At 72.4% G+C, this 112813-nt stretch carries 105 protein-coding genes (1 of these 105 cut by a window edge); 58 read left to right on the top strand and 47 right to left on the bottom strand.

Going from position 1 to position 112813, the window contains the following annotated elements:
* The 9 genes from ACWCP2_RS14535 to ACWCP2_RS14495 form a co-directional block, all read left to right on the top strand.
* On the top strand, nucleotides 1–1122 hold the 3' portion of the coding sequence (locus tag ACWCP2_RS14535) for a hypothetical protein (protein WP_450908962.1). It extends 42 nt beyond the left edge of the window; 1122 of the gene's 1164 nt are visible here — the last part of the coding sequence; its start codon lies off the left edge, out of view; its stop codon occupies nucleotides 1120–1122.
* A gap of 149 nt (nucleotides 1123–1271) precedes the next feature.
* The gene (locus ACWCP2_RS14530) at nucleotides 1272–2549 is read left to right on the top strand and encodes an amidohydrolase (protein ID WP_450908961.1); all 1278 of its coding nucleotides are present in this window, start codon (nucleotides 1272–1274) and stop codon (nucleotides 2547–2549) included.
* Between the two features lie 220 nt (nucleotides 2550–2769).
* Nucleotides 2770–3828, top strand: a complete 1059-nt coding sequence (locus tag ACWCP2_RS14525) for a BMP family lipoprotein (RefSeq protein ID WP_450908913.1) — start codon at nucleotides 2770–2772, stop codon at nucleotides 3826–3828.
* A 263-nt stretch (nucleotides 3829–4091) separates the two neighbouring features.
* A complete protein-coding gene (locus tag ACWCP2_RS14520) occupies nucleotides 4092–5735 on the top strand; it encodes an ABC transporter ATP-binding protein (RefSeq protein ID WP_450908960.1) in 1644 nt (547 codons plus the stop codon).
* Complete coding sequence (locus tag ACWCP2_RS14515) at nucleotides 5732–6847, top strand: ABC transporter permease (RefSeq protein WP_450908912.1); 1116 nt, start codon at nucleotides 5732–5734, stop codon at nucleotides 6845–6847. The genes ACWCP2_RS14520 and ACWCP2_RS14515 overlap by 4 nt, the downstream gene beginning before the upstream one ends.
* Nucleotides 6844–8109, top strand: coding sequence for an ABC transporter permease (locus ACWCP2_RS14510; protein WP_450908911.1), 1266 nt, complete (start codon nucleotides 6844–6846; stop codon nucleotides 8107–8109). Before ACWCP2_RS14515 ends, ACWCP2_RS14510 begins: the two co-directional genes overlap by 4 nt.
* Nucleotides 8106–8498, top strand: a complete 393-nt coding sequence (locus ACWCP2_RS14505) for a cytidine deaminase (protein WP_450908910.1) — start codon at nucleotides 8106–8108, stop codon at nucleotides 8496–8498. Before ACWCP2_RS14510 ends, ACWCP2_RS14505 begins: the two co-directional genes overlap by 4 nt.
* Before the next feature lie 97 nt (nucleotides 8499–8595).
* Complete coding sequence (locus ACWCP2_RS14500) at nucleotides 8596–9873, top strand: thymidine phosphorylase (RefSeq protein WP_450908909.1); 1278 nt, start codon at nucleotides 8596–8598, stop codon at nucleotides 9871–9873.
* Nucleotides 9874–9987: 114 nt separating this feature from the next.
* Nucleotides 9988–10323: an STAS domain-containing protein gene (locus ACWCP2_RS14495; protein ID WP_450908908.1), complete on the top strand. Its 336-nt coding sequence runs from the start codon at nucleotides 9988–9990 to the stop codon at nucleotides 10321–10323.
* On the opposite strand, the gene ACWCP2_RS14490 is transcribed toward ACWCP2_RS14495, so the two are convergent.
* The 4 genes from ACWCP2_RS14490 to ACWCP2_RS14475 all read right to left on the bottom strand — a co-directional run bounded on the left by ACWCP2_RS14490 (nucleotide 10210) and on the right by ACWCP2_RS14475 (nucleotide 14970).
* Entirely contained in the window at nucleotides 10210–11220 is a 1011-nt protein-coding gene (locus tag ACWCP2_RS14490) for a sigma-70 family RNA polymerase sigma factor (RefSeq protein ID WP_450908907.1), read from the bottom strand. The genes ACWCP2_RS14495 and ACWCP2_RS14490 overlap by 114 nt on opposite strands.
* A gap of 105 nt (nucleotides 11221–11325) precedes the next feature.
* Nucleotides 11326–12366 (bottom strand): RNA-binding protein, encoded by a 1041-nt coding sequence (locus ACWCP2_RS14485; protein WP_450908906.1) that lies wholly within the window; start codon nucleotides 12364–12366, stop codon nucleotides 11326–11328.
* Between the two features lies 1 nt (nucleotide 12367).
* Entirely contained in the window at nucleotides 12368–13591 is a 1224-nt protein-coding gene (locus ACWCP2_RS14480; protein ID WP_450908905.1) for a DUF402 domain-containing protein, read from the bottom strand.
* A gap of 98 nt (nucleotides 13592–13689) precedes the next feature.
* On the bottom strand, nucleotides 13690–14970 hold the full coding sequence (locus tag ACWCP2_RS14475; RefSeq protein ID WP_450908904.1) for an MFS transporter: 1281 nt from the start codon (nucleotides 14968–14970) through the stop codon (nucleotides 13690–13692).
* A gap of 99 nt (nucleotides 14971–15069) precedes the next feature.
* Between ACWCP2_RS14475 and ACWCP2_RS14470 the strand changes: the two genes are divergently transcribed.
* Nucleotides 15070–16011 carry a LysR family transcriptional regulator gene (locus ACWCP2_RS14470; RefSeq protein WP_450908903.1) on the top strand — a complete coding sequence of 314 codons (942 nt, stop codon included), beginning with the start codon at nucleotides 15070–15072 and terminating at the stop codon, nucleotides 16009–16011.
* Here ACWCP2_RS14470 and ACWCP2_RS14465 read toward each other — a convergent pair.
* Both ACWCP2_RS14465 and ACWCP2_RS14460 read right to left on the bottom strand, forming a co-directional pair.
* The gene (locus ACWCP2_RS14465) at nucleotides 15947–17095 is read right to left on the bottom strand and encodes a LuxR C-terminal-related transcriptional regulator (RefSeq protein ID WP_450908902.1); all 1149 of its coding nucleotides are present in this window, start codon (nucleotides 17093–17095) and stop codon (nucleotides 15947–15949) included. The genes ACWCP2_RS14470 and ACWCP2_RS14465 overlap by 65 nt on opposite strands.
* A 360-nt stretch (nucleotides 17096–17455) precedes the next feature.
* A complete protein-coding gene (locus ACWCP2_RS14460) occupies nucleotides 17456–18175 on the bottom strand; it encodes an alpha/beta hydrolase (RefSeq protein WP_450908901.1) in 720 nt (239 codons plus the stop codon).
* A gap of 114 nt (nucleotides 18176–18289) precedes the next feature.
* On the opposite strand from ACWCP2_RS14460, the gene ACWCP2_RS14455 reads away from it, so the two are divergent.
* The 3 genes from ACWCP2_RS14455 to ACWCP2_RS14445 all read left to right on the top strand — a co-directional run bounded on the left by ACWCP2_RS14455 (nucleotide 18290) and on the right by ACWCP2_RS14445 (nucleotide 20853).
* Nucleotides 18290–19438, top strand: a complete 1149-nt coding sequence (locus tag ACWCP2_RS14455) for an adenosine deaminase (protein ID WP_450908900.1) — start codon at nucleotides 18290–18292, stop codon at nucleotides 19436–19438.
* Between the two features lie 139 nt (nucleotides 19439–19577).
* The gene (locus tag ACWCP2_RS14450; RefSeq protein ID WP_450908899.1) at nucleotides 19578–19853 is read left to right on the top strand and encodes a hypothetical protein; all 276 of its coding nucleotides are present in this window, start codon (nucleotides 19578–19580) and stop codon (nucleotides 19851–19853) included.
* Nucleotides 19854–20019: 166 nt separating this feature from the next.
* Nucleotides 20020–20853, top strand: coding sequence for a hypothetical protein (locus ACWCP2_RS14445; RefSeq protein WP_450908898.1), 834 nt, complete (start codon nucleotides 20020–20022; stop codon nucleotides 20851–20853).
* A gap of 7 nt (nucleotides 20854–20860) precedes the next feature.
* Here the strand turns inward: ACWCP2_RS14445 and ACWCP2_RS14440 are convergent, their stop codons facing one another.
* The 6 genes from ACWCP2_RS14440 to ACWCP2_RS14415 all read right to left on the bottom strand — a co-directional run bounded on the left by ACWCP2_RS14440 (nucleotide 20861) and on the right by ACWCP2_RS14415 (nucleotide 25402).
* Nucleotides 20861–21076, bottom strand: coding sequence for a PspC domain-containing protein (locus tag ACWCP2_RS14440; protein ID WP_450908897.1), 216 nt, complete (start codon nucleotides 21074–21076; stop codon nucleotides 20861–20863).
* Nucleotides 21077–21126: 50 nt separating this feature from the next.
* Complete coding sequence (locus ACWCP2_RS14435; RefSeq protein WP_450908959.1) at nucleotides 21127–21642, bottom strand: VanZ family protein; 516 nt, start codon at nucleotides 21640–21642, stop codon at nucleotides 21127–21129.
* Between the two features lie 104 nt (nucleotides 21643–21746).
* Nucleotides 21747–22364, bottom strand: a complete 618-nt coding sequence (locus tag ACWCP2_RS14430) for a PH domain-containing protein (RefSeq protein ID WP_450908896.1) — start codon at nucleotides 22362–22364, stop codon at nucleotides 21747–21749.
* 25 nt (nucleotides 22365–22389) lie between these two features.
* On the bottom strand, nucleotides 22390–23022 hold the full coding sequence (locus tag ACWCP2_RS14425; RefSeq protein ID WP_450908895.1) for a class F sortase: 633 nt from the start codon (nucleotides 23020–23022) through the stop codon (nucleotides 22390–22392).
* 85 nt (nucleotides 23023–23107) lie between these two features.
* The gene (locus ACWCP2_RS14420; RefSeq protein WP_450908894.1) at nucleotides 23108–24067 is read right to left on the bottom strand and encodes a hypothetical protein; all 960 of its coding nucleotides are present in this window, start codon (nucleotides 24065–24067) and stop codon (nucleotides 23108–23110) included.
* 318 nt (nucleotides 24068–24385) lie between these two features.
* Complete coding sequence (locus ACWCP2_RS14415) at nucleotides 24386–25402, bottom strand: hypothetical protein (protein WP_450908893.1); 1017 nt, start codon at nucleotides 25400–25402, stop codon at nucleotides 24386–24388.
* A 236-nt stretch (nucleotides 25403–25638) separates the two neighbouring features.
* Between ACWCP2_RS14415 and deoC the strand changes: the two genes are divergently transcribed.
* Genes deoC through ACWCP2_RS14400 form a run of 3 tightly spaced genes read left to right on the top strand, consistent with a single transcriptional unit; the run spans nucleotide 25639 to nucleotide 28952 of the window.
* A complete protein-coding gene (gene deoC, locus ACWCP2_RS14410; protein ID WP_250746380.1) occupies nucleotides 25639–26601 on the top strand; it encodes a deoxyribose-phosphate aldolase in 963 nt (320 codons plus the stop codon).
* A gap of 4 nt (nucleotides 26602–26605) precedes the next feature.
* Nucleotides 26606–28051 carry an aldehyde dehydrogenase family protein gene (locus tag ACWCP2_RS14405; RefSeq protein ID WP_450908892.1) on the top strand — a complete coding sequence of 482 codons (1446 nt, stop codon included), beginning with the start codon at nucleotides 26606–26608 and terminating at the stop codon, nucleotides 28049–28051.
* Nucleotides 28044–28952 carry an aldehyde dehydrogenase family protein gene (locus ACWCP2_RS14400; RefSeq protein WP_450908891.1) on the top strand — a complete coding sequence of 303 codons (909 nt, stop codon included), beginning with the start codon at nucleotides 28044–28046 and terminating at the stop codon, nucleotides 28950–28952. Before ACWCP2_RS14405 ends, ACWCP2_RS14400 begins: the two co-directional genes overlap by 8 nt.
* A gap of 105 nt (nucleotides 28953–29057) precedes the next feature.
* Here ACWCP2_RS14400 and ACWCP2_RS14395 read toward each other — a convergent pair whose 3' ends face one another.
* Entirely contained in the window at nucleotides 29058–29414 is a 357-nt protein-coding gene (locus ACWCP2_RS14395) for a hypothetical protein (protein WP_450908890.1), read from the bottom strand.
* A gap of 65 nt (nucleotides 29415–29479) precedes the next feature.
* Between ACWCP2_RS14395 and ACWCP2_RS14390 the strand changes: the two genes are divergently transcribed.
* Entirely contained in the window at nucleotides 29480–30187 is a 708-nt protein-coding gene (locus tag ACWCP2_RS14390) for a uridine kinase family protein (RefSeq protein WP_450908958.1), read from the top strand.
* Between the two features lie 129 nt (nucleotides 30188–30316).
* Here the strand turns inward: ACWCP2_RS14390 and ACWCP2_RS14385 are convergent, their stop codons facing one another.
* On the bottom strand, nucleotides 30317–31036 hold the full coding sequence (locus ACWCP2_RS14385; protein ID WP_450908889.1) for a SigE family RNA polymerase sigma factor: 720 nt from the start codon (nucleotides 31034–31036) through the stop codon (nucleotides 30317–30319).
* 200 nt (nucleotides 31037–31236) lie between these two features.
* On the opposite strand from ACWCP2_RS14385, the gene afsQ1 reads away from it, so the two are divergent.
* The 3 genes from afsQ1 to ACWCP2_RS14370 are packed head-to-tail and all read left to right on the top strand — an operon-like array spanning nucleotide 31237 to nucleotide 34092.
* Nucleotides 31237–31914 carry a two-component system response regulator AfsQ1 gene (gene afsQ1, locus ACWCP2_RS14380; RefSeq protein WP_254382550.1) on the top strand — a complete coding sequence of 226 codons (678 nt, stop codon included), beginning with the start codon at nucleotides 31237–31239 and terminating at the stop codon, nucleotides 31912–31914.
* Nucleotides 31911–33398 (top strand): ATP-binding protein, encoded by a 1488-nt coding sequence (locus tag ACWCP2_RS14375; protein ID WP_450908888.1) that lies wholly within the window; start codon nucleotides 31911–31913, stop codon nucleotides 33396–33398. The genes afsQ1 and ACWCP2_RS14375 overlap by 4 nt, the downstream gene beginning before the upstream one ends.
* 4 nt (nucleotides 33399–33402) lie before the next feature.
* Nucleotides 33403–34092 (top strand): hypothetical protein, encoded by a 690-nt coding sequence (locus tag ACWCP2_RS14370; protein ID WP_450908887.1) that lies wholly within the window; start codon nucleotides 33403–33405, stop codon nucleotides 34090–34092.
* A 133-nt stretch (nucleotides 34093–34225) separates the two neighbouring features.
* Here ACWCP2_RS14370 and ACWCP2_RS14365 read toward each other — a convergent pair whose 3' ends face one another.
* From ACWCP2_RS14365 to ACWCP2_RS14355, 3 genes are all read right to left on the bottom strand, one after another.
* The gene (locus tag ACWCP2_RS14365) at nucleotides 34226–35875 is read right to left on the bottom strand and encodes a phospho-sugar mutase (RefSeq protein ID WP_450908886.1); all 1650 of its coding nucleotides are present in this window, start codon (nucleotides 35873–35875) and stop codon (nucleotides 34226–34228) included.
* 40 nt (nucleotides 35876–35915) lie between these two features.
* On the bottom strand, nucleotides 35916–36722 hold the full coding sequence (locus ACWCP2_RS14360; protein WP_450908885.1) for a purine-nucleoside phosphorylase: 807 nt from the start codon (nucleotides 36720–36722) through the stop codon (nucleotides 35916–35918).
* A 159-nt stretch (nucleotides 36723–36881) separates the two neighbouring features.
* On the bottom strand, nucleotides 36882–37319 hold the full coding sequence (locus ACWCP2_RS14355) for a gamma-glutamylcyclotransferase (RefSeq protein ID WP_112449900.1): 438 nt from the start codon (nucleotides 37317–37319) through the stop codon (nucleotides 36882–36884).
* A 198-nt stretch (nucleotides 37320–37517) separates the two neighbouring features.
* Between ACWCP2_RS14355 and ACWCP2_RS14350 the strand changes: the two genes are divergently transcribed.
* Both ACWCP2_RS14350 and ACWCP2_RS14345 read left to right on the top strand, forming a co-directional pair.
* Nucleotides 37518–38957, top strand: a complete 1440-nt coding sequence (locus ACWCP2_RS14350; protein ID WP_450908884.1) for an NAD(P)H-quinone dehydrogenase — start codon at nucleotides 37518–37520, stop codon at nucleotides 38955–38957.
* A gap of 175 nt (nucleotides 38958–39132) precedes the next feature.
* Nucleotides 39133–40086, top strand: a complete 954-nt coding sequence (locus ACWCP2_RS14345) for a DeoR/GlpR family DNA-binding transcription regulator (protein ID WP_450908883.1) — start codon at nucleotides 39133–39135, stop codon at nucleotides 40084–40086.
* Between the two features lie 178 nt (nucleotides 40087–40264).
* Here the strand turns inward: ACWCP2_RS14345 and ACWCP2_RS14340 are convergent, their stop codons facing one another.
* Entirely contained in the window at nucleotides 40265–42019 is a 1755-nt protein-coding gene (locus ACWCP2_RS14340; RefSeq protein ID WP_450908882.1) for an acetyl/propionyl/methylcrotonyl-CoA carboxylase subunit alpha, read from the bottom strand.
* Between the two features lie 410 nt (nucleotides 42020–42429).
* Here ACWCP2_RS14340 and ACWCP2_RS14335 point away from each other — a divergent pair, with 410 nt between their 5' ends.
* Entirely contained in the window at nucleotides 42430–43041 is a 612-nt protein-coding gene (locus ACWCP2_RS14335; protein WP_450908881.1) for a hypothetical protein, read from the top strand.
* Here ACWCP2_RS14335 and ACWCP2_RS14330 read toward each other — a convergent pair.
* The 4 genes from ACWCP2_RS14330 to ACWCP2_RS14315 form a co-directional block, all read right to left on the bottom strand.
* Nucleotides 43022–43630: a Maf family protein gene (locus ACWCP2_RS14330; RefSeq protein ID WP_450908880.1), complete on the bottom strand. Its 609-nt coding sequence runs from the start codon at nucleotides 43628–43630 to the stop codon at nucleotides 43022–43024. The two genes, ACWCP2_RS14335 and ACWCP2_RS14330, sit on opposite strands and share 20 nt — an antisense overlap.
* 67 nt (nucleotides 43631–43697) lie before the next feature.
* Nucleotides 43698–43832, bottom strand: a complete 135-nt coding sequence (gene mmpB, locus ACWCP2_RS14325) for a morphogenic membrane protein MmpB (protein ID WP_266880764.1) — start codon at nucleotides 43830–43832, stop codon at nucleotides 43698–43700.
* Between the two features lie 104 nt (nucleotides 43833–43936).
* Nucleotides 43937–44146, bottom strand: a complete 210-nt coding sequence (locus ACWCP2_RS14320) for an acyl-CoA carboxylase epsilon subunit (protein WP_383956179.1) — start codon at nucleotides 44144–44146, stop codon at nucleotides 43937–43939.
* 40 nt (nucleotides 44147–44186) lie between these two features.
* Complete coding sequence (locus ACWCP2_RS14315) at nucleotides 44187–45782, bottom strand: acyl-CoA carboxylase subunit beta (RefSeq protein ID WP_450908879.1); 1596 nt, start codon at nucleotides 45780–45782, stop codon at nucleotides 44187–44189.
* Nucleotides 45783–45913: 131 nt separating this feature from the next.
* On the opposite strand from ACWCP2_RS14315, the gene ACWCP2_RS14310 reads away from it, so the two are divergent.
* The 5 genes from ACWCP2_RS14310 to hutH all read left to right on the top strand — a co-directional run bounded on the left by ACWCP2_RS14310 (nucleotide 45914) and on the right by hutH (nucleotide 52133).
* Nucleotides 45914–46792, top strand: a complete 879-nt coding sequence (locus ACWCP2_RS14310; RefSeq protein ID WP_450908878.1) for a biotin--[acetyl-CoA-carboxylase] ligase — start codon at nucleotides 45914–45916, stop codon at nucleotides 46790–46792.
* Nucleotides 46793–46927: 135 nt separating this feature from the next.
* Nucleotides 46928–48157 (top strand): adenylate/guanylate cyclase domain-containing protein, encoded by a 1230-nt coding sequence (locus ACWCP2_RS14305; RefSeq protein WP_450908877.1) that lies wholly within the window; start codon nucleotides 46928–46930, stop codon nucleotides 48155–48157.
* A gap of 24 nt (nucleotides 48158–48181) precedes the next feature.
* On the top strand, nucleotides 48182–48973 hold the full coding sequence (locus ACWCP2_RS14300; protein ID WP_450908876.1) for an enoyl-CoA hydratase/isomerase family protein: 792 nt from the start codon (nucleotides 48182–48184) through the stop codon (nucleotides 48971–48973).
* Nucleotides 48974–49118: 145 nt separating this feature from the next.
* On the top strand, nucleotides 49119–50246 hold the full coding sequence (locus tag ACWCP2_RS14295) for a diguanylate cyclase domain-containing protein (protein ID WP_450908875.1): 1128 nt from the start codon (nucleotides 49119–49121) through the stop codon (nucleotides 50244–50246).
* Between the two features lie 345 nt (nucleotides 50247–50591).
* Entirely contained in the window at nucleotides 50592–52133 is a 1542-nt protein-coding gene (gene hutH / locus ACWCP2_RS14290; RefSeq protein WP_450908957.1) for a histidine ammonia-lyase, read from the top strand.
* A gap of 105 nt (nucleotides 52134–52238) precedes the next feature.
* Here hutH and ACWCP2_RS14285 read toward each other — a convergent pair whose 3' ends face one another.
* Nucleotides 52239–52541, bottom strand: coding sequence for a hypothetical protein (locus tag ACWCP2_RS14285; protein ID WP_450908874.1), 303 nt, complete (start codon nucleotides 52539–52541; stop codon nucleotides 52239–52241).
* Between the two features lie 155 nt (nucleotides 52542–52696).
* On the opposite strand from ACWCP2_RS14285, the gene ACWCP2_RS14280 reads away from it, so the two are divergent.
* The 5 genes from ACWCP2_RS14280 to ACWCP2_RS14260 all read left to right on the top strand — a co-directional run bounded on the left by ACWCP2_RS14280 (nucleotide 52697) and on the right by ACWCP2_RS14260 (nucleotide 57848).
* Entirely contained in the window at nucleotides 52697–52990 is a 294-nt protein-coding gene (locus ACWCP2_RS14280) for a hypothetical protein (protein WP_450908873.1), read from the top strand.
* 117 nt (nucleotides 52991–53107) lie between these two features.
* Nucleotides 53108–54388 (top strand): L,D-transpeptidase, encoded by a 1281-nt coding sequence (locus tag ACWCP2_RS14275; protein ID WP_450908872.1) that lies wholly within the window; start codon nucleotides 53108–53110, stop codon nucleotides 54386–54388.
* Nucleotides 54389–54566: 178 nt separating this feature from the next.
* The gene (locus ACWCP2_RS14270) at nucleotides 54567–56060 is read left to right on the top strand and encodes an ABC transporter permease (protein WP_450908871.1); all 1494 of its coding nucleotides are present in this window, start codon (nucleotides 54567–54569) and stop codon (nucleotides 56058–56060) included.
* 101 nt (nucleotides 56061–56161) lie between these two features.
* A complete protein-coding gene (locus tag ACWCP2_RS14265; protein ID WP_450908870.1) occupies nucleotides 56162–56839 on the top strand; it encodes an ABC transporter ATP-binding protein in 678 nt (225 codons plus the stop codon).
* 28 nt (nucleotides 56840–56867) lie between these two features.
* Complete coding sequence (locus tag ACWCP2_RS14260) at nucleotides 56868–57848, top strand: GNAT family N-acetyltransferase (RefSeq protein ID WP_450908869.1); 981 nt, start codon at nucleotides 56868–56870, stop codon at nucleotides 57846–57848.
* A gap of 20 nt (nucleotides 57849–57868) precedes the next feature.
* On the opposite strand, the gene ACWCP2_RS14255 is transcribed toward ACWCP2_RS14260, so the two are convergent.
* Nucleotides 57869–58786 carry a helix-turn-helix transcriptional regulator gene (locus ACWCP2_RS14255; protein ID WP_450908868.1) on the bottom strand — a complete coding sequence of 306 codons (918 nt, stop codon included), beginning with the start codon at nucleotides 58784–58786 and terminating at the stop codon, nucleotides 57869–57871.
* A 189-nt stretch (nucleotides 58787–58975) separates the two neighbouring features.
* Here ACWCP2_RS14255 and ACWCP2_RS14250 point away from each other — a divergent pair, with 189 nt between their 5' ends.
* A complete protein-coding gene (locus ACWCP2_RS14250; RefSeq protein ID WP_450908867.1) occupies nucleotides 58976–60022 on the top strand; it encodes an NAD(P)-dependent alcohol dehydrogenase in 1047 nt (348 codons plus the stop codon).
* A 179-nt stretch (nucleotides 60023–60201) separates the two neighbouring features.
* Nucleotides 60202–62403 carry a sulfatase-like hydrolase/transferase gene (locus tag ACWCP2_RS14245; protein WP_450908866.1) on the top strand — a complete coding sequence of 734 codons (2202 nt, stop codon included), beginning with the start codon at nucleotides 60202–60204 and terminating at the stop codon, nucleotides 62401–62403.
* A 98-nt stretch (nucleotides 62404–62501) separates the two neighbouring features.
* Here the strand turns inward: ACWCP2_RS14245 and msrA are convergent, their stop codons facing one another.
* Complete coding sequence (gene msrA / locus ACWCP2_RS14240) at nucleotides 62502–63167, bottom strand: peptide-methionine (S)-S-oxide reductase MsrA (protein ID WP_450908865.1); 666 nt, start codon at nucleotides 63165–63167, stop codon at nucleotides 62502–62504.
* A 123-nt stretch (nucleotides 63168–63290) separates the two neighbouring features.
* Entirely contained in the window at nucleotides 63291–64397 is a 1107-nt protein-coding gene (locus ACWCP2_RS14235) for a hypothetical protein (RefSeq protein ID WP_450908864.1), read from the bottom strand.
* Between the two features lie 124 nt (nucleotides 64398–64521).
* Between ACWCP2_RS14235 and ACWCP2_RS14230 the strand changes: the two genes are divergently transcribed.
* Entirely contained in the window at nucleotides 64522–65679 is a 1158-nt protein-coding gene (locus tag ACWCP2_RS14230) for a cystathionine gamma-synthase (protein WP_450908863.1), read from the top strand.
* Nucleotides 65680–65749: 70 nt separating this feature from the next.
* Here the strand turns inward: ACWCP2_RS14230 and ACWCP2_RS14225 are convergent, their stop codons facing one another.
* From ACWCP2_RS14225 to ACWCP2_RS14215, 3 genes are all read right to left on the bottom strand, one after another.
* Entirely contained in the window at nucleotides 65750–65992 is a 243-nt protein-coding gene (locus tag ACWCP2_RS14225; RefSeq protein ID WP_450908862.1) for a hypothetical protein, read from the bottom strand.
* Nucleotides 65989–66462, bottom strand: a complete 474-nt coding sequence (locus ACWCP2_RS14220; protein ID WP_450908861.1) for a sigma factor-like helix-turn-helix DNA-binding protein — start codon at nucleotides 66460–66462, stop codon at nucleotides 65989–65991. The genes ACWCP2_RS14225 and ACWCP2_RS14220 overlap by 4 nt, the downstream gene beginning before the upstream one ends.
* A gap of 79 nt (nucleotides 66463–66541) precedes the next feature.
* Nucleotides 66542–67075 (bottom strand): MarR family winged helix-turn-helix transcriptional regulator, encoded by a 534-nt coding sequence (locus ACWCP2_RS14215; RefSeq protein WP_450908956.1) that lies wholly within the window; start codon nucleotides 67073–67075, stop codon nucleotides 66542–66544.
* A 275-nt stretch (nucleotides 67076–67350) separates the two neighbouring features.
* On the opposite strand from ACWCP2_RS14215, the gene ilvA reads away from it, so the two are divergent.
* The 3 genes from ilvA to ACWCP2_RS14200 all read left to right on the top strand — a co-directional run bounded on the left by ilvA (nucleotide 67351) and on the right by ACWCP2_RS14200 (nucleotide 70641).
* Nucleotides 67351–68583 carry a threonine ammonia-lyase gene (gene ilvA, locus ACWCP2_RS14210; protein WP_450908860.1) on the top strand — a complete coding sequence of 411 codons (1233 nt, stop codon included), beginning with the start codon at nucleotides 67351–67353 and terminating at the stop codon, nucleotides 68581–68583.
* 175 nt (nucleotides 68584–68758) lie between these two features.
* Entirely contained in the window at nucleotides 68759–69793 is a 1035-nt protein-coding gene (locus tag ACWCP2_RS14205; RefSeq protein ID WP_450908859.1) for an ATP-binding cassette domain-containing protein, read from the top strand.
* Complete coding sequence (locus ACWCP2_RS14200; RefSeq protein WP_450908858.1) at nucleotides 69790–70641, top strand: ABC transporter permease; 852 nt, start codon at nucleotides 69790–69792, stop codon at nucleotides 70639–70641. The genes ACWCP2_RS14205 and ACWCP2_RS14200 overlap by 4 nt, the downstream gene beginning before the upstream one ends.
* 92 nt (nucleotides 70642–70733) lie before the next feature.
* On the opposite strand, the gene greA is transcribed toward ACWCP2_RS14200, so the two are convergent.
* Nucleotides 70734–71231, bottom strand: a complete 498-nt coding sequence (gene greA, locus ACWCP2_RS14195; RefSeq protein ID WP_250751585.1) for a transcription elongation factor GreA — start codon at nucleotides 71229–71231, stop codon at nucleotides 70734–70736.
* Nucleotides 71232–71422: 191 nt separating this feature from the next.
* A complete protein-coding gene (locus ACWCP2_RS14190) occupies nucleotides 71423–71836 on the bottom strand; it encodes a DUF4307 domain-containing protein (protein WP_450908857.1) in 414 nt (137 codons plus the stop codon).
* A 121-nt stretch (nucleotides 71837–71957) separates the two neighbouring features.
* On the opposite strand from ACWCP2_RS14190, the gene mca reads away from it, so the two are divergent.
* Together mca and ACWCP2_RS14180 are read left to right on the top strand one after the other, a co-directional pair.
* Nucleotides 71958–72839 carry a mycothiol conjugate amidase Mca gene (gene mca, locus ACWCP2_RS14185; RefSeq protein WP_450908856.1) on the top strand — a complete coding sequence of 294 codons (882 nt, stop codon included), beginning with the start codon at nucleotides 71958–71960 and terminating at the stop codon, nucleotides 72837–72839.
* Nucleotides 72840–72841: 2 nt separating this feature from the next.
* The gene (locus ACWCP2_RS14180) at nucleotides 72842–73078 is read left to right on the top strand and encodes a hypothetical protein (protein WP_450908855.1); all 237 of its coding nucleotides are present in this window, start codon (nucleotides 72842–72844) and stop codon (nucleotides 73076–73078) included.
* Between the two features lie 128 nt (nucleotides 73079–73206).
* Here ACWCP2_RS14180 and ACWCP2_RS14175 read toward each other — a convergent pair whose 3' ends face one another.
* Entirely contained in the window at nucleotides 73207–76494 is a 3288-nt protein-coding gene (locus tag ACWCP2_RS14175; protein WP_450908854.1) for a tetratricopeptide repeat protein, read from the bottom strand.
* A 271-nt stretch (nucleotides 76495–76765) separates the two neighbouring features.
* Between ACWCP2_RS14175 and ACWCP2_RS14170 the strand changes: the two genes are divergently transcribed.
* From ACWCP2_RS14170 to ACWCP2_RS14150, 5 genes are all read left to right on the top strand, one after another.
* A complete protein-coding gene (locus ACWCP2_RS14170) occupies nucleotides 76766–78829 on the top strand; it encodes a thioredoxin domain-containing protein (protein ID WP_450908853.1) in 2064 nt (687 codons plus the stop codon).
* A gap of 293 nt (nucleotides 78830–79122) precedes the next feature.
* Nucleotides 79123–80439: a glycosyltransferase gene (locus ACWCP2_RS14165; protein WP_450908852.1), complete on the top strand. Its 1317-nt coding sequence runs from the start codon at nucleotides 79123–79125 to the stop codon at nucleotides 80437–80439.
* Entirely contained in the window at nucleotides 80436–82148 is a 1713-nt protein-coding gene (locus ACWCP2_RS14160; protein WP_450908851.1) for an ArnT family glycosyltransferase, read from the top strand. Before ACWCP2_RS14165 ends, ACWCP2_RS14160 begins: the two co-directional genes overlap by 4 nt.
* A gap of 6 nt (nucleotides 82149–82154) precedes the next feature.
* A complete protein-coding gene (locus ACWCP2_RS14155; RefSeq protein WP_450908850.1) occupies nucleotides 82155–83375 on the top strand; it encodes a glycosyltransferase in 1221 nt (406 codons plus the stop codon).
* Nucleotides 83376–83397: 22 nt separating this feature from the next.
* Entirely contained in the window at nucleotides 83398–85818 is a 2421-nt protein-coding gene (locus ACWCP2_RS14150; protein WP_450908849.1) for a galactose oxidase-like domain-containing protein, read from the top strand.
* Between the two features lie 88 nt (nucleotides 85819–85906).
* On the opposite strand, the gene trhA is transcribed toward ACWCP2_RS14150, so the two are convergent.
* Nucleotides 85907–86593 carry a PAQR family membrane homeostasis protein TrhA gene (trhA, locus tag ACWCP2_RS14145; protein ID WP_450908848.1) on the bottom strand — a complete coding sequence of 229 codons (687 nt, stop codon included), beginning with the start codon at nucleotides 86591–86593 and terminating at the stop codon, nucleotides 85907–85909.
* Between the two features lie 220 nt (nucleotides 86594–86813).
* On the opposite strand from trhA, the gene ACWCP2_RS14140 reads away from it, so the two are divergent.
* Nucleotides 86814–88658 (top strand): phosphoenolpyruvate carboxykinase (GTP), encoded by a 1845-nt coding sequence (locus tag ACWCP2_RS14140; protein WP_450908847.1) that lies wholly within the window; start codon nucleotides 86814–86816, stop codon nucleotides 88656–88658.
* 96 nt (nucleotides 88659–88754) lie between these two features.
* Here ACWCP2_RS14140 and ACWCP2_RS14135 read toward each other — a convergent pair whose 3' ends face one another.
* The 4 genes from ACWCP2_RS14135 to ACWCP2_RS14120 are packed head-to-tail and all read right to left on the bottom strand — an operon-like array spanning nucleotide 88755 to nucleotide 93249.
* Nucleotides 88755–89360: a hypothetical protein gene (locus tag ACWCP2_RS14135; RefSeq protein ID WP_450908846.1), complete on the bottom strand. Its 606-nt coding sequence runs from the start codon at nucleotides 89358–89360 to the stop codon at nucleotides 88755–88757.
* The gene (locus ACWCP2_RS14130) at nucleotides 89347–90975 is read right to left on the bottom strand and encodes a substrate-binding and vWA domain-containing protein (RefSeq protein WP_450908845.1); all 1629 of its coding nucleotides are present in this window, start codon (nucleotides 90973–90975) and stop codon (nucleotides 89347–89349) included. Before ACWCP2_RS14130 ends, ACWCP2_RS14135 begins: the two co-directional genes overlap by 14 nt.
* Nucleotides 90972–92165, bottom strand: coding sequence for a toxic anion resistance protein (locus ACWCP2_RS14125; protein WP_450908844.1), 1194 nt, complete (start codon nucleotides 92163–92165; stop codon nucleotides 90972–90974). Before ACWCP2_RS14125 ends, ACWCP2_RS14130 begins: the two co-directional genes overlap by 4 nt.
* Nucleotides 92166–92169: 4 nt before the next feature.
* On the bottom strand, nucleotides 92170–93249 hold the full coding sequence (locus tag ACWCP2_RS14120) for a hypothetical protein (RefSeq protein WP_450908843.1): 1080 nt from the start codon (nucleotides 93247–93249) through the stop codon (nucleotides 92170–92172).
* Nucleotides 93250–93392: 143 nt separating this feature from the next.
* Here ACWCP2_RS14120 and ACWCP2_RS14115 point away from each other — a divergent pair, with 143 nt between their 5' ends.
* Nucleotides 93393–93929: a hypothetical protein gene (locus tag ACWCP2_RS14115; protein WP_450908842.1), complete on the top strand. Its 537-nt coding sequence runs from the start codon at nucleotides 93393–93395 to the stop codon at nucleotides 93927–93929.
* Nucleotides 93930–94180: 251 nt separating this feature from the next.
* Here the strand turns inward: ACWCP2_RS14115 and ACWCP2_RS14110 are convergent, their stop codons facing one another.
* Nucleotides 94181–94579, bottom strand: coding sequence for an SCO4983 family protein (locus tag ACWCP2_RS14110; RefSeq protein WP_450908841.1), 399 nt, complete (start codon nucleotides 94577–94579; stop codon nucleotides 94181–94183).
* A gap of 264 nt (nucleotides 94580–94843) precedes the next feature.
* Between ACWCP2_RS14110 and ACWCP2_RS14105 the strand changes: the two genes are divergently transcribed.
* Both ACWCP2_RS14105 and ACWCP2_RS14100 read left to right on the top strand, forming a co-directional pair.
* Nucleotides 94844–95953, top strand: coding sequence for a polyprenyl synthetase family protein (locus ACWCP2_RS14105; RefSeq protein ID WP_450908840.1), 1110 nt, complete (start codon nucleotides 94844–94846; stop codon nucleotides 95951–95953).
* Nucleotides 95950–96612 (top strand): biliverdin-producing heme oxygenase, encoded by a 663-nt coding sequence (locus ACWCP2_RS14100; RefSeq protein WP_450908839.1) that lies wholly within the window; start codon nucleotides 95950–95952, stop codon nucleotides 96610–96612. Before ACWCP2_RS14105 ends, ACWCP2_RS14100 begins: the two co-directional genes overlap by 4 nt.
* Nucleotides 96613–96623: 11 nt before the next feature.
* On the opposite strand, the gene ACWCP2_RS14095 is transcribed toward ACWCP2_RS14100, so the two are convergent.
* From ACWCP2_RS14095 to ACWCP2_RS14085, 3 genes are all read right to left on the bottom strand, one after another.
* Nucleotides 96624–97835 (bottom strand): pyridoxal phosphate-dependent aminotransferase, encoded by a 1212-nt coding sequence (locus tag ACWCP2_RS14095; protein ID WP_450908838.1) that lies wholly within the window; start codon nucleotides 97833–97835, stop codon nucleotides 96624–96626.
* A gap of 400 nt (nucleotides 97836–98235) precedes the next feature.
* Nucleotides 98236–98460, bottom strand: coding sequence for a DeoR family transcriptional regulator (locus tag ACWCP2_RS14090; protein WP_450908837.1), 225 nt, complete (start codon nucleotides 98458–98460; stop codon nucleotides 98236–98238).
* Between the two features lie 2 nt (nucleotides 98461–98462).
* Nucleotides 98463–99674 carry a PTS transporter subunit EIIC gene (locus ACWCP2_RS14085; RefSeq protein ID WP_450908955.1) on the bottom strand — a complete coding sequence of 404 codons (1212 nt, stop codon included), beginning with the start codon at nucleotides 99672–99674 and terminating at the stop codon, nucleotides 98463–98465.
* Nucleotides 99675–99986: 312 nt separating this feature from the next.
* Here ACWCP2_RS14085 and ACWCP2_RS14080 point away from each other — a divergent pair, with 312 nt between their 5' ends.
* The 3 genes from ACWCP2_RS14080 (at nucleotide 99987) to ACWCP2_RS14070 (ending at nucleotide 102405) form a co-directional block, all read left to right on the top strand.
* Nucleotides 99987–100463 carry a macro domain-containing protein gene (locus ACWCP2_RS14080; protein WP_450908836.1) on the top strand — a complete coding sequence of 159 codons (477 nt, stop codon included), beginning with the start codon at nucleotides 99987–99989 and terminating at the stop codon, nucleotides 100461–100463.
* Between the two features lie 93 nt (nucleotides 100464–100556).
* Nucleotides 100557–101042, top strand: coding sequence for a hypothetical protein (locus ACWCP2_RS14075; protein WP_450908835.1), 486 nt, complete (start codon nucleotides 100557–100559; stop codon nucleotides 101040–101042).
* A 115-nt stretch (nucleotides 101043–101157) separates the two neighbouring features.
* Nucleotides 101158–102405, top strand: a complete 1248-nt coding sequence (locus ACWCP2_RS14070) for an NAD(P)/FAD-dependent oxidoreductase (protein WP_450908834.1) — start codon at nucleotides 101158–101160, stop codon at nucleotides 102403–102405.
* Here ACWCP2_RS14070 and ACWCP2_RS14065 read toward each other — a convergent pair.
* Nucleotides 102303–103031, bottom strand: coding sequence for a DUF4386 domain-containing protein (locus tag ACWCP2_RS14065; RefSeq protein WP_450908833.1), 729 nt, complete (start codon nucleotides 103029–103031; stop codon nucleotides 102303–102305). The genes ACWCP2_RS14070 and ACWCP2_RS14065 overlap by 103 nt on opposite strands.
* A 119-nt stretch (nucleotides 103032–103150) precedes the next feature.
* Between ACWCP2_RS14065 and ACWCP2_RS14060 the strand changes: the two genes are divergently transcribed.
* A complete protein-coding gene (locus ACWCP2_RS14060; protein WP_450908832.1) occupies nucleotides 103151–103852 on the top strand; it encodes a TetR/AcrR family transcriptional regulator C-terminal domain-containing protein in 702 nt (233 codons plus the stop codon).
* Between the two features lie 27 nt (nucleotides 103853–103879).
* Here the strand turns inward: ACWCP2_RS14060 and ACWCP2_RS14055 are convergent, their stop codons facing one another.
* The 5 genes from ACWCP2_RS14055 to ACWCP2_RS14035 form a co-directional block, all read right to left on the bottom strand.
* Nucleotides 103880–104368 (bottom strand): nitroreductase/quinone reductase family protein, encoded by a 489-nt coding sequence (locus ACWCP2_RS14055; RefSeq protein ID WP_450908831.1) that lies wholly within the window; start codon nucleotides 104366–104368, stop codon nucleotides 103880–103882.
* A 133-nt stretch (nucleotides 104369–104501) separates the two neighbouring features.
* The gene (locus ACWCP2_RS14050) at nucleotides 104502–104687 is read right to left on the bottom strand and encodes a hypothetical protein (RefSeq protein ID WP_450908830.1); all 186 of its coding nucleotides are present in this window, start codon (nucleotides 104685–104687) and stop codon (nucleotides 104502–104504) included.
* A gap of 120 nt (nucleotides 104688–104807) precedes the next feature.
* Nucleotides 104808–105821, bottom strand: a complete 1014-nt coding sequence (locus ACWCP2_RS14045) for a YdcF family protein (RefSeq protein ID WP_450908829.1) — start codon at nucleotides 105819–105821, stop codon at nucleotides 104808–104810.
* Nucleotides 105822–105852: 31 nt separating this feature from the next.
* Nucleotides 105853–107439 (bottom strand): N-acyl-D-amino-acid deacylase family protein, encoded by a 1587-nt coding sequence (locus ACWCP2_RS14040; protein WP_450908828.1) that lies wholly within the window; start codon nucleotides 107437–107439, stop codon nucleotides 105853–105855.
* A 3-nt stretch (nucleotides 107440–107442) separates the two neighbouring features.
* Nucleotides 107443–108720 (bottom strand): amino acid deaminase, encoded by a 1278-nt coding sequence (locus tag ACWCP2_RS14035; RefSeq protein ID WP_450908827.1) that lies wholly within the window; start codon nucleotides 108718–108720, stop codon nucleotides 107443–107445.
* 158 nt (nucleotides 108721–108878) lie between these two features.
* Between ACWCP2_RS14035 and ACWCP2_RS14030 the strand changes: the two genes are divergently transcribed.
* From ACWCP2_RS14030 to ACWCP2_RS14015, 4 genes are all read left to right on the top strand, one after another.
* A complete protein-coding gene (locus tag ACWCP2_RS14030) occupies nucleotides 108879–109652 on the top strand; it encodes an IclR family transcriptional regulator (RefSeq protein WP_450908826.1) in 774 nt (257 codons plus the stop codon).
* The gene (locus tag ACWCP2_RS14025) at nucleotides 109649–110062 is read left to right on the top strand and encodes a RidA family protein (RefSeq protein WP_450908825.1); all 414 of its coding nucleotides are present in this window, start codon (nucleotides 109649–109651) and stop codon (nucleotides 110060–110062) included. Before ACWCP2_RS14030 ends, ACWCP2_RS14025 begins: the two co-directional genes overlap by 4 nt.
* A gap of 108 nt (nucleotides 110063–110170) precedes the next feature.
* Nucleotides 110171–110665, top strand: coding sequence for a lamin tail domain-containing protein (locus ACWCP2_RS14020; RefSeq protein WP_450908824.1), 495 nt, complete (start codon nucleotides 110171–110173; stop codon nucleotides 110663–110665).
* Between the two features lie 106 nt (nucleotides 110666–110771).
* Nucleotides 110772–112655, top strand: coding sequence for a protein kinase domain-containing protein (locus ACWCP2_RS14015; RefSeq protein ID WP_450908823.1), 1884 nt, complete (start codon nucleotides 110772–110774; stop codon nucleotides 112653–112655).
* Nucleotides 112656–112813: the final 158 nt, after the last annotated feature.

Below are 112813 nucleotides of genomic sequence, written 5' to 3'. Positions count from 1 at the left end.
GAAAGCCCGGTCCAGCTCCTCAACGTCCTGGAGTGGGCGCACGCCCAGGGCGCCGGCCGGCTCCTCGGAGTCGTTCCGCCCCAGCCGGCCCGCGGCGGCGGCAAGGCGCCCGGGCCGGCGGGGGCCGCCGGGGCGGGGGCCGCGGCGGGCCTGCGGATCGTGGTGCTCCCGCCCACCGACCCCATGTCCCGGGGGCAGCTGCGCCGGATGGCGGGGCTGGCCCGCGACGAGGGGCACGAGGTGCGGTGGCAGGAGGCCCGCGGCGGCCGGTTCGCGCCGCTCAAGGCGCTGGCCGCGCTCGGGCGCGAGGTGCGGGCGGCCGAGCGGGTGGTGATAGGGGATCCGTTCTCCCGCTACGTACAGCTCCTGCTCACGCTCGTCCGGGCCGAGGAGCTCGTCGTGGTCGACGACGGCACCGCGACCATGGAGTTCGTCGCCCAGACGGCCCGCGGCGAGCGCCTCGTGCGCTGGCACCGGGTCGGCGGCGGAGGCCTTCCGGGCCGGCTGCGCGAGCTGGCGTACGCGCCGGTCTCCGCGACGGCCCGGCGCCGCTTCACCCCGGGCCCCGGGGGCCGGCGCGTCGAGGTGTTCAGCTCGATGCCGGTCACCGCGCACGGCGGGATGACCGTACGGCTCAACGACTTCGCCTGGACCCGGGCCCGGTTCGGCCCGCCCCTGCTGACCAAGGGCACCGACCTGGTCGGGACCTCGCTGGTGGAGACCGGCGTGGTCGACCCGGACCGCTACCTGGAGGCGGTGCGCGCCCTGACCCTGGAACACGGGGCCACCCGCTACTTCGCCCACCGCCGGGAGTCCCCGGAGAAGCTGCGCCTGCTGAGCGAGGCGACCGGGCTGGAGATCGTACGTCCGGACCTGCCGCTGGAGCTGATCGCCCGGCGCGGTCCGGTCGGCCGGACGATCGTCAGCTTCCCCTCCACGGTCGTCCACACCCTGCCCTACGCGCTGATCGGCACCGGAGTGACCGTGGCCGTATGCGATGTCGATCCGAGCTGGCTGACCCCGTCGGCCTCGGAGCGGGCCCGCGGTTTCCTCGCCGGAGTCACCGACACCGCCCGTGATGTGCACAGACTTCCTGCTCAGACGGCTTCGGCGGCCGGATGAGTGCATGAATGAGCGCGCGAGTTTACCCGCGCCTCCATCCGGTCATGCGTCCAGAGGCCGGGTTTCTTTCCCCTAACGGCATGAACTTTTGGTGATCTCCAGCCAGTTGACCCATGGGTGCGCCTACCCTTGAACGGGTGAACCAGTTGATGTCCCGCGAGTCCCAGACCGCCCAGCCCGCCGCGCCCGACCGGCCCGAGCTGCCCGGCAAGCTTCCGGACCACCTGCGCGCCGAACTGATCGCCTTCCGCCGGGACTTGCACATGCATCCCGAGCTAGGACACCAGGAGTTCCGCACCACGGCGGCGATCAAGGCCCGGCTGGAGAAGGCCGGCCTGCGCCCGAGGGTGCTGAAGTCGGGCACCGGGCTCATCTGTGACGTCGGCACCTGGGACGGCGTACGTCCCATGCTGGCCCTGCGCGCGGACATCGACGCCCTGCCCATCCCGGACGCCAAGACGCACGTCCCGTACCGCTCGACCGTCCCGGACCGCGCCCACGCCTGCGGCCACGACGTGCACACCGCCGTGGTGCTCGGCGCCGGCCTCGTCCTCGCCGAGCTCGACCGCAAGGGCGAGCTGCCCCGGCCGGTGCGGCTGCTCTTCCAGCCCGCCGAGGAGGTGCTGCCGGGCGGCGCCACCGAGGCCATCGACTCCGGGGTGCTGGACGGCGTCGGCAAGATCATCGCCCTGCACTGCGACCCCCGGGTCGACGCCGGCCGGATCGGCCTGCGCACCGGGGCCATCACCTCGGCCTGCGACCGGCTGGAGGTCGCCCTCGAAGGCCCCGGCGGGCACACCGCCCGTCCGCACCTGACCACCGACCTGGTGACGGCGGCCGCCCGGCTCGCCCTCGACCTGCCGGCCCTGCTGACCAAGCGGATGGACGCCCGCTCGGGCATGTCGGTGACCTGGGGCCGGATCGAGGCGGGGCACGCCTGCAACGTCATCCCGATGCACGCGGAGCTGTCCGGAACCGTTCGGTGCCTCGATCTGAACTCCTGGCACGAGGCCCCGGACCAGATCCACGCGATCATCGACGAGATCGCCTCGATGCACCGCGCCAAGTCGGAGATCACCTACGTGCGCGGAGTCCCCCCGGTCGTCAACGATCCGGTGGTCACCGAGCTGCTGCGCGAGGCCATGGGCGCCCGCCGCGGGGCGGACTCGGTCGAGGACACCGAGCAGAGCCTGGGCGGCGAGGACTTCTCCTGGTACCTGGAGCACGTCCCCGGAGCCATGGCGCGCCTGGGCGTCCGTACGCCCGGGGACACCGCGAAGCGGGATCTGCACCGGGGCGACTTCGACGTGGACGAGACCGCGATCGGGGTCGGCGTGGAGTTCTTCACGGCCGCGGCCCTGCTCGACGGGCGCCCCGCCGACCAGCGCGAAGGGCGGCGCGCCCGGCTCGCGGGCTCCGCGGGGTAGGGAGTTCTTTACACAATCGGCGATCGATCCGGCGGACGCGTCCGGCCCTTGGTACACATGGGGCGGACGCGTCGGCAGTCACGGATCGGTCACTGTCTGATTCACGACGATCCGATAACGACTCATGAACGGGCCTTTAACTGACATCTACGCGCGTTACGATCGCGGCGAAACCAGCGCCGGTCGTGGCGCTTCGGTCAGGTTTTGAAGGAGCCTCCCCTTGCGCCGGATCACCAGGATCGCCACCGTGGGCATCGCGTCCGCGGCGCTGGCCCTCTCGGCCACCGCCTGTGGCGGTAAGAAGTCCTCGGACTCGTCCTCGTCCGCCTCCTCCTCTTCGGAGGGTTCCGCCGCCATCGCGTACGACATCGGTGGCCGCGGCGACCAGTCGTTCAACGATGCCGCCTACGAAGGCCTGCACAAGGCCGAGACGGACCTGAAGATCAAGGGCGCCCAGGCGGAGCCCACCGACGGCGAGGGCGAGGCCGACAAGGTCCAGCGCCTCACCGAGCTGGCCCGCAAGGGCAACAACCCGGTCATCGGCGTCGGCTTCGCCTACGCCCCGGCCATCAAGAAGGTCGCCGAGAAGTTCCCGAACACCACGTTCGGCATCATCGACGACACCTCGGTGCAGGCGAAGAACATCGCCAACCTCGTCTTCAACGAGGAGCAGGGCTCCTACCTGGCCGGCGTCGCCGCCGCCAAGGCGTCCAAGACCGGCACGGTCGGCTTCATCGGCGGTGTCGAGGTTCCGCTGATCAAGAAGTTCGAGGCGGGCTTCACCCAGGGCGTCAAGGACACCAACCCGAACGCCAAGGTGCTCACCCAGTACCTGACCCAGCCGCCGAACTTCGACGGCTTCGCCAAGCCCGACCTGGGCAAGGCCGCGGCCGAGGGCCAGCTCGACAAGGGCGCCGACGTGATCTACTCGGCCGCCGGTCTGGCCGGCTCGGGTGCCATCGAGGCCGCCTCCGGCAAGGGCAAGTGGTCCATCGGCGTCGACTCGGACCAGTACAACCAGGCCGGTCTGGCCAAGTACAAGGACTTCATCCTGACCTCGGTCACCAAGGACGTCTCCGACTCGGTGTACGACCTGATCAAGTCGGTCAAGGACGGCAAGCCCGAGTCCGGCGAGGTCCGCTACGGCCTGGACAAGGACGGCGTCGGCCTGGCCGACTCCAACCCGAAGTACAAGGAGATGACCGACCTCGTCGCCGCGGTCGACAAGGCCAAGGCCGACATCATCGCCAAGAAGATCACGGTCAAGACCACGCCGTAAGGCGTCGTCCGGCCCGCATCACGCGTGAACCCGGGGTCCGGGAAGCGGTCTCCATCGCTCCCGGGCCCCGGCCCGTGTCACGTGGTTTCATGTGATCTTGTGGCCGGGTGGCCGCAAGTTTTCACTTCCGACAGTGCTACGCGCGTAGAAGCATCGTGGACGCGATACTTTCTCCCCCCGCCCTGTCCCCTCCCTGCCTTCAGCTCCTTCCGCGCCAAGGAGAGTGCGTCATCAACGCGTCCAGCCCGCCCCCCGCCGTAGAACTGCACGGCATCACCAAGCGCTTCCCCGGCGTCGTCGCCAACAAGGACATCGCGATCACCGTCCGCAAGGGCACGGTCCATGCCCTCGTCGGCGAGAACGGCGCCGGCAAGTCGACGCTGATGAAGATCCTCTACGGCATGCAGAAGCCGGACGAGGGCACCATCGCGATCGACGGGGAGCAGGTCTCCTTCAGCAGCCCCGGCGACGCCATCGCCCGCGGCATCGGCATGGTGCACCAGCACTTCATGCTCGCCGACAACCTCACCGTCCTGGAGAACGTCGTCCTGGGCGGCGAGAAGCTGTACGGCATCGGCGCGAAGGCCCGCAAGAAGATCAGGGAGATCTCCGACGCGTACGGCCTGGGCGTCCGCCCCGACGCCCTCGTCGAGGACCTCGGTGTCGCCGACCGCCAGCGCGTGGAGATCCTCAAGGTCCTCTACCGCGGCGCGAAGATCCTCATCCTCGACGAGCCGACCGCGGTGCTCGTGCCGCAGGAGGTCGACGCGCTCTTCGACAACCTGCGCGAGCTCAAGTCCGAGGGCCTGACCGTCATCTTCATCTCGCACAAGCTGGGCGAGGTCCTGAAGGTCGCCGACGACATCACGGTCATCCGGCGCGGCACCACGGTCGGCACCGCCGACCCGCGCACCACCACGCCCAAGCAGCTCGCCGAGCTGATGGTCGGCTCCGAGCTGCCCTCGCCGGAGACCCGCGAGTCCACGGTGACCACCGTCCCGATGCTCCAGGTCGAGCGGCTGACCGTCGCCGAGGGCGGCGTGCCCGTCGTCACCGAGGACACCGCCCGCACCCCGGGCCTGCCGGACGCCAACCTGCGCGAGGCCCCGGTCGCCGGCCGCCTGCTGCTCGACGGGATCAGCTTCACGATCCACAAGGGCGAGATCCTCGGCATCGCGGGCGTCGAGGGCAACGGCCAGACCGAGCTCATCGAGGCCCTCATGGGCATGCTGAGCCCCGACGCGGGCGTCATCACCCTCGACGGCAAGGACATCACCAAGTCCCCGGTGCGCAAGCGCCGCGAGGGCGGCATCGGCTACATCCCCGAGGACCGCCACCGGCACGGTCTGCTGCTGGAGTCCTCCCTCTGGGAGAACCGCATCCTCGGCCACGTCACCGAGGCCCCCAACTCCAAGCGCGGCATCATCGACCCGAAGGCCGCCCGCAAGGACACCGAGCGGATCGTGCGCGAGTACGACGTCCGCACGCCCGGCATCGAGGTCACCGCGGCCTCGCTCTCCGGCGGCAACCAGCAGAAGCTGATCGTCGGCCGCGAGATGAGCCACAACCCGAAGTTCCTCATCGCCGCCCACCCCACCCGCGGTGTGGACGTCGGTGCGCAGGCGCAGATCTGGGACGCGATCCGCGAGGCCCGCCGCGAAGGCCTGGCGGTCCTGCTGATCTCCGCCGACCTGGACGAGCTCATCGGCCTGTCCGACACCCTGCGCGTGATCTACCGCGGCCGCCTGGTCGCGGACGCCGACCCCGCGACCGTGACCCCCGAGGAACTCGGCACCGCCATGACGGGCGCCGCATCCGGACACCTCGACGCCACGGACGCCACCGACAACCACTCCGCCGCCGGCACGGATGTCCGTACCGACTCCCCGGAGGACGAGGCCCGATGAAGAAACTCGACAAGGACCGGCTGCTCCTCGGCTTCGCCGGGCCCGCGCTCGCGCTGGTCACCGCCTTCCTGCTGACCATGGTGGTCCTGGCGGCGACGGGTGTGGACCCGATCGAACCGCTGCGGATCATGGTGGAGAACGCGGGCTACGAGGACGTCCAGGTCCTCATCGTCAACCAGGCCGGTACGTACTACCTGGCGGCCCTGGCCGTGGCCGTCGGCTTCCGGATGAACCTCTTCAACATCGGCGTCGACGGCCAGTACCGCCTCGCGGCGATGCTGTCGGCGGTCGTCGGCGCGGCGGTCTCGCTGCCCGGCCCGCTGCACATCCTGCTGATCGTGGTCGTCGCCATGCTGGTCGGTGCCTCCTGGGCCGGCATCGCGGGCATCCTGAAGGCCAAGCGCGGAGTCAGCGAGGTCGTCTCCACGATCATGCTGAACGCCATCGCCACCAGCCTGATCGCCTGGCTGATCCTGCCGAAGAACCTCGGCGTCCAGCCCCAGGGCTCCAACGACCTGACCACCGGCGAGATCGCGAAGTCGGGCTGGTTCCCGGCGATCTCCCTCGGCGACGGCCTGGAGATCTACGGCTTCACCTTCATCGCCTTCGCGCTGGGCATCGTCTACTGGTTCGTCCTGGGCCGCACCCGCTTCGGCTTCGACCTGCGCGCCACCGGCGCCAGCGAGTCCGCCGCGCAGGCCTCCGGTGTGGACGCCAAGAAGATGATCATCACCTCGATGCTCATCTCCGGCGCCGTCGCCGGCCTCGCCGGCATGCCGGTGCTGCTGGGCGAGAGCCACACGTACAGCCTGTCCTTCCCGGTCGGTGTCGGTTTCACCGGCATCACCATCGCGCTGCTCGGCCGCAACCACCCGGTCGGCATCTTCTTCGCCGCGTTCCTGATGGCCTTCATCGACAAGGCCTCGGCCTCGCTCGACACGGCCGGGTACGCGAAGGAGATCGGCACGATCATGAAGGGCCTGATCGTGATCGCGGTCGTCGTCTCCTACGAGCTCGTCCGCCGTTACGGGATCCGACGCCAGCAGCAGAAGGTCGGCGAGGAGCTGGCCGCGGGCCACGCCATCACGACCGAGAAGGAGGTCTCGGCGTGAGCACCAGCACCGTTTCCGCGACCAGCGCCGCGCCCAAGAAGCAGGGCGGACGCACCAAGCTCACCCTCCCCTGGATCATGCTGATCATCGCGGGCGGCCTCGCGCTCGTCTCGCTGGTCCGCGTGATCAGCGGCGCGGACGACCTGACCTCCATCGGCCAGGTCTCCGGCGCGCTCTCCCTCGCCGTCCCGATCGGCCTCGCCGGCCTCGGCGGCCTGTGGGCCGAGCGCGCGGGCGTCGTCAACATCGGCCTCGAGGGCATGATGATCCTCGGCACCTGGTTCGGTGCCTGGGCCGGCTACCAGTGGGGCCCGTGGACCGGCGTGATCGCCGGCCTGATCGGCGGCGCCATCGGCGGCCTGCTGCACGCGATCATCACGGTCACCTTCAACGTGAACCACATCGTCTCCGGTGTGGCCATCAACATCCTGGCGCTGGGCTTCACCCAGTACCTGTCGAACTTCACGTTCGCCGAGGCGCCGGGCGGCTCCTCCAAGCAGTCCCCGCGCGTCGAGCCGATCTACGAGATCACCGTGCCGGGGCTCTCGGACTGGATGGCCACCCTCCAGGGCAAGCACTGGTTCTTCGTCTCCGACCTCGCGGGCCTCGTCGGCGGCCTGGTCACCGGCCTGTCGCTGCTGACCGTCGTGGCGCTGCTGCTGATCCCCGGCACCTGGTGGGTGCTGTGGCGCACCACCTTCGGCCTGCGGCTGCGCTCCTGCGGCGAGAACCCCGTCGCCGCCGAATCCCTCGGCGTCAACGTCTACAAGTACAAGTACATCGCCGTGATCGTCTCGGGCGCCCTCGCGGGCCTGGGCGGCGCGTTCCTGTCGATCGTGGCCAGCCCGATCTACCAGGAGGGCCAGACCGGCGGCCGCGGCTACATCGGCCTCGCCGCGATGATCTTCGGCAACTGGATGCCCGGCGGCATGGCGCTGGGCGCCGGCCTCTTCGGCTTCACCGACAGCCTCAAGCTGCGCGGCGGCGCCGAGAACGTCCACGCGATGCTGCTGCTCATCGCGATCCTGCTCGTCCTGGTCGTGGCCTGGCAGCTGTACAAGAAGCGCTACGTCCCGGCGGGCGTCTCGGCGGTCTTCGCCGTGCTGCTCTTCCTCTGGTACGCGCTGACCGACCAGGTGCCCAGCCAGTTCGTGGACGCCGCCCCGTACCTGACCACGCTGCTGGTGCTCGCGCTGTCCGCGCAGCGCCTGCGCATGCCGAAGGCGGACGGCATGCCGTACCGCAAGGGCCAGGGCAAGTGACGGCCGCTCCCGACTGGGACGCCCTGCGCGAGGCCGCCCGGGAGGCGATGTCCCGGGCGTACGCCCCGTACTCGGGCTTCCCGGTCGGCGTCGCGGCGCTGGTCGACGACGGCCGCACCGTCGTCGGCTGCAACGTGGAGAACGCCAGCTACGGGCTCGGCCTGTGCGCCGAATGCGGGCTGGTCTCCTCCCTCCAGGCCACGGGCGGCGGCCGCCTCACGCACTTCACGTGCGTGGACGGCAAGGGCGAGATCCTCGTCCCCTGCGGCCGCTGCCGCCAGCTCCTCTTCGAGTTCGGCGGCGCCGAGCTCCTGGTGGAGACGCCGGAAGGCGTGCTGCCGCTCTCCGCGATGCTGCCGCAGGCCTTCGGGCCGGACCACCTGAGATAGCCGCGGCGACGGCCCTCCGCCCTGCCGGGCGGGGGGCCGCCGTCCTTTCCCCTCATCTCCCTCTCCTCTCTCTATGCGCGTAGAAGGAAGCACTTCCATGGACGTCATCTCCGTCATCCGCACCAAGCGCGACCGCGGTGAACTGAGCCCCGAGCAGATCGACTGGGTCATCGACGCGTACACGCGCGGCGTGGTCGCCGACGAGCAGATGTCGGCGCTGGCGATGGCCATCCTGCTCAACGGCATGAACCGCACCGAGATCGCCCGCTGGACCGCCGCGATGATCGCCAGCGGCGAGCGGATGAACTTCGACTCCCTCTCCCGCCCGACCGCGGACAAGCACTCCACCGGCGGCGTCGGCGACAAGATCACCCTGCCGCTGGCCCCGCTCGTCGCCGCCTGCGGCGCGGCCGTACCGCAGCTCTCGGGCCGCGGCCTCGGCCACACCGGCGGCACCCTGGACAAGCTGGAGTCCATCCCCGGCTGGCGCGCCCTGCTCTCCAACGAGGAGATGCTGCACGTCCTGGACACCACCGGCGCCGTCATCTGCGCGGCCGGCGACGGCCTGGCCCCGGCCGACAAGAAGCTCTACGCGCTGCGCGACGTGACCGGCACCGTCGAGGCGATCCCGCTCATCGCCTCCTCGATCATGTCCAAGAAGATCGCCGAGGGCACCGGCTCGCTCGTCCTGGACGTGAAGGTCGGCACCGGCGCCTTCATGAAGAACATCGAGGACGCCCGCGAGCTGGCCCGCACCATGGTGGGCCTGGGCACGGACAGCGGCGTCAAGACGGTCGCCCTGCTCACCGACATGTCCACCCCGCTCGGCCTCACCGCCGGCAACGCCCTGGAGATCCGCGAGTCGGTCGAGGTCCTGGCCGGCGGCGGCCCCTCGGACGTCGTCGAGCTGACCCTGGCCCTGGCCCGGGAAATGCTGGACGCCGCGGGCATCAAGGACGCCGACCCGGCGAAGGCCCTGGCCGACGGCTCCGCGATGGACGTCTGGCGCCGGATGATCGCGGCCCAGGGCGGCGACCCGGACGCGGCGCTGCCCGTCGCCCGGGACCAGCACGTGGTCACCGCCCCGTCCTCGGGCGTGCTCACGCGGCTGGACGCGTACGGGGTCGGCGTGGGCGCCTGGCGCCTGGGCGCCGGCCGCGCGCGCAAGGAGGACCCGGTGCAGGCGGGCGCGGGCATCGAGCTGCACGCGAAGCCGGGCGACACGGTCACGGCCGGCCAGCCGCTGATGACCCTGCACACCGACACCCCGGAGAAGTTCGACTACGCCCTGGCGGCGCTGGACGGCACCTTCGACATCGCGGCGCCGGGCACGGCCTTCTCGGCGACCCCGATCGTGCTGGACCGCATCGCCTGACCTCCCCACCCGCATGGCTGAACGGGACCGGTGGACACCCGCCGGTCCCGTTCCGCATGCCGGGGCGGCGCCGCGGCGCCGATGAGTTCCGGGCCGCGGGCGAGTCATCCTCTCGTGACGATCACACGACTCGTACTGCCCGGGCCCGGACCCACCGCCGCCGACGCCGCGCTGCTCTGCGCCCGGCTGGCCCTGCTCTACGACGCCGGGGCGAGCGAGGTGGTGTGCGACGCCGCCGCGGTGGGCGTGCCCGGGCTGGCCCACGTGAACGCGCTGGCCCGGCTGCGGCTCACCGCCGGGGGCCGGCCCTTCCGGGTGGCCGGGGTCGGCCCGCCCTTACGCGCCCTGCTGGACCTCGTAGGCCTCGTCGAGCTGCTCGGGGAGCCCGAAGAGCGGGAACCACCGGGCGGTGTCCAGGAAGGCGTTGAGCCCGGCGATCCTGCCGTCTGACACCTCCAGCACCTGGAGCGCCCACGGGGTCCAGCCGGGCCGCCCGTCCTCCCGGGGCCGGTACTGGCCGAAGGCGGGCATGCCGTTCGCCGTGGTCGGGACCAGCCGCGAGCCCTTGCAGCCGATGCCCTGGTTCAGGTGCCAGGCCGCGATGTCCTCGTGGCCCTGGAGCCACAGGTCGAACGGCGGCATCGACAGCACCGCGTCCTCGTGGAGCAGGGCGGTCAGCCGGGAGATGTCGTACGCCTCGAAGGCGGCGAGGTACTGCTCCAGCAGCTTGGCCTGGCCGGTGTCCAGCGGGTCCGCGGCCTCGCTCTCCCGGATCCGGGTGGCGGCGAGGGTGGCGCGGGCCCGCTGCAGGGCGCTGTTCACCGAGGCGACGGTGGTGTCCAGCAGGGTGGCGACCTCGTCGGCCTTCCAGGCGAGCACCTCGCGCAGGATCAGGACCGCCCGCTGCTTCGCCGGCAGGTGCTGGAGCGCGGCGACGAACGCGAGCCGTACGGACTCCTTGGCCAGCGCCATCTCCGCCGGGTCGGCGGTCTGCGGCAGCACCCGCCCGTCGGGCACCGGCTCCAGCCAGGTCACCTCGGGCCGCTCGTTGAGCACGGCGGAGGCCTGGTGCTGCGGGGCGCTCAGGTCCATCGGCCGGGCCCGCTTGTTCCCCGCGTTCAGCAGGTCCAGGCAGACGTTGGTGGCGATCCGGTACAGCCAGGAGCGCAGGGAGGAGCGGCCCTCGAACTTCGCGTAGCTCCGCCAGGCACGGATGTACGTGTCCTGCACCGCGTCCTCGGCGTCGAAGGCGGAGCCGAGCATGCGGTAGCAGTAACCGGTGAGCTCCACGCGGTAGCGGTCGAGCGCCGCGTCGAGGTCGGGTGCGAGTTCGGTGGCTTCGGTCATGTCCCTTGATCCCCCTGGGTGGTTCCCGGTCCTTCGGAAACTACCCGAGGGGTCTGACAACCGCAGCCCGGCACGCGGCGCGCCGCCCGCCGGCGGAACGTTCCGCTACACCTGCCACCGGGCCCGGACCACCCCGTCGGGGTCCGGCAGCACGCCTGTGAACAGGGGATCGTGCGCGTCGGCGTACACCGGCAGCAGGGCCGCGGCCCGTGCCCCGGCGAGCACCTCCGCCAGCTCCGCGCGGTCCTCCTCGTCGACCCCGGCGCTGCGGATCCGGCCGTCCGCGTCCTCCCAGACGCACTCCAGCGAGAACTCCTCCGGGAGCCCGGCGAGCAGCCCGGCGGTGTCGGCGGACAGCCCCGGCCAGACGTGCAGGCGTGCGCGCGGGGCCAGCCCGGCCCGCAAGGCGCCGAGCCGTCCGCGCAGGCCGGTGCCGTGGCCGTCGCCGTCGCCGTCGCCGTCGCCGTCGCCGTCGGCGTGGCCGTCGCCGTCGATGCGGTGCCAGCGCGTCCAGGCCTGCTGTTCCTCGACGAGCCCCGCCTCGCCGCGCGCGGCGCTCGCACGCACCCGCTCCCAGAACTCCTCGTCGGCGGCCCGCAGCTCGTACGGGCCGTCGAACTCGGGATCGTACGGCGAGAAGTCGATCGGCTCCGCGAAGATCCCGAGCTCCCGGGTGCGGGCCACGGCCGCCCGGCACGGGGTGCGGGAGGCGACGTAGACGTACAGGTCCCACCCGACCTCCACGGTGAAGACCTGCCGGCCCTCCTCCGTGGACTCCATCCGGCAGGAGGGCCCGTCGCCGCGGAGCATGCCGCGCACGAGCTCCAGCGCGACCGCCAGCGGCACCCGCGCACCGTCGTGGAACCCGGCCGGGCCGTCCGGGAACAGCCCCGTCAGCCCGTACCCCTCCATCGCGGGCTCCCGCCCGAAGCATCCGGACCCGGACCCGCCGCTGACCTGCGGTTCCCGCACGGTGAGCTGGTCGACCCCGCTCTCGCGCGCGAAGGCGGCAACGGCCGCCAGGTACGCGGCCTCCACCGGCCCGTGGTCGCTGTCGGTGTCCTCGGTGCCCCGGTAGGTCCCGTCGGGCGCCCGGTCGGCGGGGTGGTACTTGGTCACCCGGTACGCGTGGGGCAGGAACGGCACGTCAGACCCCGCCTTCGGGCGCGGCTCCGTACGGCGGGACGGTCCACCGCAGCACGCTCTCGCCCGCGCGCTCCTCCAGGGTCACCGGATACACCTGCCCGTGCGCCCGCTCGCCGCGGTGCCGCACGGAAGGGTCCCCCGGGTCCCAGCCGATCCCGAGCACCCGGCAGCCGCCGACCTCGACGGCCGCGGTCCGCAGCGGGTGGCTCCGGCGGGCCCGGCCGAGGAGGCCGGCCGCCGCGTCCCCGGACGCGAAGGCGTCCAGGGCCCGGGCGTCGCCCAGGACCATGCCGCGGCGGTCGACCGGGAGGTCGCCGAGGGGGACCGGGGCGGGGCCGTGGGTCCAGGGGAGGCCGAGGGCCGTCTCCAGGGTCGAGATCACCGGCTCGCCGTCGAAGGGGGAGGGGACGGTGCGGGCCCGGACCTCCAAGGGCCGGCCGGCGGCGGCCGGGACGGCCACGGCCTCGTGGCCCCGGGGTCCGGGCCCGGCGGCCCCGCCGTCGTGGAGGGGGCCGCCGCCCCTCTCCGCGAGCGCCAAGGCCCGCTCCGAACGGGGCGGGTCACCGTCCGGCCGGTGGCCGATCCAGCCGCCCGTGCCCAGCAGGAGCACCCCCGAGGGGGCGTCGACCGTACCGAGCGGCAGCTCCGGGAGGTCCGGGACGGTCCACGACGCCGGCGGGCGGAAGTCGCACCAGGTGCCGTCGAAGGGGTAGGCGGCCGCCTCGATGAGCCGCGTGACGCGGACGCCCTCCGCGCGGATGGCGGCGGCCTCGGCCGCGGTCCAGTACACCGGGTGGCCCGTCTTCGCGGCGAAGGATTCCTCGTCCTTCCACTCCCACGCGCGGTCCGGGGTCACCGTGATGTCGAGTTCCTGGTCGGTCACGTGGACGTCCTCGCCGTCCCGGGTGCGGACACGGGATTCGAGGTTCACGTACCAGCTGCGGAACTCCAGCCCCCTCGTGAAGCTCCACCACACCGCGTGCCCCGCCCCGGCCGGCTGCAGGATCAGCGCGCCCCCGTGCCGCCACCGGTCGGGCCGCAGCGGGTACGAGCCCTCCGGCGGCAGGTCCCGCAGGTGGGTGCCGGGCGGGAGGGTGGCGCGCCAGAGCGGGGTGCCCGGGGCCACCCACAGGAGCAGGCCGCCGTCGCCGGACTCCACCACGCGGGCGGGGACGATCATGCTGACCGTGCTGCCGAGTATGAGGTGAAGGGTGACTGTCGACATGGTCGGTGATCATGCCATCCGCCGGTTGCGACTCCCTTGGGCGGCTGGGCGACTGGGCGGCCGGGCGACTGGGCGGCCGGGCTGCTGGGCGGCAGTTCTCAGTGCGTCGGCAGCGCCGCGATCCGGGCGCTGCGGGCCACGTGGGACCCGTACAGGGTGATGGTGACGACCCCGGCCACCGCGAGCAGGGCGAGGGTGACCGTGGCCGCCCAGCCCGCCGAGTGGTAGGCGAGGGCGCCCAGCGTGCCGCCGGCGCTGGAGCCGACGTAGTACGCCGACTGGTAGAGCGCCGAGGCCTGCGCGCGGCCCGTCTTCGCCGTCCGGCTCACCGCCGCCGAGGCGACCGCGTGCCCGGCGAAGAAGCCCGCCGTGATCAGGACCAGCCCGAGGAGGATCGCGACGAGGGACTCCGCGAGGGACAGGAACAGGCCCGCCGCCGTCGTGGTCACCGCCAGGTACAGCGCCCCGCGCCGGCCCAGCCGGGCCACCAGCTGCCCGGCCGCCGCCGAGGAGACCGTACCGACCAGGTAGACCAGGAAGATCGAGCCGATGAGGCCCTGCCCGAGCGAGAACGGCTCGTCCACGAGGCGGTAGCCGATGACCGTGTACACCGCCCCGAACACGGTCATGAACAGCGCGCCGATCCCGTACAGCCGCAGCAGCAGCGGATCGCGCAGGTGCCCGGAGACGGTACGTCCCACCGCGCGCGGGTTCAGCGAGGCCGGGCGGAAGAACCGGGCCCGGGGCAGCAGCACCAGGAACGCCGCCGCGCAGGCCAGCGACATCAGGCCGACGGTCAGCAGCCCGCCGCGCCAGCCCCAGGCCTGGGCCGCCCAGCCGGTGACGAGGCGGCCGCTCATGCCGCCGATGGAGTTGCCCGCCACGAACAGGCCGATCGCGGCGACCAGCGCCTTCGGCTTCACCTCTTCCGCCAGGTACGCCATCGCGGAGGCCGGGACGCCGGCGATCGCCGCGCCCTGGACGGCGCGCAGCGCGATCAGCCACTCCAGGTTCGGCGCGAAGGGCACCAGGAGGCCGACGCCGACGGCGATCACCATCGAGCAGGTCATCATCCGGGTCCGGCCGAAGCGCTCCGACAGTGCGCTGAGCGGCAGGACGAACAGGGCGAGGGCGCCGGTGGCCGCGGAGACCGTCCAGCTGGCCTGACCCGCCGTCACGCCGAAGCCCTCGGAGATCGCGGGCAGCAGCGCCTGGGTGGAGTAGAGGAGGGCGAAGGTGGCCAGTCCGGCGGCGAAGAGCGCCAGGCTGAGGCGGCGGTAGCCGGGACGGCCGGGCTCGTGCGCCTCGGGTACGGAGGCGGGGAACGACGGGGTGGAGGCACCCGGGATGACGGATGCCCCGGTATGAGCGGGAGGCATGCCTACGACCGTAGGGCCGTCCTTTTCATGCGTCCAATGCACAACATCGAGATAATCGATCCATCCGTGCATCAACCCAGGTCAGATGGGTGCCTATCGATGAGTCGTTACGAAGAAGACATGGCCGTGACACAGACGCTGGCCCCGCGCCTCGCGTACTTCGCCGCCGTCGCCCGGCACGAGCACGTCACCCGCGCCGCGCAGGAGCTGGGCGTCCCGCAGTCCACCCTGTCGCGGGCCATGGTCCGCCTCGAACAGGACCTGGGCGTCACGCTGTTCGCCCGCAAGGGCCGTACGGTCGCGCTCACCACGGCGGGCCGCACCTTCCTCGCCTCCGCGGAACGCTCGCTGGCCGAGATCGCCCGCGCCGCGGGCTCCGTGCAGCAGGACGCCGACCCGTCCTTCGGCAAGGTCGCCTTCGGCTTCCTGCACACCCTGGGCCCCGAAACCGTGCCCGGCCTGATCCGGGCCTTCCGCGCCGACCACCCCGGCGTACGGTTCTCCCTGGTCCAGAACTACGGCGAGGCCATGCTGGAGCGGCTGCGCGCCGGGGAGCTCGACCTCTGCCTGACCTCACCGCTGCCCGACGCCCCGGACCTGGTGGCCCGCCGGCTCGACGAGCAGCGACTGCGGCTCGTGGTCCCCGACGACCACCGGCTCGCCGGGCGCAAGCGGATCCGCCTCGCGGAGGCCGCCGAGGAAACCTTCGTCACCCTGGAGCCCGGCTACGGGCTGCGCCGCATCACCGACGACCTGTGCGCGGAGGCCGGGTTCACGCCCCGGGTCGCCTTCGAGGGCGAGGAGGCCGAGACCCTGCGCGGGCTCGTCGCCGCCGGCCTCGGCGTCGCGCTGCTGCCGCCGCCCGCGGTGGCCCGGCCCGGGGTCGTCGAGCTGACGGTCACCGCCCCGCGCGCCGTCCGTGAGATCGGGGTGGCCTGGCTCGACGGGCACCCGGACACGCCGCCGGTGGCGGAGTTCAAGCGGTTCCTGCTGTCCCGTCGGGGGCGTCTGATCCCGGAGCTCCAGCCGGAGGGTGCGTGAGCGGGGCCGTCGCGTCCGAGGATGCCGCGGAGGCCGCTGCTGCCGTCGCCGTCGCCGTCGCCGACAGCAGGAACCCGGCCTGGAAACGGGACTTGGCCCCCACCGCCCGCATGATCTCGGCGATGTGCCGCTGACAGGTCCGCTCCGACATGCCGAGCCGGCGGGCGATGACCTTGTCCTCCAGCCCCTCCGCCAGCAGCCGCACGATGGTCTGGCGCAGCTCGTCGGAGATGGAACGGGCCTGCTCCGGCCCGATGGTGGTGCTGAAGGGCTCGGCCTCCGACCAGCAGCGCTCGAAGGCCTGCACCATGAAGTGGACGACGTTGGGCTCGCGCACCACCAGCGCCGCCTTGATGTCGTCGTGCACCTCCATCAGCCCGGTGTGCCGGTCGACGAGGATCATCCGCATCAGCCCGTCGCCGACGGTACGGACCTGCGAGCCGAGGGCGGTCACCCGCTCGACGTAGGCGGCCGTCGGGCGGGAGTAGCGGGCGGTGTGCTGGTAGAGGGTGCGCATCTTCACGCCCCGGGCCAGCATCGCCTCGTCCCGCACCACCGCCCCCTCCAGGGTCGCGGTGCTGCGCCCGCCGCCCGGGTGGCAGGTCAGCACCTCGGACTCGGCCGAGGCGACGAGCTCCCCGATCAGGTCCTGCAGCGCGGCCGGGTCGGTGACCAGCTCCAGGGCGTTCGCCCCGCCGCGGTCGCGCCGGTCGGTCCCCGCTTCGTAGGCGGGGAGCAGCTCCTCCAGGCGGACGCGCAGCCGGTCCATCTCGTCGTGGGTCTCGCGCACCTGCAGGGCCAGCGGGGCCAGCGTCCGGGCCACCGCGGCCCGCGGGGAGACGGCGCTCCAGTGCGTCCCGGCGGGCTCTCCGGGGCGGCCGCCGTCCGGGCCGCCGTCCGAGGTGGCGGCCGGGAGGGAGCGGGGCTGGATCAGGTGGGCCGCCGCGAGCTCGGTGAGGGCGGCGCCGACGGACTCGCCGAGCTCCTCGCCGGCCTCCGTCTCGGAGAAGGCGTGCCGTTCGGCCGCGTACGCGTAAAGACGGCGGGCCACGGGGCTCAGCCGCTCCGTTTCATCCGATGGCATATGCATATTCGTCCCGGCTTGTGCCGATGTGTAAACCCCTCGTGTTCCCGCAAGGCACCAAGACGATGCCCTCCGATCTTCGTGAGGATAGGCCTAACCGGCACAGTGGTACCACGGCGTTCTCGGGGGAGGGCGCGGGCATTCCCACGTCCGCGCTTCGCCGGCCTGGCACCGCGCCCTCGCGCGGGCGTGTGCCTCCAGGTGGTCGCGCCGGGCCCGCTCATGTCATCCGGCCGGGAGGGGACGGCGCGGCCGGCACGGACGGCCCCGCGCGACCGCCACCACATCCGGGCACCCAGCACCGGGCACCCAGCACCGGGCACCCCCACGCCGGGTGACGGCGCCGGGTGCCCGGCGCCTTCAGCCGCGCAGGGACCGCCCGTAGCCCGAGGCGAGCGGCATCCGCAGACCCAGCGGCGGGGGAGCCGCCAGCGCGTCGGTGACCGGCCGCGAGTAGGGCCCGCTGAACACGGAACCCAGCACGAAGTCCACTGACAGGGCCACGACTTCGTCCTGGTGCTCGCGCAGTCCGTGCCCGTCCGAGTGCACCTCGAAGCGGCACGTCGTACGGTTTGCCTTCTTCGCCCGCATGGCCAGCCGGTAGGACAACTCCGGGTCGCTGCGCGCGTCGTTGGTGCCGTGCACGATCAGGACCCGGCGCCCCGAGAGCTGCTTCACGGGTTCGGGGGAGTCGGCCGCGGACTGCCGGGGGAGCGAAGGGGCGAGCGCCAGAACGGAGTTGACGGCCTCGTGGCCGGCCGCGGCGAGCGCCGCCCGGCCGCCCGCGTCGTACCCGGCCAGGCAGACGGGTACGTCCCCGTACCGCCGGACCACCTCGTCCGCGGCCCACTCCGCGTCCCCTTCGCGGGTGCCCGCGCCGTGGATGACCTGGTGCGTGACCAGCCCGTCCGCCGCGCCCGCGCGGGCCAGGGCCCGAGCCAGCGGACGCACCGGACCGGGGGACAATCTGGACGCTCCGGGGAGAAGGAGCACCACACCACTGACCGTTGAGACCGAGCCGGTCGCGCCGGCCGCCCGCCCCAGGCGGGCCCCGCGCGCCGGCGGCGCATGCTGTGCCATGACGGAACAGTCTCAGACGCCGAGGTGTACGCCACCCGTCCGCGCGGTCACTGTTACATATCGGGGGCGGACTCCGTCTCACCGCTCTACGCGCGTAGGAGCTAGAGTGCCCAGATGACGAGCGAGACCCTCAACCTGCCCACCCCGGATCAGATCCGCCGCTCCCCGAAGGTGCTCCTGCACGACCACCTCGACGGTGGCCTGCGCCCCGGGACCATCATCGAGCTGGCGCGCGAGGTCGGATACGAGAACCTTCCCGAGTCCGACGCCGACAAGCTCGGCGTCTGGTTCCGGGAAGCCGCCGACTCCGGCTCCCTCCCGCGCTACCTGGAGACGTTCGCCCACACCTGCGCGGTCATGCAGACGAAGGCGGCCCTGTTCCGGGTGGCCGCCGAGTGCGCCGAGGACCTCGCCGAGGACGGCGTCGTCTACGCGGAGATCCGCTACGCGCCCGAGCAGCACCTGGAAGCCGGCCTGACCCTCGAAGAGGTCGTCGAGACGGTCAACGAGGGCTTCCGCGAGGGCGAGCGCCGCGCGAAGGCCAACGGCCACCGGATCCGCGTCGGCGCGCTGCTGACCGCGATGCGGCACGCGGCCCGCGCGCTGGAGATCGCGGAGCTGGCCAACCGCTACCGCGACAACGGCGTCGTCGGCTTCGACATCGCCGGCGCCGAGGCCGGGTTCCCCCCCACCCGCCACCTCGACGCCTTCGAGTACCTCAAGCGCGAGAACAACCACTTCACCATTCACGCGGGCGAGGCCTTCGGCCTGCCGTCGATCTGGCAGGCCCTGCAGTGGTGCGGCGCCGACCGGCTCGGCCACGGCGTGAAGATCATCGATGACATCGAGGTCGCCGCCGACGGTTCCGTGACGCTGGGCCGCCTGGCCTCGTACGTCCGGGACAAGCGGATCCCGCTGGAGATGTGCCCGACGTCGAACCTGCAGACGGGCGCGGCGCTCTCCTATGCCGAGCACCCGATCGGCCTGCTGCGGAAACTGCACTTCAGGCTGACCGTCAATACCGACAACCGGCTGATGAGCGGTACCAGCATGAGCCGTGAGTTCGAGCACCTGGTCGACACCTTCGGCTACTCGCTCGACGACATGCAGTGGTTCACCGTCAATGCGATGAAGTCCGCGTTCATTCCTTTCGATGAACGACTGGCCATGATCAACGACGTGATCAAGCCCGGTTATGCGGAGCTGAAGTCGGAATGGCTGTTCCGTCAAACCGCTTCCACCAGCGGTTCCGTCTCGGCCTAGGCCATGGCGTGACGGACTGAAAGCGCCCGGGAGGAGCAATTCCCGGGCGCTTTCTCGTATTGAATGATGTTTGCGGGAGGGGGTTTGAAGTGACTAGTTTGCGGAGCCGCTCATTTCCCCGTCGCAAGGACGATTCTTCATGAAGCAGTCAGCTGCCAAGACCCTCGGTGTCGCCGCTCTCGGTGCCGCCTTCGCCGCCGTCGCCGCCGGTACCGCCTCGGCCGCCGCCGTCCCCGCCGTCGGTCTCGGTGACGCGCTGGGCACCGTCACGGGCGCGGTCCAGGGTGCGACCAGCCAGCAGCACGTGAGCCCCGAGGACGGCCAGCAGGCCCCCGACGCCTCGGACCCGGCCGCCGCGCTCGGCACGGTGACCGGCCTGCTCGGCGGTCTGCCGACCAGCGGCCTCGGCGCCTGATCCACTCCGGATCCCCGCTCGGATCCGTACACGACCCGTACGCGATTCGTACGCACGCCCACGCGGCGCACACCTCTTCGAGCAGGTGTGTGCCGCGTCGCGGCATGTGCCAGGATCACCGCCAACTGCCCGCCAACACCCTGGGTATGAGGTTTCGGTCATGCGCATGAAGGCACGAACGGCCACGGCCGTGCTGCTCCCCGCCCTGCTGTCCGTGATGGCGGGCTGCGGAAGTACGAACACCCCCGCCTCCGGCACGGGGCCGGACCCGAAGGGCTCCGCGAGCGCACCCGGCCGGTCCGGGCAGTCCGGGTCGGCAGGCTCGTCCGGCGCGTCCGCGGCCGCGGGAGCCCCCGGCTCCGCGGACACCGGCGGCGCCGGGACGGGCGCCACGGCGGGCACCGGCGGCACGACCGCCCCCCGGCGGGGCTCCAGCCGGCTGGAGCGCGCGGCTCTCGAACAGGGCGACCTGGCCGGGTACCAGATCTCCGCGAACGGCAAGAACCCTCACGCCCCCGACGGCCAGCCGCAGGCGGACCGCAAGGCCTGCCAGCCGCTCGCCGACATCATGGGCGACAAGCCCGACCCGGCGGCCCGCGAGACCGTCAACCGGGGCATCGGCTCCCAGAAGCAACTGGGCCTGGCCGTCTCCGCCTCCGTCAGCTCCTACGCCGAGTCCGACGCCAAGGCGCTGATCGCCCGGCTGAAGGACGCCGTGGCCGCCTGTGCCACCGGGTTCACCGCCACCGTCGAGAAGCAGAGCGGCACCTACCGCGACGTGAAGGCGGCCGACTACAAGACGGGCGGCGACGAGAGCGTCAGCTGGACCACGACCGCCGCCGCCGAGGGCGTCACCGCCCAGGTGCACCTGGTCGTCGTCCGCCAGGGCGACACCGTCATGCGCCTCATGGCGCTCAACGTCACGGGCGGGCGCCAGACCCCCCAGGTCCCGCACGAGGTCGCGGACAAGCAGCTCCAGAAGGTCCGCGCCGCGCGCTGAATTCCGATTACCAGCCGGTGGCGGCGGCGGAGGAGGCGCTCGGCTTCTCGTTCGGCAGGAGCACCCACAGCGCCAGGTAGAGCAGGAACTGCGGGCCGGGCAGCAGGCACGAGACGACGAAGATGATCCGCATCGTGTTCGCGGATATTCCGAATCGGCGCGCCAGACCGGCACAGACTCCGCCGATCCATCGTCCGTCACGGGGGCGGGCAAGGGCGCTCATGGTCTCTCCTCGGTCGTCGTGCGGTCCGCGGGACGTTTTCCCGCGATGCCTCAATACTCCCGCTGAACAGAGGACAGAACGTCGGTCCAGGGGCCGAGCCCGACCCTGGTAATTCTCGGGGTATCCCCCTGAGAACGCCGCAGCCGCAACCTCAGGGCCGGCACGACGGCCAGGTGCGCGAGCATCACGCCGAGGGTGTTCAGCAGCACCGAATCCACATCGACCACCTGACCCGGCACCGCCATCTGGAACATCTCGATGCCGACCGAGACCAGCGCGCCCGCGGCGGCCGTCCGGGCCAGCGAGGACCACGTGGCCAGCGGCGAGAGCTCCACCCGGCCGCTGATCAGCGGAAGCAGCACCCCGAGCGGGGCCAGCAGCGCCAGCCCGCCGCCGATCCGGCGGGCGGCCTCCAGGGGCCCGTAGGAGAGGTCCGCCCTGATCCCCTCCAGCGGGGTCAGATTGGCGGCCGCCGCCCAGGGAACGTCCAGCGGGCGCAGCATCAGCCAGCCGACGAGGAGGAGGTGGGCGATCAGCAGGACCCCGGCGAGGAGCCGGATCCACAGGTGTACGGCAGCGCTGCCGCTGCCCTTGACACGGTTGCCCTTGAGACGGTGCACGCCAGTGGAGACGCGGGTTCCGGTGCCCGCGGTTCCGGGGAAACCGCCGGTCAGCCCGTGGCGAGCAGCACAATCAGGATGAGCGCGCCGACGACACAGGGCGCGATGATCTCGTACGACCAGGAGACCTTCACGGGGCCCTGGGCGCCGGGCCGCGAAGCGCCGCGCTCCTGCAGCTCCCGCAGGTCCTCCACGATCTGGTCGGCTGTGGCGCGCCGGATGTCCTCGTCCGGGGTCCGGGCCTGCCCGTTGCCCAGGCCGAGCCGGCCCGCCTGGCGCCGGTTGGCCTTCTTGCGCTCCCGCAGGGAGACCGGAACGGACCACAGCTGGTACGTCGCCCCCTCCGCCAGCACCTCGGCGGAGAACCGGGCGCGCACGGTGTCCACGGCGGCCCAGGGCAGCTCGATGACGCGGAAGGGGTTGCGCACCCGCAGCCGGTCGGCGCCGGCGAAGACGGCGGGACGGACCGTGAACGCGGCGATGAGCGGGGCCACGCACAGGAGGACGGCGAGGGCGATCCACGGGACGTTCCCGGAGCCCCGCACCACGGCGTCCCCGCAGAGCCACGCGAGCAGTGCCAGCAGCACCACTCCGGTGACGGTGGCCATCGTGGAGCGGTAGACCCGGTCGTCGTACGCCGGCTCTTCGGTGGGCTGATCGCTGCTCATGCGGCCGATTGTGCCTCAAGCCGTCTCACCCCACGAGATCGGCATACAGGATGATGTTGTCGGGCCGGTGCCCCTCGGTGATTTCACCGCCGCAGGTGATCACGCGCAGCTCGGGGCGGGCGGTGTTCCCGTAGACCTTGTCGGTGGGAAAGTGCTTCTTGTCGACCTGCTCCAGCTCCCGGACCCGGAAGACGGCGGTGCTCCCGTCCGCGCGGGAGACGGTCACCTCGTCGCCGACGCGCACCTTGGAGACGTCCTTGAGCACGGCCGGGCCCCGGGCGGTGTCGAAGTGGCCGATCAGTACGGCGGGCCCGGTCTCCCCGGGCGTGACGCCCTTGTCGTACCAGCCGATCCGGTTCCCGTCGGCCACGGAGGGCACCTCGACGGTGCCGTCGGCGGCCAGGCCGAGCGACAGCAGGGGCGAGGCGTCGACCCCGGCCGCGGGAATCCGTACGCGTACGGGCACCGAGGCGGCCATCGGGGCGGCCGTCGCCGGGGCCGCCGGAGCGGAGGCGGGAGCGACGGCGGGCGGCGCGGAGGCCGCGGCCGGGCCGGCGGGCGGGGCGGCGGGCGCGCCACCGCCGCATCCGGTCAGCGCGGCGGCGAGGAACACGGCGGCGATCAGCGGGCGGGCGGCGCGGCGGGGCGGGCGCGGCATGGGAGTCTCCGGCGGAACGGGCCGCGGCGGGCCACCGCGAGGGGTGGCCCGCCGGAGGCGAGTCGGGATCAGAACGGGGTGCGGGTCAGCCCTGGGCGCGGCGGCGGCGCAGGAACACGCTCGCGCCGAGCGCACCGAAGACCGCGATCAGACCGGCGCCGGCCGCCACCGTGGCGGTGTTGTCGGCGCTGTCGGCGTTGCCGGTGGACGCGAGGTTGCCGACCGGCAGCTCGGCACCCGCGGCCACGGGGCCCTTGGGGACGACGGAGGTCTGACCGCCGGTCTGCGGCTTGGTGCCGGCGGGCTTGGTGGAGGGCTTCGGCGCCGGCGTGGCCGTGTCGTTGTGCACCGTGTAGTTCGGCTTGCAGCCCTTGGGGAGCGCGGGGAAGGTGGCGCTTCCGAGCGGGACGTGGACCCCGCCCTGGGGGTTCGACCACTCGTAGCGGGGCTGGGCGCCGCTCGGGTTCACGATGCGCGTGTCCCGGCCCACCGGGTTGGTGCGGGTCAGCGTCAGCGACCACGTCTGGGCCGGGTCGGCGGAGTGCGCGAACACCTTGGGGCCCTCGGGGGACATCGTCAGGTCCGCGACGCTGCCCTCGCCGATGTCGACGCGCTTGACCGGCGAGACGCACTTGTCGGTCGTCGCAGCGCCCTTGGGCAGCGGGAACGACGTGGTGGTGCCGCCCTTGGCGCCCGCCACGAACACGGTGAGGACCGGCTCGGCCGACTGGGCCCTGGTGAGGGTGAAGGTCGTGCCCTGGGCCGAGTACGCCGTGTGGGAGCGGTCGAGGACCGTCATCGCCTTGGGGCGGGTCACGCCGTCCTCCACGATGTGGATGGCGACCCGCGGACCCTGGGCCGCGGAGTTGCTCATGTGGGCCACCAGGTTGTCGCCGATGGCCACCTTCACGACCGGCGCGGCCGTTGCGTTCGCCCCCGCCACCGAGTGGGCGGCGGGCGCGGCGAAGGCGGCGCCGGCGGCCGGAGCGAGCATCGCACCGGCGAGCGAGGCGATGACGATCGAGGTGCGGAGGGCGGTACGCATAACGACTCCTGAGGCATGGGTGAGGAAAGTGGAAGAGAGCCGCATGCCGCGTTGAGTCTGTTCGGTCGGGTTCACCGGGTCAGGTGTGGCGGGGCTGCTGAAGAAGAATCTACGGATCTTGTGCGTGTGAACGATCCCCTCCGTGTCCTGGCCGCGTAACAGGAAACGGGCCGTCAGATTCCGGCTGAACCGGAGGGCGGGGAACCCCCGGTGAAACGGCTGCGGCGGGCCACCACGAGGGTGGCCCGCCGCAGGCGAGTCGGGGTCTTGACGGAGTGCGCCGTCCGGACGCGGTACGCGATCCGGGCGGGCCGGGAATCAGCCCTGGGCGCGGCGCCGCCGCAGCATCACGCTCGCGCCGAGCGCGCCGAGGGCCGCGACCAGACCGGCGCCGGCCGCCACCGCGCCCGCGTTGCCGGTGTCCCCGCCCGCAGCGGCCGCAGTGGCCGGGGCGGCCGGGGCGCCCGCCGCCGCCGGGACGACGGCGCCGGCGGCGACCGCGCCCTTGGGTACGACGACGGTCTGGCCGCCGGTCTGCGGCTTGGGGCCGGCGGGGGTGGTGGCGCTCGGCTCGGCGGAGGGCCCGGTCGACGGCCGGGTCTGCGGCTGCGGCTTCTCGGTCGCCTTCGTGAAGGCGTAGTCGAAGGTGCAGCCCTTGGGCAGCGCCGGGAAGGTCGCGTGGCCGTACGACGCGGCGCCTCCCGCGGTCTTCCACTCGAAGACCGGCTTCGCGGAGCTCGCGTTCAGGATCCGGGCCGGGATGGCGGCGCCCTTCGGCAGGGCGGGGTTGGCGCGGGTCAGCGTCGTGTGCCCGCCGGGGCCGTCCTCCGCGAACTCCAGCTGCGCGACCGGACCGTTCGGGCTCGTCATGAGCAGGGCCACCGCGCCCACCCCTATGGACTGCCTGACCGGCTCGGACAGGCACTCCGGCCCCTGTCCCTTCGGGAACGGGTGGGTGGTCGTCCTGCCGTCCTTGGTCACCGAGAGGTACGGGTGGTGCACGTCCTCCTCGACGAACCGGAGCCGCAGGCCCTCGACCGTCGCCGTGGGGTGCTTGAAGTCCACCACGGTCAGGACGCGGCCCATGTAGCTGTCGCCCTGCTTCCAGTCCTTCGGCACGGCGCGGATCCAGGCCTCGGGGCCCTCGGACCTGTTGCGCAGCACCGCGACCACGCCCTCGGTCAGGAGGACGGGCGTGCCGGCGTAACGGTCGGGGACCGAGGGCGCCGCGACGGTGGCACTCGCCGGGGTGGCGGCGAAGGCGGCCCCGGCGGGGGCGAGGAGGGCCCCGGCGAGAACGGCGGCGGCGAGGGCGGTGCGGGCGGCGGTGCGCATGACGACTCCTTGAAGCGGAATGGGGAGGAAGGGACGTGCCGCATGCCGCGTTGTCCGTGTCGGTCTTCGTCCGAGGGTCCGGCGGGCTGCTGAAAACAAATTTATTGATCGCGAGTGCCCGAATCATCCGCTCCGTGTCCTGGCCGCGTCACAGCAAACGGGGTGTCCGATTCCGAATGAAACGGGGGGAGGGGGTGACAGGTCGCTACGCGCGTAGATATGCTCATGTGGTGACCATGCCCACCACCCTCACCGCATTCGCTGACGTGACGACGTCCGACAGTGCGCTGCGCCGCTTCCTGCACGGGCTGCCCGGCGTCGACGCTGTCGGCCTGGAGGCCCGCGCGGCCTCCCTCGGCACCCGTTCGATCAAGACGACGGCCAAGGCGTACGCCATCGACCTCGCCATCTCGATGATCGACCTGACGACGCTGGAAGGCGCGGATACCCCGGGCAAGGTCCGGGCGCTCTCCGCCAAGGCCGCCAACCCCGATCCGACCGACCGCACCACGCCCATGACGGCCGCCGTCTGCGTGTACCCGGACATGGTGGCCACCGCCAAGGCCGCCCTGAACGGCGCCGACGTCAAGGTCGCCTCCGTCGCCACCGCCTTCCCGGCCGGCCGCGCGGCCCTGCCCGTCAAGCTCGCCGACACGGCCGACGCCGTGGCCGCCGGCGCCGACGAGATCGACATGGTCATCGACCGTGGCGCCTTCCTCGCCGGCCGCTACCTCGACACCTACGAGCTGATCCGCTCCGTCAAGGAGGCCTGCGTCCGCCCCGACGGCAGCGCGGCCCGCCTCAAGGTGATCTTCGAGACCGGCGAGCTGTCCACGTACGACAACATCCGCCGCGCCTCCTGGATCGGCATGATGGCCGGGGCCGACTTCATCAAGACGTCCACCGGCAAGGTCGGGGTCAACGCGACCCCCGCGAACACGCTCCTCATGCTCGAAGCCGTCCGCGACTTCAAGGCGCAGACTGGAATCCAGATCGGCGTGAAGCCGGCCGGCGGCATCCGGACCACCAAGGACGCGATCAAGTTCCTGGTCCTGGTCAACGAGACCGTGGGCGAGGACTGGCTGTCCAACCACTGGTTCCGCTTCGGAGCCTCCAGCCTGCTCAACGACCTGTTGATGCAGCGCCAGAAGCTGAGCACCGGCCGCTACTCCGGTCCCGACTACGTGACGGTGGACTGAGACCATGAAGACGCAGACATCCGCATTCGAGTACGCGCCCGCCCCCGAGTCGCGCTCCGTCGTCGACATCGCGCCCTCCTACGGGCTGTTCATCGACGGCGAGTTCACCGAGGCCGCCGACGGCAAGGTCTTCAAGACCGTCTCCCCGGCCTCCGAGGAAGTCCTCGCCGAGATCGCGCAGGCCGGCGCCGCCGACGTGGACCGCGCCGTGAAGGCCGCCCGCAAGGCCTTCGAGAAGTGGTCCGCGCTGCCCGGCTCCGAGCGCGCCAAGTACCTCTTCCGCATCGCCCGGATCATCCAGGAGCGCAGCCGCGAGCTGGCCGTCCTGGAGACCCTCGACAACGGCAAGCCGATCCGGGAGACCCGCGACGCGGACCTCCCGCTCGTCGCCGCGCACTTCTTCTACTACGCGGGCTGGGCCGACAAGCTCGACCACGCCGGCTACGGCGCCAACCCGCGCCCCCTCGGCGTGGCCGGCCAGGTCATCCCGTGGAACTTCCCGCTGATGATGCTCGCGTGGAAGATCGCCCCGGCGCTCGCCACCGGCAACACGGTCGTGCTCAAGCCGGCCCAGACGACCCCGCTCTCCGCGCTCTTCTTCGCGGACATCTGCCGCCAGGCGGGCCTGCCCAAGGGCGTCGTCAACATCCTCACCGGGTACGGGGACGCGGGCGCGGCCCTCGTCGAGCACCCGGACGTGAACAAGGTCGCCTTCACCGGCTCCACCGCCGTCGGCAAGGCCATCGCGCGCCAGGTCGCCGGCACCTCCAAGAAGGTGACCCTGGAACTGGGCGGCAAGGGCGCCAACATCGTCTTCGACGACGCCCCCATCGACCAGGCCGTCGAGGGCATCGTCAGCGGCATCTTCTTCAACCAGGGCCAGGTCTGCTGCGCGGGCTCGCGCCTCCTGGTCCAGGAGTCGATCCACGACGAGCTGATCGACTCGCTCAAGCGCCGGCTGACCACGCTGCGCCTGGGCGACCCGCTCGACAAGAACACCGACATCGGCGCGATCAACTCCGCCGAGCAGCTCGCCCGGATCACCGCCCTCGCGGACACCGGCGAGGCGGAGGGCGCCGAGCGCTGGTCGGCGCCGTGCGAACTGCCGAACGCCGGCTACTGGTTCGCCCCGACGCTCTTCACGAACGTCTCCCAGTCGCACACCGTCGCCCGCGACGAGATCTTCGGCCCGGTGCTGTCCGTGCTGACCTTCCGTACGCCCGACGAGGCCGTCGCCAAGGCCAACAACAGCCAGTACGGCCTGTCCGCCGGCATCTGGACGGAGAAGGGCAGCCGCATCCTCGCGGTGGCCAACAAGCTCCGTGCGGGCGTCGTCTGGGCCAACACGTTCAACAAGTTCGACCCGACCTCGCCCTTCGGCGGCTACAAGGAGTCGGGCTTCGGGCGCGAAGGCGGCCGTCACGGCCTGGAGGGCTACCTCGATGTCTGAGTCTTCTTCGTCTTCTACGGCGCGTCTGAGCGTCTTCAAGACCTACAAGCTGTACGTCGGGGGCAAGTTCCCCCGCTCCGAGAGCGGCCGGGTGTACGAGGTGACTGACTCGAAGGGCAAGTGGCTGGCCAACGCCCCGCTGTCCTCCCGCAAGGACGCCCGCGACGCGGTCGTCGCCGCACGCAAGGCCTTCGGCGGCTGGTCGGGCGCGACCGCGTACAACCGCGGCCAGATCCTCTACCGGGTCGCCGAGATGCTGGAGGGCCGCCGCGAGCAGTTCGTCCGCGAGGTCGGCGAGGCGGAGGGCCTGTCCAAGTCCAAGGCCGCGGCCGTCGTCGACGCGGCGATCGACCGCTGGGTCTGGTACGCCGGCTGGACCGACAAGATCGGCCAGATCGTGGGCGGGGCCAACCCGGTCGCGGGCCCGTTCTTCAACCTCTCCACCCCGGAGCCGACGGGCGTCGTCACCGTCGTCGCCCCGCAGGCCTCGTCCTTCCTGGGCCTGGTCTCCGTGATCGCCCCGGTGATCGCCACCGGCAACACGGTCGTCGTCATCGCCTCCGAGAAGGCGCCGCTCCCGGCGCTCTCCCTCGGCGAGGTGCTGGCCACCTCGGACCTGCCCGGCGGCGTGGTCAACATCCTGTCCGGCAAGGCCGCCGAGATGGGCCCGCACCTGGCGTCCCACCAGGACGTCAACGCGATCGACCTCGCGGGCGCCGGCGAGGCGCTCGCCAAGGAGCTGGAGATCGCGGCCGCGGACAACCTCAAGCGCGTCCTGCGTCCACAGCCTGTGGACGACTGGAGCGCGGACCCGGGCACGGCGCGCATGACGGCGTTCCTGGAGACCAAGACCGTCTGGCACCCCACGGGCTCGCTGGGCGCGGGCGGCTCCTCGTACTAGAGCCGTACCGGACCCGTACGAGAGTCCCCGAAGACCGGCCCCGGCAGCGTCCCCCGCGCTGCCGGGGCCTCTTCGTGCCGAAGGCTCCTGCGGCTCCCGCCGCTCCTAGCGCTTCGGGGCGACCGGGCCGAGCAGCGAGGAGACCGCCGCGGTCGGCAGCTCGCCGACGGACGGCCCCCGGGTCAGGATCCCGGTGACCATCCCGGTGCCGACGGCGGGGAAATCCGCGACCTGGGTGGCGACGCCGTTGTCGAGCGGGTCCACTCCGGTGTGCGCGAGCGGATTCACCTTGAGGTTCGAGATCGGGTCGGAGACCCCCGCGAGGGCCGCCGGCACGTCGAGCTCACCGGCCTGCGCCCCGCCCGCGGCCATCGCGAGGGCGGCACCTGCCATCGAGAGCGTCAGGCCTGCGCTGCGCAGCGCCTTGGCGTGGGGGGCTTTGGGGGCTGCGTGACGTGCCATGGATCTCCGCCTGTGGGTTCGTACGGTCCGGTAGTCGCGTGCGCACGCAGCGTAGTGGAGGTGTGATCCTGGATACCAACGGACCTTTGGGTAGGTCCCCTGCCCGAGTTAATGGTTCACACTGTTGTTCCGTGAGCTGTTCCTCTCCTTCGCCTACGCGTGTCGTCCTGCTGACCGGACCCTCGGGCTCCGGCAAGTCCTCGCTCGCGGCCCGTTCCGGGCTGCCCGTGCTGCGCCTGGACGACTTCTACAAGGACGGCGACGACCCCACCCTCCCGCTCGTCGAGGGGAGCGCCGACACCGACTGGGACTCGCCGCTGTCCTGGGACGCGGAGGCGGCCGTGGCCGCGATCGCCGAGCTGTGCGCGGGCGGGCGGACCGAGGTTCCCGTCTACGACATCGCCACCTCCTCGCGCGTCGGTACGGAGGCGCTGGACATCTCCCCGACCCCGCTGTTCATAGCCGAGGGGATCTTCGCGGCGGACGTCGTGGTGCGGTGCCAGGAGCTGGGGCTGCTGGCGGACGCGATCTGCCTGCGCGGGCGGCCCAGCACCACCTTCCGGCGGCGTCTGGCCCGTGACCTGCGCGAGGGGCGCAAGTCGGTGCCGATGCTCCTGAGGCGGGGCTGGCGGCTGATGCGGGCCGAGCGCGGGATCGTCGCCCGGCACACCGCGCTGGGCGCGCACGCCTGCGGCCGGGACGAGGCGCTCGGGCGGCTGGCCGCCGCCGCGGCGGGACGCCACCGGGCCCCGGCCGCCCCGGTGTCGGCCTGAGGTCTCCGCACGCCAAAAGGCGGGACCGTGCGGACCCCCGTCCGCTCGATCCCGCCCTTTGCCCCCGTGGCCCCCGTCCCACCCCCGCAGGACGGGCCCCCTGGCCCTTTGGTCTGTGTGGAGGCCGCTCTAGGCGACCAGGTCCTCGAAGGACTCCGCCTCGTCGCGGCCGAAGCTCAGCGCCTCGTCCTCGCGCATGCGGCGCAGGGAGCGCCAGATGCTCGACTTCACCGTGCCGACGCTGATGCCGAGGATCTCCGCGATCTCCGGGTCCGTGCGGCCCTCGTAGTAGCGGAGCACCAGCATCGTGCGCTGCGGCTCCGGGATGCGGGTGAGCGCCTGCCACAGCACGGCGCGCAGCTCCGTACCGCCCATGGCGTCCGTGTCCGAGGCCGTCTCCGGCAGTTCTTCCGTCGGGTACTCGTTCAGCTTGCGCCGGCGCCAGGCGCTGATGTGCAGGTTCGTCATCGTGCGGCGCAGGTACCCGCCGACGGCGGCCTTGTCGCTGATGCGGTCCCAGGCGCGGTACGTGGAGAACAGCGCGGTCTGCAGCAGGTCCTCGGCCTCGTAGCGGTCGCCGGTCAGGTGGAAGGCCGTCGCGTAGAGGGCGGCGCGCCGCTCCTGGACGTACGCGGTGAACTCGGCCTCGTTGGAGGAGTCCGGGACGTCCGCGGAGCCCGGCGTGCGCTGGGCGGGGACGGAGGGGCGCTCGTAGGTCTTCGCGTCGATGGCCACCACGTGAGCCGGCCGCCGCGAAGGGGCCGTCGCCGTACGGATTGCCGTGCGGCGGTTCACATCGTGCAGCCGCGTGACAATCGCGCTGGTGTTGATGCTGTGCAGCGTGTTCATCTCGCGCCCCCCGTCGTGGAGTCTGTCTGGTCCGTTGCCAAGAAGACTGCCCGGCCGAGATAACCGCGGTGTCCTGCGACTGTCACAGGCCTGTCACAGGGTCCGGGCGGTGGCCGCGCCGGGGCGGGGCCGGGGGCACCGGCGGGATTGGAGGCGCAGGGCAGTCGAAGTCCCGCGGGGCGATGGGACAGAATGAGCCCGTGCCTTTCCTGTTGCTCATCGAGGACGACGACGCCATCCGCACGGCCCTCGAACTCTCCCTGTCACGCCAGGGCCACCGTGTGGCCACCGCGGCGACGGGCGAGGACGGCCTCAAACTGCTGCGCGAGCAGCGGCCCGACCTGATCGTGCTCGACGTCATGCTGCCCGGCATCGACGGCTTCGAGGTGTGCCGGCGCATCCGCCGCACCGACCAGCTGCCGATCATCCTGCTCACCGCGCGCAACGACGACATCGACGTGGTCGTCGGCCTGGAGTCGGGCGCCGACGACTACGTGGTCAAGCCCGTCCAGGGACGGGTGCTCGACGCCCGCATCCGGGCGGTGCTGCGCCGCGGCGAGCGCGAGTCCACCGACACGGCGGTCTTCGGCCCGCTGGTCATCGACCGCTCCGCCATGACGGTGACCAAGAACGGCGAGGACCTCCAGCTCACCCCGACCGAGCTGCGGCTGCTCCTGGAGCTGAGCCGCCGGCCCGGCCAGGCGCTCTCCCGCCAGCAGCTGCTGCGGCTGGTGTGGGAGCACGACTACCTCGGTGACTCGCGCCTCGTCGACGCCTGCGTGCAGCGGCTGCGCGCCAAGGTCGAGGAAGTGCCCTCGTCGCCCACCCTGATCCGTACCGTGCGGGGCGTCGGCTACCGGCTGGACTCCCCGCAGTGATCCGAGCCCTGTTCGCGGGCCGGCGCTGGACCAGCCTGCGGCTGCGGCTCCTCGTCGTGTTCGCACTGGTCGCGCTGACGGCCGCCGTCTCCGCGTCCGGGATCGCGTACTGGCTCAACCGCGAGGCCGTCCTGACCCGGACCCAGGACGCCGCCCTCGGCGACTTCCGGCAGGAGATGCAGAACCGGGCCGCGGCGCTGCCCGCCGACCCGACGCAGGAGGAGCTGCAGCACACCGCCGAGATGATGGCGGGCAGCAGCCCCGGCTACAGCGTGCTCCTGGTGGACGAGAAGAACGGCCGCAAGGTGTCCGGGGCCGCCGGTCCCGACGCCTTCTCGCTGGCCGACGTACCGAAGTCGCTCCAGCACGCCGTCGACGACCGGCAGAAGACCACCTCGGCCAACGACGCCGCGTACCACGTGTACTGGCAGCGGACGAAGCCGGACGGCAATCCCTACCTGGTCGGCGGCACCCGGATCGTGGGCGGCGGCCCGACCGGCTACATGTACAAGTCCCTCGCCCAGGAGCGCGACGACCTCAACGCCCTGGCCTGGTCGCTGACCATCGCCACCGGGCTCGCGCTGCTCGGGTCCGCGCTGCTCGCGCAGGCCGCGGCCCGTACGGTGCTGCGGCCCGTGCAGCGCCTCGGCGACGCGGCGCGGCGGCTCGGCGAAGGGGAGCTGGACCACCGGCTGGAGGTGTCGGGCACGGACGAACTCGCCGATCTGGCCCACACCTTCAACAAGACGGCGGAGGCGCTGGAGAAGAAGGTCGCCGACATGAGCGCGCGGGAGGAGTCCAGCCGTCGTTTCGTCGCGGACATGTCCCACGAACTGCGCACGCCGCTGACGGCGCTGACGGCGGTCGCCGAGGTGCTGGAGGACGAGGTCGAAGACCTCGATCCGATGATCGCACCGGCGGTGGTCCTGGTCGTGAGCGAGACCAGGCGGCTGAACGACCTCGTGGAGAACCTCATGGAGGTCACCCGCTTCGACGCGGGAACGGCGCGCCTCGTCCTGGACGACGTGGACGTCGCCGACCAGGTGACGGCGTGCATCGACACGCGGGCGTGGCTCGACGCGGTCGAACTCGACGCGGAGCGCGGGATCGTGGCGCGGCTCGACCCGCGGCGGCTCGACGTGATCCTCGCCAATCTGATCGGCAACGCGCTCAAGCACGGCGGATCGCCGGTACGGGTCTCCATCCGGGTGGAGGGGGACTGGCTGGTGATCGCGGTACGGGACAACGGTCCGGGCATCCCCGAGGCCGTACTGCCGCACGTCTTCGACCGGTTCTACAAGGCGAGCGCCTCGCGGCCGAAGTCGGACGGCAGCGGGCTCGGCCTGTCCATCGCGATGGAGAACGCGCACATCCACGGGGGCGACATCACCGCGGAGAACGGTGCGCAGGGCGGTGCGCTGTTCACGCTGCGGCTGCCGGTGGACGTGGGGAAGGTGATCGCCGGTGACGCGGACGAGGCGTAGGACGGTGGGGCGCGGGACCGCCGGGCGCGGGGCGTGGCTCGGCGCGACGCTCGGTACGACGGCCGTCGTGGTGGCCCTGGGCCTGTTGTCCCTGGGCGCCCTGACCGGCTGCGGGATCCGGGCGACCACCGTGCCGGTGGACGTGGGACCGGCGCCCTCGCGGGTCTCCTGCAAGACCCCGGCGGGCGCGTCGGCCGCGGCGGGCGGGGTGCAGGGCATCCGGGCCACGGTGGAACTGGTCTGCGGGGCGCAGCTGGTGGGCGTCCAGCGGGTGGTGGCGGTGCCGGAGAAGCAGCCCGCGCGGGACGTGGCGGTGCTCGTCACCCAGGCCCTGCTGGAGATGCTCCAGCGGGAGCCGTCGGCGGAGGAGCGGGAGGCCGGCTTCACGACCGAGGTGCCGGCGACGCTGACCGCCTCGGCGCCGCGGCCGGGCGATCCGGCGGGCACGGTACGGCTGAGCCGCAAGCCCGAGGACCTGCCCCCGGTGGCGCTGTCGCAGCTGGTGTGCACGCTCGCGGAGACCGACGTGCTGCCGGCGGGGCCGGGCCCGGTGGTGCTGGGCGGTCCCGACGCGGATCCGCCGAGGGCCTGGGAGTGCACGGACGCCGTCCGCTCCCGCCCGGAGTCGGTCGCGACCCTGGGCGATGTCGTACGGCCGTCGGCGAGCCCGGCGCCGAGTCCGACCCCCTCCTGACGCGCCGCTCGGGCGGCCCGGCCCCTGCGGGGGGCCGGACACGGCGACGGCCCCCCGGGCGGGAGCTCGGGGGGCCGGTGCACTGCCTGCGGGCCGAAGCCCGTGAAGCATCGCGCGGTGCGCGCCGGGACGGCTAGATTCCGGCCGCCGCCGCCAGGTCCTTCTTGATCGCGTCCAGGACCTCCTGGCCGCGGGCGCGGGCCGGGAGCAGGTCCGAGGCCTCCGCCACCGGGACCACGACCTCCAGGTAGCACTTCAGCTTGGGCTCCGTACCGGACGGGCGGACGATCACCCGGGCCTTGTAGTCGCCCTCCAGGTAGTAGCGCAGCCCGTCCGTGGGCGGGAGCTTGGCCGTGCCCCGGTTCAGGTCCTCCGCCGAGGTGACCCGCAGGCCCGCCAGCGAGACCGGGGGCTCCGCGCGCAGCGCCGCCATCGCCGAGGCGATGACCGACAGGTCCTCCACGCGGACCGACAGCTGGTCGGTGGCGTGCAGGCCGTGCTCCATCGCCAGGTCGTCCAGCAGGTCGGTCAGGGTCCGGCCCTGCTCCTTGAGCTCCGAGGCCAGTTCCGCGACGAGCAGGGCGGCCGTGACGCCGTCCTTGTCGCGGACGCCCTCGGGGTCCACGCAGTAGCCGAGCGCCTCCTCGTAGCCGTAGCGCAGGCCCTCGACGCGGGAGATCCACTTGAAGCCCGTCAGGGTCTCCTCGTAGCCGACGCCCGCGGCCTCCGCGATCCGCCCCAGCAGGGAGGAGGAGACGATGGACTCGGCGAAGACGCCCCGCGCGCCCTTGTGCACCAGGTGGGCGGCGAGCAGCGCGCCGACCTCGTCGCCGCGCAGCATCCGCCAGCCGGAGGCCGAGGCGGCGTCCGGGACGGCCACCGCGCAGCGGTCGGCGTCCGGGTCGTTGGCGATGACGATGTCGGGGTCGACGCGGGCGGCCGTCGCGAAGGACAGGTCCATCGCGCCCGGCTCCTCCGGGTTGGGGAAGGCCACCGTCGGGAAGGCCGGGTCCGGCTCCGCCTGCTCGGCCACCAGGACCGGGGCCGGGAAGCCGGCGCGGGCGAAGGCGGCCAGGACCACGTCCTTGCCGACGCCGTGCATGGCCGTGTAGACGGTCCGCACGCCGCGCGGGGACCCGGGGGTCAGGACGGCGTCCGTGCGGGCCAGGTAGGCCTCCAGGACCTCGTCGCCGAGGTCCTGCCAGCCGCCCTCGGCCCGCGGTACGTCGGCCAGCGCGGCGATCGCGTCGATCTGCGCGGCGATCTCCGCGTCGGCCGGGGAGACGATCTGCGAGCCGTCGCCGAGGTAGACCTTGTAGCCGTTGTCCCGGGGCGGGTTGTGGCTCGCGGTCACCTCGACGCCGGCGACGGCGCCCAGGTGCCTTATGGCGTACGCGAGGACCGGCGTCGGCAGCGGACGGGGCAGGACGGCGGCGCGCAGTCCGGCGCCGGTCATCACCGCGGCCGTGTCGCGGGCGAAGTCGGCCGACTTGTAGCGGGCGTCGTAGCCGACGACGACCAGGCCGCCTTCGTGGCCCTGGGCCTTGAGGTAGGCCGCGAGGCCGGCCGCGGCCCGGATGACCACGCCCCGGTTCATCCGCATCGGGCCCGCGCCCAGCTCGCCGCGCAGTCCGGCGGTGCCGAACTGCAGCATGCCGGAGAAGCGGTCGGCGAGCTCGGTGGTGTCACCGGCCTCGATGAGCTTCGCGAGCTCCTCGGCCGTCTCCGGGTCCGGGTCCTCGGCCAGCCAGGCCTGCGCCCGTGCGATCAGATCGTCCTGCACGTCCTGCACTACCTCTCGTCGGTCGGTCGGGTCGCTCGCTTCAGATCCGGGCGAGGACCTGGGTCAGCAGCTTGCCCATGCGCGCGGCCGAGTCGCGGCCGGCCTGGAGCACCTCTTCGTGGTTCAGCGGCTCGCCCGAGAGGCCCGCCGCCAGGTTGGTGACCAGCGAGATGCCGAGCACCTCGGCGCCGGCCTCGCGGGCGGCGATGGCCTCCAGCACGGTGGACATGCCGACCAGGTCGGCGCCCATGACGCGGATCATGTTGATCTCGGCCGGGGTCTCGTAGTGCGGGCCGGGGAACTGCACGTAGACGCCCTCTTCGAGGGTCTCGTCGATCTCCTTGCACATCGCGCGCAGGCGCGGCGAGTACAGGTCGGTGAGGTCCACGAAGTTCGCGCCGACGATCGGCGAGGTGGCCGTGAGGTTGAGGTGGTCGCTGATCAGGACGGGCTGGCCGGGCTTCATGCCCTCGCGCAGGCCGCCGCAGCCGTTGGTCAGGACGACGGTCTTGCAGCCGGCGGCCACGGCGGTGCGCACGCCGTGGGCGACGGCGGCTACGCCGCGGCCCTCGTAGTAGTGGGTCCGGCCGAGGAAGAGCAGCGCGCGCTTGTCGCCGATCTTGTACGAGCGGATCTTGCCGCCGTGGCCCTCGACGGCGGGGGGCGGGAAGCCGGGCAGTTCGGTGACCGGGAACTCGGCCTCGGGCGCGCCGAGCACCTCGGCGGCGGGGGCCCAGCCGGAGCCCATCACGAGGGCGACATCGTGGGTCTCGGCGCCGGTCAGCTCGCGCAGGCGGGCGGCGGCGGCGTCGGCGGCGGCGAAGGGGTCGGTAACAGATGCGTTCACGCGGAAGAGCGTAGCCGCTCTTCGCCTACGCGCGTAGATGGCACCGCTCACGGTATTCGGATCGTTGCTTTGTCGTTTCCGACCAATTGTCCCGGGCGGGTCGGGGCGCTGCGGGGCGCTGCGGGGTGCTGCGGGGGCGGGGTGCCGCGGGGCTCCGGCTCAGCAGGGGCGCTTGCGCAGTTCCATCACGTAGTCGTGCGGGGCGCCCGCGGATTCGGCGGCGTCGGCCAGCTCGCCCAGGTAGCGGGCGGAGGGCAGGCCGCCCTCGTAGCCGTTCAGCACGTACACCCAGGCCGCTTCCTCGCCGTCCAGCGTGTGCACGCGCACCCGCATGCGCCGGTAGATGTCGAGCCCGACGCCCTCCCAGCGGTCCATGGAGTCCTCGTCGAGCGGGGCCACGTCGTACAGCGCGACGAAGACCTGGTGGCGGGGTGCTTCGACGATCGTCGCCAGCGCGCCCTCCCAGCCCATCTGCTCGCCGCCGAAGGTCAGCCGCCAGTCGTTGATCCAGCCCGTTCCGCGCAGCGGCGAATGCGGAGCACGGCGCGTCATCAGCCGCGGGTCGAGGTTGCCGGCGTACGCGGCGTAGAGCGACATGTGGTCGAGGGTACGGGAGGGGCGGCCCCGGCAGCGCTCCCGGCCGCGTACGGGGTCCGCGTCCCGGATGGTGGGACCGGGCGTGAAGCACCTTGATGCGTGCGGGACAATGACGTACGGAATGCATCCCCCGGGGAGACCCCCCGGAAGCCCCGGCCGGGGCGGCAGCCGGCCGGGTAGACGTGAGGCGGAGTTTTCGTGACCCGGATCGTGATCATCGGCGGCGGACCCGGCGGGTATGAGGCGGCCCTCGTGGGGGCCCAGCTCGGCGCGGAGGTGACCGTCGTGGACTGCGACGGTCTGGGCGGCGCGTCGGTGCTCACCGACTGCGTGCCCTCCAAGACTCTCATCGCGACCGCCGAGGTCATGACGACCTTCGACTCGTCGTACGAGGAGCTGGGCATCGTCGTCGCGGACGACACCCCGCACATCGAGCAGGCCGCGCGCGTCGTCGGCGTGGACCTCGGCAAGGTGAACCGGCGCGTCAAGCGCCTGGCGCTCGCCCAGTCCCACGACATCACCGCCTCCGTCACCCGGGCCGGCGCCCGGGTCGTACGGGGCCGCGCCAAGCTCGGCGGCCCGCAGGGCATCGACGGCACGCGCGACGTGATCGTCACCGCGGCCGACGGCTCGGAGACGATCCTCACCGCCGACGCCGTGCTCATCGCGACCGGCGGCCACCCCCGCGAGATCCCCGACGCGATGCCCGACGGCGAGCGGATCCTGAACTGGACCCAGGTCTACGACCTCGAAGAGCTCCCGGAGGAGCTCATCGTGGTGGGCTCCGGCGTGACCGGCGCCGAGTTCGCCGGCGCGTACCAGGCCCTCGGCTCCCGGGTGACCCTCGTGTCCTCCCGCGACCGGGTGCTCCCCGGCGAGGACCCGGACGCCGCCGCCGTGCTGGAGGACGTCTTCCGGCGCCGCGGCATGAACGTCATCGGCCGCTCCCGCGCCGAGTCCGCCAAGCGGGTCGGCGACCGGGTCGAGGTGACCCTCTCCGACGGCCGGGTCATCAGCGGCACGCACTGCCTGATGGCGGTCGGCGCGATCCCGAACACGGCCAACATGAACCTGGAGGAGTCCGGGGTCAAGCTCAAGGAGTCCGGGCACATCTGGACCGACAAGGTCTCGCGCACCTCCTCGCCCGGCGTGTACGCGGCCGGCGACGTGACCGGCATCTTCGCGCTGGCGTCCGTGGCCGCCATGCAGGGGCGCATCGCGATGTACCACTTCCTCGGCGACGCGGTGGCCCCGCTGAACCTGAAGACGGTCTCCTCGAACGTCTTCACCGACCCCGAGATCGCCACCGTCGGCTACACCCAGGCCGACGTGGACTCCGGCAAGATCGACGCCCGGTGCGTGAAGCTCCCGCTGCTGCGCAACCCGCGCGCCAAGATGCAGGGCATCCGGGACGGCTTCGTGAAGCTGTTCTGCCGTCCCGGCACCGGGATCGTCGTCGGCGGTGTGGTCGTCTCGCCGCGCGCGAGCGAGCTCATCCACCCGATCTCGATCGCCGTCGACAACAACCTGACGGTCGAGCAGATCGCAAACGCGTTCACCGTGTACCCCTCGCTGTCCGGCTCGATCGCCGAGGTCGCCCGCCAGTTGCACACGCGCAAGGCATCCGGCGAGGCGTAAGTACCGATAACGGCCCTTGTGAGCAAGGGCTTTGGAGTGGGCGGTCGGCCCGTCGCGGAGCACGTGCGCGGCGGGCCGACCGCGTATACCACTAACTGCCCCACGGTATGGACAACTTCGGAATTCCGGCGCAAGGAGCTGAAAGCAGTCGGTCACCCGGGTTACTGTCAGTTTCGTGTTCGCTGCAGAACGTCGCCAATTGATCCTCGAAATGGTGCGGGCCAACGGAGCGGTTTCGCTCCGGGAGCTCGCCCGCGTCGTCCAGACCTCCGAAGTGACCGTACGGCGGGACGTGCGGGCACTGGAGGCAGAAGGACTCCTCGACCGCCGGCACGGCGGTGCGGTACTGCCGGGCGGTTTCACGCGTGAATCCGGCTTTCCGCAAAAGTCCCATCTCGCGACGGCGGAGAAGACCGCCATCGCCGATGTCGCGGCCGGACTCGTCGAAGAAGGCGAGGCCGTGGTCGTCGGCGCCGGCACCACCACCCAGGAGCTGGCCCGCCGGCTCGCCCGGGTGCCCGGACTCACCGTCGTCACCAACTCGCTGCTCGTCGCACAGGCCCTGGCCCATGCGAACCGGGTGGAGGTGGTCATGACGGGCGGAACCCTGCGCGGGTCCAACTACGCGCTGGTCGGCAGCGGTGCCGAGCAGTCCCTCCAGGGGCTGCGGGTCTCGCGGGCCTTCCTGTCCGGCAGCGGTCTCACCGCCGAGCGCGGGCTGTCCACGTCCAACATGCTCTCCGCGAGCGTGGACCGGGCGCTGGTGCAGGCCGCGGCGGAGGTGGTGGTCCTGGCCGACCACACGAAGCTCGGGACGGACACCATGTTCCAGACCGTGCCGACCGATGTGATCACCCGACTGGTGACGGACGAGCCGCCGCCGCACGACGACCGGGCCGGTACGGAGTTGCAGGCGCTGGCGGACCAGGGCGTGCAGATCACCGTGGCCGGGGGCGCGAGTGCCTCCGGCGGTGCCTCCGGCGAGGGAATGGCCGGGCGCCGCCCGCGCCGGGAATCCCCGCTCCCCGTCCAGCGGCGCGGCGGGCCGACGGCCCAGCTCCGCAGCGCGGGTCCGCTGCACGAGCAGCAGGCGGAGCGTGCGCGGGTCGCGGACATGAGGCGCCGCTAGGCGGGCGCGGCACCCTTGGCGGGGACCAGTTCCCCGGAGCCCTGCTCCTCGAACGCCGGAGGGGCTGGATTTCGGCTGATGTCAGCCGATGTCCAGCCCCTCCGGCGTAGCGGGACGCGCCGGGCGCCTCCCGGGCCGGGGTCCGGGGGCGGAGCCCCGGACGCCCGGTCGCAGGACGTCAGTCCTTGATCTCGCAGATCGCCGCGCCCGAGGTGAGCGACGCGCCGACCTCCGCCGCGAGGCCCACGATCGTGCCCGAGCGGTGCGCGTTCAGCGGCTGTTCCATCTTCATGGCTTCGAGGACGACGATCAGGTCGCCCTCGTTGACCTGCTGGCCCTCCTCGACCGCGACCTTCACGATCGTGCCCTGCATGGGCGAGGCCAGGGTGTCGCCGGAGGCGGCCGGGCCGGACTTCTTGGCCGCGCGGCGTTTGGGCTTCGCGCCGCCCGCGGCCGCCGTACGGGCCAGGGTCATGCCCAGCGAGGACGGGAGGGAGACCTCCAGGCGCTTGCCGCCGACCTCGACGACCACGGTCTCGCGGCCCGGCTCCTCCTCGGAGTCCTCCGCGGAGGGAACCACGAACGCCGGGATCTCGTTGACGAACTCGGTCTCGATCCAGCGGGTGTGGATCGTGAACGGGTCGGACGTGAAGGCGGGGTCGACGACGACCGCGCGGTGGAACGGGATGGCCGTGGCCATGCCCTCCACCTCGAACTCGGCCAGCGCGCGCGCCGCCCGCTGCAGGGCCTGCTCGCGCGTGGCACCCGTGACGACGAGCTTGGCGAGCAGGGAGTCCCACGCCGGGCCGATGACCGAGCCCGACTCGACGCCCGCGTCCAGGCGGACGCCCGGGCCGGTCGGCGGGGCGAACCTGGTGACGGTGCCCGGAGCCGGCAGGAAGCCGCGGCCCGGGTCCTCGCCGTTGATGCGGAACTCGAAGGAGTGACCGCGCAGGACCGGGTCCCCGTAGCCGAGCTCCTCGCCGTCCGCGATGCGGAACATCTCGCGGACCAGGTCGAGGCCGGTGACCTCTTCGGTGACCGGGTGCTCGACCTGCAGGCGGGTGTTGACCTCGAGGAAGGAGATCAGGCCGTCGGCGGAGACCAGGAACTCGACCGTGCCGGCGCCGACGTAGCCGGCCTCCTTCAGGATCGCCTTCGACGCCGCGTACAGCTCGGCGTTCTGGGCCTCCGTCAGGAACGGCGCGGGAGCCTCCTCCACCAGCTTCTGGTGGCGGCGCTGCAGCGAGCAGTCACGGGTGGAGACGACGACCACGTTGCCGTGGGTGTCGGCCAGGCACTGGGTCTCCACGTGCCGCGGCTTGTCGAGGTACTGCTCGACGAAGCACTCGCCGCGGCCGAAGGCGGCGACGGCCTCGCGCACGGCGGAGTCGTAGAGCTCCGGGACCTCTTCGAGGTTCCGGGCGACCTTCAGACCGCGACCGCCGCCACCGAAGGCGGCCTTGATCGCGATGGGCAGGCCGTGCTCCTTGGCGAACGCGACGACCTCGTCGGAGCCGGAGACCGGGTCCGGCGTGCCGGCCACCAGCGGGGCGCCGGCGCGCAGCGCGATGTGGCGGGCGGCCACCTTGTCGCCCAGATCGCGGATCGCCTGCGGCGGCGGGCCGATCCAGATCAGGCCCGCGTCGATGACGGCCTGCGCGAACTCGGCGTTCTCGGAGAGGAAGCCGTATCCGGGATGGATGGCGTCCGCACCGGAGTCGGCTGCGGCCTGCAGGATCTTGGAGATGTCCAAGTAGCTCGCGGCCGGGGTGTCACCGCCCAACGCGAAAGCTTCGTCGGCCGCGCGGACGTGCAGAGCGTCCCGGTCCGGGTCGGCGTAGACGGCTACGCTCGCGATCCCGGCATCCCGGCAGGCCCGAGCAACGCGGACTGCGATTTCGCCACGGTTGGCGATGAGCACCTTGCGCACGATGGCTCCCTCCTTGAAACAAGCTGAGTTTAGGGACAGCCCACACGGCCTTTCGACCCTTCCCCGGTGGTGACCTTGCCCACACGGACTGTGATCCGAGTGGATCCCGAGTCGATAAAACCCTTGTGGCGCCCCATGTCAGGGGGATCCCCGACTGCACAGTAACCCTGCCGTGTGTCCGGGGTCTCTGTTCCCCGGGTCAGCGGGCCGGGGTGATTCTTTGTCGAATCCCTACGAACGGCCCATGCATTCCTTGCACGGGCGCCGTGTCGCGGCCCGACGGTAACGAAGCTGCCCCGGCCCCTTGTCCCAAGGTTTACCCGTTAGTAGCCTCCAGGCGTCGAACGGGCTTGTGCATACGGGGTGGGGGCGTCGTGGCTGGTGTGGGTGGCGTGGTGCTGCGGAGATCCGTGGCCGGAGCGACCGCGGTCGTACTCGTCGTGGAGGCGGCGGTGCTCGGCTTCGTCCACCTCGTCCTGGGCCGGACCACCGCGAACCAGTCGATGTCCATCGCGGGCGCCGATCCCGATGTCATGTCCGCGGCCACCTACGCGCTGGGCGCCGGCATGGCCGCGTTCCTGCTCGCCTGCGCGGTGTTCCTCGCCGTCGCCGCGATCCGCGACCGGGCCCCGGGCGCCTTCGCGCGCGTGCTCCTCGTCGGCGCCGCCGTCGTCCACGGACTGCTCGGCGCCCTCGTCGTCGGCCTGGTGGGCTGGGGCGCCTTCGCGGTGATGATGCTGATCCTCTGCCTGCTGGTGCTGAGCCTGATGCTCTATGCGGCCAAGGGTGCGGGCGGGGCCGCGGCGGGTGCGGGCGGCCCCGCGGAGGGCTCCAGCGGGCCCCTGGGCGGCTTCGGCGGCCCGGGCGGGCCCGAGGGAGGGCCGAGGGGCGGCCGGCCGGGCGGAGGGCCCGACGGCGACGCCGATGGCGATCGGGACATCCGGGACGCGCGGCCGGGCCACCCGCTCGCGGACTTCGGGGACTTCGCCAAGCCCGGGGAGATCAAGCCCACAAGTCCGTGATGGAAAAGCCCAGTTCGGCCAGGAGCGAGCGCAGCAGCGGCATGGAGATCCCGATCACGTTGCCGTGATCCCCGTCGATCCCCTCGATGAACGGGGCCGACAGTCCGTCCAGGGTGAACGCTCCGGCCACGTGCAGCGGTTCCCCGCTCGCCACGTACGCCGCCACCTCCGCGTCCGTCGGCTCGCCGAAGCGGACCGTGGTCGACGCCGTGGCCGAAACCCGGCGCCCGCTCGCCGTGTCGATCACGCAGTGCCCGGTGCGCAGCACGCCGGCGCGCCCGCGCATCGCCTTCCAGCGTGCCGTGGCCTCCTCGGCGTCCGCCGGCTTGCCCAGCGCCTCGCCGTCCAGCTCCAGCACGGAGTCGCAGCCGATCACCAGGGCTCCCGCGGCCTCGTCCAGGCCCGCCACGACGGCCGCCTTCGCCTCGGCCAGCGCGAGCGCCAGCTCGGAGGGGGAGTCGGCGGTGAGGGCGTCCTCGTCGAAGCCGCTGACGATCACGTGCGGGGCGAGCCCGGCCTGGCGCAGCAGGTTCAGCCGGGCGGGCGAAGCGGAGGCGAGGACGAGGGCGTGGCGGGGGGCAGCAGTCATGCCCGCCATCGTAGGGGCGGCGCGGGGGGCCCGGCTCGCGGCGCCGGAAAGGGCCCGCGTCCCGGCGTCAGAAACCGCCCACGCCCAGGACGTACACCACGACGACCATCGCGATGACGACGATCACCGTCATCCGCCGGACCATCGCCTCGGCGTCCCGCATGTCCTTCGGCGGCTCGTTCTTCGGGTCTGACCAGAGCATGCACCGATCCTGGCCCCGATCACTCCTGTGGCGCCTGAGTACGGGTACTCAGGCGCCACGGGCAGTTCACGCCATCTTCATCCGGCCCTCGGCCCGGACCCGGCTCACGCGGGCCAGTACGTACGGCCCCACGCGCCCGGTCCGGGGCGCGGCAGGGTCCGCCGGGCCACCCGGCCCGGCGCCGCCCACGCGTCGGTCACCCGCGCCGCGCCCGACGGCTCCGACGCGAGGGCCGCCGCGCGCGCTCGGACCACCGCCAGTGCGGCGGCCAGCTCCTCCGGGGTCGGGTTCCCCTTGACGACCTTGATCACCACGGGACTGCCTCCTGTCCTAGCGTCCTGACGTCCTGACGTCCTAGAGGGGGATGTTGCCGTGCTTCTTCGGCGGCAGGGACTCCCGCTTGGTGCGCAGCTGCCGCAGCCCCTTCACCACGTGCGCCCGGGTCTCGGACGGCATGGTCACCGCGTCGACGTAGCCGCGTTCGGCGGCCGTGTACGGGTTCAGCAGCGCGTCCTCGTACTCGGTGATGAGCCGCGCCCGGGTCTCCTCGGCCGTGCCGGCCTCCTCCGCTTCGGCGATCGCGCGGCGGTGCAGGATGTTGACCGCGCCCTGCGCGCCCATGACGGCGATCTGCGCCGTCGGCCACGCGAGGTTGAGGTCGGCCCCCAGGTGCTTGGAGCCCATCACGTCGTACGCACCGCCGAAGGCCTTGCGGGTGATGACGGTGATCAGGGGGACGGTCGCCTCGGCGTAGGCGTAGATCAGCTTGGCGCCGCGCCGGATGATTCCGTTGTACTCCTGGTCGGTGCCCGGGAGGAAGCCCGGGACGTCGACGAAGGTCAGCACCGGGATGTTGAAGGCGTCGCAGGTCCGCACGAAGCGGGCCGCCTTCTCGGAGGCGTCGATGTCCAGACAGCCGGCGAACTGCATCGGCTGGTTGGCGACGACCCCGACCGGGTGCCCCTCGACGCGGCCGAAGCCGGTGAGGATGTTCGGCGCGAAGAGCGACTGGGTCTCCAGGAACTCCGCGTCGTCGAGCACGTGCTCGATCACCTTGTGCATGTCGTACGGCTGGTTCGCGCTGTCCGGGATCAGCACGTCGAGCTCGCGGTCGCTGTCGGAGACCTCGGTGTCGGCCTCCTCGGGGAAGGCCGGCGGCTCGGACAGGTTGTTCGACGGGAGGTAGGACAGCAGCGACTTCACGTACTCGATGGCGTCCTTCTCGTCACCCGCCATGTGGTGCGCGACGCCGGACGTGCTGTTGTGCGTGCGCGCCCCGCCCAGCTCCTCGAAGCCGACGTCCTCGCCGGTGACGGTCTTGATGACGTCCGGGCCGGTGATGAACATGTGCGAGGTCTGGTCGACCATGACCGTGAAGTCGGTGATGGCCGGGGAGTACACGGCCCCGCCGGCGCAGGGGCCGACGACCAGGCTGATCTGCGGGATCACCCCGGAGGCGTGGACGTTGCGGCGGAAGATCTCGCCGTACATGCCGAGCGCGCTGACGCCCTCCTGGATGCGGGCGCCGCCGGAGTCGTTGATGCCGATCAGCGGGCAGCCGGTCTTCAGCGCGAAGTCCATCACCTTCATGATCTTCTGGCCGTAGACCTCGCCGAGGGCCCCGCCGAAGACGGTGAAGTCCTGCGAGAACAGGGCGACGGGCCGTCCGTCGACGGTCCCGTAGCCGGTGACGACGCCGTCGCCGTACGGACGGGTCTTCTCCAGCCCGAAGTTCGTCGACCGGTGCCGGGCGAACTCGTCCAGCTCGACGAAGGACCCCTCGTCCAGCAGCAGGGCCACCCGCTCACGCGCCGTCAGCTTGCCCTTGGCGTGCTGCTTCTCCACCGCACGCCCGGACCCGGCGTGCGTGGCTTCCTCGACGCGGCGCTGCAGATCCGCGATCTTCCCCGCGGTGGTGTGCATGTCGATCGGCTCTGACGGTTGTGACATCGGGGTCGCGGCTCCCTGCGTGGTGTCAACTGCCTGGTGACTTACTTGTTTTTTACTAGCTACTGGTGCGTAGCGTATCGGCGGGCATGGCGCTCGGCGGTGCGGCGTTTGACACACCTAATCTGGGTTGCATGACGCCATCAGATGCATCAGGCGGGGCTTCGAACGGAGCTTCCGCGGGCCGTTGGTCGAGTCTGGACCGGCCGCCCTTGAACGTCGCCGCGCTGCAGCGGGCCCTCGTGACCGGCGAGGGGCTGTGGAGCTCGGTGGAGGTGGTGGACTCCACCGGGTCCACCAACAGTGATCTCGCCGCCCGGGCCGCGAAGCTGCCCGAGGGGGCCGTGCTCGTCGCCGAGGAGCAGACCGCCGGGCGGGGCAGGCTCGACCGGAGCTGGGTCGCGCCCGCGCGGTCCGGACTGTTCTTCTCCGTACTCCTGAAGCCCGGGCCCGCGGTGCCGCAGGAGCGGTGGGGCTGGCTGACGCTGCTGGCCGGGGTGGCCACCGCCACCGGGCTCTCGCGCGCCGCCGGCGTGGACACGGCACTCAAGTGGCCCAACGACCTGCTGATCACCGTCGACGGTGAGGAGCGCAAGGCCGGCGGCATCCTTGCCGAGCGCGTGGGCGACGGGGTCGTCCTCGGGATCGGGCTGAACGTGACGCTGACCGACGCCGAGCTGCCCGTGGACACCGCCGGGTCGCTGCTCCTGGCCAAGGCCACCGTCACCGACCGGGACCCGCTGCTCAAGGCCGTACTGCGCTCCCTGGAGCAGTGGTACGGAAACTGGCGCGCGGCCGGCGGCGACCCGGCGGCCAGCGGTCTGCAGGAGACGTACGCGGCGGGCTGCGCGACCCTCGGCAAGCACGTGCGCGCCGACCTGCCGGGCGGGCGCACGCTCACCGGGACGGCCGAAGCGGTGGACACCGACGGACGGCTCGTCGTACGGACCGCGGAGGACAAGCACGAGGCCGTGGGGGCGGGGGACGTGGTCCATCTGCGGTCCGTGCGGTAGCCCGCGGGGGGACCGCCCCGGGTGACGGAGTAGGGGAGTGAGCTACGGCACACCTGCCGTATGGTTTAGGCGATCCCGGTCCTCGCGGTGATCACCCGGTTCGGCAGTGCGCACGGAATGGACAGGAGGCGGCCCTTGACCGTCGACGACCCTCGGTCCAGCGCGCCCGCCCCCGGAACGCCGACGGGCGGTTCCGGCAGCCCGGGCGGTCCGGGCGGTTCCGGCAGTGGCGGCTCGGGCGGCTCGGGCGGCTCGGGAGTCCACGCCACCCCGATCGGGCGCGATCAGCACACTCCGCACCACGAGGTCGACCACACGGCGCAGCCGACGGCCGACCCGCTCGCGATCCGCCTGGAGCAGCTGATCCTGGGCGCCGAGCGCCGGTACACCCCCTTCCAGGCGGCCCGCAGCGCCGGGGTCTCGATGGAGCTCGCCTCCCGCTTCTGGCGGGCCATGGGCTTCGCGGACATCGGCCAGGCCAGGGCCCTGACGGAGGCCGACGTACTGGCCCTGCGCCGGCTCGCCGGTCTCGTCGAGGCCGGGCTGCTGAGCGAGCCGATGGCGGTCCAGGTGGCGCGGTCCACCGGGCAGACCACGGCCCGGCTCGCGGAATGGCAGATCGACTCCTTCCTGGAGGGGCTGACGGAGCCGCCGGAGCCGGGGATGACCCGTACGGAGGTCACGTACCCGCTGGTCGAGCTGCTGCTGCCGGAGCTGGAGGAGTTCCTCGTCTACGTGTGGCGGCGCCAGCTCGCCGCCGCGACCGGACGGGTCGTGCAGGTGGCGGACGACGAGGAGATGGTCGACCGGCGCCTCGCGGTGGGCTTCGCCGACCTGGTGGGCTTCACGCGCCTGACCCGGCGGCTGGAGGAGGAGGAGCTCGGCGAGCTGGTCGAGTCCTTCGAGACCACCTCCGCGGACCTGGTGGCGGCGCACGGAGGCCGGCTGATCAAGACGCTGGGCGACGAGGTGCTGTACTGCGCCGACGACGCGGCGACGGCGGCGGAGATCGCGCTGCGGCTGATCGAGACGATGGAAGCCGATCCGCAGATGCCGGAGCTGCGCGTGGGCATCGCCTTCGGGACGGTGACCACGCGGATGGGCGACGTCTTCGGGACCACGGTGAACCTGGCCTCGCGGCTGACGTCGATAGCCCCCAAGGACGCGGTCCTGGTGGACGGTGCGATGGCCGAGGAACTGGGCCGCACGGGCGCGGCGCCGGTTTCGGAGAAGGAAGCGGAGAACGAGGAGGGCGGCGGGACCTACCGCTTCGCGCTCCAGCCGATGTTCCAGCGCCCGGTGCGCGGTCTCGGCGTCGTGGAGCCCTGGTCGCTGACGCGCCGGAGCCCTAAGATCCCCGGATAACGTTCGTTAACCGGGAGGGTCCCTGTGTCCGAATCTTCGGCATTCATCGCAATCTGCAGGCATGAGGGCGGGGTCGCCGAGCTGGTTCTGGACCGGCCCAAGGCGATGAACGCGGTGTCGACCGAGATGGCGCGGGGCATCGGCGCCGCCTGCGCGGAGCTGGCCGCGGACCCGTCGGTACGGGTCGTCGTGCTCTCCTCCACCGCCGAGCGGGCGTTCTGCGTGGGCGCGGACCTCAAGGAGCGCAACTCCTTCTCGGACGCCGAGCTGCTGCGCCAGCGGCCGACCACGCGGGGCGCGTACGGGGGAGTCCTGGAGCTCCCGATGCCGGTGATCGCGGCGGTGCACGGGTTCGCGCTGGGGGGCGGCTTCGAGCTGGCCCTCGCGTGCGATGTCATCGTGGCCGACGAGACGGCCGTCGTCGGGCTGCCCGAGGTGTCGGTCGGGGTGATCCCGGGCGGCGGCGGTACGCAGCTGCTGCCGCGGCGGGTGGGGGCGGCGCGGGCCGCGGAGCTGATCTTCACCGCACGCCGGGTGGAGGCCGCGGAGGCGCTGGACCTGGGCCTGGTGGACTCGGTGGTGCCGGCGGGGACGGACCGCGAGGCCGCGCTGGCGATGGCGGCGGCGATGGCGGCGAACTCCCCGGTCGGGCTGCGGGCGGCCAAGCGGGCGCTGCGGCTCGGGCACGGCATGGACCTGACGGCCGGGCTGGAGATCGAGGACGCGGCGTGGCGGACGGTGGCCTTCTCCGGGGACCGGGCCGAGGGAGTGGCGGCGTTCAACGAGAAGCGGAAGCCGCGGTGGCCGGGGGTGTGAGGGCGAGGAATGCGGCTGGAGCGGTGGCTGGAACTGCGGCTGGAGCGGTAGCTGGAGCTGCTGTTCGTGACCGGGTGTGATCCTGATGCCACCGAATGTCGCGCCAATTATCACTAAATCGGACAAAACTCCCTAACCTGGGGTGATGGGTGTTGACGGGCGGCTTCGAGCCGTTGTGGGCCTCGCGCAGGCCATGGCCGCCGCGTGCGCGCCGCGGGACAGCGTGCGGGCCGCCGCGCGCGGGGCGAGGCTGGCGATGGACGGGTCGTTCGCCGCGATCTCCGCGTGGGAGCGGGAGCGGGGGCGCCTGCGGGTCCTCGTGAACGAGGGGGAGCGCAGGGACGGGGAGGAGGAGTTCCCCGAGGACGAGTCGTACCCCGTGCACGATTTCCCCGAGATCACGGAGTTCCTCCACGAGCGCTGGGTCGGCGGGGGCGGGCCCCACGCCTGGGTGGAGAGCGCGGTCGGGGACCGGCCCGGCCGCCGGGGCGAGGCGCTGCGCAGGCGCGGGCGCGGTACGTGCGTGGTGGCTCCGATCGTGCTGAGCGGGCGGGCCTGGGGCGAGCTGTACGTGGCCCGGGACGAGGGCATGGCCGACTTCGACGAGGACGACGCGGAATTCGCGACGGTGCTCGCGGCGGTGATCGCGGCCGGGCTGGCGCAGAGCGACCGGCTGGAGGAGGCCCGGCGGCTCGCCTTCACCGACCCGCTGACGGGGCTGGCCAACCGGCGGGCCGTGGACATGCGGCTCGACGAGGCGCTGGAGGAACACCGCAAGGGCGGGGCCGGCGGGGCCGGTGTCGTGGTGAGCCTGGTCGTCTGCGACCTGAACGGCCTCAAGAAGGTCAACGACACCCTCGGGCACGCGATGGGCGACCGGCTGCTGGAACGGTTCGGCTCCGTGCTCAGCCTGTGCGGGGCGATGCTGCCGGGGGCGCTGGTCGCCCGGCTGGGCGGGGACGAGTTCTGCCTGGTCAGCGTGGGGCCCACGGCGGACGAGGTGGTACGGGTCACCGAGGAGGTGTGCCTGCGGGCCGCCGAGCTGGAACTGGGGGAGGGGGTCGCCTGCGGGGTCGCCTCCACGGGGGACCCGATCGGGCCGGTGAAGTCCTCCCGGCGGCTGTTCCGGCTGGCCGACGCGGCGCAGTACAAGGCCAAGGCGGCGCGGTCGGCTAAGCCGGTGGTGGCCGGCCGCGACACGGCGGTGGTCCGCCTCGCCGACGCGGACCCCGGCTCCCCGGGCGAACGCCGCCGCTTCCGCGGCCGGGCATAGCCCGGGCGGGGCGTGCCCGGGGGCCCCGGCTCGGCCTGCCCGCGGCCCGGGAACGGCGCCGCACGCGGCAAGGGTCCGGGCGGAGCCCGGGGAACGGTGGAAGGGCGGGTAGGGGACCTCGCCCCGCAGGGACCACCCACCCGCACCCGCCCACCGACCCCAGGCCGGGACGGCCATGGCACCGGCACCGCCCCACCACCGCCGGACGGAGTCCGGCGCAGCGGGGCGAAGCCCGCGCAGCGGTGCGAGGTCCGCGTGCGGGAGGTGCCCGGCGCAGCGGGGCGAGCTGCGCGTCAAGAAGGAGTGACATGGAGGGATTCAGTCCGTACGCTGCTGAATATGGATATGCACACTGTCGTGGTGGGAACGTCCGGGACCACCGCCGAAGACGTGATCGCCGTCGCCCGCGGCAACGCCCGCGTGGAGCTCTCCGGTGAGGCCGTCGCCGCGCTCGCCGCGGCCCGCGAGATCGTGGACGCGCTCGCCGCGAAGCCCGAGCCCGTCTACGGGGTGTCCACCGGGTTCGGCGCGCTCGCCTCCCGGCACATCAGCCCCGAGCTGCGCGCGCAGCTCCAGCGCAACATCGTCCGCTCGCACGCCGCCGGCATGGGCCCGCGCGTCGAGCGCGAGGTCGTGCGGGCGCTGATGTTCCTGCGGCTGAAGACCGTCGCCTCCGGACACACCGGCGTCCGGCCGTCCGTCGCGCAGACGATGGCCGACGTGCTCAACGCCGGCATCACCCCCGTCGTGCACGAGTACGGCTCGCTGGGCTGCTCGGGAGACCTCGCCCCGCTCTCGCACTGCGCGCTCGCCCTGATGGGCGAGGGCGACGCCGAGGGCCCGGACGGGACCGTGCGCCCCGCCGGCGAGCTGCTCGCCGAGGCCGGGATCGCCCCCGTCGAGCTGCGCGAGAAGGAGGGCCTCGCCCTCCTCAACGGCACCGACGGCATGCTCGGCATGCTGGTCATGGCCCTCGCCGACCTCGGCAGGCTGTACACCGCCGCCGACATCACCGCCGCGCTGACCCTGGAGGCGCTGCTCGGCACCGAGAAGGTGCTGCAGCCCGAGCTGCACGCCATCCGCCCGCACCCGGGCCAGGGCGCCTCCGCCGCGAACATGGCCGCCGTCCTGAAGGGGTCCGGGCTCGTCCGGCACTACCAGGAGGAGACCGCCCCGCGCGTGCAGGACGCCTACTCCGTGCGCTGCGCCCCGCAGGTCGCCGGCGCGGGCCGCGACACCATGGCGCACGCCGCCCTCGTCGCCTCCCGCGAGCTGGCCGCCGCCGTCGACAACCCGGTCGTGCTGCCCGACGGGCGCGTGGAGTCCAACGGGAACTTCCACGGCGCCCCGGTCGCCTACGTGCTCGACTTCCTCGCCATCGCCGCCGCCGACCTCGGGTCGATCGCCGAGCGCCGCACCGACCGGCTGCTCGACAAGAACCGGAGCCACGGACTGCCGCCGTTCCTCGCGGACGACGCCGGCGTGGACTCCGGACTCATGATCGCCCAGTACACGCAGGCGGCCCTGGTGAGCGAGATGAAGCGGCTCGCGGTCCCCGCCTCCGCCGACTCGATCCCCTCCTCCGCCATGCAGGAGGACCACGTCTCGATGGGCTGGTCGGCCGCGCGCAAGCTCCGTACCGCCGTCGACAACCTGACCCGGATCATCGCGATCGAGATGTACGCGGCCACCCGCGCCATCGAGCTGCGCCACGGCCTGACCCCGGCGCCGGCCAGCCAGGCCGCCATCGCGGCGGCGCGCGCGGCGGGCGTGGAGGGTCCCGGGCCGGACCGGTTCCTCGCGCCCGACCTGGCCGCCGCGGACGCCTTCGTTCGTTCGGGTGGACTCGTGGACGCCGTCGAGACCGTCACCGGCCCCCTCGTCTGAGGGGTCGCCGGAAGGTCGCCGGAAGGTCGCCAGAAGGTCAAAGGGAAGGGGTGCGGCCCCCGGGGATACCCGGGGGCCGCACCCCTTCGTGGGTCCGCGGGCTGTTTACGCCGTGCGCGAGCGGCGTACGGAGAAGGCCACGAAGCCGGCTCCGGCGCCCAGGCAGAGCGTGCCGCCGAGCAGGTAGGGCGTGGTGTCCACGCCGCCGGTGTCGGCGAGCGCGAGGGCCGGCGCGGGCGCGGAGGCGGCCTGGACCTCCATGTTCGCGGCGGCGGGCGCGGCGGCGGGCGCGCCGGAGGCGGCCTTCCCGTGCCCGGGTGCGGTGGCGTTCGCCGAGGGCACGAACCACAGGACGGCGAGGAGGGTGGTCGCTCCGAGAGCGGTGAGTGTTGATCGGCGTGCGGACACGGTGCGATCCCCCTTGTGGCAGCAGCGAATTGGCCCCGTGCGGTGATGCTACGGAAAGGGGCGGGTCGTGGGAAAGCCGGGGCGGCCGCGGGATTACTCTCCGTCGTATGAACCCTTCTGAGACCTCACGATATGTCCGCCTTCGGGTGGATCTGGTGCTTGAAGTGCCGGACGTCGACGCGCTCACCGGAGCCGCCCTCGCCCACATCAAGGCCGACGAGTTCATGCCGGACGAGGAGCGCGGCCACGCGGAGGCGGCCGTCCGGGAGGACGAGTCGGAGGCCCTGGCCTACCTGGTCGACCCCACTGACCTGGTCGCGGACATCCCCGGCGTCGAGCTCGCGCAGGCCTCCTGGAGCAGCGAGCCCGTGGAATACGACCCCGAGTCCATGGAGTGGGACCTCGACGAGGAAGATGGGGAGCTCGAAGAAGAGACTGACAACGCCTGACGGTGGGGTTGACCACATTCGAACGGAATGGGGCAGCACCTCGGGGTGTAATGCGTTGTCAGGATTGAGGCAGGGGGTCATGACCCCCTGCCCGGGGAGTTCGGGGTTCCGGCAACGATGGAGTGGCGTGTGAGGACGGACAGCATGCGGCGGAAAAGGTCCCTGGTGGCCATATCCGCCGTACTCGGCGGCGTACTGGTGCTCGCGGGATGCGGCGGCGACGACGGCAAGGCGCAGACGCCGAAGGCCAGCGGAGAGACCTCGGCCAAGTCCCAGGCGGATGTGGACGCGGCTGCGGCGAAGGACGCCTCCCAGGCCAAGATAGCCATCACGCCCAAGGACGGCGCCGCCAACGTCGGCCTGAACGACGCGGCCAAGGTGGCCGTCACCGAGGGCACGCTCACCGCGGTCGAGCTGAAGAGCTCCGAGGGCACGAAGGTGCCGGGCAAGATAGCCGCCGACGGGAAGAGCTGGAAGCCGGACGGCGCGCTGAAGCGCTCCACGAAGTACGCGCTGTCGGCGACCGCGAAGGACGAGGCGGGCCGCGAGGCGCACGAGAACGCCTCCTTCACCACCGTCTCCCCGCAGAACAGCTTCGTGGGCTCCTTCATCCCGGACGCGGGTCAGACCGTCGGCGTGGGCATGCCGGTGTCGATCACCTTCGACAAGCAGATCAAGGACAAGAAGGCCGTCCAGGCGGGCATCACGGTCACCTCCAGCAGCGGCCAGGAGGTCGTGGGCCACTGGTTCAGCACGCAGCGGCTGGACTTCCGCCCGGAGAAGTACTGGCAGGCGGGCTCCACCGTCACCCTGAAGCTGGCGCTGGAAGGGGTCCAGGGCGGCCCGGGCATCCAGGGCGTGCAGAGCAAGACCGTCACCTTCAAGATCGGCCGGAGCCAGGTCTCCACGGTCGACGCGAAGAGCAAGAAGATGACGGTCACCCGTGACGGCGCGGTCCTCAAGACCATCCCGATCTCGGCGGGCTCCCCGGAGAACCCGACCTACAACGGTCAGATGGTGATCTCCGAGAAGTTCAAGGAGACCCGGATGAACGGCGCCACCGTCGGCTTCACCGACGACGACGGCAAGGGCGAGTACGACATCAAGGACGTGCCGCACGCGATGCGCCTGTCGAACTCCGGCACCTTCGTGCACGGCAACTACTGGGGCCCCGACTCGGTCTTCGGCAGCGCCAACACCAGCCACGGCTGCGTCGGCCTGAACGACGCCAAGGGCGCGAACGACCCGAGCCAGCCCGCGGCCTGGTTCTACGACAACTCCCTGATCGGAGACGTCGTCACGGTCGTCAACTCCCCGGACAAGACGATCAAGCCGGACAACGGCCTCAACGGCTGGAACATGAACTGGGCGGACTGGAAGGCCGGCTCGGCCGTCTGACCCGCCGGCACGACAGCCGCACCCCGACGAAGCGCACACGGACGGCGGGGAGCCCCGGACAAGGGGCTCCCCGCCGTCCGTTCGCGCATTCCTGTCCGTGAGCTGTGAGTTCGCGTTCTCATCCGGCTCTTATGGACGGCTTATCCGGCGGTCACCGGTGCTGCCTAGCTTCGGCCGCATGTTCTTCACCTACCTCCGGCGCGAGCTGCGCCGCCGCAGGAAGGCGGCGCTCGTCGTCGCCTCCGGACTCGCCCTGGGCATCGCCCTCGTCATCGTCGTCACCTCCGTCTCGGCGGGCATGACCCGGGCCCAGGGCAAGGTCCTCCAGTCGCTCTACGGCCTCGGCACGGACATGACCGTCACCAAGGCCCAGACCCCGCCGGCCGAGGGCGACACCGCGGCCCGGCCCCGGTTCAGGTTCGACGCCAAGGGCGAGGGCGAGGGCGACGCCGGGACCGAGCAGAGCAGCGACCTCGTGATGCCCCAGGGCTTCCAGACCCTCGACGCCGCGACCGTGGACAAGGTGTCCGGCCAGGCCGGGGTCGCCCGGGCCGTCGGCGGCCTCAGCCTCCAGGTGATGAAGGTCAACGGGCAGTTCAAGCGCGGTGAGTTCAAGCGCGCGGAGGGCCGGACGGGTGGCGCGGGCGCCGCCGGGCCGGGCGCCGCGGGCGGCGGCCAGGGCGGTACGGTCGAGGGCGGCGGCGCCGACTTCGACGTCAACTCCTTCTCCGTCTACGGCGCGGACGTCACCCACCCCGAGCTGGGCCCGCTCACCACCTCCAGGATCACCTCGGGCCGCACCTTCGCGGCCGGCGAGACCAACGCGGCCGTCGCCGTCGTCGACAGCGCCCACGCCACGAAGAACAAGCTCGCCGTCGGCTCCGAAGTCACCGTCAAGGGCGCCAAGTTCAAGGTGATCGGGATCGCCACCGCCGACAGCGGCGACGCGGCCGCCAACGTCTACGTCCCCCTCCAGCAGGCCCAGACCCTCGCCGCGACCCCCGGCAAGATCACCACGGTCTACGTCCAGGCGAAGGACTCCCAGGCGATCGGCTCCGTCAAGCAGGCCATCCAGAAGAACGTCCCGGACACCACCGTCACCACCTCGGCCGACCTCGCCGACGCCGTCTCCGGTTCGCTCTCCACCGCCGCCTCCCTCGCCTCCACCGTCGGCACGTGGCTCTCGTACGCCGTCCTCCTCGCCGCCTTCCTCGTCGCCGGCCTGCTGACCTCCTCGGCCGTGTCCCGGCGCGTCCGCGAGTTCGGCACGCTCAAGGCGCTCGGCTGGAGGAGCGGCCGCGTCACCGGACAGGTCGCCGGCGAGGCCCTGGTCAACGGGCTCATCGGCGGCGCGCTCGGCATCGGCCTCGGGTTTGTGGCCGCGTACGCCATCACCGCGATCAGCCCGCGGCTGACCGCGCAGCTCGCCGGCGGCGCCGGCCGCTTCCAGGGCCCGGGCGGCGGGGGCGCGGGCGGGGGCGGCGGGATGATGCGTTCCGCGCAGCGGGGTGCCGGCAAGGCCCTCGACATCGCGCTCACCGCACCCGTCTCGCTCTCCACCATCGGCCTGGCCGTCGCCCTCGCCGTCGCGGGCGGGCTGATCGCGGGCGGCTTCGGCGGCTGGCGCGCCTCCCGGCTGCGGCCGGCGGACGCCCTGCGCCGCGTCGAGTAGCCGCCCAGCCACTCGCGCCCAGCCACTCCCGCCCAGCCTCTCCCGCCCAGCCTCTCCCGCCCCGTCCCACCGTCCCGCAACCCCGAGGGAACGAACCAGAGATGTACCAGCTCACCGGTGTCACCAAGCGCTACCAGCGCGGCAAGGAATCCATCGACGCGCTCGCGGGCGTGGACCTGACCATCGAGGACGGAGGCCGGCTCGTCATCCAGGGCCCCACCGGCGGCGGCAAGTCCACCCTCCTCCAGATGCTCGGCGCCCTGGACCGCCCGACGGCCGGGCAGATCGTCCTCGACGGACTCGACCTGGCCACCGTCTCCGAATCCCGCCTCACCCGGGTCCGCGCGGAGAACATCGGCTTCGTGTTCCAGTCCTTCAACCTGATCCCCACGCTCACCGCCCAGGAGAACGTCGAAACGGCCCTCGTCCCGCTCGGGCTCAAGGCCCGCGAGCGACGCGAGCGGGCCGCCGAAGCGCTGGACTCCGTGGGCCTCGGCGAGCGGATGGGCCACCTGCCCGGGGAGATGTCCGGCGGCCAGCAGCAGCGCGTGGCCATCGCGCGGGCGCTGGTGAAGCGGCCGAAGGTGCTGCTGGCCGACGAGCCGACCGGCAACCTCGACGAGTCCATGCGCGACGAGGTCATGGAACTGCTCGAAGGACTCTGGAAGGAACACGGCCTGACCTTCGTCATGGTCACCCACGACAGCGCGCTCGCGAAGCGGGCCCCGCGGGTGGCGACGATCCGCCGCGGGAAGGTGACCATCACCGAGAACGCCTGAGCACGGCCCCGGGTTTAGGGTCCGGAGCATGACGATCACCGCGCTCTCCGTGCCCCCGACCGACATCGAGGTCGACCACTGGTGGGCCGTCCTGGCGGCAGCCCGGACGGCGGACCTGCCGGGGACTCCGCCGCCTTCCCGGACCGAGGTGGCCGGAGCGCTCCGGGTGCCTTCGGCGCGGGGGCGCTCGGTGCACTGGGCGACGGAGGAGGCGGTCGCCTCCCTGGTCCTCTTCACCGACGGCGTCAACGACCACACCGCGTTCCTGGACGAGCTGACCGTACGGCCCGACGCGCGGCGGCACGGTGTGGGAACGGCCCTGTGGGAGCGGGCCCGCGAGGAGCTGCTCGCGCAGGGCCGTACCTCGGTGGCGGCGGAGGTGGACCTGGGAGGTCCCGGTCAGGCGTTCGCCGAGGCCGTGGGCTTCGAGAACGTCCTGTCGATGGCCTGGTACGTGCAGGACGTACGGGAGGCGCGGTGGGCGCAGGGGGCGCAGGCCGCCAAGGAAGGGGCCGGGTCCGTCGCGCCCGGCTACGAGCTGCACTGCTGGCCCGGGCCGGTGCCCGACGCGTGGGCGCCGGCCGTGGCCGTCGCCCACGGGGCGATGGAGGACGCGCCGACGGGAGAGCTGGACCAGAGGATCCAGACGTGGACGGCGGAGCGCCTGCACGCGGCCCACCGCAAGATCCTGGACCGCGGAGGCGCACTGACCACGGTCGCCGCCGTCACCCCGGACGGCGAGGTGGCGGCGTACACGGAACTGGTCCTCCTCGACCCGGCGGGCCCGCGCGCGCTCCAGTACGACACCGTGGTCGTCCCCGCCCACCGGGGCCACGGCCTCGGCCGCGCGGTCAAGCTCCGCATGCTCGCGGAGGAGGCGATCCGCCACCCGGACCTGCGCACCATCGCCACCTCGGTGGCGGACGACAACACCCCGATGCTCGCGGTCAACGCGGCCCTGGGGTACCGGCGCGAGCGCGGGGTCGGGTACTTCCAGCTGACGCTGTGACTCCGGCCGGGGAGGCGGTGCTACGGGGCGGACTCCCCGACGGGTCCCGGGGCGTGCTCCCGGTCCCGCCCCGGGGCCGCGGACGGCGCGGACGGCGCGGACCAGGAGGCGAGCAGGCTGAGGGCGTCGGCCGAGGGGGAGCCCGGGGCCGCGTGGTAGGTGACCAGGAACTGGGCCGGGTCGTCCGGGAAGGCCAGCGTCTCGAAGGACAGCACGAGCTCGCCGACCAGCGGATGCCGCAGCCGCTTGACGCCGTGGATCTTGTTGTCGGCCACCGTGTGGGCCGCCCACAGCCGGCGGAACTCCTCGTTCTTGACCGACAGTTCACCGACCAGCGCGGACAGCCGTTCGTCGTCCGGGAACTGCCCGGCGTACACGCGCAGGTTGCTCACCACCTCGCAGGCCCGGCACTCCCAGTCCGCGTACAGCTCCGCCGTCGCCGGGTCCAGGAACACCAGCCGCACCAGGTTGCGCTCCTGCGCCGGGAGCGCCCCGAAGTCGCCGAAGACGGCCGCGGCCAGCGGGTTCCAGCCGATGACGTCCTGGCGCCGCCCGACCAGGTACGCCGGTACGCCGTCCATCGCGTCCAGCAGCGTCCGAAGCTGCGGCCGGACCTGCTGGGGGCGCGGGGCCTGGCGGCGCTTGCGGAGCTTGGGGCCGGCGAGGTGGCTCAGGTGCGCACGCTCCGTGCCGTCCAGGCGCAGGGCCTGCGCGATGGCGTCGAGGATCTCCGCCGACACGTTCTGGCCGTGGCCCTGCTCCAGGCGCGTGTAGTAGGCGACCGACACCCCGGCCAGCTGCGCCAGCTCCTCGCGGCGCAGGCCGGGGACCCGGCGGTGGCGTCCGTAGTCGGGCAGGCCCACGTCCTCGGGGCGCAGCCGGGCGCGCCGGGAGCGCAGGAACTCGCCGAGCTCGGCTCGCTGATCAAGCTGGTCCATTACCCCAGTATCACCGCGCGGGCGCGCAGGCCGGGGGCGTGAGCCTGACCCCGCCAAGGGTAGGTCCGCCAGACCTAGGCAGGGCAGGGGGATGGGTGTCCGGGGCGGGGGGAGGCAGGCTGTGAACACACAGCGGTTCCGCACCGCCGCACCGCACGTCCGCACCACAGTCTTCCGAGGAGCCTCATCGTGTCCGTCACCCAGGTCGCCGCCTACGCCGCCCCCGCGCCCAAGGCCCCGCTGGAACGCATCACCGTCCCGCGCCGTCCGGTCGGTGCGCACGACGTCCTCATCGACATCAAGTTCGCCGGCATCTGCCACTCCGACATCCACCAGGTCACCGACGGCTGGGGCGAGGGCATCTACCCCATGGTCCCGGGCCACGAGATCGCCGGTGTCGTCACCGAAGTCGGCTCCGGGGTCACCAAGTTCGCCGTCGGCGACCGGGTCGGCGTCGGCTGCTTCGTCGACTCCTGCCGCACGTGCGAGCAGTGCCTCGCCGGGCAGGAGCAGTTCTGCGCCGAGGGCATGACCGGTACGTACAACGCGCTCGACCGGAACGGCGAGCCCACGTACGGCGGCTACTCCACGCACGTCGTCGTCGACGAGAACTACACCGTCCGCATCCCCGACGCGCTGCCCCTCGACATCGCCGCCCCGCTGCTGTGCGCCGGCATCACCCTCTACTCCCCGCTCAAGCACTGGCAGGCCGGCCCCGGCAAGCAGGTCGCGATCGTCGGTCTCGGCGGCCTCGGCCACATGGGCGTCAAGATCGCCCACGCGCTCGGCGCCGAGGTGACCGTCCTGTCCCAGACCCTGCGCAAGCAGGAGGACGGGCGCAAGCTGGGCGCCGACCACTTCCACGCCACGAACGACGAGGCCACCTTCAAGGAGCTGGCCGGCCGCTTCGACCTGATCGTGTCCACCGTCTCCGCGCCGCTCGCGCTCGACGCCTACCTGGGCCTGCTCAAGGTGGACGGGGCCCTGGTGAACGTCGGCGCCCCGGAGGAGCCGGTCTCGCTGAACCTGTTCTCCGTCATCGGCGGCCGCAAGACCCTGGCCGGCTCGATGATCGGCGGGATCGCCGAGACGCAGGAGATGCTCGACTTCTGTGCCGAGCACGGGCTCGGTGCGGACATCGAGGTGATCCGCGCCGACGAGGTCAACGAGGCGTACGTGCGCGTCCAGTCGGGCGACGTCCGCTACCGCTTCGTCATCGACACCTCGACCATCTGAGTGTCCGACCCCCTGACCGGCGCCTGAGGGCGCCCGACGGCGGCCCCCGGGTGCACGGCCCCCCGGGGCAGGTCCCCCCGGGGGCCGCCGTCACACGCTTTTCATGCCCCGTGCATGGTCTCGGCGGCCGGCCGCGCGGACGATCTTCCCACCAGCCTTCTGTCACCGGGGAGTTCGAGATGTCCAGCCGCCGCCACTTCCTCGCGGGTTCCGCGGCCGCCGCCGCCGGCCTCGCGGCCCTCCCGCAGGCCGTCCAGCCGGCGCGGGCGGCCGCCGCCGGGGCCGGGTCCGCCGCCGGGTCCGGGGCCGAGGGGCCGCCGAACCTCGTGGTGATCCTGGCCGACGATCTGGGCTACGGCGACCTCGGCGCGTACGGCCAGAAGCTGATCACCACCCCGCGCATCGACCAACTCGCCGCGGAGGGGCTCCGGTTCACCGACGCCTACGCCGCGGCCGCCGTCTGCGCGCCCTCCCGCGCGGCGCTGCTGACCGGCCTGCACACCGGCCACGCCGCCGTCCGGGCCAACCCCTCCAGCGGGGGCCAGGGCAGCCTGGGCGCGGACGACACCACCTTCGCGGAGGTGCTCCGGGCACGCGGGTACCGTACGGGCCTCTTCGGCAAGTGGGGCTTCGGACCGGAGGCCGGGAACCAGCCGAGCCACCCGTCGGCGCGCGGCTTCGAGGAGTTCTACGGCTACATCGACCACGGGCACGCCCACGAGTACTACCCGGCGTACCTCTGGAACGGCAACGCCAAGGAGACCGTCCCGACGGGCACCTTCGCCCCCGACGCGATCGCCGCGCGCGCCCTCGGCTTCATCGACGCCCACGCCGCCGGCCCCGCCCCCTTCCTGCTCCTCCTCACCCCGAACCTCCCGCACGCCCCGAGCGACATCCCCGACGCGAGCGCCTACGCCTCCCGCTCCTGGACGCAGGCGAACAAGTCGCACGCGGCGCAGATCAGCCTCCTCGACGCGCAGGTCGGCGCCGTCGTCGACCGGCTGAAGGCGCGGGGCGTCGCCGGGCGCACGGTGGTCCTGGTGGCCTCCGACAACGGCCCGCACGAGGAGGGCGGGGTCAACCCGGACCTCTTCGACGCCAACGGCCCGCTGCGCGGATACAAGCGCAACCTGTACGAGGGCGGCGTCCGCGTCCCCCTCGTCGCCTGGTCCCCGGGCCGGATCGCCCCCGGCACCACCAGCGCCCGCCCCACCCCGCTCTACGACCTGCTGCCCACCCTCGCCGACCTCGCGGGCGGCGCCCCGGCGCCCTCCGACATCGACGGGCTCTCGGCGGCCCCGGTCCTCAACGGCGCCGCGGCGCTCGCCCCGGTCCACGACCACCTGTACTGGTACCGGGACGAACAGGGCGTCACCAGCCGGGCCAACGCGCAGGACGGCGGCCGGGCGAAGCAGGTCGCCGAGGCCATCCGCAAGGACCGGTGGAAGGCCGTACGGTTCGCCCCGGCGCGGGACCGGACCGTACCGGACGCGCAGTGGCGGTTCGAGCTCTACGACCTGAACACGGACCTCGCCGAGCAGTACGACGTGGCCGCGGCCAACCCCGCGGTGGTGGCCTCGCTGACCACCCTGCTCCGCTCCTCCTGGGCCGATGCCTACCCCCGCCGTCCCTGGGGCCTGACCGCGACCGCCGCCCCGGCCTCCCCGGGATCCCTCACCACCACCCTGGCCAACGGCACGGCCCGCCCCTGGGCCGACGCCCGGGTGTCCCTGACCGTCCCGGCGGGCTGGACCGCGACCCCGGCGGGCCCCGCCACGGCCGCCTCCCTCGCCCCGGGAGCCTCCCTGACGACGGTGTGGACCCTGACGGCCCCGGCGGGGGCGGGGGCCGTCACCCTCACGGCGTCGGCCTCGGCGGGCGGCTTCGCCTTCGCCGCGCAGAGCCCGTACGCCCCGCTGCCCGCGCCGCCCGCGCAGGACAGCTACCTCAGCGACCTGCCCTGGGTCTCGGCGTCCAACGGCTGGGGCCCGGTCGAGATCGACCGCTCCAACGGCAAGCAGGCGGCGGGCGACGGCACCCCGATCGCCTTCGGCGGGGTCACCCACGCGAAGGGCCTGGGCGTGCACGCCCCGTCCGAGATCGTCTACCACCTGGGCGGCCGCGGGAACCGCTTCACGGCCCTGGTCGGCATCGACGACTTCTCGAAGAAGCAGTCGGCGGCCGGAGCCACCCGCGCGACCGTGCGGGGCGACGGCCGGATCCTCGCCACGACGGGGATCCTGACGGGCGCCTCGGGCCCGACGGCGCTCGACGTGGACGTGCGCGGAGTCCGCCTGCTGACCCTGACGGTCGAGGACGCCAACGCGAACTCCGCCTTCGACCACACCTCGTGGGCGTCGGCGCGGGTGACGGTGGTCTGACCCCGACCCAGACCCGGAAACGGAACGCGACGCAAGGAGCCCCGGCCCCCGCACACGGCGGGGTCCGGGGCTCCTCGGGTTCCTGCTCCCGCCGCGGCTCAGCCGTCGGCGCGGGCCACACCGATCGGGCAGGAGACCCCGGTGCCGCCGATGCCGCAGTAGCCGCCGGGGTTCTTGTCCAGGTACTGCTGGTGGTAGGCCTCCGCGGGCCAGAAGGGGCGCTCCGCCGCCGGGAGGACGGCCGTGGTGATCGTGCCGTGGCCGGCGGCGGTCAGGACGCTCTGGTAGGCCTCGCGGGAGGCCTCGGCGGTGGCCTGCGCGGCGGGGGAGTGGGTGTAGACCGCCGAGCGGTACTGGGTGCCGACGTCGTTGCCCTGGCGGAAGCCCTGGGTGGGGTCGTGGGACTCCCAGAACAGCTTCAGCAGGGCTTCGTAGGAGACCAGGGCCGGGTCGAAGACGACCCGGACCACCTCGGTGTGGCCGGTGCCGCCGGAGCAGACCTCTTCGTAGGTCGGGTTCTCGGTGAATCCGCCCTGGTAGCCGGCCAGCGTGGTCCACACCCCCGGGGTCTGCCAGAACTTGCGCTCGGCGCCCCAGAAACAGCCGAGGCCGAAGTCCGCGACCTCCAGGTGGGCGGGGTAGGGGCCCGCGAGGGGGTTGCCGAGCACGGTGTGCACGGCGGGCAGACCGAACAGCGGCTCCGCGCGGCCGGTCAGGGCTTCCTCGCGGGTGGGGAGCTCGGGCGTGCGGCGGTACGAGAACATGGATTCCCTCCTAGTGGTCTACCGGTAACGGCGTACGGCGGGCCGGGATTCCCGCGGCCGCCGCCGTCTCGCCGTGTGGCCGTGACGGCGCGGGGCGCATCGGGGAGAGGCCAGTGCGGGAGCTCAGTGCGGGAGCGTCGCCGGGGAGCCGCCGTTGGCCTCGTAGCCGGCCACCGCCAGGGCGCGGTAGACCGCGTACGAGGCGGCCGGGTCCGGGTCGGCGGACCAGGGGAGGGCGCCGACGTAGCCGTCGACGTGGCGGATCTGGTCCATCGCCTCCGCCCAGCGCTCGCCGCCGACGAGGAAGAGGATGAGCAGGTGGCGCACGTGCGCCAGCATCGGGTCGTCGGGACGCGCGCTGTGGACCGCGTACAGCGCGCCCTCCACCGCCCGGCTCACGGACGCGCTCCGGTGGAAGCTGCGGATCAGGACGACGTCCGGGACGTGCTCGTAGAGGGCGAAGAGGGGGAGCGCCGCCAGCAGGGAGCCCCGCGGGGCGCGGGCGGCCGCGTGGTGGGTGAAGGCGTCGGCCTTCTCCCGGGAGCCGTGCCACTTCTCGCACCAGTAGTTGAGCGCCGCCAGGTGCGCTCCCATGTGCTGGGGCGCCCGGTCGATGATCTTCGCCCACAGGGCGTCGTACTCGGGCTCGGAGTAGTGCAGCATCCGGGCCACGGACAGCTCGATGATGTACGGGACCGGGTCGCCCGGGGCCAGCAGCGCGGCCTTGTGGCAGGACTCCCGGGCCTCCTCCGCGATGATCCGTACGTCGGCCTCGCTCATCCCCTCCGGGCGCCGCCACATCTGCTGCGCCAGCAGCTCGGCGTGGACCTGCGCACCGGCCGCGTCCTTCGGGGCCTCCAGCCGCCACGCCTTCAGCCACGCGGCCCCGGCCCCGGGCTCCCGGGCGAGTTCCAGCGCCGCCGAACCGGCGAAGGCCTGCACGCGCTGCCAGCGCACCTCACCCTCCCGGGGGGTTCCGGCGAGCAGCTGGGAGGCGGCCTGCCACTGGCCGGTGCGCCGCACGTGGTCGAGGGCGTCCATCAGGTCCTGGTCGGGCCCGGGGATCCGGATGTCCAGCTCCTCCTGGAGGGCGAATCCGTAGTCCGCCGGGTCGGCGGCGTCCGGGCTCCCGGGCGTGACCAGGCGCAGTCCGCCGCGCCTGCGCCGCAGGATCGGTGAGAGGGCGGCGAGGAGCAGACCCATCGCGAGCAGGAACCACAGAATCTCCATGACCCCAGCGAACCAGACCGACCCGTGCGAAAGCCAATAGGAGGCAAAGAGGGGAGCCCCCGGCACGTTCCCGGAGCCCCGGGGCGGGGCCGCGGAGGGCCCGGACGGGGCATAGCATCGGGCCATGAGCGACGACAGCCACGAGCACCAGAGCTTCGAGACCCGTGCCATCCACGCGGGCAATACGGCGGACCCCCTGACCGGCGCGGTCGTGCCCCCGATCTACCAGGTGTCCACGTACAAGCAGGACGGCGTCGGCGGACTGCGCGGCGGTTACGAGTACAGCCGCAGCGGCAACCCGACGCGCACCGCCCTGGAGGAGAACCTCGCGGCGCTGGAGGGCGGCCGGCGCGGCCTCGCCTTCGCGTCCGGGCTCGCCGCCGAGGACTGCCTGCTGCGCACGCTGCTCTCCCCGGGCGACCACGTGGTCATCCCCAACGACGCCTACGGCGGCACCTTCCGCCTCTTCGCGAAGGTCGTCTCACGCTGGGGCGTCGAGTGGTCGGTCGCCGACACCTCCGACCCGGCGTCGGTGCGCGCGGCGATCACCCCGAAGACCAAGGTCATCTGGGTCGAGACCCCCTCCAACCCGCTGCTCGGCATCACGGACATCGCCGTCGTCGCCGACATCGCGCGGACGGCCGGCGCCAAGCTGGTCGTCGACAACACCTTCGCCTCCCCCTACCTGCAGCAGCCCCTCGCGCTCGGCGCGGACGTGGTCGTGCACTCGCTGACCAAGTACATGGGCGGCCACTCCGACGTCGTCGGCGGCGCGCTCGTCGCCGCGGACGCGGCGCTGGGCGAGGAACTGGCCTACCACCAGAACGCCATGGGCGCGGTGGCCGGTCCCTTCGACTCGTGGCTGGTGCTGCGCGGCATCAAGACGCTGGCCGTCCGCATGGACCGGCACGCGGAGAACGCCGGCAAGATCGCCGAGATGCTGGTCCGCCACCCCAAGGTCCACACGGTCCTCTACCCGGGCCTGCCCGAGCACCCGGGCCACGAGATCGCCGCCAAGCAGATGCGCAACTTCGGCGGCATGATCTCCTTCCGCGTCACCGGCGGCGAGGAGGAGGCCGTCGCGCTCTGCGACCGGACCAGGATCTTCACCCTGGGCGAGTCCCTCGGCGGAGTCGAGTCCCTCATCGAGCACCCGGGCCGCATGACCCACGCCTCGGTGGCCGGCTCGGCCCTGGAGGTCCCGGGCGACCTGGTCCGGCTGTCGGTCGGCATCGAGAACGCCGACGACCTGGTGGCCGACCTCGCGCAGGCGCTGGGCTAGCCGGCCCGCAGGCCCCGCAGGCCCCGCAGGGCCCGTACGTACGAAGCAGGTCTCCCCGCCCGAGCACGTCCTACCAGGGCGGGGAGACCTCGCTCGAAGGCGTCGACCACGCGCCGGTCAGCGAGGCCCACACCACGAAGGCCACGACCGCCGCCCACAGCAGCACCCAGCCGGTCCGCCGCACGGCCCGGCGGCGGCGCAGCAGCCGGTCCCCGCGGGCCGCCGCGCCCGCCGCGAGATCGGGCGGCACCGCCGGGTAGGGGCCCTCCAGCAGCCGCCTGACCTGGGCTTCCCGGGGATCGGGGCGACTCATGCCGCCTCCTTGCTGCGGGCGTCCGGGGCGGCCGCTTCCCCGGGGCCGGAGCGCAGTTCCGAGACGGCCCGGGCGCACAGGGCCCGCACCCGGTCGGGCGCCAGCCCGAGCTGCGCGGCCGTGACCTCCTCCGCGACCCCTTCGTAGAGCCGCAGCACCACGACGAGCCGCTCCAGCGGGCTCAGCCGCCCCAGCACCCCGCCGCCCCCGTGGTGGCGGCGGCCGGTGCGGGCGAAGGCGGCGCACAGCTCCTGGCGGGTGTGGTCGTACGGGTCGTCCCCGCGCAGCCTGCGCCAGTTGGCGTACGTACGGGCCAGCGCGGCGCCGAGCAGTCCGCGCGCGGCGGGCGCTTCGGCCGCTCCGGGCGTCGCGGGCTCCGCGGTCAGCAGGATCGCGACGCGCAGGAGCCGCCCCGCCGCACCGGCGACGAAGGCTTCGAATTCCGCGTAGGGGCCCGGCCCGTGGTCCACAGTCCACATAGTGCGGCCGGAGGGACCGCCTCGGAAGGGGTCGCGCGCAGCCGGGCGCGGGCCGGGGTCCCGCCGGGCCTCAGGAGGCGGGGCCGGCCTCGGATCCGGGCTCGGAGACGGCCGCCATCAGCTCGGACAGCGAGAGGTTGAAGCGGGTCAGCAGACCGGTGAACGCCTCGCGCTCCTCCTCGTTCCAGCCGTCCGTCACCCGCGCCATCAGCTCGCGCCGCGAGGAGCGGACCTCCTCCAGCCGCGCCAGCCCGCGCGGGGACAGCGCGAGCACCACGGCCCGGCCGTCCTCGGGGTGCGAGGTCCGCTTGACCAGGCCGCTGTCGACGAGCGGGGCGACCTGGCGGGTGACGGTGGAGGAGTCGATGCCCATGCCGCCGGCGAGCGCCTTCACGCCCATCGGGCCTTCCAGGTCGAGCCGGTTCAGCAGCAGGTACGCGGCCCGGTCCATGGAGTTGCGGGCCTGGCCGACCCCGCCCAGGCGGGTCTGCTCGGCGCGCCGGGCGAAGACCGCCACCTGGTGCTGGAGCGCGTCGAGGAGTCCGGCTTCGGCGGGCGCGCCGGCCGGCGCGGGCAGGTCGGAACTGGCCGGGGTGGAGGGCATGGCCGTGGGCTCTCTTCGCATGGGGCCGACAAGGATGGGGGACAGAGTACGCGGCCGTGCGACGGCTCGTACGCCTCGTACAAGAACTGATACGGCAGCGGTGAAACGGCGACTACGAGCCGTCCCGCATGGCGAGATATCGCCGCTCCGGCCCGGGCCCCGCACCGGGCCCCGCGCCGGCCGCGTCCCCCTGCGTCCCCCTGCGTCCGTCCTGCGCTCACCCGTCCCGCCCAGCACGGGGAACCGCGCGACGGGCCGGCTGCGAGACTGGCCGTATGAACTACCGCGTGCCGCAGCCCGTCCCGCAGGTCATCCTCGACGACGTCCGGGGGGCCCAGAAGATGCTCTCCGGCGTCTCCCGGGTGACCGCGATGGAGGGCAGCCGGTACCTCTCCTCCCTCACCGGTTCCCCGGTCCACTTCAAGTGCGAGAACCTCCAGCGCACCGGCTCCTTCAAGCTGCGCGGGGCGTACGTGCGCATCGCGGGCCTGCGCCCCGAGCAGCGGGCCGCCGGGGTCGTCGCCGCCAGCGCGGGCAACCACGCCCAGGGCGTGGCGCTGGCCTCCTCCCTCCTCGGGGTCCGCTCGACCGTGTTCATGCCGGTCGGGGCGCCCCTGCCGAAGGTGGCCGCGACCCAGGACTACGGCGCCGAGGTGCGGATGCACGGGCAGGTCGTGGACGAGACGCTGGCGGCGGCCCAGGACTACGCGGACCGCACGGGCGCGGTGTTCATCCACCCCTTCGACCACCGCGACATCATCGCGGGCCAGGGCACGGTCGGACTGGAGATCCTGGAGCAGTGCCCCGAGGTCCGCACGATCCTCGTCGGCATCGGCGGCGGCGGGCTCGCCGCCGGGGTGGCGGTCGCGGTGAAGGCGCTGCGGCCCGACGTCCGGGTGATCGGTGTCCAGGCGGCGGGCGCGGCCGCGTACCCGCCCTCGCTGAAGGTCGGGCACCCGGTGTCCATCGACAACCCCGTCACGATGGCGGACGGCATCAAGGTGGGCCGGCCCGGGGACATCCCCTTCAAAATCATTGGCGAGCTGCTGGACGACGTCCGTACGGTGTCCGAAGACGCGCTCTCCAGCGCGCTGTTGCTCTGCCTGGAGCGGGCGAAGATGGTGGTCGAGCCGGCCGGGTGCAGCCCGGTGGCCGCGCTGCTGAGCGAGCCCGAACGGTACGGGGACGGCCCGGTCGTGGCCGTGCTGTCCGGCGGCAACATCGACCCGCTGCTCCTGCAGCGGATCCTGCGCCACGGCATGGCGGCGGCCGGCCGCTACCTGTCGCTGCGGCTGCGGGTGACCGACCGGCCGGGGGCGCTGGCCGGTCTGCTGGGGGAGTTGTCAGTGGTGGATGCGAACGTGTTGGACGTGAGCCACGTGCGGACCGATCCGCGCCTGGGGCTCACGGAGGTGGAGGTGGAGCTGCACCTGGAGACGAAGGGGCCGAAGCACTGCGCCGACGTCGCGCGGGCGCTGCACGGCGCGGGGTACACGGTCATGAGCTAGCGGGCTCATCCCCTCGGGCGAGACCCCGGGGTGACACTCCCCGATCCGGTGGCGAGACGCGATATGACGCGATACGGTGTCGCCCGTTCGGCCGAGCGAGGTCGGCTCGGCGCTCATAGGATTCGCGTAGGAATGTCACGATTCAACCGGTTCGATTCGCACTGGGAGTACCCATATGCCAGGCGCCATCTACGCCGAAGGTCTGGTCAAGACCTTCGGCGACGTACGGGCTCTGGACGGCGTTGACCTCGATGTACCCGAAGGCACGGTCCTCGGCCTGCTCGGCCCCAACGGCGCGGGCAAGACCACGACCGTCCGCGTCCTGACCACCCTCCTCCAGCCCGACAGCGGCAAGGCGGTGGTGGCCGGGATCGACGTCCTCAAACACCCCAATGAAGTCCGGCGCTCGATCGGCCTCTCCGGCCAGTTCGCCGCCGTCGACGAATACCTCACCGGCCGGGAAAACCTCCAGATGGTCGGCCAGCTCTACCAGATGGGCGCCAAGGCGGCCAAGGCCCGGGCCACCGAACTGCTGGAGCGCTTCAACCTCGGCGACGCCGCCGACCGCACCGCCAAGACGTACTCCGGCGGCATGCGCAGGCGCCTCGACCTCGCCGCGGCCCTCGTGGTCAGCCCGCCCGTGATGTTCATGGACGAGCCCACCACCGGCCTCGACCCCCGCAACCGCCAGCAGCTGTGGGGGATCATTCAGGAACTCGTCGCCGGCGGCACCACCCTCCTCCTCACCACCCAGTACCTGGAGGAGGCCGACCACCTCGCGCACGACATCGCCGTGGTGGACCACGGCCGGGTCATCGCACGCGGCACCTCCGACCAGCTCAAGGCCCAGACGGGCGGTGAGCGCGTCGAGGTCGTCGTGCACGAGCGCGAGCGCATAGCCACGGCCCGCGAGGTCCTCGCCGGCTTCGGCAAGGGCGAGACCACCGTCGAGGAGCACACCCGCAAGCTGACCGTGCCGGTCTCCGGCGGCGCCAAGCTGCTCGCCGAGGTCATCCGCGAACTCGACGGCCGCGGCATCGAGATCGACGACATCGGCCTGCGCCGTCCCACCCTGGACGACGTGTTCATCTCCCTGACCGGCCACGCGGCGGAGCGCACCGCCGAGGAGAACGGAGAGGCCCCCGCCGATCCGAAGGCCGCGAAGGCCGCGAAGGGCAGCCGCAAGGACCGTAAGGAGGTGGCGAAGTGACCCTCACCTCCACGACCCCGGAGCTGGCGGCGCCCCGCCCGCGCGGCGGCATCGTCCAGGGGATCAACGACTCCCTGGTCATGGCCAAGCGCAATCTGATCCGCATGTCCCGGATCCCCGAGATGGTCATCTTCGGGCTGATCCAGCCGATCATGTTCGTCGTGCTGTTCAGCTACGTCTTCGGCGGCTCGATGATGATCGGCGGCTCGACCAGCGCGAGCGACTACCGCAACTTCCTGATGGCGGGCATCTTCGCGCAGACCGTCACCTTCGCCACCGCCGGAGCCGGCGCCGGCATCGCGGACGACATGCACAAGGGCCTGATCGACCGCTTCCGGTCGCTGCCGATGGCCCGCGGCGCGGTCCTCACCGGCCGCACCCTGGCCGACCTCGTCCAGACCGCCCTGACCATGGTCGTCCTGGCGATCGTGGCGCTCCTGGTGGGCTGGCGCATCCACGAGGGCGTGCCGAAGGCCCTCGCGGGCTTCCTCCTGCTGCTGCTCCTGGGGTACGCCTTCTCCTGGATCGGCGCCCTGATCGGCCTGTCGGTGCGGACCCCCGAGGCGGCCACCTCGGGCGGGCTGATCTGGCTGTTCCCGGTCACGTTCATCTCCAACGCGTTCGTGCCCACCGAGAACATGGCGGGCTGGCTCCAGCCCATCGCGGAGTGGAACCCGTTCAGCGCCACCGTCCAGGCCTGCCGGGAACTCTTCGGCAACCCGGGTGTGTCGCCGTCGGACGCCTGGCCGATGCAGCACCCCGTGTGGGCCTCGCTGCTCTGGTCCGTCGTGATCATCGTGGTGTTCCGCACCCTCGCCGTACGCAAGTACCGCTCGGCGACCGCGTAGGCCGCACACGACACGAAGCCCCGCTGAGCAGTGCTCGGCGGGGCTTCGTGTCGTAAAGCGGTGGAAAAGCGTGCGGAAAGAAAGGGGGGTGATCAGCCGGTGAAGGGCTTGACGTCGAGGATCTTGACCGACGCCTGCTTGCCGTTCGGCAGCTCGTACTGGGCGTCCTCGCCGATCTTCTTGCCCAGCACACCGGAGCCCAGCGGGGACTGCGGGGAGTAGGTCTCGAAGTCCGAGGACGCGTACTCGCGCGAGGCCAGCAGGAACTCCATGGTGTCGCTCTCGTCGCCGTCGAAGGCGATCTTGACCAGGGTGCCCGGGGCCACCTCGCCCTCGGAGGCGGGGGCCGTGCCGACCTTGGCCTTCTCCAGGAGCTGCGTGAGCTGGCGGATGCGCAGCTCCTGCTTGCCCTGCTCCTCCTTGGCCGCGTGGTAACCGCCGTTCTCACGGAGGTCACCCTCCTCACGGGCCGCCGCGATCTTGATCGTGATCTCCGACCGTGCGGGACCAGAGAGGTACTCCAGCTCGGCCTTCAGCTGGTCGTACGCCGCCTGGGTCAGCCAGGTGACGCTCTCGCTCGTCTGGGTCACGGGTGCTCCTCGTCGGTACAGGGACTACAAAGCCGCCAGCGGCGGACGAAACCACGAGCCTAACAATTCGGGAAGAAAAGGGGGAGGACGCCAAGTGTGTGAACTGCGTCAGGTCACGTCAGGACGCATACCGGTCGCACCCCGGTCGGACTCGGTCGCACGTCGGGCCGCACGACAGGTCATGCCCCGGATCAGCCCGCCGAACCGGCCGCACGGCAGCCGATGATCTCGATCATGGTGGCCCGGCCGGTGGTCTTCAGCGTCACCATCTCGTCCACGCGTCCGCTCTTCTGTGCGAACGTGAAGTCGGCGCGTCCGACCTCACTGTGCGCCTCGTCCTGCGAGCTCAGCGTGCACACCCCGGTGGCCGAGGCCTCCTTGCGGACCTCCAGGTGCACCTCGACCGCCGAGTCGGAGACGACCTTGTACTTGATGAGCTCCGCGCTCACGCTCTGACCGGCCACGTAGTCCCAGCCGATCCAGCCGACCACACCCAGCAGGGCGACCCCGAGCACCGAACCGATGATCTTCAGCTTGCGGTCCGCGCGCTCGTCCGCCGACCGGCCGTAGCGGCCCTCGGGCAGCTCCTCGCGCACCGCGCTCATCGATCGTTCCCTTCGAGGTGGGTGAACACCTGGATTCCGGGGTGACCCCCCGGAATTTTTCCACCCTCCGATTCGGTCACTATAGGAGCGCCCGCCCTGACGACTCAAAGAGGATCCTGTCTTGACCGAGCAGCTTCGACTGATGGCCGTCCACGCCCACCCCGACGACGAGTCGAGCAAGGGCGCGGCCACCATGGCCAAGTACGTGTCCGAGGGGGTGTCCGTGCTGGTGGTGACCTGCACGGGCGGTGAGCGCGGCTCCGTCCTCAACCCCAAGCTCCAGGGCGACAAGTACATCGAGGAGAACATCCACGAGGTGCGGGCCAAGGAGATGGACGAGGCCCGCGAGATCCTCGGCGTCGACCAGGAGTGGCTGGGATACGTCGACTCCGGCCTGCCCGAGGGCGACCCGCTGCCGCCGCTGCCCGAGGGCTGCTTCGCCCTCGTGGACGTCGACGAGGCCGCCGGCCGGCTGGTGAAGAAGATCCGCGCCTTCCGGCCGCAGGCCATCACCACGTACGACGAGAACGGGGGCTACCCGCACCCCGACCACATCATGACCCACAAGATCTCGATGGTGGCCTTCGATCACGCGGCCGACACCGAGAAGTACCCCGAGGCCGAGTTCGGCCCCGCGTACCAGCCGCAGAAGCTCTACTACAACCAGGGCTTCAACAAGCCGCGCACCGTCGCCCTGCACGAGGCCCTGCTCGCCCGCGGCCTGGAATCCCCGTACGGGGAGTGGCTGGAGCGGTGGAAGGAGTTCGAGCGCAAGGAGCGGACCCTGACCACCCACGTACCCTGCGCCGACTTCTACGAGATCCGCGACAAGGCGCTCATCGCCCACGCCACGCAGATCGACCCCGACGGCGGCTGGTTCCGCGTCCCGATGGAGATCCAGAAGGAGGTCTGGCCGACGGAGGAGTACGAGCTCGCGAAGTCCCTCGTGGACACTTCCCTCCCCGAGTCCGACCTCTTCGCGGGCATCCGGGAGAATGCGTAGCTATGAGCGCTACGCACGAAGCAATCGCCCAGCTCCTCCCGCTGGCCGGCGACACCTTCGACAAGAACAAGGTGACCCCGGGCCTCCTCGGATTCGTCGTGTTCGCCGCCCTCGCCCTCGGGGTGTGGGGCCTGATGAAGTCGATGAGCCGCCACATGGGCCGGGTCGACTTCAAGGAAGCCCCGGAGCCGGCCCCGGCCTCGGCCCCGGGTTCCGCAGAGGGCACGCGCGCCCCGTAGGCGCCGTACGCACGCGGTGTCCGCCGCCCCGCCGGTCTCCCGGCCGGGGCGGCGGCTTCCCGCGCGCCCGGGGGATTCCCGGGCGCCCGGAGGCCGTGCGCGCCCCTACGCCGAAGGCATGCGCGCCCCTACACCGAAGGCAGCGGCACCGGGACGCCCATGATCTCCCGCGAGTGCAGGTTCGGTACGAGCGACAGCCGCCACGCCTGCCAGCCCTCCGCCGGGTCCACCCCGCGCCCCAGGATCACCGTGTAGGACTCCAGACAGTCCTCCAGCCGCCCGTCCCGCATCGGATGCGGGGCCGCCGCCAGCCGTGCGAGCTCGGTGCGCGCCTCGTCCGGAGCCGCCGGGACCGCGTACGGCAGGAGCGTGCAGCGCAGGAAGCGCGCCCAGTCCTCCCCGCGCCGGTCCCCGTAGGAGATGAACAGCCGCACCGCCTCCTCGCACAGGTCCAGCGCCTGCGCGGTCCGCCCGTTGCCCGCGTCCACCACCGCCAGCTCCAGACAGGTCCACGCCTCCCCGTGGGCCAGCCCGATGCGGCGGAAGTCCGCCCGGGCGTCCACCAGCAGCTGGCGGGCGAACCCGGAGTTCTTCAGGTTCCCCGTCTGCGCCGCCCGCTGGTCGCGCGTGACCCGGCCCGAGTGGTGACGGGCGTGCGCCAGCCCGTACACGTCCCGCATCCGCGAGAACATCGTGCGGGCCCGCTCCAGCTCCCGTACCGCCCGGTCCCGCTCCCCGGCCTCCTCCAGCGCCTGCCCGAGGTAGTACAGCGTCCACGCCTCACCGCGCGCGTCCTCCGCCTCCCGGTGCCGCGCCAGCGCGTCCCGCAGCCGCTCCAGCGCCGGCCCCGGATCCCCGTCGACCACCCGGGCCCGGCCCAGCTGGGTCAGCGCCCACGCCTGGCCCCGGTCGTCGCGCGTGCGCCCGTACAGCTCCAGCGCCAGGCGCAGCTCCGCCTCCGCGCGCGGCACCTCGCCCAGCCTCAGGTACACCTGGCCCAGCTGCAGGTGCGCCCAGGCCTCGCCGTGCACGCTCTCGCTCTCCCGGTGCAGGCCCAGCGACTCGCGCAGCAGCCGCAGCGCCTCCGCGAGGTGCGCGCGGTCGCGTTCCACCGCGCCCAGCGCGTGCAGGCCCCACGCCCGGTCGCCCGCCAGCTCGTCCGTGGCCTGGAGCACCAGCGCCTCCCGGATGCGGGCCGAGGCCTCGGGGAGGTTGCCCTGGTGGTGCAGGGTGATGCCCAGCGAGACCAGCGCCATGCCCGCGCCCGCCTCCTGCCGGGCCTCCTTGTACTGGTCGACCAGCGAGGTCAGCGTCGTGCGGGACTTGTCCAGCTCGCCGAGCTGGCGGGCCGCGATACCCGTACGCCACTGCACCGAGCGGACCAGCAGCCCCTGGTCGACGGCCTGCGTGAGCTCGTTGATCTCACCGAGCCGGTACAGGTCGCCGCGCAGCAGGCAGAAGTCGCAGAGCGCGCCCAGCAGGTCCAGTACCGCCTGCTGGTCCACGCCCTCCGAATGCCGCAGCGCCGCCGTGATGAAGCTCGACTCGTCGTCCAGCCAGCGCAGGGCCGCGTCCAGGGAGGGGAAACCGTGCCCGCCGACCGTGCTCGCCTTGGACAGGGCGTTCGCCCGCGTGGACATCTTCCCGTCGACCATCCGGATCACCGAGTCGGCGAGCTGCGCGTACGTACGGATCAGCCGCTCGTGCGCCGCCGCGGCGTCGGCCCGGTCCTCGTCCCGGGCCAGCCGCGCAGCCGCGTACGCGCGCACCGCGTCGTGCATCCGGAACCGGTCCCCGCGCACGTGGTCCAGCAGTCCCGCCCGCGCCAGCTCGCGCAGCAGCCGCCCGGCCTCCACCTGGTCCGCGTCGATCAGCGCCGCCGCGGCCGCCGCCCCCAGCGAGGCCCGGCCGGCCAGCGTCAGCCGGCGCAGCAGGCGGCGCCGCTCCTCGGGCAGGGCCGCGTAGGCCAGGTCGAGGGCGGCGTCCAGGGAGCCCTCCGGCCCCGGGGACGCGGTGGCCCGCCCGACCTCCCCGAGGGGGGCCAGCACGCGCAGCGCCAGCGGCAGACCGGCGCCGAGCGCGAGCAGCGCCCGCACGGCCTCGGCCGGCTCCGCACCGCCCCCGGCCCCCTCGCCCGTCGCCTCGCCCTTCCCATCGCCCTTACCGTTTCCCTTCCCCTCTCCCTCTCCCGCCGCCCGGACCAGCTCCGCGCCCGCCTCCTGCGTCAGCCGGGTCACCGGCAGCTGGTACACCCAGGCCGCCAGCTCCGGGGGCAGCTCCAGCGGCTCCCGGGCCGTGACCAGGACCAGGCTCTCGGACCGCTCCGGCACGAGCATCCGTACCTGCGCGGCGTCCACCGCATCGTCCAGGACCACCGCCACCGGGGTGCCCTGCACATGCTGGTGATACAACTCGCCCAGCCTGCGCACCTGTTGCTCCGCCGAGGAGCCCTCGCGGAACAGCAGCTGCTCGCGGGGCGCACCGAGCCGGTTCATCAGGTGCAGCAGTGCCTCACGCGTCGGCAGCGGGCTCTCCGAGGCGCCGCCACCGCGCAGGTTCACCACGCAGGCACCCCGGAACTGGTCCCGCAGCGCCTGCGCGGTGTGCAGCGCGAGCGTGGTGCGGCCCACCCCGGGCTCCCCGTGCAGCACCACGACCACCGGCCGCGTCTCGGTGCTCACCCGGGCGCTGTGCACCCACTGCGCGATCCGCGCCAGCTCGGCCCGCCGCCCGACGAACGCACCCTCCAGCGAAGGGAGTTGCCCGAACGACTGCTCCAGCATGGCCCGCCGCCGCGCCTCGGCGCTGCGATTGGCCCCGCGCAGCGGCAGGGCGGAGCCGCCGTTGCCGTTCACCGCCTTCGGCGGGGCGTGCAGCGCCGCCGCCACCTTGCGCTGCTGCTCCAGGAAGGGGCGTATCCCGCGCACCTCCAGCGCCGACAGCCACTTCAGCCGGAGCTGCTCCGCCCCGCCCGGACGGCCCGCCTCCCCGGCGCGCCGGTTCGCCGCCGGCAGGTGCAGGGCCGTCACCTTGGCCACCGTCGCCGTCGCCCCGGCCACGCCCACGACGGCGCCGGTCGTCAGCGCGGTACCGGCCGCCACCCCGAAGGCCAGGTCGGCCACGACCGCGGCAGCCGCCGCGACCCCGGTGACCAGCAGCGCCGTCGAGGTGTTCGCCCGCCGGAAGGCCTCACCGAGCGACTGCTCCCCGGCCGCCGTCTCGTCCAGGGCCTGTACGTACGCCTCGTACTCGGCGGCGGCGCTCGCCGCGAGCGAGTCCAGCGCCTGCCTGCCGCGCGCCAGCAGCGCGGCCTTGGCCTCCGGAGTCCCGGCCGCCCCGCCCGCCCCCCGCCGGGACTCCTCCTCCACGGCCCGCACCAGCAGCCGCTCGGCCTCACCGCGATGACTGTCCCGCATCGGCAATCCCCCTCAGAGAGCTCCGGCACCGTGCCACAAGTGTCCGTCGGGACGCGCGCGAGCGCGAGGGAATCTGAGCTAGTTCAGAGGGAGTTGGCCCGCAACCGATCGCTTGCGGTGACCCCCGCGGACCGATACCGCCCACCTCGGCCACGCTGCCCGTCCGTCTCGGCACGTGCGTGTCGCCCTTCTCCGGATGGCGCTGTGGCAGGGGACGAGACACCTGTGGGCAGACGAGCGTGGCTTGCCTCCCTGCGAATAGATTGGGCCCATGCCGAACCGCCTCGCGAACGAGACCTCTCCGTATCTGCTCCAGCACGCCGACAACCCCGTCGACTGGTGGCCCTGGTCCCCGGAGGCCTTCGCGGAGGCGCGGGAGCGCGGGGTGCCGGTGATGCTCAGCGTCGGATATTCAAGCTGCCATTGGTGTCATGTCATGGCCCACGAATCCTTCGAGGACGAGCTGGCGGCCGCCTATCTCAACGAGCACTTCGTCAACGTCAAGGTTGACCGTGAGGAGCGGCCCGACATCGACGCCGTCTACATGGAGGCCGTGCAGGCCGCCACCGGGCAGGGCGGGTGGCCCATGACCGTGTTCCTGACGGCCGATGCGGAGCCCTTCTACTTCGGGACCTACTTCCCGCCCGAGCCGCGTCACGGGATGCCCTCCTTCATGCAGGTGCTCGAAGGCGTGCGCACCGCGTGGGTCGGGCGGCCCGAGGAGGTGGCGGAGGTCGCGCAGCGGATCGTACGGGACCTCGCGGGGCGGCAGCTCGACTACGGGAAGGCCGGCACCCCCGGGCCGGAGGAGCTCGCGAAGGCGCTGCTCGGGCTGACGCGGGAGTACGACGCCACGCGCGGCGGGTTCGGCGGGGCGCCGAAGTTCCCGCCGTCCATGGTGCTGGAGTTCCTGCTGCGCCACCACGCCCGGACCGGGTCCGAGGGGGCGCTGCAGATGGCCGCGGACACGTGCGAGGCCATGGCGCGGGGCGGGATCTACGACCAGCTCGGCGGCGGGTTCGCGCGGTACTCCGTGGACCGGGAGTGGGTCGTTCCCCACTTCGAGAAGATGCTGTACGACAATGCGCTGCTCTGCCGGGTCTATGCCCACCTCTGGCGCACCACCGGCGACGATCTCGCGCGTCGGGTCGCCCTGGAGACCGCCGACTTCATGGTCCGTGAACTGCGCACCCACGAGGGCGGCTTCGCCTCCGCGCTGGATGCCGACAGTGAGGACCCGGAGACCGGCAAGCACGTGGAGGGCGTCTACTACGCCTGGACTCCCGCCCAGTTGCGCGAGGTGCTGGGGGAGGAGGACGGGGATCTGGCCGCCGGCTGCTTCGGGGTGACCGAGGAGGGGACCTTCGAGCACGGGATGTCGGTGCTCCAACTGCCCGCGCAGGGGCCGGACATCGGTGAGGAGCAGCTCACCGGGATCAAGGAGCGGCTGCTCGCCGCGCGGCAGGCGCGGCCCGCGCCCGGGCGGGACGACAAGATCGTCGCGGCGTGGAACGGGCTGGCCATCGCGGCCCTCGCCGAGTGCGGGGCCTTCTTCGACCGGCCCGACCTGGTCGAGCGGGCCACGGAGGCCGCCGATCTGCTGGTCAGGGTTCACTTCGACGCGGCGGCCGGCATGGCCCGGCTCGCGCGGACCAGCAAGGACGGGCGGGTCGGGGCGAACGCCGGGGTGCTGGAGGACTACGGGGACGTCGCCGAGGGGTTCCTGGCGCTGGCGGCCGTCACCGGGGAAGGGGTCTGGCTGGAATTCGCCGGGTTCCTCGTCGACCTGGTCCTGGTCCGGTTCACCGCCGAGGACGGCTCGCTCTACGACACCGCGCACGACGCGGAGCAGCTGATCAGGCGGCCGCAGGACCCGACCGACACCGCGGCCCCCTCCGGCTGGACCGCCGCGGCCGGCGCCCTGCTGTCGTACGCCGCGCACACCGGTTCGCAGGCGCACCGTACGGCGGCCGAGCGGGCGCTCGCGGTGGTGCACGCCCTCGGGCCGCGCGCCCCGCGGTTCATCGGGCACGGGCTGGCGGTCGCGGAAGCGCTGGTGGACGGACCGCGGGAGGTGGCCGTGGTCGGTCATCCGGAGGATGCGGCGCGGGCGGAGCTGCACCGTGTCGCGCTGCTGGGGACGGCTCCCGGGGCGGTCGTGGCGACGGGGCTGCCGGGGGCGGCGGACGGCAGTGGAGGGGAGTTCCCCCTTCTGGCCGAGCGCACGCTGGTGCACGACCTCCCGACGGCGTACGTCTGTCGACATTTCGTCTGCGCGCGGCCTACGACCGATCCGGTCGAGCTGGCGGACCAGTTGGGTGCGGTTCGTCCCTGAAAGTGCCGGAGTAGCGTCAATTCCGCTTCTTTCAAGGTCAGTTCGGCAACGTGGTTTTTATCTCGACAGCGCCTGCGCGTCATGTTCCCTGCCTAGTCTCATGACTTCGGAGTCACCGATCAGTCACTGTCCGCGCCCTGGGGCGCCGGCGTAGAGCGCACCGGGGGTTGCGCGCGGGGGGAAATCGGGGACGGGCGAGGACGGCGGGCTGGGGAGCCCGCCGCCTCGCGGACCCGTTCCCGGGGGGTTGTGAGATCGCCGCATGGGGTTGCGGCACGTCTGTGGGGGACGCTTTGTTCATTTCCGTGTTCATTTGTGTGGTTTCGCTCGCGCTCTTCTGGATGGCGGCGTTCACGCTCTGGTGGCAGATGCACGCGTGGCGGACGCCCGAGACGCTCGCCTCGACCCGCTTCGACCGCCCCGACGGCGGCGGCCGGCTGGCCTTCTCCCTGCTGCTGCCCGCCCGCCACGAACAGGCGGTGCTGGAGCACACCATCGAACGGCTGCTGGAGTCGAGCCACCGCGACTACGAGATCATCGTGATCGTCGGCCACGACGACCCCGGGACGGCGGAGGTGGCCGAGCGGGCCGCCGCCCGCGCGCCCGGTCTCGTACGGGTCATCACCGACCACCACGAGGTCAAGAACAAGCCCAAGGCCCTCAACACCGCCCTCCCGTACTGCCGGGGCGAGATCGTCGGGGTCTTCGACGCCGAGGACCAGGTCCATCCCGAGCTGCTGTCCCACGTGGACCACGCCTTCCGCGCCACCGGCGCCGACGTGGTCCAGGGCGGGGTCCAGCTCATCAACTTCCACTCCAGCTGGTACAGCCTGCGCAACTGCCTGGAGTACTTCTTCTGGTTCCGTTCCCGGCTCCACCTGCACGCGGAGAAGGGGTTCATCCCGCTCGGCGGCAACACCGTCTTCGTGCGCACCGAGGTCCTGCGCAAGGCCGGCGGCTGGGACCCGAACTGCCTCGCCGAGGACTGCGACCTGGGCGTGCGGCTGTCCTCCGTCGGCAAGAAGGTGGTCGTCGCCTACGACTCCGACATGGTGACCCGCGAGGAGACCCCGGGGTCCCTGGTGAGCCTGCTCAAGCAGCGCACCCGCTGGAACCAGGGATTCCTCCAGGTGTACCGCAAGAAGGACTGGCAGCAACTGCCCGGCCGCGGCCAGCGCTGGCTGGCCCGCTACACGCTCATGACCCCGTTCATGCAGGCCACGTCCGGGGTGATCATCCCGGTGAACTTCGCCGTCGCCGTTTTCCTCGACGTGCCCGTCGGGGTCGCGATCGTCACCTTCCTGCCGATGATCACCGCGATGGTGACCTTCGTCTTCGAGGTGGTCGGCCTGCACGACTTCGGGCGCCAGTACGGGCTGCGGGTGCGGTTCAGGCACTACGTCAAGCTCGTGGTCGGCGGCCCGTTCTACCAGGTGATGCTGGCCGGCGCCGCGATCCGCGCGGTCTGGCGCGAGCAGCGCGGACGGAGCGACTGGGAGCTCACCAGCCACACCGGAGCCCATCTCGCGTCCGCGTCCGCGTCCGGTGAAGCCCCGAGCGAGGCCCCGAGCAGCCCGAACACCCTCATCCGAGAGGACAGCCACCGGTGACCGCCACCCTGCCCACGGCCACTGATCCCGAGTCCGGTTCGACCCTCACCGCGCCCGCCGCCGGCGCCCCCCTCATCCCGCGCCAGCGCACCGGCGGGCTCGGGGTCCGTCCCGCCGCGCCGGCCCGGCCGCTCGTCCGGTTCCGTTCCTCGCGGCCCGACCTGCTGCTGTGCGGGGCGCTGCTGCTCGCGATCCTCCTCGTACAGGGCTGGAACATCACGAACTTCCCGACGCTCAGCGACGACGAGGGCACCTACCTCGCCCAGGCCTGGGCCGTCCAGCAGGGCAAGGGGCTGGCGCACTACACCTACTGGTACGACCACCCGCCGCTCGGCTGGATCCAGATAGCGGGCCTGACGTACCTGCCGTCCCTGTTCGTGCCCGACGCGATGACCGTCGCGCCGATGCGGTTCTCGATGCTCGCCGTCTCCGCGACCAGTTCGGTCCTGCTGTACGTGCTCGCGCGCCGGCTCTGGCTGCCGCGCTGGGCGGCCGGTCTGGCCATGGGCCTGTTCGGGCTGTCCCCGCTCTCCGTCGTGCTGCAGCGGGAGATCTTCCTCGACAACATCGCCGTGATGTGGATGCTGCTGGCCTTCTGCCTCGCCGCGTCCCCCAGCCGCCACCTGTGGCACCACTTCGCCTCCGGACTGGCGGCCGCCACGGCCGTGCTGACGAAGGAGACGATGCTGGTGGTGCTCCCGGCGCTGCTGGTGACGATGTGGCGCCACAGCCACCGCGACACCCGCAAGTTCGCCGTCACCGGAGCCGTCACCGCGTGCGTGCTGATCGGGGTGACGTACCCCCTGTACGCGCTGCTCAACGCCGAGCTGCTGCCCGGCTTCGGCCACGTCTCCCTCATCGACGGCATCGTCTACCAGATGGGCCGGGCCGGTTCCGGCTTCATCCTGGACCCCGGTTCCGGCTCGCACGGGGTCTTCGAGTCCTGGCTGTACTACGACACCGTGCTGCCGCTCGGCGGCCTGGCCGGCGCGGTCCTGCTGCTCGTCACCATCCGCTGGTCGGTCACGGCCCGGGCCCTCGCCGGCCCGGCGCTGGCCGTGGTCATCCTCGGCCTCGTCGCGCTGCGGCCCTCCGGCTACCTCCCGGCGATGTACGTGATCCAGGCGCTGCCGTTCCTCGCGCTGGTCCTCGCCGGGGGCGCGGCCAGCGTCACCCACGCCGTGCTGCGCCGCCGCCGCGCGCCGGGGGAGCGGCGGGCCCTGGCCTACGGGCGGTGGGCGCTGGCCGGCGTCCTGGCCGCCTCCGCCGCCCTGTACCTCGTACCGCGCTGGTACGACGGGAACCGTACGGCGCTCACGGTCGACGCGAACGCCCCGTACCGGCAGGCCGCGGCCTGGCTCGGGCGCGAGGTGCGCGAGCCGGCCACGACCCGGGTGCTGGTCGACGACGCGCTGTGGCTGGACGCCGTCCACCACGGTTTCGACCCGGGTCTCGGTGCCATCTGGTTCTACAAGGCCGACCTGGACCCGGCGGTCACCAGGACGCTGCCGCGCGGCTGGCGGGACATCGACTACGTGGTCTCCTCGCCCACCGTCCGGCGCGACGCGGCGCAACTGCCCAGCGTGAAGGCGGCGCTGGAGCATTCGACGCCGGTGGCCGTCTTCGGCGAGGGCGAGGACCGCATCGAGATCCGGCGTACGGACAGCACCGATCCCGCGGCCACGTCCCGCACCGTCAACGGGAGTTGATCCGGCATGAGCGAAGACCTGCGGACCCCGCCCGCCCTGCACGCACTGCCCGCCCCGCACGTACCGCACGTACCGCACGCACCGCACCGTGCGGAGGCGGCCGCCGAGGCGCCCGCCCCGGGCAGTGTCACCTTGATCATCCCGACCTTCAACGAGGCCGGAAACATCGCCGAGTTGCTGAGCAGGCTGGCCGCGGCCCTGCCCGCGCACCTGCCGGTGTCGGTGCTGTTCGTCGACGACTCCACGGACGACACCCCGGCCGTCATCGAGCGGGCCGCCCTGGAATGCGCGTTCCCGGTGGCGGTCCTGCACCGGGAGAGCCCCGAGGGCGGGCTCGGCGGGGCCGTCGTGGAGGGGATCGGGCGGGCGGACACCGACTGGATCGTCGTCATGGACGCCGATCTCCAGCATCCGCCCCATCTGGTCCCCGAGCTGGTCGGGGAGGGGGAGCGCACCGGCGCCGACCTGGTCGTGGCCTCCCGGTACATCGCCGGGGGCAGCCGGGCCGGGCTCGCCGGGGGCTACCGCGTCGCGGTCTCGCGCGGGGCGACCTGGCTGGCCAAGGGACTCTTCCCGCGGGCCCTGCGCGGGATCAGCGATCCGATGAGCGGGTTCTTCGCGATGCGCCGCGCGGCGGTGACGCCGGAGGCGCTGAAGCCGCTGGGCTACAAGATCCTGATGGAGCTGGCGGTGCGCTGCCGGCCGGCGCGGGTGGCCGAGGTGCCGTTCGTCTTCCAGGTGCGCTTCGCGGGGGAGTCCAAGTCCACCGCCCGTGAGGGCCTGCGCTTCCTCACCCATCTCGCCTCGCTGCGGTCGGCGACCCCGCTGGCCCGGATGATCGGCTTCGGGCTGGTCGGGCTCTCCGGCTTCGTCCCGAACCTGGCGGCGCTGTGGATGCTCACGCACACCGGGATGAACTACCTGGCCGCCGAGGTGGTGGCCAACCAGGCCGGGGTGCTGTGGAACTTCCTGCTCATCGAGACCCTGCTGTTCCGCGACCGGCGCCGGCACCGGCACTGGGCCGACCGGCTGGGGCGCTTCACGCTGCTGGCCAATGCCGATCTGCTGCTGCGGATCCCGCTGATCGCGGTGTTCGTCGGCACCTGGGGCTTCGGCGTGCTGTCCGCGACGGCGCTCGCTCTGGTCATCACCTTCGTCCTGCGTTTCGCGGCGACGGAGGCGCTCGTCTACCTCCCGCGCACGTCAGGCACCGCACGCATGAGTTGAGCCGCACGAAGGGATGCTCCCCATGGGAAGGAAGATCCGGCGCAGGGCAGGGTGGCGGGCCGCTCTGCTGGCCGTCGGGGCGATGACGGGGGGCCTGCTGCTGACCGCACCGCAGCAGGCCACGGCCGGACCGCCCAATCTGCTCACCAACCCCGGTTTCGAGACCGCCGGTCCGGCCGGCTCCGACATGCCGTCCTGCTGGTCGAAGTCCGGCTGGGGCGACAACGACTTCAGCTTCGCGACCGTCGCCGACGCGCACTCCGGCACCAGGGCGATGAAGGTCTCGCTCACCCGCCGGGTGGACGGCGACCGCAAGGCCCTGGTCACCGAGAACGGCACCTGCGCCCCGACGGTGGTGCCGGGCAGGCAGTACGACCTGTCGGCCTGGTACAAGTCGAACACCCCGGACGTGTCGGTGACGGTGTTCCGCCACGACACGGTGGCCGGCTGGCAGTACTGGACCGATCTGCAGAATCCGCCCGTCAGCGCCGCGTGGGCGCGTACGGAGGTCCGTACGCCGGCGGTCCCGCCGAACACCGACAAGATCGCGTGGGGCATCTCCGTCTACGGGGTCGGCACGCTCACCACCGACGACTACGCGCTGGAGGAGGTGGGGGCGGTCCCGCCGCAGCCCACCTGCACGGGTACGGCCGCGGAGTGCGCGAAGGGCAAATGGGAGGTGATCGCCGCCAAGAACCCGGTGCGTTCGATGCACGCCGTCGTGCTGAGGAACGGCAAGGTGCTGCTGATCGCGGGCTCGGGCAACGACATCGCCCAGTTCAACGCGGGCACCTTCACCTCGGCCGTCTACGATCCGGCGAACGGCTCGTTCAAGACGATCCCGACGCCCGTCGACATGTTCTGCTCCGGCCATGTCCAGCTGTCCGACGGCCGGGTGCTGGTGATGAGCGGCAACAAGGGCTATCCCTCGGCCGACGGCAGGATCGGCTACCAGGGGCTGAAGGACTCGTACACCTTCGACCCGGCGACCGAGAAGTACACGAAGACCAACGACATGAACGGCGGGCACTGGTACCCGTCGGCGACGGTCCTCGGCAACGGCGACGTGATCTCCTTCGGCGGGCTGAAGGAGGACTCCACGGGCAACGTGACCGCGGAGAAGTTCTCGGCGGCGCAGAACAAGTGGCTGCCGATGAACGAGGTCAACCAGACCTGGTCGTACTGGGGCCTGTACCCGTCGATGATCCTCATGCAGGACGGGCGGCTCTTCTACTCGGGCAGCCACACCTTCGGCAACGGCACCCAGGGCACCGGCGCCTCGGTCTACGACTACGCCGCCAACACCGTCACCGACGTGCCGGGCCTGCGCAACAAGGACCAGCGCGACGAGTCGGCGAGCGTGCTGCTGCCCCCCGCGCAGGACCAGCGGGTCCTGACCATCGGCGGCGGCAACAACGAGTCCAACCCGGCCGCGAACCGGATCACCGACCTCATCGACCTGAAGCAGCCGAGCCCCGCCTACACGGCCGGCCCGGACCTGCCGCAGGGCCTGGTGGACCAGGGCGCGGGCAAGCGCCCGCAGACCGGGGCCGAGGGCAAGATGTACGTGTCCGCGGTGCTGCTGCCCGACGGCAAGGTGCTGGAGACCGGCGGCGCCCTGCACGACCGGGCCGACCCGGTGTACGAGGCCTCGTTCTTCGACCCGGTGACCAACACCTACCAGCCGGGCCTGGCCACCGACCCGATCCCGCGGACGTACCACTCGGCGTCGTTCCTGATGCCGGACGGCCGCGTCATGTCGGTCGGGGACAACCCGGGCAACGGCACGTACAACAACAACGTGTCGATCTACACCCCGCCCTACCTCTTCAAGGGGGCGCGCCCGCAGATCACCTCGGTGATCGACAGCCAGTGGGTGTACGGGGACACGCAGCGCATCACCGTCAACCGGGCGGTCGCCAAGGCGGAGCTGATCCGGCCGGCGGCGGTCACCCACTCCTCGGACCCCAACCAGCGGTTCGTGGACCTGCCGCTGACGGTCGTCAACGGCACCACGGTCGACCTGAACGTCACCAGCAACCCGAACCTGGCCCCGCCCGGCTGGTACATGCTCTTCGCGGTCGACGCGAACGGGATCCCCTCGATCGCGCAGTGGGTGCACCTGGGCGGACCCTCGGCGCTGGCGGCCGCCGCCGAGCCGCCGTCCGCGCACGAGCACACCTTCGCGAACGAGCTGGCGGCCCCGAAGAAGAACCCCGCGCAGCGGGACTCGGTGCCGGTGGCCCCGAGCGTGGCCGGCTGCGACCGGCACTACGGCACGGTCAACGTGTGCGTGCCCACGCGGTTCCCGGCGGAGGTGAAGGCGACGGCGAAGGCCCGCTGCGACTGGCTGGCCGCCCACGCCTACCCGAAGCGCCTGAAGGTCAACGGCAGCGATCCGCTGCGCCTGGACCCGGACGGTGACGGCTTCGCCTGCACGTAGGCGGCCGCCCGGTACGAGGCGGGGCCCCGTCCGCTCGCGCGGCGGGGCCCGTGCCGTCCGCGCCCGTTTCCCTCGGCGCCCGCTCCCGTCAGTGCGTGTACGCGGCGATCGAGATGCCCACGTAGTGGGCGACGAAGGCGGCCAGGGTCAGGGAGTGGAAGACCTCGTGGAAACCGAAGAAGCGCGGTGAGGGGTTCGGGCGCTTGATGCCGTAGATGACCCCGCCGACGCTGTAGAGCAGGCCGCCGGCGATGACCAGGACCAGGACGGCGATGCCGCCGGTGCGCAGGAAGTCGGGGAGGAAGAAGACGGCCGCCCAGCCCATGGCGATGTAGCAGGGGGTGTACAGCCAGCGCGGGGCGCCGACCCAGAAGACGCGGAAGGCGATGCCGGCCGCGGCCGCGATCCAGACCGCCCAGAGCAGGGTCCGCCCGGTGGAGTCGGGCAGCAGCAGCACGGTCAGCGGGGTGTACGTACCCGCGATGATCAGGAAGATGTTGGCGTGGTCGAGCCGCCGCAGGATGGCCTCGCCGCGCGGGCCCCACGTACCGCGGTGGTAGACGGCGCTGACTCCGAAGAGCAGGCAGGCGGTGAGGACGTACACCCCGCACGCCACCCGGGCCCGGGTCGAGTCGGTGAAGGCCATCAGGACGAGGCCGGCGATCACCACGGCGGGGAACATGCCGGTGTGGAGCCAGCCGCGCATGAGCGGCTTGGTCTCCTGATCGGCTGTTTCGACCATCGGAGCGGCCACGGCAGCGGCGTCGGAAGTCATGCCGAACATGCTACCTACGGTTGCGTAGGTTTCCGTTAGTGCGCTTTACGGAAGATTGACCGGAGTGGCGATGCTCACGTGAGAGGCCCCCTGGACATATGCGCACACGCACCGGATGATCAGATGAGTGCGGTCGACACCGGATGAGCGGAGCGCGAAGCGTCCGGGTCGCGGCCCCCACGGGGCAATCACAAATCAAACCCCTCAACAAGGAGCGATCGTGGCGCGCGACATCGCGGCTGGCACCACCACTTCCGACGTCCCCACCAAGCACCAGGAGCTCGTCTCCTGGGTCGGTGACATCGCAGCCCTCACCCAGCCCGACCGCATCGTCTGGTGTGACGGTTCGGAGGCCGAGTACGAGGCCCTCTGCGAGGAGCTCGTCTCCAAGGGCACCTTCAAGAAGCTGGACCCGGCCAAGCGCCCGAACTCGTACTACGCCGCCTCCGACCCCTCCGACGTCGCGCGCGTCGAGGACCGGACCTTCATCTGCTCCGAGAAGGAGGAGGACGCGGGCCCGACCAACCACTGGAAGGCCCCTTCCGAGATGAAGGAGCTGTTCTCGGGCAAGGGCGAAGAAGGCGGCATCTTCCGCGGCTCCATGAAGGGCCGCACGATGTACGTCGTCCCCTTCTGCATGGGCCCCCTCGGCTCGGAGCTCTCCGCCATCGGCGTCGAGATCACCGACTCCGCCTACGTCGCGGTCGCCATGCGCACCATGACCCGCATGGGACAGGCCGTCCTCGACGAGCTCGGCACCGACGGGTTCTTCGTCAAGGCCGTCCACACCCTCGGCGCTCCGCTCGCCGAGGGCCAGGCCGACGTGCCGTGGCCGTGCAACACCACCAAGTACATCTCGCACTTCCCCGAGACCCGCGAGATCTGGTCCTACGGATCGGGCTACGGCGGCAACGCCCTGCTCGGCAAGAAGTGCTACGCCCTGCGCATCGCGTCCGTCATGGCCCGCGACGAGGGCTGGCTCGCCGAGCACATGCTGATCCTCAAGCTCACCCCGCCGGCCGGCGAGGCGAAGTACATCGCCGCAGCCTTCCCCTCCGCCTGCGGCAAGACGAACCTGGCCATGCTGGAGCCGACCATCCCCGGCTGGACCGTGGAGACCGTCGGTGACGACATCGCCTGGATGCGCTTCGGCGAGGACGGCCGTCTCTACGCGATCAACCCCGAGGCCGGCTTCTTCGGCGTCGCCCCCGGCACCGGCGAGCACACCAACGCCAACGCCATGAAGACCATGTACGCGAACACCGTCTTCACCAACGTCGCGCTCACCCCGGACGGCTCCGACGTCTGGTGGGAGGGCATGACCGAAGAGGCGCCCGCCCACCTGATCGACTGGAAGGGCAACGCCTGGACCCCGGAGTCCGACACCCCGGCGGCCCACCCCAACGCCCGCTTCGCCGTCCCGGCCTCCCAGTGCCCGACGATCGCGCCGGAGTGGGAGGACCCCAAGGGCGTCCCGATCTCCGCGATCCTCTTCGGCGGCCGCCGCGCCTCCGCCGTGCCCCTGGTCACCGAGTCCTTCGACTGGAACCACGGCGTCTTCATCGGCTCGAACATCGCCTCCGAGAAGACCGCCGCCGCCGAGGGCAAGGTCGGCGAGCTGCGCCGCGACCCCTTCGCCATGCTGCCGTTCTGCGGCTACAACATGGGCGACTACATGGGTCACTGGGTCGACGTGGCCAAGGACAAGGACCAGTCCAAGCTCCCGAAGATCTACTACGTGAACTGGTTCCGCAAGAACGACGCGGGCAAGTTCGTGTGGCCCGGCTTCGGTGAGAACAGCCGCGTCCTGAAGTGGATCGTCGAGCGCCTCGACGGCGCCGCCGAGGGCGTCGAGACCCCGATCGGCATCCTGCCGACCGTCGCCTCCCTGGACACCGACGGCCTGGACCTGCCCGCCGCCGACCTGGAGTTCCTGCTCACGGTCGACAAGGAGGTCTGGCGCGACGAGGCCTCGCTGGTCCCCGAGCACCTGAAGACCTACGGCGACCACACGCCGAAGGAGCTGTGGGACCAGTACGAGGCGCTCGTCGAGCGCCTGGGCTGATCTCCTGCCCGTACCCCTCCCCGTGCCCGTTCCGGGCACCACCGAACTCCTGCGGCCGGCTGTCCCCGGCCGCGGGTCGACGCGGGATTCCCCGACTCAGGACTCCCTGCGGCCTTCCAGATAGGTCGTGTGCGTCTGCTGGCGGCGGGCCTCCGTTTCACGGAGGTCCGCCGTCATGCGTTCCGCCTCCTCGCGCAGCAGCGTCAGCTGCCGCTCCAGGTGGCGCTCGGGCGATTCGCCGCCCGGCGTGAGCCGGGTCCACCAGCGGGTCCGGTTGTAGGTGTCCACGCACTCCGGCACGTCCGTGCGGATGGCCCGGGTCAGCGCGTGCACCGCCTCCGGGTCGGCGGCCAGCACGCTCGCCACCCAGCCCGGCTCCAGCATCGCCGCGTACAGCTCCAGCAGCCCGGACAGCACCCCGCCGGGCTCCTGCGGCAGATCCACCTCGCCGACGTACTCCTGGAGCCGCGCGAAGTCCTCCCGTACGAAGCCCAGTTGCTCGGCGGGCTCCGGCGGTACCGGCGGCGCCGGCACCTCCGGCGGGGCGACGAGCGCGCCTGCCCCGTACAGTCCGGCGACCACCAGCGGCCAGTACGTGCCGGCCACCCCGGTGAGGGTCAGGACCACCCCGACGAGCCCGCAGGCACTGCCGGCCAGGTTCTTCTTCGACTCCAGGAACCGCAGGACCCTACTGGTAGCCACGGATCTCCTCGAAGGCTCCGTCCAGCGAACCGTTGCCGTCGGTGGCGTCGAAGAGCCGCCCGCCGGTCAGTTCGGTGATGTGGGCGAGTTCCTTGCGGTCCGAGTCGCCGAACAGCACCGCGAAGACCGGCGTGTGCTTCTGCGCCTCGGGCAGGCCCGCGTAGAAGGCGTCGAACTGCTTGGCCCCGGCCCCCGCCGTGTTCTCGCCGTCCGTCATCAGCACGATCGAGGTGAACGCGTCGGCGTTGCCCTTGCCGAGCTGCTGGTACGCCGCCTGCAGACTGCTGTAGATCGCCGTGCCGCCGTCCGGCCGCAGCGACTTCACGTCTCCGCGGATCGCGTCCAGGGCCGGTCCGGGGTTGCCCGGCTCCACCGTGTGCGTCAGGACCTTCTTCACCTTGTCGCCGAAGGGCAGCAGGGTGACCTCCTCACGGTCCCGGAACCGCTCCCCGGTGCCCGAATCCCCCGTTCCCGTCAGATCGGTGAGCGCCGACTTCAGCCGGCCGATCCGGTCCTCGTCGGCCATCGAACCGGAGGTGTCCAGTACGTACACCGTGCGCGAGGGGCGGCGCAGCTCGTTCTCGTAGCTCGCCAGCAGCCCGTCCGCCACCGACCGGGTGCCCGGGAAGGGGAGCTCGCGCCGCTTGTCCGGATCCAGCCCGGCCGCCGGGGTCACCCCCGCCGCGACGGGCCGCCGGAAGGTCTTCTCGGTGATCGCCTTCTGGGCCGCCGCGCCGCTCAGGTACTCGGTCAGCGCGCGTCCCGACTCGCGGGCCCCGGCCGGGGCCGAGGTCAGCAGGGTCAGCGGGTAGTGGGCCGTGACCACGCCGTCGAGCGGCCGGATCACCGTCAGGTTCGTCTTCGCGTCCCGGTTCATGGACAGCAGCACCGACTCGTAGTTCACCAGCGCGTCCACGTCCCCGCGCTGGGTGTACGCCGCGGCCAGCCAGCCCGAGGAACCCGAGGTCAGCTTCTGCCCGGTGAAGAACCCCTTCAGCATCGGCTGCGCCTTCGCCACGTCCGCGTCGGTCAGCGCCGCCTGCGCGCCCGACAGCCCGGAGGCCACCGAGATCAGCGCGGAGAAGCCGGAGTTGGAGCGCACCGGGTCGGTCATCCCGTACGTCAGCTTCCCGGCGGCCACGGCCTCGTGGACCGCCGACCAGGTCACCGACTCCGGCTTCCAGCCCAGCCGGGCCAGCGCCTCGGGCTTCACGCCGAGGGCGACGGGCGAGGACATCACCGGGGTCTCGCTGGACAGCTTGCCCGCGGCCTCGGGGCGCAGCCGCAGGTAGTCGTTGGAGGAGAGCCAGACGGCGTCGTACCTGCCGTCGGCCTTGCCGGAGGCGATCTGCTCGACCGCGTCGAGGGTGCCCGACAGGGTCAGCTCCACGCCGATCCCGGTCGCGGCCTTCGCGGCCTTCAGCACCTCGTCCATGTCGGACAGCTCGCTGGAGGCCAGGACGCGCAGCGTGCCCTCCTGGTAGGCGGTCGCCTTCGGCTTCGGGTGGCCGGAGTCCTCCGTGCACGCGCTCGCCCCGAGCAGGGTGGCGGCGAGGGCCACGGCCGCGGCGAGCCGTCTGCGCAGCACGGCGCCGCGGATGCTCATGCCGTTCATCGGGCCTCCCCGCCTTCCAGGGCGCCGGTGGTGCGGGTGCGCGCCAGGTGGGCGGAGGCCTGCTGGAGTTCGGCGGTGAGGGACTCCACGGTGGCGGCCATGTTCTCGGTGGCCTGCACCTTGAAGGTGTCGATGGTGTCGAGGGTCTTGTAGATCTGGGCGAAGGCCGTGCGCAGCGTCTCCGCGCCGACGGCCGGGTCGGCGGCGATCCGCTGGATCTCCCCGCTCTGCGTGGACAGCATCTCCGCGTTGCCGCGGATCAGCCCCTCGGTGGTGTCGCGCAGGGTGTTGATCTGCTTGATGACCTCGCCCTGGGTGTTCAGGGCCTGGGCGAGCATCACGGCGATCCGCAGCGCGGACACCGTGGTGGTCGCGGCCCGGTCGACGCCCTTGATCAGCTCTTCGTTGTTGCGCCGGACCACGTCCATCGCCAGGTAGCCCTGGGCGCAGACGGCCAGCTGGGTCAGCAGGTCCTGGTGCTTCTGCCGTACGGGGAACAGCACGTCCACGCGCAGCGCGTCGGCCTGCTGCGGGTCGCTCTGGCCGGCGATCCGCTCTTCGACGGCCGCGTCCAGGGCCTCGGTGAGCACCGCGTACTCCTGGAGCTTGCCCATGGTCTCCCACAGGCGGGCGCGCTCGGTGTGCAGGGCGGCGTTGTCGCGGCGCAGCTCGTCCTGGCCGCCGCGCAGCGCGCCGACGATCCGGTTGAGGGTGGTCTGCGAGGAGGCGTACTTGGCCACGTGGTCGCGGAACCTGTTGCCGCCGGGCAGCTTGGACAGGAGCTTGCGCACGCCCTTGGCGCCGGCATCGCTCGGGTCCAGGTCCTCGACGGTGCGGCGCAGTTCGACGAGCGAGCCGGCGACGCGGGCCTGGGCGTCGCCGCCGCCGTCCGCGCCGAGGGAGCGTACGGCCCGCTCCAGCATGCGGTTGGACTGCTGGGCAGCGCCGCGGATGTCGGCGGAGCCGAGCCCGGTGATCTCCCCGATGCGGGTGGCGAACTCGGGGGAGCGGCTGTCGATGCCGGCCAGCGAGCCGACGTACTCCCCGGCCCGGCGGGCCATCTCCTCGCGCACCCCGTCCTGGAGCGGTACGAGGCCGGAGGCCTGCTCCCGCTCGACGGGGGCCACGGGTTCGGGGGCGGTGAGGACGAGCGGGGTGTTCTCGGGCGGTGTCAGTGTCATGGTGTCCATCCCCCTATCCCTTGGCGCGGGCGGCCAGCGCCATCAGGACCTTGACGGTCGGTGCGCTGACCTGGCGGATGCCCGTCAGCTCGGACTTGAGGTACGCGGTGTGCGGCGCGGTGGCGGCGTTGAACTCGGCGACGCCCTCCGTCGGCCGGAACCCGTGGCGGACCACGAGCGCGCGCAGCTTCGGGTCGGTGGCGAGGAGGGTGCCGAGCTCGGCGGCCTTGTCGCTGATCGGCACGAAGGTGTGCGGGGAGTTGACGGTGGTGTCGGGGTAGAGGACCACCATGTCGCCCGGATCCTGCTTCTGCTGGAGCAAACTGGCCACCTGGGCCTCGTAGGCGAGGATGAGCGGTTCGCCGCTGCCGCTGATGAAGGCGCGGAAGGGGCCGTCCGTGCTCTGTTCCAGGGCGCCCTGGACGGAGATCAGCTTCTTCATCAGGGGCGCGGTCCGCTCGATGCCGGCGTCGTCGGAGACCACGGTCGAGCCGTTGGCGACGTTCGAGGCGGTGGCGAGGAAGAGCGCGCCCGAATTGGAGGTGGTGGGGTCGGTGGTCTTGACGAACACCGTGCCGGCCAGCTCCGGGTAGGCGCTGGTGCCGCCCTGGAGCTCCTGCCACTTCTTGTCCTCGGCGGCGGCCTTCAGGAAGGGGCCGAGGAGGAGGGTGCCGGAGTTCTTGCCGGTCATCTTCGCCAGGCCGTGCTCGCTGAGCACCTTGGCGGCGTTGGCGCGGGCGATGACGACGAGCGGGGAGAAGAAGGGCTTCGTGTTCTGCGAGCCCTTCACCCCGGCCTTCTCCTCGATCTCCGCGGCCGGCTCACTGCTGCTGGGGAAGGCGAAGTCAAATTCCTTCAGGGCGAGTTGGTTCATCGCCCAGGAACCCGAGGTTTCGGTCTTCACGGTGTAGCCCTTGTCAGCAAGGGCCTTGACGACGTCGGGGTCGCGGAAGAACTCGGACTTCTCCGAACCGATGACGCCACGCACGGTCTTCGTTGCCGTGCCCTCCGGCTTCTTTCCTCCGATGGCGATGACGGCTATCACGCCGCCGACCAGGAGGATCGCCAGGGCGATTCCTAGGATGCGTCTCACGGGTGCAGAGTGCTCGCGGAAACCCACATTCCGCGCGGAGTTGAGTGAACGCGAGGTGACCAGGCGGTCCCACTTCGAAATGCTGTGTGGGCCCGTGAGTGCTGGTTCCCGGGGCGGGCGCCCGGGAGGATCGTGGCATGGGCGTGAGCGCGTTGAAGTGGCAGGGCTGGCTGGTCGCCCTGGTGTTCGTGGCGGGACTGCTGGTCTTCGCCCCGCTGGGGCTGTACGTGTGGGCGGGGGCGGCCCCCGCGGTGCGGCCGTCGGGGGCCGCGCGGGAGGACGTACGGATCACCGGGTGCCGGATCGACCCGGCGAGCCGCCGGGTGGTGGCCTCGGTCGAGGCCCTGAACCACTTCGCGGAGCCGGGCGCGTACGTGGTCACGGTGGAGTTCCGCGAGCCCCCGCCCGCGACGCCGCCCGGGGATCAGCCGGCGCCGGCCCTGGCCCCGGGCCCGGCTGCTTCCCCGCCCCGCGGTCCCCAGGTGCTGGTGAAGATCCCGGGGGTGCGCCCGGGTGCGGCGGAACAGGCCGAGGCGGTGGGCCCGGTCTGGCCCCCGGCCGCGATCCCCTGGTGCGGCACGGCAGCAGCCGTCTTCGCCCCGGACCCGCCCTCCGCCCGTTCCCTGGGGCTCCGCCCCAGCCCCCACGCCTCACACGCGGGCGAGGCTGATCCCGGCTGACCGCGGCCAGACCGCCCGCCCCGCTCCAGCCGTCCGGCGTCTGAGGACCGGGGTCCGGGGACCGGCGTCTGAGGACCGAGGTCCGGGGCGGAGCCCCGGGGAACGGGCGAAGGGCGGGTAGGGACACGCCCCGCAGGGCCGGTCCCGCGGTGCGGGGGCGCGCGGGCGCAGCCCCGTACGGGTGGGCCGGGTTCGAGCCCCGCAGGGTGTGGCGCCCGGTCCGGAGCCTCCGCGGCCCCGGACCGGGGCCGTCAGTGGGCGCCGACGAGGTCGAGCGCGGCGGCGTGCGCGTCCATGCGCTCGGCGGCGAGGATCGCGACCGTGGTGTCGGCGCGCGACGCGGCGACGAGCAGGGCGCGGGCGGCGAGGTCGTGGGCGCGCTGGTGCAGGGAGGCGGCGGCCCCGGCGTCGGGCTCCGCTCCGGGGCGCCGGGCGGCGCGGGCGGGCTCGGACCCGCGCAGGCGGCTCACCTGGGCGGCGACGGCGGTGGCGGCCTCGTCGAGGCCGAGCTCGTCGGTCACGGCGAGCAGTGCGGCGAGGTGCCCGGCGAGCTGGATGTCCAGGGCCTCGGCGCGGCTGCTGCGCGGGTAGTCGCTGGGGCGGCCGCCGATGCGGGGGTCGACCGCCTTGGTGCGAATCGGCTCGTACATGGGGGCCTCCTGCGTGGTCAGGAGACCATCCTACATTGGATTCGTTCTAAAGTTGAGCTGAATCTTGATCTCGTGTGTCGGCCTGAATGTGGCTTGTGATGGCCGGGGGGCAGCGATCACTCTTCTCCTTTCGGTGCGTGCATTTGTGCGGAGTGCGGGCAAGCCGACGGTATTGATCTGCAGGGTGGCGAAATGGCTGGGGCCGAAGACGTGTCAGACGTGTCGAACGTGTCGGACATATCGGGTGTATCGGATGTAGAAGCTGTGGTACGGAGCGATGCGGCGCTCCTGGAGGACGACCTGGCGGCCTTCCTGGCCACCTTGGTCCGGGGCCAGTCCGCCCCGGAGTCGGTCTACGAGGCGGCGCTGGCGCGTTCCCTGTACGGGCCGGTCGCCGACGCCGTCGGCTCGAAGGCGGGCCAGCAGGCCCTCGCGCCGACCGCGGCGGCGCCCGCGGGCCGGGCCCCGCTGCGGCCCTCAATGGTGTTCTGGGCCTACCGCAACTACCGCGGCTTCCCCGGCGCGGCCGGCGAGGAGGTCGCCACCGCGGAACTCGCCGCCGTCCGCCGCGCGGCGGTGGCGGTGCGCGTGCTGCTGAAGGCCGCGGTCGCCCTCGACGACATCCAGGACGGCAGCGGCATCCGCTACGGCGAGCCCGCCCTCCACGTCGCCCACGGCATCCCGCTCGCCCTCAACACGGGCTCCCTGCTGATCACCGCGGCGCTGGAGCACGCGGCCGACCCGGCCGTCGTGCGGAGCCTGCTGCGGTCCGTCGCCCGGGGCTTCACCGGCCAGGCCGTCGACGTCTCCACGCGCACCGAGCTCACCCGCGCGGAACTCCTGGCCGCGCCCCCCGCCGAGCGGGTGGCCTTCTGGGAGTCGATGGCCGCGCTCAAGACGGGCACGCTGTTCTGGATGCCGCTGGACGCGGCGGTGGCGGCCCTCGGGGTCGTGGAGGACGAGCGGCGCGTCCTGGACGAGGCGATGCGCGACCTCGGGCTGGCCAGCCAGCTGTTCAACGACCTGACCGACTTCGTGCCCGGGTTCGGCGGCCGCGCCACCCACGAGGACTTCGGCCAGCTGAGCAACCGGGTCTTCCTCGAACTGCTCGGCTCCGCGCCCGCCGGCCCCGGCGCGCCGGGGGAGCTCGTGGGGGCCGGGCTGAAGGAGTTCGTGCTCGGCCATCCGGACCTGCGGGGAACGCTGCTGCGCCTCGCACGGGAGGCGGCCGGGCTGAAGCGCTCGGCGATGGAGGCGGTGCGCGGGGTGTGCCGCTCCGAGCGGAGCGCCCGCTACTTCGACGTGACGATCGAACGCAAGGGCCACCTCATCGACCGCCTGCACGCGACGCTCCTGGAGGGGGAGGGCGCATGAGCCCCACGGACTGCTCCACGCTGGTCGAGCGCATCCGGGCGAGCACCCGGGGCCGGCACGCGGAGCTGGAGGGCACGCCCTTCTCCACCGCGATGCTCGCCGGGACGCTCCCGCTCGACCGGTACGTCGGCCAGCTCGCCGCCTACCGCACGGTCCTGCGGGCGCTGGAGGGCGAGCTCTCCGGCGCGCAGGCCCCGTGCGTCGCCTCGGTGTGGTCGGCGGAGCTGGCCAAACTGCCCCTCCTGGACCGCGACCTGACGCACTTCGCCGAGGACGGGGTGTTCCCGGCCTCGGCCGCGGCCGCCCCGGCGGAGGCCTTCGTACGGGAGATCCGGGCCGCCGCGGCCTCGGACCCCGGGGCGCTGCTCGGGTTCCTCTACGTCCTGGAGGGCTCCACGATGGGCGGCATGATCCTGCGCCGGTACGTCGCCGAGGCGTACGGGCTGCGCGGCACGGACGGCGTGGCCTACTACGCCAGCGGCGACCGCGAGCGCTGGGCCCGCTTCACGGCGCGCCTGAACGGGGCCCTGCCCGGGCCCGGCGGGCAGGACGGCGTGGTCACCGCCGCCTGCCGGGCCTACCACCACGTCGCCGCGATCTCCGTGGCCCTGTCCGCCGGACTCGGCGGCGCCGTGGCCGCGGCGCAGGACGTCGCGTAGGGCGCCGCCGGCTACGGCTGGCCGTACCCGTCCAGGAAGTTGCCGATCCGGGTGACCGCGTCGGCGAGGTCCTTGGCATTGGGCAGGGTCACGATGCGGAAGTGGTCGGGCTCGGGCCAGTTGAAGCCCGTACCGTGCACGACCATGATCTTTTCCTCGCGCAGCAGGTCGAGGACCATCTGCCGGTCGTCCTTGATCTTGTAGACGGACGGGTCCAGCTTCGGGAACAGGTAGAGCGCGCCCTTGGGCTTCACGCAGGTGATGCCGGGGATCTGCGTCAGCAGGTCGTAGGCCGTGTCCCGCTGCTCCAGGATCCGTCCGCCGGGCAGCACCAGGTCGTTGATCGACTGCCGTCCGCCGAGCGCGGTGGCGATGGCGTGCTGGGAGGGCATGTTGGCGCAGAGCCGCATGTTCGCCAGGATCGTCAGGCCCTCGATGTACGAGGAGGCGTGCTTCTTGGGCCCGCACACCGCCATCCAGCCGGACCGGTAGCCGGCGACGCGGTAGTTCTTGGAGAGCCCGTTGAAGGTGAGCGTCAGCAGGTCCGGTGCGATGGCGGCGGTGTTCGTGTGCGTGGCGCCGTCGTAGAGGATCCGGTCGTAGATCTCGTCCGAGCAGACGATCAGCCCGTGCCGGCGGGCGATGTCGGTGAGCCCGCGCAGCATCTCGTCGTCGTAGACGGCGCCGGTCGGGTTGTTCGGGTTGATGATCACGATCGCGCGGGTGCGGTCGGTGACCTTGCGCTCGATGTCGGCGAGGTCCGGCATCCAGTCGGACTGCTCGTCGCAGCGGTAGTGCACGGCGGTACCGCCGGCCAGGCTGACGGAGGCCGTCCACAGCGGGTAGTCCGGCGCCGGGACGAGCACCTCGTCGCCGTCGTCGAGCAGTGCCTGCATGGACATCTGGATCAGCTCGGAGACCCCGTTGCCGATGTAGACGTCCTCGACGTCGAGCTCGATGCCCTTGGTCTGGTAGTGCTGCATGACCGCACGGCGCGCCGAGAGCAGGCCCTTCGCGTCCCCGTAGCCGTGGGCGTTGCCCAGGTTGCGGAGCATGTCCTCAAGGATCTCCGGCGGGCACTCGAAGCCGAAGGCCGCGGGGTTGCCGGTGTTGAGCTTGAGGATGCGATGACCTGCTGCTTCGAGCCGCATCGCCTCTTCGAGGACGGGGCCGCGGATCTCGTAGCAGACATTGGCGAGTTTCGTTGACTGGATCACCTGCATGACGGGAGCTTACGGGTCCGGGTGCGGGCGCGCTCCGCTATTCGACCCGGAGCGGAGGGATGGATCGCGGACCGAAATGTCCCCTTTCGGGCAATGCTTGGGTGCGGGCGCCGCGCGTCCTTGGAAACCGGGGCCGCCGCCCCGCTACGGCCTGCGGAATGGGTGGGTCCGGCGGAGGGGGCCGGAACGGTGTTGCGCTCGTCACCCTGTCGGCTCCGCAGGTGTCCGCGGCGCGCGGCAGTGATCAAGAAGAGCGGGGGGCGCGGGAGATGGGCGATGCGGGAGCGGGCGGCGCGGGTGGCGGCCACGGCCTGAGGGCGGGCGCTCGCGGGCACGCGAAAAAGGGGCGGGGCACCACCGGTCGGCCGGTGGTGCCCCGCCCCTGCTCGCGGGGTGGATCTCAGGCTGTGGCGTCCGTGACGGTCGCTCCGGAGCGGATCCGCCGGACCTGGCCCTGGGCGTCCAGGTGCTGGAGGTCGCGGTGGATGGTCATCCGGCTGACGCCCAGCTCCCGTACGAGATCACCCACCTGTACGCGGCCCCTGGCCCGTACCGCGCCCGCGATCAGCTCGCGCCGCTCCTCGCGGGGCAGCCCCCGGCCGGGGGTGCGCCGCGTGGCGGGCACGGTCACTTCGCCTCGGCCTTGAGGATCTCGGCGAGCTCCTCGTCGGACTCGCGGCCCGGGGTCGGCAGGTTCCACTTGGTGATCGCGAAGCGGAAGATGAAGTAGTACAGCGCCGCGAAGCACAGTCCGATGCCGGCCAGACCCCACGGGTTGGACGCGATACCGAGGTTGAGGAAGAAGTCGATCGCGCCGGCCGAGAAGCCGAAGCCGTCCTTCATGCCGAGCGACCAGGTCAGCGCCATGGATACACCGGTCAGGACCGCGTGGATCGCGTACAGCACCGGGGCGATGAACATGAAGGTGAACTCGATCGGCTCGGTGATGCCCGTGACGAAGGCGGTGAGCGCGAGGGAGAACATCATGCCGCCGACGACCTTGCGGCGCTCGGGGCGCGCGCAGTGGGTGATGGCGAGGCAGGCGGCCGGGAGGGCGAACATCATGATCGGGAAGAAGCCGGTCATGAACTGTCCGGCGCTCGGGTCACCGGCGAGGAAGCGGGCGATGTCGCCGTGCGCGCCGTTGTACTCCCCGGCCTGGTACCACGGGAAGGAGTTCAGCAGGTGGTGCATGCCGACCGGGATCAGCGCGCGGTTGGCGACACCGAAGATGCCCGCGCCGACGGCGCCGGAGTTGACGAGCCACTCGCCGAAACCGTGGATGCCCTTGCCGAGCACCGGCCAGATCAGGCCGAAGACGATGCCGGTCACCAGGCCCGCGAAGGAGGACAGGATCGGGACGAGGCGGCGGCCGCCGAAGAAGCCCGCCCAGTCCGGCAGCTTGGTCCGGTAGAACTTCTGGTAGAGCAGCGCGACGATGATGCCCATCACGACACCGCCGAGGACACCGGCGTTGACGGGCGCGTCGACCAGGACGACCTTGTGGTCGACGATCGACTCGACCTGCGGAACGGCGCCGTCGGTGAAGGTCCCCAGCACCTTGGAGAAGACCAGGTAGCCCGCGACGGCCGCGAGACCGGTGGAGCCGTCGGCCTTCTTCGCGAAGCCGATCGCGATGCCCACCGCGAAGAGCAGGGCCAGGTTGCCGAAGATGGCGTCGCCGCCGGCAGCCATGTACTTGGCTATCTCGTTGCACCAGCCCGGCAGCGAGTCGCTGCCCAGCATGTCCGGCTGGCCGAAGCGCATCAGCAGCGCGGCGGCCGGCAGCACGGCGATCGGCAGCATCAGGCTGCGGCCGAGGCGCTGCATGACCGCCATCGCGGCCGAGTTCTTCTTGGCAGACGGCGCCGTCTGCTCGGCTGTACTCACGGTTGCTTCCTCCAGAGGAAACGGGGTGTGTTGCCAAGGCAGGCAGCGCTTGTGTGGGCTGGGCAACAGCTAAGGAAATTGCGCCATTTGCAGCGCGATGTTCCAGTTGTAACACGGTTAAAACGGCATAAACCCTCGGCCGGACAGACTGTGGACCTACGACCCGGAGGCTGGGGGCCGAGGTCCCCCGGGATGCGTGTCTTCCGGCGATGTCACAGGGTCCGGGTACCTTCCGGGCAGGGGAGTGGAAGGGGTACCGGCATGGATCGGCCGACGATCGTCCGAGGGGACGCCAGCAGTCCGCAGGCCCGGGGGCCGAAGATCATCGCGCACGTCTGCAACGACCTCGGGGGCTGGGGCAAGGGCTTCGTCCTCGCGCTCTCGAAGCGCTGGAGCGAGCCGGAGGCGGCGTACCGGGCCTGGCACCGGGGCCGCAGCGGGAACGACTTCGCGCTCGGCGCGGTGCAGTTGGTCCAGGTCCGCCCCGACACCTGGGTCGCGAACATGATCGGCCAGCACGGCATCCGCACCGGCAGCGGCGGCCCGCCGATCCGCTACGGAGCGGTCGAGGACTGCCTCGCACGCCTGGCGGCCCACGCCGCCGAACGGGGCGCCTCCGTCCACATGCCCCGCATCGGCTGCGGGCTCGCGGGCGGCACGTGGTCCCGCATCGAGCCGCTGATCCGGGACGGTCTGTGCGCGAAGGGGATACCCGTCACGGTCTACGACTTCGGCTAGACGGGGAGCCGTCTGGTCCGTACCGGGCGGTGCCCGCGGGCCGTGGGCGTGGGGCGGCGCTGAGCGGCGCGAAGGGTGCCAGGCTCGGGAGCCATGGATGTGAGCACCTTCTACGCCCTCTTCTCCGCCACCTGCTTCACCCTGGTGGGCCTGTGGTGGAACGTCGTCCAGAGCCACCACGACTGGATGCGCGACCCGGCCCAGCGGCGCGTCGTCGGCGGGATCTACCTGTCCTTCCTGCTCCCCGCCCTGATGGGCCTGTTCGCCCAGGTCGGCGGCACGGAGCAGCCACAGGTCTGGCGGGCGGCATTCGTCGTCCTCGCCGTGATCGGCTGCGCCTCCACCCTGCGGCTGCTGGCCCGGGCGCGCGGCGACCGCTTCCTGACCTGGCAGCAGGCCGCCGCGGCCCTGCTCTACGCCCTGATCGCCGTGGTCGGCGCCTTCCCCGAACTCGCCGACCCGGCGGGGCTGCGCCCCATCCAGGCCGAGGCGCTGATGCTGATCGGCCTGATCGTGCTGGGCCACGCCCTGGTCTGGCGGTTCATGGCCGGCGAGGGACGGGCCGCCGAGGAGGAGTAGGGGGTCCGGGGAGGGACGGCGGTGGCGCGGTGCTCGCGCGTCGTGCATCCCCGGCGGCCGTGGCGGGGGAAGTGGGGGTGGGGAGAGGACGACCCCTACCGATGTGGAGGCCTTCATGAGTGGCACGGACGAGCGCACGCCCGTGATCGTGGTCGGAGCCGGGCTCGCCGGTCTGACGTGCGCCCTCGACCTGGCCCGGTCGGGGCTGCGCGTCAGGGTCCTGGAGGCGGGCGACGAGGTGGGCGGCAGGATGCGCACCGATCACCGCCACGGATTCCGGCTGGACCGCGGATTCCAGGTCTTCAACACCGCGTATCCGCAGGTCAGGCGGCGCATCGCGGTGCGTTCCCTGCGGCTGCGCCCCTTCACGCCGGGCTTCCTGCTCCACACCGCCGGGGGTCGGGTCCGGCTGGCCGATCCCACCCGGCGGCCCGCCGACGCCGCCCGCCTCCTGACCGGCGGCCACGGCCCGGGTGCCCGCGCACTGGCCTCCCTCGGCGCCCTGAGCGCGTTCGACGCGGTGGCGCCCGCCGCGGCCCTCAAGCGCCTGCCCGAGCGCACGACCCGTGCGGAGCTGGCCCGCCGGCACGTCCCCGACTCCCTGGTCGAGGACGTGCTGCGGCCGTTCCTGGCCGGTGTCTTCCTGGAGGACGGGCTGGAGACCTCCAGCCGGATGTTCCACCTGACCTGGCGCAGCATGCTCAGGGGCACCCTGACCCTGCCGGCCGAGGGCATCGGCGCGGTGCCCCGGCTCCTGGCCGACGGCCTCCCGCCGGGGTGCGTGACCCTGGGCACGCCGGTGTCCTCCGTCAGCGCGTCGGGCGTCGTCCTCGCCGACGGATCCGCGCTCGACGCGGCCGCCGTGGTCGTCGCGACCGCCCCGTCGGCGGCGTGTGCGCTGCTCCCCGGGCTCCCCGCCGTGGCGACCCGTACCGTCACCACGTACCACCACGCGGCCGCCCGCTCGCCCCTCGGCGAGCCCACGCTGCTGCTGGACCGGCGCCGGCGCTTCCTCAACACGTGCGTGCTGACGGACGTCGCCCCCACCTACGGCACCGACGGGCGGGCCCTGGTGTCCACCTCCGTGCTCGGCGCCGACGCACCGGGCCGCGAAGCGGGGCTGCGCGAGGTCCTCGCGGAGGTCTACGCCGTCGGCACCGGGGACTGGGAGACGGTGGGGACGACCACCGTCACCGACGCGCTGCCCGCCATGGCGCCCCCGTGGCCCCTCAGCCGTACCGGCCGGACCGCCCCGGGCGTCTACGTCTGCGGGGACCACCGGGCCACCGGCTCCGTACAGGGCGCCATGGCCTCCGGAACGCGCACGGCGCGCGAGGTGCTGTCCGACCTGCGGAAGCCGTGAGCGAGCAGCCGGACGGCCAGGGCCAGTTCCCAGGCGAAGACCGGAAGGGCGGCCGCCGCCCCCGCCGGGGAGAGCTGCTCGTAGGCGCCGAACATCACGGCGACGGCCGAGGCGCAGATCAGCGGGCCGCCGATCAGGCCGAGCACGGCGATGGAGCGGGGCACGAGCCGGGCGCGGTACGCCACGTACGCGAGCAGGACGGTGTTCAGGCCGAGGGCGACGTTGGGGCCGAGCAGGAACGTCCACGCGTGCAGGGCCACCAGCGCGGCGTCGGCGCCCTGCCCCGGCCCCGCGTCGCGCCGCAGGGTGACGAGCGCCAGGACGGCGGCGATGCCGAGCGCGATGACGGCCGCCTCCAGCAGCCGCCCGAAGGCGTACCCGAGCGCGAGCCCCTCGCCGTGGCGCCGCAGGACGGGGAACAGCGCCGCCCCGGTGCCGGCCACGGCCACCACCAGCACCACCTCGCACACCGCCCCGAGCAGGGCCTGCGTGTCGGCGCCCGGCGCGAGGCGGCCGTCCGCCGCGCCCAGCAGGGGGCGGTACAGGGCCGCTCCGGCCAGCGCGGCGACCTCGGTCAGCAGGAACAGCAGCCCGGTGGCCACCGCGGTTCTCCGGTCGGGACTCATCTTCTCGGTACCCCTCGCTCGACGGAGGTGTACGCCGTACACCTCGCTGCGACCATAGGTGTACGGCGTACACTCGTCAAGGTGAGGGTGCCGTCGAGGAAGGAAGGGGCCCACCCGGAATGACCCGGCAGGAAGCCAAGGGCAAGCACGAGGACAAGGGCAAGGGCGCGCAGCGGATCCCCCTGAACAGGGACCGTGTCCTGCACGCGGCCGTCGCGCTCGCCGACGCCACCGGCATCGACGCGCTCAGCATGCGCAGGCTCGCCCAGGAGCTGGACGTCGTACCGATGGCCCTCTACAAGCACGTGGCCAACAAGGAGGAGCTGCTCGACGCCATGGCCGACGCCGTCATCGGCGAGATCGACCCGCCGGCCCCCGGCCCCGGCTGGCAGCCCGTGGTCCGCGGGCGGATCCTCTCGGCCCGCCGGGTCCTGCTCCGCCACCCCTGGGCGGCCCGGGTCATCGAAACGCGGACCGGCCCCACCCCGGCGGTGCTGGCGTACCTGGACTCCATGGCCGGGCTCTTCCGGGCCGGCGGCCTCTCCGCCGACCTCACGCACCACGTCATGCACGCGATGGGCAGCCGCCTGCTCGGCTTCAGCCGGGAACTGTTCGACACCTCGGGGCCCGCCGGCCCGCCGGACCCCGCACTGGCCGCGCGCTACCCGCACATCGCGGAACTGGCCGCCACGGCCGCCCACGACGACGGCTCCACCGTCGGTGGCGGCTGCGACGACCAGTCCGAGTTCGAATTCGCCCTGGACCTCCTCCTGGACGGCTTCGAGAGCCTGCGCCGCCGGGGCTGGACCTCCGCGCCGTAGCGCGGAGCGGACCCCGCTCCCCGCGGGTCAGAGCTCGATGATGACCAGGGGGATCTCGCGGGGGGCGGCCGCCGCCTGGTGGTCCTCGTAGGCGGGCCACAGGGCGGTCAGGGCCTCCCAGTACGTCTCGCGCTCCGCCGGGGTCGCCGTGCGCGCGCGGGCCTGCGCGGTCAGGGCGCCGACCTGGACGCGGACCTCCGGGTGGCCGGCGAGGTTGCGGTACCAGGAGGGGAGGCCGGGCGTGCCGTCGGCCGCGGTGGCCAGGACGATGTGGCGGCCGTCGTCCCGCGCGTAGATCAGCGGGGTGCGCACGGGCCGGCCGGAGAGCCGGTCGAGGGTGGTCAGCAGGAGCGTCGGGACCCCGCGCCACAGGTGTCCGTCGGCGCCGGAGCTGTCCACGTAGGCGCGCACGTGCGTGGAGACCTGCCCGGCCGGCGGGTCGGCGGGATGGTCCCAGTCGACGGCCGCGGGGGACTCGGTGGAGGCCTGCGGCGTGCGCATCGGCGTCGTGGGCATCGTCGGCATCGTCATCGTTTCTCCGGAATCGGCCCCCGCGCGCCTAACGAGCATCCACCGATTCTGGATGCGCACCGGCCGGCTCGCACCTCGGGGCGGACCGGGACCCCGGTCCGCCCCGCTCCGCACCCACCTACGGGAGGTAGCGTTCGAGCGCCCTCGGGCCCTCCTTCTCGATCAGCTGTCGAGCCTTCTCGACCCGCTCCGGCGTCACGTCCTGGCCGCGCGCCATGACGAGGTCCTCGGGGTCGAAGGGGTGCTCCGACCCCGTGTAGAGGTGGGCGGGGCGCTGGGGCCGCTGGTCCGATTCACTGTCCATGGCTACCTCCTGCTGTGTCCCCCTGGCCCCATCCTCCGGCCCTGCCCCCATGAACGCACCTCGGCGGCTCGGGACATGTCCGGGGGCGATGACCGCGGGCGATGTCCTCAGGCGATGTCCTCAGGAGACGGTGAGCGCCAGCGCCGCCGTCAGGGCGACGATGGCGCCGCAGATGCTGAGGTTGGCGGTCCTGTGCTCCCAGAACACCGCCACGAACTCGCGGATCGTCGCGCTCGGCCAGAAGTACCGCGCCGTCGGCGAGCCCAGCACCTGCCCGTTGACCCCGGCCTTGCGGGCCATCATCGCGGCGCGGAAGGCGTGGAAGTTGTTGGTGACCACCACGCAGCGGTAGGCGGGGTCCTCCGCCTCCATGACCGCCCGGCTGAACAGGAGGTTCTCCTCCGTCGTGCGGGAACGGTCCTCCAGCCGCAGGTGCTCGCGCGGCACGCCGCCCTCGGCCATCAGCCAGTCCGCCATCGCCCGCGCCTCCGCGACCTTCTCGTCCGTCCCCTTGCCGCCCGAGGTCAGCATCAGCGGCGGCCGTCCGCCCCGCGCGACCTGGGCGTCGTGGATCGCCCGGCCCTTGCGCAGCCGCGAGGCCAGCAGGGGCGGGACCCGGTCGCCACCGACCAGGCCGGAGCCGAGCATCACCACGTAGTCCACGTCCCCGCGCACCTTGATCCGCCCGTAGAGGTAGGCGTAGGCGAGGAAACAGACGAAGAGGAAGGAGACGTAGGCGACGAGGAGGACCACCCCGGCCACCACGGCGTCCACGGCGGGCGGTCCGGTGTCGGCCGCCACGAAGACGAAGGTGATGAGCAGGAAGATCAGGACGCCCGCCGCGAAGGACAGCAGGTTGCCCGGGCTCCGGCCCTCCTTGCGGACCATCGTCAGGCCGTTGCTGATCAGGAAGACGCCGAGCGCGAGCGTACCGACGGTGGGCACCACGAAGACCGCCAGGATCACGAGCTCCGCGAGCCCGCGCGGCAGGTTCCCGACCTGGAAGAGCAGCCCGACCGAGGTGAAGATGAAGGTGAGGCCGAGATAGACCGCGTTGCGGAAGCGACGGCGGTCCTCCCGGACGCTCACGCCGAAGAGGACGAAGAAGAGGACGGCGGGTACGAAGGCGTACATGCCGCTCATCGTAAGTGTGGATTAAGCCTGTTCAGCGGCCCTCGTGCGGTGTGCGGCGGACGGCCCGCCCGGCGAGGACGTCCGTCCTGCGCCCGTCCCGTACGACGAACCGCCCGTCGATCAGGACGTGCGGGATCCCGGTGGGCAGCGCGCGCGGCTGCTCGTACGTCGATCCGGCGGCGACCGTCAGCGGATCGAAGAGGACGAGGTCGGCCCGGTGCCCGGCGCGCACCAGCCCCCGGTCCGGCAGCCGCAGCCGGGCGGCGGGGCGGCCGGAGAGGTGGGCGACGCACTCCTCCAGGGACAGCACGCCCAGCTCGCGCACGTAGTGCCCGAGGTAGTGCGGGAAGGTGCCGTAGGCCCGCGGATGCGGTTTCGCCCCCTGGAGGATGCCGTCCGAGCCGCCCGTGTGCACCGGGTGGCGCATGATCGCCCGGACGTTCTCCTCGTGCCCGACGTGCTGCAGGATGCTCGGCCCGAGCCGGTCGCCCAGCAGCAGCGCCCGCGCCGTCTCCCAGTCGGGGAGGCGGGTGCCGACGTACGCCCCGTAGGCCGGGTCGGTGGTGCCGGCGATCTCGATCGCCGACCAGTCGACCGGGACGCCGTGGCAGCCGTCCGCGCCCTCCACCTCCAGTGCGTACCGGATCCGCTCGGCCTCGGCGTCGTCGGCGAGGCGCGCGAGGACCGCCTCGGGTCCGCCCTCGTTCGCCCAACTCGGCAGCAGGGCGACCAGGGTGGTGCAGCCGGGGGTGTACGGGTAGCTGTCGAGGGTGATGTCGGCGCCGCCGGCCAGCGCCCCGTCGAGCAGGGCGAGCAGCTCGCCCGCCCGGCCCTCGTTCTCCCCGAAGTTCATCGTGGCGTGCGCCAGGTGCAGGGCGCAGCCGGCCTCGCGGGTCAGCTCGACCATCTCGGCGTAGGCGGCCAGGGCGCCGCGGCCGTACGAGCGGTGGTGCGGGCAGTAGTAGCCGCCGTACCGGGCCACCACGCGGCACAGCTCGCTCAGTTCGGCGCCGGAGGCGTACATGCCCGGGGTGTAGGTGAGCCCGGAGGACAGGCCGACGGCGCCCTGCGCGAGCCCCTCGGCGACCAGGGTCCGCATCCGGTCGAGCTCCGCGGGGGTGGCGGGGCGGTCGCCCCAGCCGACGACGTGGGCGCGGACGGTGCCCTGGGGGACGAGGTAGGCGGCGTTGACGGCGATGCCCCGCCCGCCGTGGGCCCGGTCCAGCCGGTCCAGGTATCCGCCGACGGTGCGCCAGTCGAAGTCGATGTCCTCGCCGGTGCCGTTCCAGCCGGCGATGGCGGCCCGCACCCCGGTCAGCGTGCGGTCGTCGACGGGGGCGTAGGACAGGCCGTCCTGGCCGAGGACTTCGAGGGTGACGCCCTGGGCGGCCTTCGCGCCGTGGTCCGGATCGCGCAGCAGGGCGAGGTCGCTGTGGGCGTGCATGTCGATGAAGCCGGGGGCCAGGGCGAGCCCGCGGGCGTCGAGCGTGTGCCGCCCGCCGCCCGGGATCCGGCCGCCCACCGCGACGATGCGGCCCTCGTGGACGGCGACGTCGGCGGTGGAGGAGGGCCCGCCCGTGCCGTCGACGACGCGGGCCCCGCGGATGACCAGGTCCATGGGCTAGAAGAACGTCCGGACGTACTCCGTGACCGTGCCGTCGGCCTCCACCACCGGGATCAGGGGCCACTTCTCGAAGATCGTGCACGGGTGGGACATCCCCAGCGCCACCCAGTCGCCCACCTGCACGTCCTCGGCGGAGTCGGTTTCCAGCCAGGCGTGCTGGTCGGAGAGCTTGAGGACACGGATCCCGGTGCCCGGACGCTCGGCGCCGGTGAGCGGGTCGCGGACCAGCTCCACCTCGGGCAGCCCCAGGTCGTAGGCGATGTCCCGCTTGCCCGCGTTGAGATACGCCTGCGTGGGGGAGGGGCGGGAGACCACCTGGGTCCAGAGCCGGAAGGCGGGGCGCAGACCGCCCTCCTCGGGCACCCGGTTGAAGGGGGTGAGGCGGGTGTACCAGCCGTGGTCGTGGGAGACGTACGCCCCCGAGCGCAGCAGCTTCAGGACCGGCCGGGAGAGCTCCGGGAGCTCGGCGAACACGTCGGCGACGGCGTCGAACCAGGCGGAGCCGCCCGCGCTGACGACGATCTCCTCCACCCCCTCGAACCGGCCCGCCTTGTCGAACTCGACGGCCAGGCCGGTGAGCCGGCGCAGGTAGGCGTGCACCGACGCCGGGTCGGCCCCGGGCACCTCCGCCTCGTACCCGGCGATGCCGACCAGGCGCAGGGTGTCCGTGCCCGCCACCGCGTCGGCGACGGCCCGGCAGTCGTCGTCGCTGCGGGCCCCCGTGCGGGCGCCCTCCCCGGCGCCGAGCTCGACGACCACGTCGACCCGCTGCGGCTGACCCTTCAGGGCCCGGTCCATGAGCTGGACCCCGCGCACGGAGTCCACGTAGCAGACGAAGCGGAAACCGGGGTCCGCGGCGAGCTCGGCGGCCACCCAGCGCAGGGCGGCGGCGTCGACGAGCTCGTTGGCGAGGAAGATGCGCTCGATGCCGAACGCCCGGTAGACGCGCGCCTGGTGGGGGACGGCGGCGGTGATGCCCCAGGCGCCGTGCTCCAGCTGGCGCCGGAACAGCTGCGGGGCCATGCAGGTCTTGCCGTGCGGGGCGAAGGCCAGGTCGTGGCGCTCGGCATAGGCGGCGAGGGCGGCGAGGTTGTGGCTCAGCGCCTCGGCGTCGAGGGTGAGCACGGGCGTGGTGAACCCGCCGGTGTGCAGATTGCGGCGCTCGGCCGTCAGTTCGCCGACGGTGAGGCCCGCCTGCCCGGCGTCCGGGGGGAGTCCCTTGAACCGGTGGTCCACCGGCTCCTGGGCGAGGGCCTGGACGGGATCGCTGGGCATGTGTGTGGGCCTCCCGGGACGGTGCGGTGGTTGCGTACAGTGCAACAGTCGTTGCGTGTGCCGCTGCATGCTGTCTAACATCCCGGGTGACGACGGGTCAACGGGGCAACGGTCAACGGATCACGTCCCGGTCCCGGTTCCGTACGGAGGTGCACGGCATGAGCCAGTCGGTGGAGCGGGCGCTGCGGATCCTGCCTGCCCTGGCCAAGGGCCCGGCCGGGCTCGGCGAGGTCGCCGAGGTGCTCGACGTGCACAAGAGCACGGCCCTGCGGCTGCTGCGGACCCTCCAGGAGCACGGCTTCGTCTACCGGCAGGGCGACGGCCGCTACCGGCTCGGCGCCGCCCTGTTCGCCCTGGCCTCCGAGTCCATCGAGAACCTCGACGTGCGCGAGATCGCCCACCCGCACCTGCTCGAACTGAACAGGACCACCGGGCACACCGTGCACCTCGCCCTCCACCAGGACGACGAGGTCGTCTACGTGGACAAGGTCGACAGCCGCTACGCGGTCCGGATGTACTCGCGCATCGGCCGGCCCGTGCCGCTCACCGTCGCCGCCGTCGCGAAGCTGCTCATCGCCGACCTCCCGGAGGCCGAGCGCCGGGCCCTGGCCGCCCGCATCGAGTACCCGGCCTACACCCCCCGCTCCACCCCCGACGCCGCCGCGTACCTGCGCGAGCTGGACCTCGTGCGCGCCCAGGGGTGGGCCACCGACATCGGCGGCCACGAGGAGTCCCTGAACTGCCTGGCCGCCCCCGTCCGCGGACCCGACGGCCGCGTGGTCGCCGCGATGTCCGTCTCCGCCCCCGGCGTGGTCCTCTCCGTCGTGGGGCTGCTCGAACTCCTCCCGCTCGTACGGCAGACCGCCGACGCCATCGGCCGCGAGTACTCAGGCTCGGGCCCCGTACAGGAACAGGAAGAAGACAGGCCATGACCGACAAGACCGCGATCACCCCCGCCACCCACACCGACCCGCCCGCGAAGTTCTCGCACGGCGTCCGCAAGGGCAACATCCTCCAGGTCGCCGGCCAGGTCGGCTTCCTCCCGCACGTGGACGGGCAGGAGCCCACCCCGGCCGGCCCGACCCTGCGCGAGCAGACCCTCCAGACGCTGGAGAACGTCCGCTCCGTGCTGGAGGCGGGCGGCGCCACCTGGGACGACGTGATGATGCTGCGCGTCTACCTCACCGACACCACGCACTTCGACGAGATGAACGAGATCTACAACGCCTACTTCGAGGAGCAGAACCTGAAGGCGGCCCCCTCCGCCCGCACCACGGTGTACGTGGGCCTCCCCGGCGACCTGCTGATCGAGATCGACGCCCTCGCGGTGCTCGACGCCTGAGTGCCTGAGCGCCTGAGCGCCTGAGCGCATGCGTGGATTACGGGGAGAACCTTCCACATTCTGTGTATCTTGATCGCGCTTTATACACACAATGTGGGGGGAACTCTCTTGCGCAAGCGCTCCGTTATAGCCGCGGCCGTCACCACCGGCGCCCTGGCCGTCCTCGCCGTCACCCCGGCCCAGGCCGCCGAGTCCGGCTCGGCCCTCAAGATCCGCGGAGTCCAGTACGACGCCCCCGGCGCGGACTCCAACAGCTGCTCCACGGGCAACACCCGTGACGAGTACCTGACGATCAAGAACTACTCGACCACGGCGAAGGTCAACCTCAAGGGTTACGTCGTGAAGGACGCCACCGGCAACAGCTACACCTTCACCGCCAACCACTACCTGGAGCCCGGGGACTTCGTGAAGCTCCGCGGCGGCAGGGGCACCGAGTCCGACGCCTCCAACGTGGCCTACCGCGGCAGTTGCAACTTCATCTGGAACAACGACCGCGACACCGTCTACCTCAAGACCCCGTCCGGCGCGACCGCGGACTCCCACGCCTACACCAAGAGCGGGTCCGACCGCGACGGCAACGGGTACATCACCTTCCACGGCTGACGGGCCGCCGACCGGCTCTCGCCGGCGACCGGGCATTGGGTACGCTCACCGATGACTTCGGGGCGCCGGCGGGGGCCGGAATGCCGCTAGGCAGGGATGGGTCCTCATGAGCAGCGCACCTTCGGCAGGCATCTTCCAACCGCTCAAGGCGGACGACCCGGAGATCGTGGGGGGCTACCGGCTCGCGGCGGTGCTCGGTGCGGGCGGCATGGGCAAGGTGTACCTCTCGTACACGCCGGGCGGCCGGCCCATCGCCATCAAGGTCATCCGGTCCGAGTTCAGCGAGGACCCCGAGTTCCGGCGGCGCTTCCAGCAGGAAGTGCGGTCCGCGGAGCGGGTCCAGGGGCTGTACACCGCCCCGGTCATCGACTCGGACACCGAGGGCTCCCAGCCCTGGCTGGCCACGGCCTACGTGCCCGGCCCCTCCCTCGCGCACGCCGTCGCCCACCACGGCGCACTGCCGCCGCGCAGCGTGCTGCTGCTGGCCGTCGGGGTCGCCGAGGCCCTGACCGTCATCCACGGCGCGGGCATCGTCCACCGCGACCTGAAGCCCGCCAACGTCCTGCTCGCCTCCGACGGGCCGCGCGTCATCGACTTCGGCATCGCCCGCGCGGCCGACAGCACCGCCCTGACCAACACGGGCGTCAGCATCGGCACCCCGGCCTTCATGGCGCCCGAACAGGCCTCGACGGGCACGATCACCCCGGCCACCGACGTCTTCGCCCTCGGCCAGATCGCCGCCTTCGCGGCCATCGGATCCTCCGTCTACGGCGACGGGCCCTCGCACGCGGTGCTCTACCGGATCGTCCACGAGGACCCCGATCTCAGCGGGCTGCCCGAGGAGCTGCGGCCCCTGGTGACCCGCTGCCTCAGCCGCGACCCGGCCGGCCGGCCCGCGCTGGGCGAGGTCATCGCCCTGTGCAACGAAGCCGCGGGCGCCGACCCGCTGCGCCAGGGCGAGGACTGGCTGCCGCGCGCGGTCGCCGGTTCCATCACCGAGCGGGTGCACCTGCTGCCCGCTCCGGCCCCCACCCCGCCCCCGCGGCCGGCCGCGCCGGTGCCGACCGAGCTCTCCGCGCAGCCGCCGGCCCCGGGCGCGCCTCCGGCGCCGGCCGCAGCGCCGACGCAGACCGCTCCGCGGCCGGCCGCTCTGAGCGCGCCTCCGGCTCCGGCGCACCCGGCTCCGGCGCACGCGGCCCCGGCGCAGCCCGGACAGGCGACGGTGCCGACCGGCTACGGGACGCCGCCGCCGTACGGGCACCCCGGGTACGGGCAGCCTCCGCGCCCGCAGCCCTCGTACGCGCAGCCCGCGTACGCCCAGCCCACCTACAGCCAGCCCACCTACGCGCAGCCCGGGTGGGGGCAGCGGCCCGGGTACCCGCCGGCCCCGGCCAAGCCCAAGCGGACCGGCCTGATCGTCACCCTGTCCATCGTGGGCGCGGTCATCGGGCTGGCCGTCCTCGGCTCGCTGCTGCCGGACGGCGACAAGGGCAACGGCGCGGCCGGGTCGCCCGGCGGTACGGGGGGTGCCAGTGCCTCCCCGGGCACGGCCCAGAAGCCCGTCGACCCGAAGCCGGTCTCGTACAAGGGCATCGACGTGCCCGGGTCCCACGAGCTGATGCTCGCCGACAACCCGCCGCGCCCGGCGGAGGAGCCGAGCGGTGTGGGCGTGCACTACGGCAAGGGGGACCTCTACTTCTACCGGGACTCCACCTTCGGGAAGGACGAGTTCGGCACCGCGAACGGGAAGCTGGTCCTGCTGAACAACGCGGAGAAGGGCTCGCTGGACACCTGCCGCAAGGTGACCCGCTTCACCGAGAAGATCACCCTCGACCAGCTCACGGCCGGCTCCGAGGTCTGCGTCCTGAGCGACGCCGGGCACATCGCGGTGGCGACCTACCGCGGCAAGTCGGGGGCGAAGGAATCGAGTCAGTACATCACCCTCGACCTCACGATCTGGCGCAACGCCGAGCAGGCGAAGAAGGACTAGGCCGTCTCTTTCGGATCTTGCCGGGCCCGCGGCGCCTGGCACCGTGCCTGGCCGCCCTGCCGCGGCGACCACGTACGCCCAGTACGCGAACGCCCCGGCAGCACGCCCAGGCACGGCACCAGACGCCGCGGGCTCGGCCGACAAGATCCGAAAGAGAC

The sequence above is a fragment of the Streptomyces sp. NPDC002104 genome (assembly GCF_053593795.1).
The sequence above is the reverse complement of the archived record's forward strand: the minus strand, read 5'-3'. Positions and strand labels throughout refer to the sequence as shown.

Coding starts and splice junctions, on each gene's coding strand:
- ACWCP2_RS14530 (WP_450908961.1), top strand. CDS start 1,272: ATGTCCCGCGAGTCCCAGACCGCCCAGCCCGCCGCGCCCGACCGGCCC.
- ACWCP2_RS14515 (WP_450908912.1), top strand. CDS start 5,732: ATGAAGAAACTCGACAAGGACCGGCTGCTCCTCGGCTTCGCCGGGCCC.
- ACWCP2_RS14500 (WP_450908909.1), top strand. CDS start 8,596: ATGGACGTCATCTCCGTCATCCGCACCAAGCGCGACCGCGGTGAACTG.
- ACWCP2_RS14490 (WP_450908907.1), bottom strand. CDS start 11,220: ATGACCGAAGCCACCGAACTCGCACCCGACCTCGACGCGGCGCTCGAC.
- ACWCP2_RS14480 (WP_450908905.1), bottom strand. CDS start 13,591: ATGTCGACAGTCACCCTTCACCTCATACTCGGCAGCACGGTCAGCATG.
- ACWCP2_RS14475 (WP_450908904.1), bottom strand. CDS start 14,970: ATGCCTCCCGCTCATACCGGGGCATCCGTCATCCCGGGTGCCTCCACC.
- ACWCP2_RS14470 (WP_450908903.1), top strand. CDS start 15,070: ATGAGTCGTTACGAAGAAGACATGGCCGTGACACAGACGCTGGCCCCG.
- ACWCP2_RS14465 (WP_450908902.1), bottom strand. CDS start 17,095: ATGCCATCGGATGAAACGGAGCGGCTGAGCCCCGTGGCCCGCCGTCTT.
- ACWCP2_RS14460 (WP_450908901.1), bottom strand. CDS start 18,175: ATGGCACAGCATGCGCCGCCGGCGCGCGGGGCCCGCCTGGGGCGGGCG.
- ACWCP2_RS14455 (WP_450908900.1), top strand. CDS start 18,290: ATGACGAGCGAGACCCTCAACCTGCCCACCCCGGATCAGATCCGCCGC.
- ACWCP2_RS14450 (WP_450908899.1), top strand. CDS start 19,578: ATGAAGCAGTCAGCTGCCAAGACCCTCGGTGTCGCCGCTCTCGGTGCC.
- ACWCP2_RS14445 (WP_450908898.1), top strand. CDS start 20,020: ATGAAGGCACGAACGGCCACGGCCGTGCTGCTCCCCGCCCTGCTGTCC.
- ACWCP2_RS14440 (WP_450908897.1), bottom strand. CDS start 21,076: ATGAGCGCCCTTGCCCGCCCCCGTGACGGACGATGGATCGGCGGAGTC.
- ACWCP2_RS14430 (WP_450908896.1), bottom strand. CDS start 22,364: ATGAGCAGCGATCAGCCCACCGAAGAGCCGGCGTACGACGACCGGGTC.
- ACWCP2_RS14425 (WP_450908895.1), bottom strand. CDS start 23,022: ATGCCGCGCCCGCCCCGCCGCGCCGCCCGCCCGCTGATCGCCGCCGTG.
- ACWCP2_RS14420 (WP_450908894.1), bottom strand. CDS start 24,067: ATGCGTACCGCCCTCCGCACCTCGATCGTCATCGCCTCGCTCGCCGGT.
- ACWCP2_RS14415 (WP_450908893.1), bottom strand. CDS start 25,402: ATGCGCACCGCCGCCCGCACCGCCCTCGCCGCCGCCGTTCTCGCCGGG.
- deoC (WP_250746380.1), top strand. CDS start 25,639: ATGCCCACCACCCTCACCGCATTCGCTGACGTGACGACGTCCGACAGT.
- ACWCP2_RS14405 (WP_450908892.1), top strand. CDS start 26,606: ATGAAGACGCAGACATCCGCATTCGAGTACGCGCCCGCCCCCGAGTCG.
- ACWCP2_RS14400 (WP_450908891.1), top strand. CDS start 28,044: ATGTCTGAGTCTTCTTCGTCTTCTACGGCGCGTCTGAGCGTCTTCAAG.
- ACWCP2_RS14395 (WP_450908890.1), bottom strand. CDS start 29,414: ATGGCACGTCACGCAGCCCCCAAAGCCCCCCACGCCAAGGCGCTGCGC.
- ACWCP2_RS14385 (WP_450908889.1), bottom strand. CDS start 31,036: ATGAACACGCTGCACAGCATCAACACCAGCGCGATTGTCACGCGGCTG.
- ACWCP2_RS14355 (WP_112449900.1), bottom strand. CDS start 37,319: ATGTCGCTCTACGCCGCGTACGCCGGCAACCTCGACCCGCGGCTGATG.
- ACWCP2_RS14330 (WP_450908880.1), bottom strand. CDS start 43,630: ATGACTGCTGCCCCCCGCCACGCCCTCGTCCTCGCCTCCGCTTCGCCC.
- mmpB (WP_266880764.1), bottom strand. CDS start 43,832: ATGCTCTGGTCAGACCCGAAGAACGAGCCGCCGAAGGACATGCGGGAC.
- ACWCP2_RS14315 (WP_450908879.1), bottom strand. CDS start 45,782: ATGTCACAACCGTCAGAGCCGATCGACATGCACACCACCGCGGGGAAG.
- ACWCP2_RS14310 (WP_450908878.1), top strand. CDS start 45,914: ATGACGCCATCAGATGCATCAGGCGGGGCTTCGAACGGAGCTTCCGCG.
- ACWCP2_RS14295 (WP_450908875.1), top strand. CDS start 49,119: ATGGGTGTTGACGGGCGGCTTCGAGCCGTTGTGGGCCTCGCGCAGGCC.
- hutH (WP_450908957.1), top strand. CDS start 50,592: ATGCACACTGTCGTGGTGGGAACGTCCGGGACCACCGCCGAAGACGTG.
- ACWCP2_RS14275 (WP_450908872.1), top strand. CDS start 53,108: ATGGAGTGGCGTGTGAGGACGGACAGCATGCGGCGGAAAAGGTCCCTG.
- ACWCP2_RS14270 (WP_450908871.1), top strand. CDS start 54,567: ATGTTCTTCACCTACCTCCGGCGCGAGCTGCGCCGCCGCAGGAAGGCG.
- ACWCP2_RS14265 (WP_450908870.1), top strand. CDS start 56,162: ATGTACCAGCTCACCGGTGTCACCAAGCGCTACCAGCGCGGCAAGGAA.
- ACWCP2_RS14260 (WP_450908869.1), top strand. CDS start 56,868: ATGACGATCACCGCGCTCTCCGTGCCCCCGACCGACATCGAGGTCGAC.
- ACWCP2_RS14255 (WP_450908868.1), bottom strand. CDS start 58,786: ATGGACCAGCTTGATCAGCGAGCCGAGCTCGGCGAGTTCCTGCGCTCC.
- ACWCP2_RS14245 (WP_450908866.1), top strand. CDS start 60,202: ATGTCCAGCCGCCGCCACTTCCTCGCGGGTTCCGCGGCCGCCGCCGCC.
- msrA (WP_450908865.1), bottom strand. CDS start 63,167: ATGTTCTCGTACCGCCGCACGCCCGAGCTCCCCACCCGCGAGGAAGCC.
- ACWCP2_RS14235 (WP_450908864.1), bottom strand. CDS start 64,397: ATGGAGATTCTGTGGTTCCTGCTCGCGATGGGTCTGCTCCTCGCCGCC.
- ACWCP2_RS14230 (WP_450908863.1), top strand. CDS start 64,522: ATGAGCGACGACAGCCACGAGCACCAGAGCTTCGAGACCCGTGCCATC.
- ACWCP2_RS14225 (WP_450908862.1), bottom strand. CDS start 65,992: ATGAGTCGCCCCGATCCCCGGGAAGCCCAGGTCAGGCGGCTGCTGGAG.
- ACWCP2_RS14215 (WP_450908956.1), bottom strand. CDS start 67,075: ATGCCCTCCACCCCGGCCAGTTCCGACCTGCCCGCGCCGGCCGGCGCG.
- ilvA (WP_450908860.1), top strand. CDS start 67,351: ATGAACTACCGCGTGCCGCAGCCCGTCCCGCAGGTCATCCTCGACGAC.
- ACWCP2_RS14205 (WP_450908859.1), top strand. CDS start 68,759: ATGCCAGGCGCCATCTACGCCGAAGGTCTGGTCAAGACCTTCGGCGAC.
- ACWCP2_RS14190 (WP_450908857.1), bottom strand. CDS start 71,836: ATGAGCGCGGTGCGCGAGGAGCTGCCCGAGGGCCGCTACGGCCGGTCG.
- ACWCP2_RS14180 (WP_450908855.1), top strand. CDS start 72,842: ATGAGCGCTACGCACGAAGCAATCGCCCAGCTCCTCCCGCTGGCCGGC.
- ACWCP2_RS14175 (WP_450908854.1), bottom strand. CDS start 76,494: ATGCGGGACAGTCATCGCGGTGAGGCCGAGCGGCTGCTGGTGCGGGCC.
- ACWCP2_RS14170 (WP_450908853.1), top strand. CDS start 76,766: ATGCCGAACCGCCTCGCGAACGAGACCTCTCCGTATCTGCTCCAGCAC.
- ACWCP2_RS14155 (WP_450908850.1), top strand. CDS start 82,155: ATGAGCGAAGACCTGCGGACCCCGCCCGCCCTGCACGCACTGCCCGCC.
- ACWCP2_RS14150 (WP_450908849.1), top strand. CDS start 83,398: ATGGGAAGGAAGATCCGGCGCAGGGCAGGGTGGCGGGCCGCTCTGCTG.
- trhA (WP_450908848.1), bottom strand. CDS start 86,593: ATGACTTCCGACGCCGCTGCCGTGGCCGCTCCGATGGTCGAAACAGCC.
- ACWCP2_RS14130 (WP_450908845.1), bottom strand. CDS start 90,975: ATGAACGGCATGAGCATCCGCGGCGCCGTGCTGCGCAGACGGCTCGCC.
- ACWCP2_RS14125 (WP_450908844.1), bottom strand. CDS start 92,165: ATGGACACCATGACACTGACACCGCCCGAGAACACCCCGCTCGTCCTC.
- ACWCP2_RS14110 (WP_450908841.1), bottom strand. CDS start 94,579: ATGTACGAGCCGATTCGCACCAAGGCGGTCGACCCCCGCATCGGCGGC.
- ACWCP2_RS14100 (WP_450908839.1), top strand. CDS start 95,950: ATGAGCCCCACGGACTGCTCCACGCTGGTCGAGCGCATCCGGGCGAGC.
- ACWCP2_RS14095 (WP_450908838.1), bottom strand. CDS start 97,835: ATGCAGGTGATCCAGTCAACGAAACTCGCCAATGTCTGCTACGAGATC.
- ACWCP2_RS14085 (WP_450908955.1), bottom strand. CDS start 99,674: ATGGCGGTCATGCAGCGCCTCGGCCGCAGCCTGATGCTGCCGATCGCC.
- ACWCP2_RS14080 (WP_450908836.1), top strand. CDS start 99,987: ATGGATCGGCCGACGATCGTCCGAGGGGACGCCAGCAGTCCGCAGGCC.
- ACWCP2_RS14075 (WP_450908835.1), top strand. CDS start 100,557: ATGGATGTGAGCACCTTCTACGCCCTCTTCTCCGCCACCTGCTTCACC.
- ACWCP2_RS14070 (WP_450908834.1), top strand. CDS start 101,158: ATGAGTGGCACGGACGAGCGCACGCCCGTGATCGTGGTCGGAGCCGGG.
- ACWCP2_RS14065 (WP_450908833.1), bottom strand. CDS start 103,031: ATGAGTCCCGACCGGAGAACCGCGGTGGCCACCGGGCTGCTGTTCCTG.
- ACWCP2_RS14060 (WP_450908832.1), top strand. CDS start 103,151: ATGACCCGGCAGGAAGCCAAGGGCAAGCACGAGGACAAGGGCAAGGGC.
- ACWCP2_RS14055 (WP_450908831.1), bottom strand. CDS start 104,368: ATGCCCACGACGCCGATGCGCACGCCGCAGGCCTCCACCGAGTCCCCC.
- ACWCP2_RS14050 (WP_450908830.1), bottom strand. CDS start 104,687: ATGGACAGTGAATCGGACCAGCGGCCCCAGCGCCCCGCCCACCTCTAC.
- ACWCP2_RS14045 (WP_450908829.1), bottom strand. CDS start 105,821: ATGTACGCCTTCGTACCCGCCGTCCTCTTCTTCGTCCTCTTCGGCGTG.
- ACWCP2_RS14040 (WP_450908828.1), bottom strand. CDS start 107,439: ATGGACCTGGTCATCCGCGGGGCCCGCGTCGTCGACGGCACGGGCGGG.
- ACWCP2_RS14035 (WP_450908827.1), bottom strand. CDS start 108,720: ATGCCCAGCGATCCCGTCCAGGCCCTCGCCCAGGAGCCGGTGGACCAC.
- ACWCP2_RS14030 (WP_450908826.1), top strand. CDS start 108,879: ATGAGCCAGTCGGTGGAGCGGGCGCTGCGGATCCTGCCTGCCCTGGCC.
- ACWCP2_RS14025 (WP_450908825.1), top strand. CDS start 109,649: ATGACCGACAAGACCGCGATCACCCCCGCCACCCACACCGACCCGCCC.
- ACWCP2_RS14015 (WP_450908823.1), top strand. CDS start 110,772: ATGAGCAGCGCACCTTCGGCAGGCATCTTCCAACCGCTCAAGGCGGAC.